Source organism: Pseudomonas sp. N-137, assembly GCF_034555295.1.
GTDB lineage: Bacteria > Pseudomonadota > Gammaproteobacteria > Pseudomonadales > Pseudomonadaceae > Aquipseudomonas > Aquipseudomonas rhizophila.
This window is the reverse complement of sequence record NZ_JAXUDQ010000014.1, coordinates 1-113,611: the sequence shown is the minus strand read 5'-3', so window position 1 is coordinate 113,611 and position 113,611 is coordinate 1. Positions and strand designations below refer to the sequence as shown.

General features: G+C 59.7%; 104 protein-coding genes, 1 tRNA gene and 6 pseudogenes. 41 read left to right on the top strand and 70 right to left on the bottom strand.

Annotated features, from left to right (window positions below):
- Window positions 1–236: 236 nt before the first annotated feature.
- The 8 genes from T3A99_RS13665 to T3A99_RS13630 all read right to left on the bottom strand — a co-directional run bounded on the left by T3A99_RS13665 (window position 237) and on the right by T3A99_RS13630 (window position 7,623).
- Window positions 237–530, bottom strand: a complete 294-nt coding sequence (locus T3A99_RS13665) for an antibiotic biosynthesis monooxygenase family protein (protein ID WP_139049732.1) — start codon at window positions 528–530, stop codon at window positions 237–239.
- 40 nt (window positions 531–570) lie between these two features.
- Window positions 571–1,545: a zinc-dependent alcohol dehydrogenase family protein gene (locus T3A99_RS13660; RefSeq protein ID WP_047230143.1), complete on the bottom strand. Its 975-nt coding sequence runs from the start codon at window positions 1,543–1,545 to the stop codon at window positions 571–573.
- Between the two features lie 62 nt (window positions 1,546–1,607).
- Window positions 1,608–1,910, bottom strand: a complete 303-nt coding sequence (locus tag T3A99_RS13655) for an ArsR/SmtB family transcription factor (RefSeq protein WP_047230144.1) — start codon at window positions 1,908–1,910, stop codon at window positions 1,608–1,610.
- A gap of 350 nt (window positions 1,911–2,260) precedes the next feature.
- Complete coding sequence (locus T3A99_RS13650; RefSeq protein WP_274090208.1) at window positions 2,261–4,660, bottom strand: TonB-dependent receptor; 2,400 nt, start codon at window positions 4,658–4,660, stop codon at window positions 2,261–2,263.
- A 131-nt stretch (window positions 4,661–4,791) separates the two neighbouring features.
- Entirely contained in the window at window positions 4,792–5,715 is a 924-nt protein-coding gene (locus tag T3A99_RS13645; protein WP_188251095.1) for a FecR family protein, read from the bottom strand.
- Window positions 5,712–6,218, bottom strand: coding sequence for an RNA polymerase sigma factor (locus T3A99_RS13640; protein WP_188251094.1), 507 nt, complete (start codon window positions 6,216–6,218; stop codon window positions 5,712–5,714). The genes T3A99_RS13645 and T3A99_RS13640 overlap by 4 nt, the downstream gene beginning before the upstream one ends.
- A gap of 271 nt (window positions 6,219–6,489) precedes the next feature.
- Window positions 6,490–6,789, bottom strand: a complete 300-nt coding sequence (locus T3A99_RS13635; protein ID WP_188251093.1) for a hypothetical protein — start codon at window positions 6,787–6,789, stop codon at window positions 6,490–6,492.
- 486 nt (window positions 6,790–7,275) lie between these two features.
- Window positions 7,276–7,623, bottom strand: coding sequence for a hypothetical protein (locus T3A99_RS13630; protein ID WP_188251092.1), 348 nt, complete (start codon window positions 7,621–7,623; stop codon window positions 7,276–7,278).
- Between the two features lie 71 nt (window positions 7,624–7,694).
- On the opposite strand from T3A99_RS13630, the pseudogene T3A99_RS13625 reads away from it, so the two are divergent.
- A pseudogene (locus tag T3A99_RS13625) lies at window positions 7,695–7,994 on the top strand (hypothetical protein); the annotation flags it as partial.
- On the opposite strand, the gene T3A99_RS27875 reads toward T3A99_RS13625, so the two are convergent.
- Together T3A99_RS27875 and T3A99_RS27870 are read right to left on the bottom strand one after the other, a co-directional pair.
- Window positions 7,963–8,328: a MarR family winged helix-turn-helix transcriptional regulator gene (locus T3A99_RS27875; RefSeq protein WP_416221556.1), complete on the bottom strand. Its 366-nt coding sequence runs from the start codon at window positions 8,326–8,328 to the stop codon at window positions 7,963–7,965. The pseudogene T3A99_RS13625 and the gene T3A99_RS27875 sit on opposite strands and share 32 nt — an antisense overlap.
- Window positions 8,329–8,916: 588 nt before the next feature.
- Window positions 8,917–9,078: pseudogene (locus T3A99_RS27870) on the bottom strand (TetR/AcrR family transcriptional regulator); the annotation flags it as partial.
- Window positions 9,079–9,240: 162 nt separating this feature from the next.
- On the opposite strand from T3A99_RS27870, the gene T3A99_RS13615 reads away from it, so the two are divergent.
- Together T3A99_RS13615 and T3A99_RS13610 are read left to right on the top strand one after the other, a co-directional pair.
- Complete coding sequence (locus T3A99_RS13615) at window positions 9,241–10,452, top strand: multidrug effflux MFS transporter (RefSeq protein WP_160894257.1); 1,212 nt, start codon at window positions 9,241–9,243, stop codon at window positions 10,450–10,452.
- 63 nt (window positions 10,453–10,515) lie between these two features.
- Window positions 10,516–11,214 (top strand): SDR family oxidoreductase, encoded by a 699-nt coding sequence (locus T3A99_RS13610; protein ID WP_047229677.1) that lies wholly within the window; start codon window positions 10,516–10,518, stop codon window positions 11,212–11,214.
- Between the two features lie 177 nt (window positions 11,215–11,391).
- On the opposite strand, the gene T3A99_RS13605 is transcribed toward T3A99_RS13610, so the two are convergent.
- Genes T3A99_RS13605 through T3A99_RS13590 form a run of 4 tightly spaced genes read right to left on the bottom strand, consistent with a single transcriptional unit; the run spans window position 11,392 to window position 15,703 of the window.
- Window positions 11,392–12,933, bottom strand: coding sequence for an amino acid ABC transporter permease/ATP-binding protein (locus tag T3A99_RS13605; RefSeq protein ID WP_139049725.1), 1,542 nt, complete (start codon window positions 12,931–12,933; stop codon window positions 11,392–11,394).
- A 49-nt stretch (window positions 12,934–12,982) separates the two neighbouring features.
- Window positions 12,983–13,780: a transporter substrate-binding domain-containing protein gene (locus tag T3A99_RS13600; protein ID WP_047229679.1), complete on the bottom strand. Its 798-nt coding sequence runs from the start codon at window positions 13,778–13,780 to the stop codon at window positions 12,983–12,985.
- Window positions 13,781–13,803: 23 nt separating this feature from the next.
- Window positions 13,804–14,853, bottom strand: coding sequence for an isopenicillin N synthase family dioxygenase (locus T3A99_RS13595; RefSeq protein ID WP_047229680.1), 1,050 nt, complete (start codon window positions 14,851–14,853; stop codon window positions 13,804–13,806).
- Window positions 14,846–15,703, bottom strand: coding sequence for a sugar phosphate isomerase/epimerase family protein (locus T3A99_RS13590; RefSeq protein ID WP_322834462.1), 858 nt, complete (start codon window positions 15,701–15,703; stop codon window positions 14,846–14,848). The genes T3A99_RS13595 and T3A99_RS13590 overlap by 8 nt, the downstream gene beginning before the upstream one ends.
- A gap of 427 nt (window positions 15,704–16,130) precedes the next feature.
- Between T3A99_RS13590 and T3A99_RS13585 the strand changes: the two genes are divergently transcribed.
- Together T3A99_RS13585 and T3A99_RS13580 are read left to right on the top strand one after the other, a co-directional pair.
- Window positions 16,131–16,883: a hypothetical protein gene (locus tag T3A99_RS13585; RefSeq protein WP_322834461.1), complete on the top strand. Its 753-nt coding sequence runs from the start codon at window positions 16,131–16,133 to the stop codon at window positions 16,881–16,883.
- A gap of 29 nt (window positions 16,884–16,912) precedes the next feature.
- Window positions 16,913–18,604 carry a thiamine pyrophosphate-binding protein gene (locus T3A99_RS13580; protein ID WP_322834460.1) on the top strand — a complete coding sequence of 564 codons (1,692 nt, stop codon included), beginning with the start codon at window positions 16,913–16,915 and terminating at the stop codon, window positions 18,602–18,604.
- On the opposite strand, the gene T3A99_RS13575 is transcribed toward T3A99_RS13580, so the two are convergent.
- The 4 genes from T3A99_RS13575 to T3A99_RS13560 are packed head-to-tail and all read right to left on the bottom strand — an operon-like array spanning window position 18,587 to window position 22,151.
- Window positions 18,587–19,453, bottom strand: a complete 867-nt coding sequence (locus T3A99_RS13575) for a sugar phosphate isomerase/epimerase family protein (RefSeq protein ID WP_173406814.1) — start codon at window positions 19,451–19,453, stop codon at window positions 18,587–18,589. The two genes, T3A99_RS13580 and T3A99_RS13575, sit on opposite strands and share 18 nt — an antisense overlap.
- Window position 19,454: 1 nt before the next feature.
- Window positions 19,455–20,687: an NAD(P)/FAD-dependent oxidoreductase gene (locus tag T3A99_RS13570; protein ID WP_322834459.1), complete on the bottom strand. Its 1,233-nt coding sequence runs from the start codon at window positions 20,685–20,687 to the stop codon at window positions 19,455–19,457.
- Window positions 20,688–20,705: 18 nt separating this feature from the next.
- The gene (locus T3A99_RS13565; protein ID WP_047229685.1) at window positions 20,706–21,026 is read right to left on the bottom strand and encodes a MocE family 2Fe-2S type ferredoxin; all 321 of its coding nucleotides are present in this window, start codon (window positions 21,024–21,026) and stop codon (window positions 20,706–20,708) included.
- Between the two features lie 36 nt (window positions 21,027–21,062).
- Window positions 21,063–22,151 (bottom strand): fatty acid desaturase family protein, encoded by a 1,089-nt coding sequence (locus T3A99_RS13560; protein ID WP_274090214.1) that lies wholly within the window; start codon window positions 22,149–22,151, stop codon window positions 21,063–21,065.
- A gap of 162 nt (window positions 22,152–22,313) precedes the next feature.
- Here T3A99_RS13560 and T3A99_RS13555 point away from each other — a divergent pair, with 162 nt between their 5' ends.
- Complete coding sequence (locus T3A99_RS13555) at window positions 22,314–23,357, top strand: LacI family DNA-binding transcriptional regulator (RefSeq protein ID WP_139049717.1); 1,044 nt, start codon at window positions 22,314–22,316, stop codon at window positions 23,355–23,357.
- Between the two features lie 81 nt (window positions 23,358–23,438).
- On the opposite strand, the gene T3A99_RS13550 is transcribed toward T3A99_RS13555, so the two are convergent.
- Both T3A99_RS13550 and T3A99_RS13545 read right to left on the bottom strand, forming a co-directional pair.
- Complete coding sequence (locus T3A99_RS13550; RefSeq protein ID WP_274090215.1) at window positions 23,439–24,215, bottom strand: SDR family oxidoreductase; 777 nt, start codon at window positions 24,213–24,215, stop codon at window positions 23,439–23,441.
- Window positions 24,209–24,541, bottom strand: coding sequence for a nuclear transport factor 2 family protein (locus tag T3A99_RS13545; protein ID WP_076384089.1), 333 nt, complete (start codon window positions 24,539–24,541; stop codon window positions 24,209–24,211). Before T3A99_RS13545 ends, T3A99_RS13550 begins: the two co-directional genes overlap by 7 nt.
- Window positions 24,542–24,647: 106 nt before the next feature.
- On the opposite strand from T3A99_RS13545, the gene T3A99_RS13540 reads away from it, so the two are divergent.
- Entirely contained in the window at window positions 24,648–25,565 is a 918-nt protein-coding gene (locus tag T3A99_RS13540; protein WP_274090216.1) for a LysR family transcriptional regulator, read from the top strand.
- A 23-nt stretch (window positions 25,566–25,588) separates the two neighbouring features.
- Here the strand turns inward: T3A99_RS13540 and T3A99_RS13535 are convergent, their stop codons facing one another.
- Window positions 25,589–26,983 (bottom strand): HD domain-containing phosphohydrolase, encoded by a 1,395-nt coding sequence (locus T3A99_RS13535; protein WP_322834470.1) that lies wholly within the window; start codon window positions 26,981–26,983, stop codon window positions 25,589–25,591.
- A gap of 88 nt (window positions 26,984–27,071) precedes the next feature.
- Between T3A99_RS13535 and T3A99_RS13530 the strand changes: the two are divergent.
- Together T3A99_RS13530 and T3A99_RS13525 are read left to right on the top strand one after the other, a co-directional pair.
- A pseudogene (locus T3A99_RS13530) lies at window positions 27,072–27,490 on the top strand (alpha/beta fold hydrolase); the annotation flags it as partial.
- Window positions 27,481–27,705 (top strand): annotated as a pseudogene (locus T3A99_RS13525) (GMC oxidoreductase); the annotation flags it as partial. The pseudogenes T3A99_RS13530 and T3A99_RS13525, both read left to right, overlap by 10 nt.
- Here T3A99_RS13525 and T3A99_RS13520 read toward each other — a convergent pair.
- The 14 genes from T3A99_RS13520 to T3A99_RS13455 all read right to left on the bottom strand — a co-directional run bounded on the left by T3A99_RS13520 (window position 27,621) and on the right by T3A99_RS13455 (window position 39,830).
- Window positions 27,621–30,575 (bottom strand): type III effector HrpK domain-containing protein, encoded by a 2,955-nt coding sequence (locus tag T3A99_RS13520; protein ID WP_274090218.1) that lies wholly within the window; start codon window positions 30,573–30,575, stop codon window positions 27,621–27,623. The pseudogene T3A99_RS13525 and the gene T3A99_RS13520 sit on opposite strands and share 85 nt — an antisense overlap.
- 215 nt (window positions 30,576–30,790) lie before the next feature.
- Window positions 30,791–31,837: an EscU/YscU/HrcU family type III secretion system export apparatus switch protein gene (locus T3A99_RS13515; protein WP_047229692.1), complete on the bottom strand. Its 1,047-nt coding sequence runs from the start codon at window positions 31,835–31,837 to the stop codon at window positions 30,791–30,793.
- Between the two features lie 25 nt (window positions 31,838–31,862).
- On the bottom strand, window positions 31,863–32,675 hold the full coding sequence (sctT, locus tag T3A99_RS13510) for a type III secretion system export apparatus subunit SctT (protein ID WP_047229722.1): 813 nt from the start codon (window positions 32,673–32,675) through the stop codon (window positions 31,863–31,865).
- Window positions 32,676–32,680: 5 nt separating this feature from the next.
- Entirely contained in the window at window positions 32,681–32,950 is a 270-nt protein-coding gene (sctS, locus tag T3A99_RS13505; protein ID WP_047229693.1) for a type III secretion system export apparatus subunit SctS, read from the bottom strand.
- On the bottom strand, window positions 32,950–33,609 hold the full coding sequence (gene sctR, locus T3A99_RS13500; RefSeq protein WP_047229694.1) for a type III secretion system export apparatus subunit SctR: 660 nt from the start codon (window positions 33,607–33,609) through the stop codon (window positions 32,950–32,952). Before sctR ends, sctS begins: the two co-directional genes overlap by 1 nt.
- A complete protein-coding gene (sctQ, locus tag T3A99_RS13495) occupies window positions 33,606–34,664 on the bottom strand; it encodes a type III secretion system cytoplasmic ring protein SctQ (protein ID WP_274090219.1) in 1,059 nt (352 codons plus the stop codon). The genes sctR and sctQ overlap by 4 nt, the downstream gene beginning before the upstream one ends.
- A complete protein-coding gene (locus T3A99_RS13490) occupies window positions 34,661–35,137 on the bottom strand; it encodes a hypothetical protein (RefSeq protein WP_107322709.1) in 477 nt (158 codons plus the stop codon). Before T3A99_RS13490 ends, sctQ begins: the two co-directional genes overlap by 4 nt.
- Before the next feature lie 16 nt (window positions 35,138–35,153).
- Window positions 35,154–36,476: a FliI/YscN family ATPase gene (locus T3A99_RS13485; RefSeq protein ID WP_047229696.1), complete on the bottom strand. Its 1,323-nt coding sequence runs from the start codon at window positions 36,474–36,476 to the stop codon at window positions 35,154–35,156.
- Window positions 36,473–37,066, bottom strand: a complete 594-nt coding sequence (gene sctL, locus T3A99_RS13480) for a type III secretion system stator protein SctL (protein WP_107322707.1) — start codon at window positions 37,064–37,066, stop codon at window positions 36,473–36,475. Before sctL ends, T3A99_RS13485 begins: the two co-directional genes overlap by 4 nt.
- The gene (locus tag T3A99_RS13475; protein WP_107322706.1) at window positions 37,063–37,701 is read right to left on the bottom strand and encodes a type III secretion protein; all 639 of its coding nucleotides are present in this window, start codon (window positions 37,699–37,701) and stop codon (window positions 37,063–37,065) included. The genes sctL and T3A99_RS13475 overlap by 4 nt, the downstream gene beginning before the upstream one ends.
- Window positions 37,698–38,480, bottom strand: coding sequence for a type III secretion system inner membrane ring lipoprotein SctJ (gene sctJ, locus T3A99_RS13470; protein WP_047229699.1), 783 nt, complete (start codon window positions 38,478–38,480; stop codon window positions 37,698–37,700). Before sctJ ends, T3A99_RS13475 begins: the two co-directional genes overlap by 4 nt.
- Window positions 38,481–38,484: 4 nt before the next feature.
- On the bottom strand, window positions 38,485–38,934 hold the full coding sequence (locus T3A99_RS13465) for a hypothetical protein (protein WP_274090220.1): 450 nt from the start codon (window positions 38,932–38,934) through the stop codon (window positions 38,485–38,487).
- A gap of 9 nt (window positions 38,935–38,943) precedes the next feature.
- The gene (locus T3A99_RS13460) at window positions 38,944–39,156 is read right to left on the bottom strand and encodes a hypothetical protein (RefSeq protein ID WP_107322705.1); all 213 of its coding nucleotides are present in this window, start codon (window positions 39,154–39,156) and stop codon (window positions 38,944–38,946) included.
- A 65-nt stretch (window positions 39,157–39,221) separates the two neighbouring features.
- Window positions 39,222–39,830 (bottom strand): type III secretion protein, encoded by a 609-nt coding sequence (locus T3A99_RS13455; protein ID WP_083714391.1) that lies wholly within the window; start codon window positions 39,828–39,830, stop codon window positions 39,222–39,224.
- Window positions 39,831–39,996: 166 nt separating this feature from the next.
- Here T3A99_RS13455 and T3A99_RS13450 point away from each other — a divergent pair, with 166 nt between their 5' ends.
- Window positions 39,997–40,776 (top strand): tetratricopeptide repeat protein, encoded by a 780-nt coding sequence (locus T3A99_RS13450; RefSeq protein WP_107322704.1) that lies wholly within the window; start codon window positions 39,997–39,999, stop codon window positions 40,774–40,776.
- A gap of 11 nt (window positions 40,777–40,787) precedes the next feature.
- Here the strand turns inward: T3A99_RS13450 and T3A99_RS13445 are convergent, their stop codons facing one another.
- From T3A99_RS13445 to T3A99_RS13400, 10 genes are all read right to left on the bottom strand, one after another.
- Window positions 40,788–41,213 (bottom strand): hypothetical protein, encoded by a 426-nt coding sequence (locus tag T3A99_RS13445; RefSeq protein WP_274090221.1) that lies wholly within the window; start codon window positions 41,211–41,213, stop codon window positions 40,788–40,790.
- 13 nt (window positions 41,214–41,226) lie between these two features.
- Complete coding sequence (locus T3A99_RS13440) at window positions 41,227–42,561, bottom strand: type II and III secretion system protein family protein (RefSeq protein ID WP_047229704.1); 1,335 nt, start codon at window positions 42,559–42,561, stop codon at window positions 41,227–41,229.
- Window positions 42,561–44,699: a type III secretion system export apparatus subunit SctV gene (gene sctV / locus T3A99_RS13435; RefSeq protein WP_107323290.1), complete on the bottom strand. Its 2,139-nt coding sequence runs from the start codon at window positions 44,697–44,699 to the stop codon at window positions 42,561–42,563. Before sctV ends, T3A99_RS13440 begins: the two co-directional genes overlap by 1 nt.
- Entirely contained in the window at window positions 44,696–45,031 is a 336-nt protein-coding gene (locus tag T3A99_RS13430; protein WP_047229706.1) for a tetratricopeptide repeat protein, read from the bottom strand. Before T3A99_RS13430 ends, sctV begins: the two co-directional genes overlap by 4 nt.
- Window positions 45,028–45,390, bottom strand: coding sequence for a hypothetical protein (locus tag T3A99_RS13425; protein ID WP_047229707.1), 363 nt, complete (start codon window positions 45,388–45,390; stop codon window positions 45,028–45,030). Before T3A99_RS13425 ends, T3A99_RS13430 begins: the two co-directional genes overlap by 4 nt.
- Entirely contained in the window at window positions 45,387–46,331 is a 945-nt protein-coding gene (locus T3A99_RS13420; protein ID WP_047229708.1) for an FHA domain-containing protein, read from the bottom strand. The genes T3A99_RS13425 and T3A99_RS13420 overlap by 4 nt, the downstream gene beginning before the upstream one ends.
- Window positions 46,332–46,457: 126 nt before the next feature.
- On the bottom strand, window positions 46,458–46,619 hold the full coding sequence (locus T3A99_RS13415; protein WP_163006721.1) for a hypothetical protein: 162 nt from the start codon (window positions 46,617–46,619) through the stop codon (window positions 46,458–46,460).
- A 591-nt stretch (window positions 46,620–47,210) separates the two neighbouring features.
- Entirely contained in the window at window positions 47,211–50,567 is a 3,357-nt protein-coding gene (locus T3A99_RS13410; protein WP_322834458.1) for a type III effector HrpK domain-containing protein, read from the bottom strand.
- Between the two features lie 805 nt (window positions 50,568–51,372).
- Window positions 51,373–51,567, bottom strand: a complete 195-nt coding sequence (locus T3A99_RS13405; RefSeq protein ID WP_047229710.1) for a hypothetical protein — start codon at window positions 51,565–51,567, stop codon at window positions 51,373–51,375.
- A gap of 46 nt (window positions 51,568–51,613) precedes the next feature.
- Entirely contained in the window at window positions 51,614–52,864 is a 1,251-nt protein-coding gene (locus tag T3A99_RS13400) for an MFS transporter (RefSeq protein ID WP_322834457.1), read from the bottom strand.
- Window positions 52,865–52,965: 101 nt separating this feature from the next.
- Here T3A99_RS13400 and T3A99_RS13395 point away from each other — a divergent pair, with 101 nt between their 5' ends.
- The 6 genes and pseudogenes from T3A99_RS13395 (at window position 52,966) to T3A99_RS13370 (ending at window position 59,971) form a co-directional block, all read left to right on the top strand.
- On the top strand, window positions 52,966–53,934 hold the full coding sequence (locus tag T3A99_RS13395; protein ID WP_047229712.1) for an AraC family transcriptional regulator: 969 nt from the start codon (window positions 52,966–52,968) through the stop codon (window positions 53,932–53,934).
- Between the two features lie 232 nt (window positions 53,935–54,166).
- Complete coding sequence (locus T3A99_RS13390; protein ID WP_107323288.1) at window positions 54,167–54,682, top strand: sigma-70 family RNA polymerase sigma factor; 516 nt, start codon at window positions 54,167–54,169, stop codon at window positions 54,680–54,682.
- Entirely contained in the window at window positions 54,669–55,649 is a 981-nt protein-coding gene (locus T3A99_RS13385) for a FecR domain-containing protein (protein WP_322834456.1), read from the top strand. The genes T3A99_RS13390 and T3A99_RS13385 overlap by 14 nt, the downstream gene beginning before the upstream one ends.
- A gap of 118 nt (window positions 55,650–55,767) precedes the next feature.
- Complete coding sequence (locus T3A99_RS13380; RefSeq protein WP_107322700.1) at window positions 55,768–58,158, top strand: TonB-dependent siderophore receptor; 2,391 nt, start codon at window positions 55,768–55,770, stop codon at window positions 58,156–58,158.
- 257 nt (window positions 58,159–58,415) lie between these two features.
- Window positions 58,416–58,703, top strand: a pseudogene (locus tag T3A99_RS13375) (transposase); the annotation flags it as partial.
- 215 nt (window positions 58,704–58,918) lie between these two features.
- On the top strand, window positions 58,919–59,971 hold the full coding sequence (locus T3A99_RS13370; RefSeq protein ID WP_322834455.1) for an alpha/beta hydrolase family protein: 1,053 nt from the start codon (window positions 58,919–58,921) through the stop codon (window positions 59,969–59,971).
- A gap of 256 nt (window positions 59,972–60,227) precedes the next feature.
- Here T3A99_RS13370 and T3A99_RS13365 read toward each other — a convergent pair whose 3' ends face one another.
- From T3A99_RS13365 to T3A99_RS13345, 5 genes and pseudogenes are all read right to left on the bottom strand, one after another.
- Window positions 60,228–61,613 (bottom strand): J domain-containing protein, encoded by a 1,386-nt coding sequence (locus T3A99_RS13365; protein ID WP_322834454.1) that lies wholly within the window; start codon window positions 61,611–61,613, stop codon window positions 60,228–60,230.
- A 6-nt stretch (window positions 61,614–61,619) separates the two neighbouring features.
- Window positions 61,620–63,311, bottom strand: a complete 1,692-nt coding sequence (locus T3A99_RS13360) for a molecular chaperone HscC (protein ID WP_322834453.1) — start codon at window positions 63,309–63,311, stop codon at window positions 61,620–61,622.
- Between the two features lie 628 nt (window positions 63,312–63,939).
- Window positions 63,940–64,254, bottom strand: a pseudogene (locus T3A99_RS13355) (transposase); the annotation flags it as partial.
- Complete coding sequence (locus T3A99_RS13350) at window positions 64,248–64,847, bottom strand: histidine phosphatase family protein (RefSeq protein WP_139049693.1); 600 nt, start codon at window positions 64,845–64,847, stop codon at window positions 64,248–64,250. The pseudogene T3A99_RS13355 and the gene T3A99_RS13350, both read right to left, overlap by 7 nt.
- A gap of 133 nt (window positions 64,848–64,980) precedes the next feature.
- Complete coding sequence (locus tag T3A99_RS13345) at window positions 64,981–65,190, bottom strand: acyl-homoserine-lactone synthase (protein ID WP_257220691.1); 210 nt, start codon at window positions 65,188–65,190, stop codon at window positions 64,981–64,983.
- A 388-nt stretch (window positions 65,191–65,578) separates the two neighbouring features.
- Between T3A99_RS13345 and T3A99_RS13340 the strand changes: the two genes are divergently transcribed.
- On the top strand, window positions 65,579–66,292 hold the full coding sequence (locus T3A99_RS13340) for a LuxR family transcriptional regulator (RefSeq protein ID WP_139049692.1): 714 nt from the start codon (window positions 65,579–65,581) through the stop codon (window positions 66,290–66,292).
- Window positions 66,293–66,722: 430 nt separating this feature from the next.
- On the opposite strand, the gene T3A99_RS13335 is transcribed toward T3A99_RS13340, so the two are convergent.
- Entirely contained in the window at window positions 66,723–67,637 is a 915-nt protein-coding gene (locus T3A99_RS13335) for a transcriptional regulator GcvA (protein WP_274090224.1), read from the bottom strand.
- A 141-nt stretch (window positions 67,638–67,778) separates the two neighbouring features.
- On the opposite strand from T3A99_RS13335, the gene T3A99_RS13330 reads away from it, so the two are divergent.
- From T3A99_RS13330 to T3A99_RS13305, 6 genes are all read left to right on the top strand, one after another.
- Window positions 67,779–69,074: an aminotransferase class I/II-fold pyridoxal phosphate-dependent enzyme gene (locus T3A99_RS13330; protein ID WP_257220690.1), complete on the top strand. Its 1,296-nt coding sequence runs from the start codon at window positions 67,779–67,781 to the stop codon at window positions 69,072–69,074.
- A 26-nt stretch (window positions 69,075–69,100) separates the two neighbouring features.
- The gene (locus T3A99_RS13325; protein WP_139049689.1) at window positions 69,101–69,973 is read left to right on the top strand and encodes a TauD/TfdA dioxygenase family protein; all 873 of its coding nucleotides are present in this window, start codon (window positions 69,101–69,103) and stop codon (window positions 69,971–69,973) included.
- Window positions 69,970–71,004, top strand: a complete 1,035-nt coding sequence (locus T3A99_RS13320) for a hydroxyacid dehydrogenase (RefSeq protein ID WP_139049688.1) — start codon at window positions 69,970–69,972, stop codon at window positions 71,002–71,004. Before T3A99_RS13325 ends, T3A99_RS13320 begins: the two co-directional genes overlap by 4 nt.
- 15 nt (window positions 71,005–71,019) lie before the next feature.
- Window positions 71,020–71,442, top strand: a complete 423-nt coding sequence (locus tag T3A99_RS13315) for a DoxX family protein (RefSeq protein WP_139049687.1) — start codon at window positions 71,020–71,022, stop codon at window positions 71,440–71,442.
- A 65-nt stretch (window positions 71,443–71,507) separates the two neighbouring features.
- Window positions 71,508–73,016 carry a UbiD family decarboxylase gene (locus T3A99_RS13310; RefSeq protein ID WP_139049686.1) on the top strand — a complete coding sequence of 503 codons (1,509 nt, stop codon included), beginning with the start codon at window positions 71,508–71,510 and terminating at the stop codon, window positions 73,014–73,016.
- Window positions 73,003–73,569, top strand: coding sequence for a UbiX family flavin prenyltransferase (locus T3A99_RS13305; RefSeq protein ID WP_139049685.1), 567 nt, complete (start codon window positions 73,003–73,005; stop codon window positions 73,567–73,569). Before T3A99_RS13310 ends, T3A99_RS13305 begins: the two co-directional genes overlap by 14 nt.
- A gap of 124 nt (window positions 73,570–73,693) precedes the next feature.
- Here the strand turns inward: T3A99_RS13305 and T3A99_RS13300 are convergent, their stop codons facing one another.
- Window positions 73,694–75,181, bottom strand: a complete 1,488-nt coding sequence (locus T3A99_RS13300) for an MFS transporter (RefSeq protein ID WP_139049684.1) — start codon at window positions 75,179–75,181, stop codon at window positions 73,694–73,696.
- Between T3A99_RS13300 and T3A99_RS13295 the strand changes: the two genes are divergently transcribed.
- The 4 genes from T3A99_RS13295 (at window position 75,168) to T3A99_RS13280 (ending at window position 77,692) form a co-directional block, all read left to right on the top strand.
- Window positions 75,168–76,094, top strand: a complete 927-nt coding sequence (locus tag T3A99_RS13295) for a LysR family transcriptional regulator (protein ID WP_171061345.1) — start codon at window positions 75,168–75,170, stop codon at window positions 76,092–76,094. The genes T3A99_RS13300 and T3A99_RS13295 overlap by 14 nt on opposite strands.
- A 156-nt stretch (window positions 76,095–76,250) precedes the next feature.
- Window positions 76,251–76,862: a glutathione transferase GstA gene (gstA, locus tag T3A99_RS13290; RefSeq protein WP_139049683.1), complete on the top strand. Its 612-nt coding sequence runs from the start codon at window positions 76,251–76,253 to the stop codon at window positions 76,860–76,862.
- A 64-nt stretch (window positions 76,863–76,926) separates the two neighbouring features.
- The gene (locus T3A99_RS13285; RefSeq protein WP_139049682.1) at window positions 76,927–77,298 is read left to right on the top strand and encodes a Rid family hydrolase; all 372 of its coding nucleotides are present in this window, start codon (window positions 76,927–76,929) and stop codon (window positions 77,296–77,298) included.
- Window positions 77,288–77,692 (top strand): nuclear transport factor 2 family protein, encoded by a 405-nt coding sequence (locus tag T3A99_RS13280; protein ID WP_139049681.1) that lies wholly within the window; start codon window positions 77,288–77,290, stop codon window positions 77,690–77,692. Before T3A99_RS13285 ends, T3A99_RS13280 begins: the two co-directional genes overlap by 11 nt.
- 222 nt (window positions 77,693–77,914) lie before the next feature.
- Here T3A99_RS13280 and T3A99_RS13275 read toward each other — a convergent pair.
- The 5 genes from T3A99_RS13275 to T3A99_RS13255 form a co-directional block, all read right to left on the bottom strand.
- Window positions 77,915–77,990, bottom strand: a tRNA-Gly gene (locus T3A99_RS13275).
- A gap of 63 nt (window positions 77,991–78,053) precedes the next feature.
- Window positions 78,054–78,614, bottom strand: a complete 561-nt coding sequence (gene pgsA, locus T3A99_RS13270; RefSeq protein WP_047227859.1) for a CDP-diacylglycerol--glycerol-3-phosphate 3-phosphatidyltransferase — start codon at window positions 78,612–78,614, stop codon at window positions 78,054–78,056.
- Window positions 78,615–78,646: 32 nt separating this feature from the next.
- Window positions 78,647–80,470 carry an excinuclease ABC subunit UvrC gene (uvrC, locus tag T3A99_RS13265; protein ID WP_047227858.1) on the bottom strand — a complete coding sequence of 608 codons (1,824 nt, stop codon included), beginning with the start codon at window positions 80,468–80,470 and terminating at the stop codon, window positions 78,647–78,649.
- A gap of 2 nt (window positions 80,471–80,472) precedes the next feature.
- Window positions 80,473–81,114, bottom strand: a complete 642-nt coding sequence (gene uvrY / locus T3A99_RS13260; protein WP_024781217.1) for a UvrY/SirA/GacA family response regulator transcription factor — start codon at window positions 81,112–81,114, stop codon at window positions 80,473–80,475.
- Window positions 81,115–81,241: 127 nt separating this feature from the next.
- Window positions 81,242–81,676 (bottom strand): GNAT family N-acetyltransferase, encoded by a 435-nt coding sequence (locus T3A99_RS13255; protein WP_076384052.1) that lies wholly within the window; start codon window positions 81,674–81,676, stop codon window positions 81,242–81,244.
- A gap of 692 nt (window positions 81,677–82,368) precedes the next feature.
- Here T3A99_RS13255 and T3A99_RS13250 point away from each other — a divergent pair.
- Window positions 82,369–83,436 (top strand): 3-deoxy-7-phosphoheptulonate synthase, encoded by a 1,068-nt coding sequence (locus T3A99_RS13250; RefSeq protein ID WP_322834452.1) that lies wholly within the window; start codon window positions 82,369–82,371, stop codon window positions 83,434–83,436.
- 31 nt (window positions 83,437–83,467) lie between these two features.
- On the opposite strand, the gene T3A99_RS13245 is transcribed toward T3A99_RS13250, so the two are convergent.
- Complete coding sequence (locus T3A99_RS13245) at window positions 83,468–84,529, bottom strand: hypothetical protein (RefSeq protein WP_322834451.1); 1,062 nt, start codon at window positions 84,527–84,529, stop codon at window positions 83,468–83,470.
- Window positions 84,530–84,855: 326 nt separating this feature from the next.
- Here T3A99_RS13245 and T3A99_RS13240 point away from each other — a divergent pair, with 326 nt between their 5' ends.
- From T3A99_RS13240 to T3A99_RS13215, 6 genes are all read left to right on the top strand, one after another.
- Window positions 84,856–85,734, top strand: a complete 879-nt coding sequence (locus T3A99_RS13240) for an esterase/lipase family protein (protein WP_047227853.1) — start codon at window positions 84,856–84,858, stop codon at window positions 85,732–85,734.
- 96 nt (window positions 85,735–85,830) lie between these two features.
- Window positions 85,831–86,112, top strand: a complete 282-nt coding sequence (locus T3A99_RS13235; protein WP_007898306.1) for a peptidylprolyl isomerase — start codon at window positions 85,831–85,833, stop codon at window positions 86,110–86,112.
- Between the two features lie 130 nt (window positions 86,113–86,242).
- Window positions 86,243–88,111, top strand: a complete 1,869-nt coding sequence (locus T3A99_RS13230; protein WP_322834450.1) for an extracellular solute-binding protein — start codon at window positions 86,243–86,245, stop codon at window positions 88,109–88,111.
- The gene (locus T3A99_RS13225) at window positions 88,111–89,169 is read left to right on the top strand and encodes a microcin C ABC transporter permease YejB (protein ID WP_188251063.1); all 1,059 of its coding nucleotides are present in this window, start codon (window positions 88,111–88,113) and stop codon (window positions 89,167–89,169) included. Before T3A99_RS13230 ends, T3A99_RS13225 begins: the two co-directional genes overlap by 1 nt.
- Window positions 89,169–90,191 carry an ABC transporter permease gene (locus T3A99_RS13220; RefSeq protein WP_047227850.1) on the top strand — a complete coding sequence of 341 codons (1,023 nt, stop codon included), beginning with the start codon at window positions 89,169–89,171 and terminating at the stop codon, window positions 90,189–90,191. The genes T3A99_RS13225 and T3A99_RS13220 overlap by 1 nt, the downstream gene beginning before the upstream one ends.
- Before the next feature lie 27 nt (window positions 90,192–90,218).
- Window positions 90,219–91,793, top strand: coding sequence for an ABC transporter ATP-binding protein (locus T3A99_RS13215; protein WP_160894201.1), 1,575 nt, complete (start codon window positions 90,219–90,221; stop codon window positions 91,791–91,793).
- Window positions 91,794–91,805: 12 nt separating this feature from the next.
- Here T3A99_RS13215 and T3A99_RS13210 read toward each other — a convergent pair whose 3' ends face one another.
- Window positions 91,806–93,140, bottom strand: coding sequence for a methyl-accepting chemotaxis protein (locus tag T3A99_RS13210; RefSeq protein WP_281460035.1), 1,335 nt, complete (start codon window positions 93,138–93,140; stop codon window positions 91,806–91,808).
- A 167-nt stretch (window positions 93,141–93,307) separates the two neighbouring features.
- Window positions 93,308–93,523, bottom strand: coding sequence for a TIGR02450 family Trp-rich protein (locus T3A99_RS13205; RefSeq protein WP_160894197.1), 216 nt, complete (start codon window positions 93,521–93,523; stop codon window positions 93,308–93,310).
- 222 nt (window positions 93,524–93,745) lie between these two features.
- Between T3A99_RS13205 and T3A99_RS13200 the strand changes: the two genes are divergently transcribed.
- The 4 genes from T3A99_RS13200 (at window position 93,746) to T3A99_RS13185 (ending at window position 99,798) form a co-directional block, all read left to right on the top strand.
- A complete protein-coding gene (locus tag T3A99_RS13200) occupies window positions 93,746–95,161 on the top strand; it encodes a sigma-54 interaction domain-containing protein (protein WP_047227846.1) in 1,416 nt (471 codons plus the stop codon).
- A 301-nt stretch (window positions 95,162–95,462) separates the two neighbouring features.
- Window positions 95,463–96,854, top strand: coding sequence for a GntP family permease (locus T3A99_RS13195; RefSeq protein ID WP_047227845.1), 1,392 nt, complete (start codon window positions 95,463–95,465; stop codon window positions 96,852–96,854).
- Between the two features lie 8 nt (window positions 96,855–96,862).
- Window positions 96,863–97,639 carry a 3-hydroxybutyrate dehydrogenase gene (gene hbdH, locus T3A99_RS13190; RefSeq protein WP_076384048.1) on the top strand — a complete coding sequence of 259 codons (777 nt, stop codon included), beginning with the start codon at window positions 96,863–96,865 and terminating at the stop codon, window positions 97,637–97,639.
- 203 nt (window positions 97,640–97,842) lie between these two features.
- Window positions 97,843–99,798 (top strand): acetoacetate--CoA ligase, encoded by a 1,956-nt coding sequence (locus tag T3A99_RS13185; RefSeq protein WP_322834449.1) that lies wholly within the window; start codon window positions 97,843–97,845, stop codon window positions 99,796–99,798.
- A gap of 151 nt (window positions 99,799–99,949) precedes the next feature.
- Here the strand turns inward: T3A99_RS13185 and T3A99_RS13180 are convergent, their stop codons facing one another.
- Window positions 99,950–101,068, bottom strand: coding sequence for a PilT/PilU family type 4a pilus ATPase (locus tag T3A99_RS13180; protein WP_047227842.1), 1,119 nt, complete (start codon window positions 101,066–101,068; stop codon window positions 99,950–99,952).
- 134 nt (window positions 101,069–101,202) lie between these two features.
- Here T3A99_RS13180 and T3A99_RS13175 point away from each other — a divergent pair, with 134 nt between their 5' ends.
- Both T3A99_RS13175 and T3A99_RS13170 read left to right on the top strand, forming a co-directional pair.
- Window positions 101,203–103,740, top strand: coding sequence for a PAS domain-containing protein (locus T3A99_RS13175; protein WP_322834448.1), 2,538 nt, complete (start codon window positions 101,203–101,205; stop codon window positions 103,738–103,740).
- A 48-nt stretch (window positions 103,741–103,788) separates the two neighbouring features.
- Entirely contained in the window at window positions 103,789–104,064 is a 276-nt protein-coding gene (locus T3A99_RS13170; protein ID WP_019690952.1) for a peptidylprolyl isomerase, read from the top strand.
- Window positions 104,065–104,101: 37 nt separating this feature from the next.
- Here the strand turns inward: T3A99_RS13170 and T3A99_RS13165 are convergent, their stop codons facing one another.
- The 8 genes from T3A99_RS13165 to T3A99_RS13130 form a co-directional block, all read right to left on the bottom strand.
- Complete coding sequence (locus tag T3A99_RS13165; RefSeq protein WP_047227840.1) at window positions 104,102–105,025, bottom strand: sugar kinase; 924 nt, start codon at window positions 105,023–105,025, stop codon at window positions 104,102–104,104.
- 153 nt (window positions 105,026–105,178) lie between these two features.
- The gene (locus T3A99_RS13160; protein ID WP_047227839.1) at window positions 105,179–106,396 is read right to left on the bottom strand and encodes an amino acid deaminase; all 1,218 of its coding nucleotides are present in this window, start codon (window positions 106,394–106,396) and stop codon (window positions 105,179–105,181) included.
- Between the two features lie 29 nt (window positions 106,397–106,425).
- Window positions 106,426–107,190, bottom strand: a complete 765-nt coding sequence (locus T3A99_RS13155; protein WP_047227838.1) for an IclR family transcriptional regulator — start codon at window positions 107,188–107,190, stop codon at window positions 106,426–106,428.
- A gap of 145 nt (window positions 107,191–107,335) precedes the next feature.
- A complete protein-coding gene (locus tag T3A99_RS13150) occupies window positions 107,336–107,725 on the bottom strand; it encodes a RidA family protein (protein WP_047227837.1) in 390 nt (129 codons plus the stop codon).
- A 42-nt stretch (window positions 107,726–107,767) separates the two neighbouring features.
- A complete protein-coding gene (locus T3A99_RS13145; RefSeq protein ID WP_047227836.1) occupies window positions 107,768–108,559 on the bottom strand; it encodes an amino acid ABC transporter ATP-binding protein in 792 nt (263 codons plus the stop codon).
- Window positions 108,556–109,218 carry an amino acid ABC transporter permease gene (locus T3A99_RS13140; RefSeq protein WP_322834447.1) on the bottom strand — a complete coding sequence of 221 codons (663 nt, stop codon included), beginning with the start codon at window positions 109,216–109,218 and terminating at the stop codon, window positions 108,556–108,558. Before T3A99_RS13140 ends, T3A99_RS13145 begins: the two co-directional genes overlap by 4 nt.
- Window positions 109,219–109,227: 9 nt before the next feature.
- Window positions 109,228–109,890: an amino acid ABC transporter permease gene (locus T3A99_RS13135; protein ID WP_076386604.1), complete on the bottom strand. Its 663-nt coding sequence runs from the start codon at window positions 109,888–109,890 to the stop codon at window positions 109,228–109,230.
- A gap of 53 nt (window positions 109,891–109,943) precedes the next feature.
- Window positions 109,944–110,792: a transporter substrate-binding domain-containing protein gene (locus T3A99_RS13130; RefSeq protein ID WP_047227834.1), complete on the bottom strand. Its 849-nt coding sequence runs from the start codon at window positions 110,790–110,792 to the stop codon at window positions 109,944–109,946.
- Window positions 110,793–111,141: 349 nt separating this feature from the next.
- Between T3A99_RS13130 and T3A99_RS13125 the strand changes: the two genes are divergently transcribed.
- A complete protein-coding gene (locus tag T3A99_RS13125; protein ID WP_076384043.1) occupies window positions 111,142–111,588 on the top strand; it encodes a thioredoxin family protein in 447 nt (148 codons plus the stop codon).
- A gap of 157 nt (window positions 111,589–111,745) precedes the next feature.
- On the opposite strand, the gene T3A99_RS13120 is transcribed toward T3A99_RS13125, so the two are convergent.
- Window positions 111,746–113,392, bottom strand: coding sequence for a phospholipase D-like domain-containing protein (locus T3A99_RS13120; protein WP_107322656.1), 1,647 nt, complete (start codon window positions 113,390–113,392; stop codon window positions 111,746–111,748).
- Window positions 113,393–113,611: the final 219 nt, after the last annotated feature.

Here is a 113,611-nt window from a genome sequence, read left to right as displayed (position 1 = left end):
GGGAGTTTTGCCTGACTGGAACAATCGGGAGCTATAGCCGAGATTGGCCGGTGGCGATTGGTGAGAGGCGGCTTTCGGCTAGAAGCGAACGGTGGTCAGCTCAAACGTCTAAATCTAAACATTTAGGGCCTTTCATAGAAGACTTCAAACCCGGCACCTAGTCCCAGTTCAAGCCTCTCAAGGCGCCGGCAGCATCCATGCCGACGGCATTGTTGGAAGCATCATGTTCGTCAGTCCTAAAAGCTCCCCCCCTCAATATGGTAGACCTTCGGTTCTTCCGAAAAATATTCCTCCAGGCCCATCATGAACAGCCGATGGTCTTCACTCGCTTCGAAGCCCGGCGTGTGATCCTCAAGTGAAGCCCAGCGCACGATCAGGTTGAATTGCTGGGGGGTTTCAATCCCTTGCGCTAGCAAGTGGCCGCCGTAACCCTTTGCGCGGGTGAGCAAAGGGGCGACCTCGGCAAATGCGTGTCTGAACGCTTCAATGCGTTCTTTGTGAACGGGGAGCAGAGCGATTTCATAAATCATGGCATTCCTCCAACAAGCTCAGTTGATTAAAAGTACGCACTCACGAGATGAGCGATGGCTCGACTGCAATCGCGATTTTTCCCTGAAGGCCGTTGTTGGGGCTCTCCAGTCGAGCGTGGGCAAGCCCAATGTCGGCCAGCGAATAGACCGCGCCAACGTGCGGGCGCAGTTGACCGCGCTCGACCAATGCGCTCAGTTCATCAAGTTTGCCGCGGTTTTGTCGGGTAAAAACGAAGTGATAACTCGCGTTCTTGCCCCACGCCTGAACAAGGTTTTGCGGCTGGGCAATGTCCACAATCGAGACTAGGCGGCCGAGTTGGGCGAGCACGTCGGGGCTACGCGTCAGTGTGTTGCCGCCGATGGTGTCGAACACCACATCCACGCCGTGGCCACCGGTTTCCCGCATGATGGCGTCGACGTAATCCTCCTTTTCGTAGTCGATGAGCACATCGGCACCCAGGCTGCGTGCGAACTCAAAGTTTGCTTCGCGCACGGTCGTGAAGACCCGCGCTCCAATGGCTTTTGCCACCTGGATCGCGACATGCCCTACGCCTCCCGCGCCGCCGTGTATCAGAATGCTCTCCCCCACTCTGAGCGCCGCTCGCACGGTCAGTGCTTCCCACACCGTCCCGCCAACCAGGGTCAGACTTGCTGCCTCAAGGTGGCTCAGTGATTGCGGCTTACGCCCGATGATGCCTTCGGCCGCAACGTGATACTCGGCATAACTGCCTGGGCCGTCGAAAATTTGCGGGGTGTACCAGACTTCGTCTCCCGGAGCGAAGCTGGTCACACCCGGCCCGACTTCTTCGACAACGCCCGATACGTCGTGTCCGGTAATGGCCGGCAGTGGCACCAGGTCGGCATAGTCGCCACGTCGAACCTGATAATCCAACGGGTTGATCGAGGTTGCGTGTACCCGGACCAGGACCTGTCCCGCGCCCGGCACGGGCTTGGGCACGTCGCGGAGTTCGAACGACTCAGGACCGCCAAATGACTTCAGTATCATCGCTTTCATGGTAAATCCTCGCATCTATAAAATTGAATATCGAGATATCTCGATATGTTACGATAAAAAAATTACAAATCTTTCCCTATGACCTCGGCAAGCGCGCTGATGGTTGCTTCATTGCGTTTGTAGTAGGTCCACTGACCGATACGCCTGACTTCGACCAGACCCACTCGTTGCAACGTGGCAAGATAACCGGACACCGTTGACTGCGACAGCCCGATACCCTCTTGAATACTACTCACGCAGACGCCGACCGTGAGAACGTCACCCTCATCCTGCGGAGGGAAGTTCTTTACGGGATCCTTCAAACCTTTCAGGATTTGAAGACGCGTAGGGTTCGAGAGGGCTTTGAATATTTCGATCAGTTCCATGCGCTCAGGATATCGAGATTTACCGATATGTCAATACGAAAGGTTAGAATAATTTGGGGGTTCGCATTGCCAACGGTTTCACAGGTTGGAGCGAGTGCCTGCTTCTAGCCGAAAGCAGCCTGTGGTCATGAGTGAAGGCTTTTCTGAAAAAAACCACGATAACGGGCCAAGCAGGTCAAAAGCGTCAAAGGCGAATTCACCGCCCTCTTTGACGCTACCCATGACTGGTTCTGGTGCGATCGCAGCAACGACGACAGAGGCCGCGAATGCAGCCTCTCGGAGCGTCTGGTGAAATCGCCTTCAGCGTGTTCGCACAGCTTGCAACGGCGCCCTCTTTATCGTGGGCAAACTCAGAAATCAACGGTGGCCGACACTTTGAGCGTGCGCGGCGCACCTTGAGTCAGGTAGCCACCGTTGGCAGAGGCCCAGTAGTTCTCGTCGGCGACGTTCTCTAGCATCGCGTTGAAGGTCAGCGCGCGGCCCTCCAGTTGCGTCCGATAGCGCGCGCCGAGGTCGACACGGGTCCAGGCGGGGATGCTGTATTCGTTGGCGCTGTCGACGAACTGACCGCCGGTGCGCAGCAGCAGGCCGTTCAGGCTCAACCCGGACAAGCCGGGCACATCCCAGTCGGCGCCCAGATTGAATTGGAACTGCGGCACACCCACCGCCTGGTTGCCATCGTCGCGGCCGCCGGCTGTGCCGCGCAGCTCGGCTTTGGTCCAGGTGGCGCCGCTCAGCAGGCGCAGGCCGTCCAGCGGCTCGCCGAACAGACTCAGCTCCACGCCGCGATTACGCTGCTCGGCATCCACCCGGTAATAGCCGTCGCCGCCGAGCACGCCCTGCGGCTGTTCGATGCGGAACAGGCTGAGACTGCCGCCGAATGTGTCCCAGTCGAGCTTGGCGCCCATCTCGATCTGCTTGGAGCGATAGGGCGCGAACATCTCGCCGCTGTTGAGCGCGGCGCCCGGCGCGGTCGGCCCCTGCTGCAGGGACTCGACGCGGTTGGCATAGAGCGACAGGAACTCGGTGGGCTTGATCACAAGCCCATAGGCCGGCGTGGTGATACTTTCCTGATAGTTTGAGGTGCGGGCACCGCTGGCCGCGCTCCAGGCATCGGAGCTGATGGATTGGCGACGCACGCCCAGGGTCAGCAGCACGCGGTCGTCGAGCAAGCCCAGGGTGTCGGACACCGCCAGGCTGCGGTTCTGCACCTTGGCGGTGGTGTCCGGGTCGTGAATATCGCCGGAGATGCTGGTGGCCGGCGGCTCGGCGATGGGCTGGCCCTCATACAGATTGCCGAAGCCGCGACTGCCCGCCGCGGTGGACTCGAACGCGTTGCGCTTCTCCTGCCAGATGCCGTTGCCGGCCAGGTTGATGCGGTGACTGACCGGCCCGGTGGTGAGTTCGCCGCGCAGCCCCGTGACGGCGCTCAGGGTCTCCTGGTCCAGCGGCGAATAGAGGCGACCGATACGTGCGTCGCCGTTCGCGCCGTAGACATAGTTGGAGGCGTAGATACCGTTCTCCCGCGTGTATTTGCCGCCTGCACTTAGGTATGCAGTCCAAGTGGGCGACAGGTCGTACTCGGCGCTGAACATGCCATAGGTATCTTCGAGCTGCGACCAGCTCCAGGGTTGCGCGTAGTTGTGGTCGGAGTCGGGTGCCGACGGCGTCTTGCCGTTGAGAGTGCTGGTAGGCCCCGTCGTGGTCAGATAGACCACCGAGCGCCCCTCGTTGACCCGTTGCTTCTGGTAACCGAGATCCGCAGACAGTCGCAGACGGTCGCCGCGGTAGTCCAGGCCGAGGGTGGCGAGACTGAAGCGCGAGTGCTCCTCGTCCACCGCTGTCTCGCCCTCGCGCTGGGCCAGGTTCACCCGTACGCCGAAGCGGTTTTCCTCGCCAAAGCGCTGGCCCAGGTCGAGGTGCCCACCCACTCGGTTGTCGCTGGCATAGTCCAAGGTGGCGCGGCGCGTGGGGCTGTCCTCGGCACGCTTGGAGACCACGTTGATCGCCCCGCCGACACCGCTGCCCGACGGCGACACGCCATTCACAAAGGCGTTAGCCCCCTTGAACACCTCGACCCGCTCGACCGACTCGGTGGAGATGATCTGTCGCGGCAGAATACCGTACAGCCCGTTGAAGGCAATATCGTCGCTGAACAGCTGGAACCCGCGCACAACGAACACCTGGGAGAAGTTACCGAAGCCGAACGACTGACGCACGCCCGGATCGCTGGCCAGCACCTCGGCCAGGGTCTGCGCCTGGCGCGTCTCAATCAGCTCGGAGGTGTAACTGGAGAAGGCGAAAGGTACATCTTGCATGTCTTGGTTGCCCAGCACGCCGATGCGGGCACCCCGCGCCGTCTGCCCACCGGCGTACTCGGCCGGCAGATCGACACGGCCGTCGGCGATCCCGCTGATGGTGGTGGAGCCCAGCTCCAACACACCTTGCTCGGGCAGCGGCACCAGAGTGATGGTGCCGTCGTCGCCAGTCTGGAAGCTCAGGCCACTGCCCTCCAACAACCGCTGCAGGCCGTCGACCACCGAATAGTCGCCCTTGAGCGCCTGCGCCACACCACTGCCACGGGTCAGGCCGGCCTCATAGAGCAGACGCACGTCGGCCTGCTCGGCGAAATCGATGAGCGCCGCGTCGAGTCGCTGGGCGGGCACGTCGAGCTGTACGGCTTGCGCCTGTGCGGCAGCCATGGCCAGGGGGAGTACGGCTAGCGCCGCGAGGAAGGGGGTCGACCGCATGCTGATGTCCTTGGCTATCAATGCGAAGAAGTCGCATTTGCAGGAACAGAAGACGAAGGGGCCGCTGATTTCTGAACCATCGCCGCCTAAATATTTTCTGTTTTCTTGAAGGCCCGGGCGTGGCGCGAGTCTCAGCGGCGTGACGCGACCAGAATCAACCCCGGTAAGCGCACCAGACGCACAGGCAAGGTGGTTTCAACAGCACTTAACACCGCCTGTGGATCGTCGAGGGCGAACACACCGGTCACCTGTACCCTGCGAGCGGCTTCGTCGACAAACAGCACGCGCGCAGACTGGCTGCGCTCAAGTTCGGCGAACACTTGCTCCAGTGGCCGGTCGCGGAATATCAGCTTGCCGCGCTGCCAGCCCAAGCGCTGGCGCGCATCCAATGCCTGCGGCACCTGCAACTCCCCGTCGCGCCACTGCACCTGCTGCCCGCCGACCACCGGCAGCTCGTGCCCCTCGCTGGAGGCCAACACTCGGCCCTCGCTGACCGCGAGGTCGACACCGCCCTCCTCCAGACGCACATCAAAGCGCGTGCCGGTGACGCGTATACGCGCCTCGCCGGCAGTGACAGTGAACGGCCGAGCCGGGTCATGGGCTACCTGGAAATCCGCCTCGCCGCGGTACAGCCTGACCTCGCGGCGACCGTCGACAAACTGCCAGTCCAGCGCCGAATCACCGTTGAGGGTCAACAGCGAACCATCTGCCAGACGCAACTCGCGCACCTCGCCCGGCTGGGTGCTGATATCGGCATACAGGCCAATCCAGGTGCCACGCGGTAGCCACAGAGCGAGCAACAGCATCACGGCGCAGGCCAGTGGAGTCGCCCAACGTCGATGGCGACGCATCACGCGCACCTGAGGCTGCTCGGCCGGACGTTCTATCTGGCCGAGCAACGACCACAGCCCTTCCACCTCACGAAATGCTTGCTCGTGCTCGGGCGCCGCCTGGCGCCAGGCATGCGCGGCCTCGCGATCGGCAGCGGTGGCGCGACCAGAATGCAGCAACACCTGCCATTGCCGGGCCTGATCGAGAAGCGAAGGATGAGTCACGGCTGCGGGTCCATCTGCTGCTGGCAGTGTTCGAGGGCCTTCAAAATATAACGTCCGGCCATGCTTTCCGAGACACCCAGGCGCTCGCCGATCTCACGCTGGGTCAGCCCGTCCAGGCGATTCCACAACAACGCCTGACGCAGATGCGGTGGCAAATCCTGGACTACGCGCTGCAATAGCTCCAGGCGCTGGGCGTCGCTTGCCGCTCGCTCCGGACCAGGCTGGGCACTGACCAATTCGACGGATATCTCCTCTTCGACAGGGCGCGATTTTTGCTGACGGCGGTAGTCAATGATCAGGTTGCGCGCGATGCGATAGAGGAAAGCACGAAGATTGCCGATCTCCTTCCCGGACTCGCGCCGGCGAAAGCGCAACCAAGTCTCCTGGCGCAGGTCGGCTGCCAGTTCTGCGCACTTCACCTGCCGCGTGAGGAAGCGCAGCAGCTCGCTCGAATGGCTCTCGAACTCGCCGTCAGAGGAATGAGGATCAGGTGGCCAGGACACGCAAGCGACTCAAGCGAGGAAGAACCGCGAGATTATCTCAAATGATAATGACTTTCAATTAATGAGGCGTTTGCGACATTTCGTTGGTTATGACCAACAGTGGAACAATCAGGGGCAACCAATCGGGAGACTACGATAGGGATCGTTATTGAGAGACCACACTCTAGGCCAGAAGCGATGGTCGCTGGGGCAGTAGCCACTAAATCATGTGACGTACTGAGACCCTCATGACTAGCCGGTATTCCTTTTTTTTATCAGAACTGCAGAGCGACTATTGATGGGTGTCCGCCTCCTCAGCCGGATAAAACTCGCCTTCCTTCCCCATCTTTTTCAGCCGTTCGCGCGCAATCAGCTCAACGCTGGCCACTGCGGCCTGATCGTCAGGGTTGACCAACTGCAAGCACAGGCGTCGGACATTCTGATCGTGAGTGCCTTCGCTGAGCATTTCGTGAGTGAAGACTTGGGCGCCACGCCACAGGCATAGCTGGGTATGAGTCCCGCCGAGCCATATCTCATTGAATGATCCAAGGTCAGTGGTAGCCAGTTGATCCACGGTGATTGTCTTATCCATTGCGCTGTACCTTACCAATGAGTAGATACAGGTAGACTTACAAGCACAGGGGGTCGTTCCCCAGCAGAATCGAGACAAGGGGATGCGCTGGTTCGTCTGGACAATTGCGCCCCGCGCGCTCACCACGGTTCGATCTGCATCAGCTAGCGGCGAGCCGCCGATAGATCGCGCACGTGCCCCAAGACAGCATCACTGCTGGGATCGAAAGCAAAATGCAATACAAAATGCCAACTGCCAGTAGCGGCCCCGCTCCAGATGTCATCATCACACACGGAATCTGCCCGAACATTACGATAGGGCCTGCCAGCCATCCGCGTTTTTGAAACAGCAGACCAAGCGTCAATGTCAGCGCCAGGGACGCAGGATATAGAACAGCCCAATAACATTGCGCGTCCCAAGGCTCATTCACTCCGGCCAACCATGACGCCGCCAGCCAAAAGCTCACACTGATGACGCAAGCAACGATCGTCGCCAGCCACATGCTTTTCAATGTAACCGTCCGGGCATGCCGCCTTGCGCTGAGGGACTAACGATTTGCTGATCATTGCGATCCAACGATCCACCGCAATTACTTACCAAAAAATCAGCTAAGTCCTCAGCAGCTTCCTCCGCCAGTAAGCCGACAACGACTGTAATGCCTGCATCTCGTAGCATTCTTATGCCCGCTCCCGAGTTTCTTGGATCGGGATCAAGCAATCCAACAAAAACTTTATCGACCCCGCTGTTTACCAGCACGCAACCTACTGGCGGGTTTGGAAGGCAGTCAGGTAAGGCCAAGCGCCCTTGGGCAAGGGCAAGCTGCATGAAATCGGCATTGGAGGTCAGACTAGGCATATTCGATGGGTACTCATCCTTGGTGGCCGAATCTTGACACATTGAATTAGGTATCGCGTTACCCGCGAAACGATGAGCTTACCGCAGCCGAAGCCCTGACTCGCAGCCAACGAGAAGCAAGCCTTCGGGTGCTGACTCAATCCATGGGGCTGCCCGAAGCCGTGATCGCTCGTTACGTGGATAATCGGCAGCAGTCACCGGTACTGCCCATGGATGAAAAAATCATCGAAGCGCAGCAGGCCACAGCAGATCTGTTTTATGCCAACAAGCTGTTGCCTAAACGGTTGGACGTGAAGAATGCACTTGCCGCATCGACGCCTATCTTCGCAAGAGCTGCCCTCATTCGCCAGCGGGACGCGCAAAGGCCTTAAGCGTGCCGCGAAGAGCTTCCAACCCATCCTCAGTCAGTTGACAGGCGGTCTTGATCTTGTCCGTGACGGCCCAAAGCTCTTCGCGCAGGCCTTCCCCAGCGTCGGTAAGCGCAATCAGCACGCGGCGTTCGTCGCTTTTGTCGCGGGCTCGAGTCACCAAGCCCGACACTTCAAGACGCTTGAGCAAGGGCGTGATCGTCCCGGTATCCATCCCAAGTGCAGCGCCCAGATCGCCCACGGTCCTGGGCGCGTCCGTGAACAGTTCCAGCATGACCAGGTACTGGGGGAACGTCAGCCCAAGGGGCTCCAGCAAGGGTTTGTGCAGACGAATCATCCGATTGGCGGCACCGTACAGAGCAAAGGACAGTTGGGTTCCGACTTCCCGCTGCACGACAGCCTTTTTGGCAGGAACCCGCTTTTGTAGCCCAATATTATCTAGCTCACTAGATATTTTCCGGGCTACTGGTCGGCTGATGTCGGGGATATTGTCCAAGGCCTGCGCCGTTTCTGCCCCTGCCTGCTCATCCGCAAGCAGTTCGTCACGTGTCGCTTGAAGAATGCGGTCGGACAGCGGTTGATCGTCGACCGCTCGGGCGAGCACCATGGCGCCGACTATCGCCGACATGAAACCGATCGCCTGGTCTTCCCTGGATCGGTCACGCCGCCAGGGAAGACTGGCGCTGAACGACTCGATCATTCCGGCGACCCGGCCCGTGAACGAACGCCGCATCCCCGGTTCCCGTGCGACATCAATGGCCAACGCAGGCATTGCGCAGCCTGCTTCCGGGTGGTCGCGGTGACCCTGACTTAGGTACCTGTCCAGAAAGGCTTGCTTGGGCGTATCGCTGCTGGAGACAGTGTCGCGCAGCCGTAGCGCCCACTGGTCCATCGCATGTTCAAGGCTGGCACAAGCCAGCGCATCCTTCGAATCGAAGTGCGCATAGAACGCGCCATGAGTCAGGCCCGATGCCTTCATGACCTGCGCAATGCTCGCCCCTGCGATGCCCTTGCCGCGAAACAACCGGGAGGCCTCCTCAAGGATTTTCTCGCGCCGTTCCGCAGTCTGGCTTGCAGGATATCTCATCGGTGGACCTCGATATTTATGCTTGACGAATAACATGATGATCATCATGCTTGGCTGAAAATATGACAACCATCATACGCCGTAGCCAGAGTGCGGGCCGACTTCCGCCTGACGGCCAATTCCACGACTACCGCTTCCATAAGCGCCAAGGGATGTAAATCCATGACGACAACTTTTGTGAATGCCCCCGTCCAGGCCATCCAGCCATTGACCGGAAAAATCGTGGCACTGCTCGCTGGCCTGGCTGCTATCGGTATGCTCTCCACCAACATCATCCTCCCGGCATTCCCCGTCATCGGTGAAGACCTGGGAGTGGACGCCCGCGCGCTTGGCCTGACGCTGTCCAGCTTCTTCATCACCTTCGCACTGGGCCAGTTGGTGGTCGGGCCGCTGGCTGACCGCTACGGGCGCCAGAAGCTGGTGCTGGGCGGACTCGCGATCTTCGTGGTGGGCACCGTCGTCGCAGGCCTCGCCAACACCCTCGATACGCTGATTGCAGGACGCGTCATCCAGGCATTGGGCGTGTGTGCCGCCTCAGTGCTGTCGCGCGCAATTGCACGGGATCTGTTTGAGGGAGAAGCACTCGCTCGCGCGTTGTCGCTGACCATGATTGCCACCGCCGCTGCGCCAGGTTTTTCACCACTGGCGGGAAGCCTGCTGTCGGTCACGCTTGGATGGCGGGCGATTTTTATCCTGGTAGGGCTGGCCGCCGTTGCGCTCGCCTTCTTCTACGTTCGCGGCCTTGGCGAGACCCATCCCGCCGACCGCCGCGCGCCGCATTCAGCCAAGAGCGTGGTGCTCGCGTATCGGCGGTTGACGCTGGATAAGCGCTTCATCCTGCCTGCCCTTTCGATGAGCCTGCTGATGAGCGGACTGTTCGCATCGTTCGCCGCCGCCCCCGCTATTCTGATGAAAGGGATCGGCCTGACGTCGTTGCAGACGGGCCTGTACTTCGCTTGCACGGTGTTCGTTGTGTTCGCAGCCGGCATGGCGGCCCCGCGCCTGGCGCACCGTTACGGCCCAAGACTCATTACCACGCTGGGCATTGCCTGTGCCATGGCGGGCGGAGGGCTCCTGCTCGCAGGCCCGGCCGATCCGAGCCTTGGGTGGTATGCCCTTTCAATGGTCACGTTTCTTTGGGGCATGGGCCTGGCCAATCCGCTGGGCACGGCCATCACCATGGGACCTTTTGGTAAGGAAGCCGGGATGGCTTCCGCCCTGTTGGGCTTTGTTTCCATGGGGGCGGCGGCACTGACAACCTGGCTGGTTTCGGTGCTGACGCTTGCACCGGTTACAGCACTGGGCGGTGTCCAGACGACAGCCTGTCTGATCGCACTGGCGCTGTTCCTTCTACGGGGCAGTCTCGCGAAATAAACACGCTAAAGCGCTGAGGCGTCGTTTCTTGTTTGCGTCATGACCAACAACTGGAGAATCAACATGCAGATCAAAGGTAGCGTGGCGCTGGTGACCGGCGCCAACCGTGGGTTGGGCAAGGCCTTCGTGCAAGCACTGCTCGCGGCGGGTGCCGCGAAGGTCTATGCCGCGGCACGTGACCCCGCCACTCTCGAAGCCCAGGCCAACGTGGTGCCAATCAAACTCGACGTGACCCGTCCCGAAGATATCGCGGCGGCGACTGAACAGGCACACGACCTCACGCTGCTAATCAACAACGCCGGCATCAGCGGCGAAGCGCATGACAGCATTAGCCTGGAAACCCTTCGCCACGAGTTCGAGACCAACGCGGTCGCCCCGCTCGCCATCAGCCTGGCTTTCGCACCGATCCTGGCCGCCAACGGCGGTGGTGCAATCGTCAACATGCACTCGGCCCTGAGCTGGATCAACCTGCCCACCACCGTTACCTATTCGGCAAGCAAAGCGGCGGCCTGGTCGCTTACCAATGGCCTGCGGCTGCGATTGGCAAGTCAGGGCACCCTGGTCGTGGGCGTGCATGTTGCGTTCGTGGACACCGACATGACGCGCGGTATCGAAGGCGTGCCAAAGGCAAACCCTCACGATGTGGTCCAGCGCGCACTGGATGGCGTTGCCAACGACCAGCCGGAAGTGTTGGCGGACGAGACGAGCCAGCAGCTCAAGCAAAATCTGAGCAACGGTATCTACCTGCGACCGATATCGTAAAACCGAGTGACCCAAAAGAGCCGGCAGCTTTCATCGCCGGCTCATCTGGGCTTTGCAATCTCCTTATCGCATTGGCAGCCACGACCGCAATGAACTTGCACCGGCAGGCCAAACACCCCCATGGGACGGTCAAAAGCCCACGGCATAAAGCGGATCATGCGACCAAACGCGCTCAATTCAGCTCATCAACAGGCAACGCTCCTCCTCTGATTCTTCCAACCCGATAAACCGTCGCACCCGTTGGGCGCCATGCCCTTCGCGGATTGCCTGTGGCGAGGCATCCAGCTGCACGTTGCCGTTTTCCATGAAAATCACCCGGTCAGAGATCGACAGGGCAAATTCCATTTCGTGAGTGACAATCAGCAGGGTCATGCCTTCGCGAGCCAGGTCGGCGATCACCGTAAGTACCTCGCCGACCAGTTCCGGGTCCAGCGCCGAGGTCGGTTCGTCAAACAGCAGGATGTCCGGGTCCATGGCCATGGCCCGGGCGATCGCCACACGTTGTTGCTGGCCGCCAGACAGTTGATGCGGATATTTGTGAACGTGGGCCAGCAGGCCGACCTTGTCGAGCAGCTGGCAGGCCCGTTGCTCGCTCAGTGTGCGGCTGACGCCATGATAACGAGGGGCGAGGCTGATGTTGTCCAACAGTGTCCGGTGCGGAAACAGGTTGAAGTTCTGGAACACCATGCCGATGCGCTGCACGCCCTGACGAACCCGAGAGCCATCCGGTTTGTCCTCGGCATTAATGAAGCCCTCCCCGAACAACAGGATTTCACCCTGATCGATGCGTTCCAGGCCATTAATGGTGCGGATCAACGAGGTCTTGCCGGAGCCGGACGGGCCGATGATGGAAATCACCTGGCCGCTTTGCACCTTCAGGTCGATACCTTTGAGCACATGATGATCGCCGTAGCGTTTGTGCACGTCCTGCAGGTGCAGGGCCGGGGCCGCACCTTTGGCTGGGAGGCTGACCTTGCTCGATACCCTAGGTGCCAGACTGTCACGCAGCACTTGTGTCGAGGCGCTCTCCAGGGTTTGCGGTGTACGCAGGTTCAGGTCCAGGTAACGTTCCAGACGCTGCAAGGCAAAGCCAAACACTGTAACGATCAGCACGTAGTACACGCCCACAGCCGCCAGGGTCTCCATAACCAGGAAGTTCTGGGCATACAGGCGCTGGCCGACAGTCAGCAGTTCGGTCAGTGAAATCACCGAGATCAACGAGGTCAGTTTGACCACCGTGATGTATTCGTTAATCAACGTCGGCAGTGAGATACGAAACGCTTGAGGAATAACGATCAGCCGTTGCACGCCAAGCAGCCCGAGTCCCAAGGCACGGCCCGCTTCCTTCTGACCCTTGGCGATCGAAATCAGCCCGCCACGATGAATTTCTGCCATGTAGGCGGCCTCAGTGACCACCAGCGCCAACAGGCCGGAATAAAATGGCACCGACAGCACCGGCCCGGCACCGGGCAGCAACTGCGGCAGGTTGTAGACGAAGACCACCAGCACCAGCAGCGGAATGCTGCGAAAGAACCAGATGTAGAGTGATGCGGGTATGCGCAGCCAGCGCACGCTCGACAGTTTGGCCGATGCCAGGACGAAACCCAGCAGCATGCCCAGAAACCAGGCCAGGGTGCTCAGTTCGATGACGGTCAGACTCGCCGCCCAGAAGTCAGCCATGGAGAACAGCGAAAAAAAGTAAGCCCAATCGAATTGCATAGACACCTCGCGCAAGCCGCGCCCCCGATCGAGGGCGCGGTTTCAGGCATTACTCAGAGACCGGTTCCAGGTCATACGCCTTGAGAATGGCGGCGTACTCACCGTTGGCCTTACTCTCAGCCAACGCCTTGACCAGCGCCTGATAGGTCGCGTCGGCGTCTTTCTTGACGTAGATGCCCAAAGTTTGCGGGTAAACCAACTTCTGCGAGCTGACGATCACACGGCCGTTGGTACGCTGAGCGATCATGTGCGCGGCGCCGGCAATTTCCACTTGAGCCTGGATGTTCTTTGACAGCAGCGCCTGCGTCACCTCGGGTGCCGAGGGAAACTCACTGACGGTGATGGCGCCCTTGTTGTTCGGGACGCAGTAGTCGCTGGACAACTGACGGAACTTGCCGACCCAGGTGGTGCCCTGCTCCAGCCCGATTTTCAGGCCACACAGGTCTTCAGGAACCTGCGGGTTCAACTCACTGCCCTTGGGCACCATGATCGCCGCGCCGGTGTTGGCATAAGCAATGGTCCGGGCCTGGGCCTGGCGCTCCGGGGTGATGTACATGCCGGAGATGATTGCGTCGTAGTGCCCGGCGTTGAGGCCGTTGAGCAGATTGGGAAACTTGGTATCGACGAAGTTGGCCTTGACGCCCATTGCCTTGGCCAGGGAATGGGCCAACTCCGGGTCGGAGCCGACCACATTCTTGTTCGCGTCATAGGACTCGAACGGTGGGTAGGTGATTTCCATACCGACCTTCAATACACCCGGGGTCGCGGTGCTGGCGAAGGCGGCACTGGCACAGAACAGACTAGCGGCGAGCAGACTCAGTCGGGTCAAGGCGTAGGGGGTTTTCATGTTGGGAAGCTCCGTTGGTTTTTTTAGGAATGAGTGGCAGTGTTTTTCAGGCGACCGAAGCTCGATGGCTTGCGGGCTCGGGACGGCAGTTCAAGCTCGCCGTTCTCGACGCGTTTGCGCAGGTATTGATAGGTCTGCAGGGCTTGACTCCACATGTGTTCACCAATCGTCAACGCCTCGTAGACCTGAGCGTCATTGATGAATGCCGGCAACGGCTTGATCAGCGTGTGGTAGTCGCAGGCGTAAAACAGCGGGAAGCTATAGCGCTCCTGAGCCACCTTGCGCACTCGGTGAGCGGTGGCCACAAAGGTCCCAGCGGTCATGACTTCCAGCATGTCGCCGATGTTCACCACAAACGCATCGGGCATTGGCGGTGCATCGATCCACTGATCCTGGTCGTTTAACACCTCCAACCCCGGCTGATCGGCGTGCAGGATGGTGAAGCACTCGTAGTCGGTATGCGCGCCGATGCCGGGAGCATCCACAGCAGTGGCGTCGAAGGGGTAATGGATCAGCCGCAGCTTGGAAGGCGGCCGGGTGACCAGTGCGTCGAAGTAGCCCTCTTCCAGGCCCAGGGCCAGGGCGAAGCCATCGAACAGTCGGCGGCCCAGGGCAAACACGGCCTGATAGTAATTTTGTACTGCAGCCTGAAAACCCGGCACGTCGGGCCAGTGGTTCGGGCCCAGCAGCGGCGTTCGACTCAGGAATAGCGGATCGTCCACCGGCACTTCGAAACCGATGTCGAAGGCCTCTTTGTGGTCCGGCTTGCCCTTGGAGTACACCTCCTCACCTTCGGGCACGAAGCCCTTGTGGCTTTCCGAGGCACCAATGTAATGGCGCATCTTGGTCTCCAGGGGCTGCGCGAAATAATCCTCGCTCGCCTGGCGCAGGCCCTCGATCAGTGCCGGATCAATGCCGTGCCCGGTGATGTACAGAAACCCCACATCGCTGGCGGCACGACCCAGTTGCTCGGCCACGGCAAGGCGATGCTCCAGTTCGATACTGAAGAGGCCGGCGATGTTCACCACCGGAATGCGATTGAAGTTGGCCTGGGTCAGCGAAGTCTTATTCATGGTGGGCTCCTTCACAGGTAAAACGGTTGAAGTGTTCGCGCTCGGTTCGCGCCATCCACTGGTTCAAGGTCCAGAGATCGGCCACTGGCATGTTGGTGAAGGGCAAGTGATGCAGATACCCGTCGGCACCGAACTCCGGGGTCAGGGTGCTGACTGCATAGCCGCGCTGAAATTGAGAAGCCCAGACGGCCTCCCAGTGACGCTGGTGAAACACCAGTTCACGGGCATGTTCCGGGGCGGCGGGATGGGGAACTTGCGGGCCCTGGTCATAACCGACCCGAGCTTGAATGTGATGAACGCGCTCGACGAAGGACGACAGATCGTCGGCCGGGTCGTCCAGTAACCGCTCACAGCACACCACCCAATGGCTGATGTCACTGGTGAAACGCAGTTCCGGCAGTTGGCGAATCAGTTCCAGAGTCACCCAAGGGCTATAGAGGGAGCGGGCGCGGTGAGTCTCGAAACTGCAGAACACCCCATGCCTGGCGGCCAGCTCCAGGGCCTGACCGAAGAACTCGACCTGCTGCGCCAGAGGCCAGCGATCATTGCCTGCAAGCAGATTGACGAAACGGGGTGTCAGCTCCGAGGCCCAGCCGAGCTTGCGATCGATGTCGACCAAGTGCTGGGCAGGCGTGGCGCGCTGATCAGGCAAGACATCGTAAGCACTGAACAGGGTGCAAATGTAGGGGACGTGATTGCTGCGCAGGAAAGCGCCGAACTCGCCACGCTCATTGGCCTGCAGTGGCAGGCGTGCTTCGATCCCATCAAAACCGGCGGCGAGCAGTTCATCCAGGGCGGATGAATGGCCGGCGGTATAGCCCCATAAGGTACGGAAAATCTCTAGCTTCATGCATTCCTCTCGACTGCGTCGGGCCACTGGCGGATTGGGCTGGTGGCGTTGCTGGGCAGTCGAAAAGGGGCTGCTGCGGGCCGCTGCTCTGATGGCGGCGGTCCCATGTGGAGGATCCTAAGGCCATCGTGACAAATGATTGAATAGGCTGTAGCAAATAGTTAGTTCAGAAATCCATGAACTAACATCGACCTGGTGCGTGAACCTGGGACGCCGGTGCACGTCTATCATGCGTTTCCTAACGACGCCTGGACCAAAGCCGACCAGCCCAACGCCTGACATGTTCCTGTCAGCCTCCGGTCACTCTGACGTCAGATCCTTGCCCCTAAAGTACCCCCAATGACTGCCCTACGGTGCCAGCGTTACAGGCACCAAGGACACATCGCTTTAGCTGGACCTCTTGCCATCCGCCGGAAGGAGAAACGCAATGAGCCATCCTGATGCGCACGCTAGTGCTCTTGATCCATTTACTTGGCAATCGACGCTCGACAGCAATCTGGACAGAAAAGGCCTGTTGCTCCGCCTGTTCGCCGAACAGCGATTCATGGCCGCGCAGGTGCGAACCTGCAAGCTGGATCACAGGGACTATCTGCTTTCGCTGATTGATCCGGCATCGACGGTGAACGATGGCACTCGGCACTCATCAAGCGTCGACGGCCATCGAATGCGGAGCGTTATAACCGAAGCGGCAAAGAAAGCTCATTGGGGCAAGCCCCCAAGACATGGTCGGGCGCAAGGCATCGCTGCCCACTATGACGCGCAGACCTGCATGGCGGTCGTTCTCGATATCGAAGTGAGCGACGAAGGCCGCTTGATCATTCATGACGCGGTCGTTGTCGCGGACTTGGGTTTCTTGAAAAATCCTGGTCGCGTGCGCTCGCAGCTCGAAGGCGCTTGCCTGATAGGGATAGCGTTCGTGACAGCCTGCGATTTTGAGCCGACCCTCGGAGATACCCGGCCTAAACCTGCCTATCGCACCCGTTGGCCACTCGTCTCATGGCTGCCAGGACAGATCGCGGTGCACCTGATCAATCCCACCGGGGCTCCCGAAGCCGGCCAGCCCAGCCAGACCAGTTACGCACCTGTCGCCCGGGCCTTGTGCAATGCGATTTTGAAGGCCACGGGTAACGGTTCGGTCCGGAGCCAGCTAACCGTCGCCACAGCAAACCAGCTAAATTAAAGCTTCCAGATCAGATGAGGTTCTGCGCCATGCCTTCAGGATCTAATGTTTTTTTCAACAGCCGCGGGCAACGCGGCGCGGACCTGTTCGTAGAAGTGCTTCGCAGCGAGGGGGTACGTTACGTCTTCGGCAATCCGGGGACAACCGAACTGCCTTTGCTCGACGCCCTCTCAGGCGCCTCAGACATCCAATACATCCTCGGACTCCAAGAGGCCTCAGTCGTAGCGATGGCCGACGGTTATGCGCAGGCATCCGGTCGCCCCGGCTTCGTCAACCTCCATACGGCCGGTGGACTCGGCAATGCAATGGGCGCAATTCTCAACGCGAAGATGGCGAATACGCCGCTTGTCGTCACGGCGGGCCAACAAGACACGCGACATGGCGTGACCGACCCGCTGCTCCACGGAGACCTCGTCGCTCTCGCCCGACCGAGCGTCAAATGGGCGGAAGAAATTCATCATCCCGAACACATCCCGATGCTGCTGCGTCGTGCGTTTCAGGACTGTCGCACAGGGCCGGCCGGTCCGGTTTTCCTTTCCCTGCCGATAAACGTGATGGAGCAACACACGGATGTAACGGCCGGCCCGCCATCGCGAATCGAGCGCGGTGCCGTGACCGGGGCGATTGAGGAATTGGCCGCTGCCTTAGCGGCAATTACCCCCGGTTGTCTGGCGATTATCGTTGGAGAGGAAGTGTTCCAGTCGAGCGCGGAAGTTGAAGCCGTGAAGCTCGCCGAAGCACTCGGCGCGCCGGTCTACGGGCCATCCTGGCCCGGGCATATTCCGTTTCCGACGGCTCATCCGCAGTGGCGGGGAACGCTGCCTGCGAAGGCTTCCGATATCAGAGAGACGTTCTCTGACTTCGACGCAGTCTTCCTGCTCGGCGGCCATTCGTTGATCAGCTATCAATATTCCCAGGGCCCCGCTATTCCCTCTCACTGTCGCCTTATCCAATTGACCGGCGATGGACACCAATTAGGCAGAGTCCACGAGACAGCGCTAGGGCTGATCGGAGATTTAAGACTCTCCTTGCAAACGCTGTTGCCGATACTGGACAAGAAATTGGTCCCACACAGCGAGGCAATCGCAACGCTGCGAAACGTCGCAGGCCAAGAACGCGATACACGTCGTGCCGACGTCGTCGCTCGCGTCAGTCGCGAATTCAACACGCCGGTGACAACGCCTTTCGTGGCTGCCCACGAGGCTATCCGGGCAATCGGGCCGGACGTCTGGATCGTCGACGAAGCACCTGCCACGATTCCTCATGTCCGTGCCTGCCTGGACTCCCCTTCGGCCCGCCAGTATCTTTTTACCCGCAGCGCCATCCTGGGCTGGGGCATGCCGGCGGCTGTCGGTACGTCGCTTGGCCTGGACCGCAGCCCGGTAGTCTGTCTGGTCGGTGATGGCTCGGCAATGTACTCACCGCAAGCACTCTGGACGGCGGCGCATGAACGGCTGCCGATCACGTTCGTTGTCATGAACAACGGCGAATACAATATTTTGAAGAGTTACGCTCGTAGCCAGGCGCACTATCTGAGTGCAAGCACTCACCGGTTCATCGGCATGGACCTCTGCGACCCGGCGATCGATTTCCTGGCCCTCGCCTCTTCCATGGGGATCCCTTCCCGCAGGATCGAGCGCGCCGGCGATATTGCAGGAGCTGTCGAAGAAGGTATTCGCTCAGGCTGCCCGAATCTCATTGAACTACCGATCATGCCCTGAAGGAATGGGCGCACCTTGTCCCTGCTGACACTCATCCCAAACACCCCGCATCAGGCCCTTCAGCAGCAGCGCCTCGTCCCAGCGATCCGTTATGTCGCGCCCATCATTCCCTGTGATCGCATAGGGTGGCGGGCCAAGTTCACAGGTGAAGGACAGGCTCGTGGGTGTGTTCGGTCGCGCCAGCCAATCCTTGATTCCGTAGCGCCACCAGCCCAGAAACCGGTCCAACCAGGGGCGATGCTGGGCAAAGGTCAAGGGCACCTGGACCTGCTCACTATTAGCGACTCGCCCGTGAAAGCCCCAACTGTGTCGTAGGATGGTGTGAATCTGTTCGTCGTCTTCGACCGCGGCCGGCTCAGGCAATTCGCGGCCCACAACGTAATGGGACAAGTCAGCCAACAACTTGAGGTCGGGCATCTGCGCGAGCAAGTCGAGGGTGAACAACAGGTCACTGGTGAGACGATAGCGGTGGGTTTCCAGCAGGATCGGAAAGTCCACCTGCTCGGCCAGACGCTGCCAGCCTTCGATCAGGGTGATCGCCTGTGCCAGCGTGCGCGGCCGGACGTCGGCTTGCAGCGTGAGGTGGTGGCAGCCGTAGCGGGAGGCCACCTCAAGCGCTTGCGCCAAGTCACTCACGGTGCGGGGAAACAGCTGACCTTCGATTTGCAGGCCTTGCGCCTTGGCAGCGGCATGCAGACGTTCGGCCTGTGGCGCGACCCAGAAATGGTCGGTGACCCCATCGAAGCCAGCAGCGGCAATCTTCTCCACCTGCGCCTCCAGGCAAAGATCGCATTGACCACGGTGATCTTGCATGGCCCACAGGGACTGAAATACCAGGAATTCACGCATGTCAGGGCCTTAGCAGATGTTTGAGCGAGACATCGGCGTCGGCCAATGCGTCCACAGAGAGTGGAGTCAGGTTGGCAATCAGCCGTTCACACAACTTGATGTCCTTGGCAACGCTGTTGCCCTGCCCCCAGCCGCAGGCGCCTTGCAAACGTTGCTCGGTGTCCAGGTAGAACAGCAGCAGACCACCGCCTGCCAAGGTGCGAACGGCCGAAGGTGGCGTCGGTGGGATCACGCCCACCGTCTGTAAGCCCCAGTCGTACTGATCAGACCAGAAGCCGGGAACCCCCTCGAACGGCAGCTCGCCGCCCAACAGATTCAATGCCGCGTGACGGCCCTGGGTCTCGGCATTGCGCCAGGTTTCCTGGCGCTGGAATAACGCGTCGGCGTGCAGGCGAAACTCACACACATCGCCGGCAGCAAAGATGTCTGGCGCGCTGGTGCGCAACTGGGCATCGACTCGAATCCCCTGGCCCACCTCAAGCCCCGCGGCCGCGGCCAATTCGATGTTGGGTTGCATGCCGATACCGACTACCACCCAGTCACAGGGCAACACCTGGCCATCCACCAGTTGCACCGCCTCAGCGCGTTCGATGCCTTGTACCCTTTCAAGCGCTACGTTCAGCCGCACGTCTACGCCCTGTTGCCGATGCAATTCCAACAAGGCCTGGGACACAGCTTCAGGCAATACTCGCCCGGCCAGTCGTGGCCCGGCTTCCAGCAACGTCACCTGACAGCCTAAGGTTCGGGCCGTTGCCGCGACCTCAAGGCCGATAAAGCCCCCGCCGATGATCACCAGGCGCATGCCGGGGATCAATGCGCTGCGCAGGGCCAGGGCTTCGTCATGGGTGCGCAGGTAAAGCACGTTGGCCAGTGGTTCAGGCACCAGGGACAAGCGACGCGCTCTGCCCCCGGTCGCCAACAGTAATCGGCTGTAGGGCAACCAACATCCGTCGGTCAATTGCAGGCGGTGGTGCTGCGGATCCAGGCTTTTTACCGGGTTGCCCGCCAGGTGTTCGATGTTCAGTTCAGTGAGCCGGCTATCCCTCCACAGGCGGCAATCGTCCAGGTCCATCGTGCCCTGCAGCAAGCCCTTGGACAGCGGAGGACGCTCATACGGCAAATGGAGTTCATCGCCGATCAGGATCAGCCGACCGGTATAACCCTGCTCGCGCAAGGTCAGCGCCGCGCGGCCACCGGCATGGCCGGCGCCGACGATAATCAGTGGAGCATTCATGGCGTGCACTCCTGGCGGTCAAGCCGAAATGGCGAGCAGAACCCGCCCCGCGTCGACCCGTACCGGAAAGGTCTTGAGGTTGACGCACACTGGCGCCCCCAAGGCTTTGCCGGTGCGATAGTCAAAGCGCCCGTTGTGCTTGGGGCACTCGATGACGTGGTCCATCACCAGGCCGTCAGCCAGGTGGATCGACTCGTGAGTACACAGGCCAGCAGTGGCAAAAAACTCGTTATCAGCAGAGCGGTAGATGGCATAGGTATGCGGACCGTGGTCGAAGCGAATGACATCTTCTTCATTGATTTCGCCCACGGCGCATACATCGATCCATTGATCGTTCATGGCGTTTTCTCTTGTTCGGGGTACAGCCGGAAGGTGTCAGCCCAGGGTGGCTTCAGCCTTTGGATGAGCTTCGGTGGCAGGCCTTGAGCTACCGACGGGGCGGCGCACGAAATACGTCGGGTCCTTGCGCTGCTTCAAGAGGGTCGGAATGATTTCCTTGAAGGCCTCACCTATGTTGGCGTAAGGCGGCGGGCAGTCGTGGCGGATCTCTTCATGGAGTTGCGCCAGGGCGTGGTACGGCACCATCGGGTACATGTGGTGCTCAAGGTGATAATTCATGTTCATGTACAGAAAACGCAGTACCCGGTTCATATAGATGGTGCGGCAGTTGCTGCGGTGGTCCAGCACGTCTTCCGCCAGGCCTACATGTTGGGTGAGGCCAAACAGGTAGGACAACCAGCCGCCATACAGGATGGGCAGGCCGATATACATCAGCGGCAACCAGCTGTGCAGGTAAAGCGCCGCGCCAAAGATAACGGCGTAAATCACGAGCCAGATACGGGCCGCCAGGAACACCTTGGGCCATTCGGACTCAGGGATGAACGTCTGTTCCTGGGCATCCATTTTGCCAACCGCGTGCCGGCACACGCCCCCCATCGTCTTCAGCAGCAACGGGATCTGGAACAGGCTCAGCAGCATCATGAACAAGCTCGGTGGACGCGGTTCGACGATTTCCGGATCGCGGCCGACGACGATGGTGTCGGTATGGTGCCGGGCATGGCTCCAGCGCCACACATGGGGCTCGAACATGCACATGAAGCTCGCCACCTGGTAGAGCGCATCATTCATCCAGCGAGTCTTGAAAGCTGTGCCGTGGCCGGTTTCATGCCAGCGCGGGTTGGAGGCGGTGGCGTACAGAACGCCATACGCAAGAAAAAACGGCACACAAGCCCAAGTGCCCCAGAACCAGTAGCCGCCGAAGCCGGTGATCAGCAGGGCCAGCAGCCAGATGGCGGTGTCGAGCAAGGCCGGACCGTCGCGGCGCTGCATCAGTTGCTTCATGCGTTGACGGGAGATGGGCGACTGGTACCAACTGGCCGATACAAGGCCTTTTTCAGCCGCGCGTGCGGCTTCAGGGCCGGTCAGGCGATAGTCCCGAGTAGAGGCGGTGTTGTCTTGAGACATTGTTATTGTTCTCCGCAAGCGTGAGATGTCAGGTGCTTTGCGTAAGAAAATATAGAGAGCGTGGAAGACCCCCTCAAGGGCTTGAATACATTCCCTATCAAGCTATCATCCAGCTCCTGCGGGGCTTGATAGTTTTCTATCAAGACGCTTTGAAGGTTCATCATGAATAACAATAAACGCCCCACCATCGCCACGGTCGCCGAACACGCAGGCTTAAGTGTCGCCACCGTCGACCGCGTGCTCAACGCTCGCGCCCCGGTTAATCCAGCCACTGCCGAACAGGTGCTTCAGGCCGCCGAAGCCGTGGGTTATTTTGCCGCGCGGCTGATCGGCCAACGCATTCTCGAACGTCGCCCCACGTACCGTTTCGGCATCCTGCTGCTGGGCACCGCCCAGGCGTTCTACGCCAACCTGGCCCAAGCCATCACCGAGGCCGCGCAGCGCCAGGCCGGAGCCAACCTGACCTGCCAATTCGAATACGTTTTTGATCGCACCCCCAGCGCCATCATTGCCCAGATCGAACAGTTGGCAGTGCAATGCGACGGCCTGGCGGTGGTCAGCTTCGCCCACCCGCTGATCAACGCCGCCCTTGCCCAGATTCGCGGGGCCGGAGTGCCCGTGGTGGCACTGCTGTCGGGCATTCATGAGGCGGCGACCGAGCCCTATGTCGGCCAGGACAATCAAGTAGTCGGGCGCACGATGGGGTGGCTGCTGGCCCGCACCTGTGGTGCGCGCAAAGGCAGCATCGGCATTCTGCTCGGTGGCCATCGCTTTCTTGGCCACCAGGAGCGGGTCGAAGGCTTGCACAGTTACTTGGCCGAACACGCACCTGGGTTGCGCCCGCTGGAGCCGCTGATCAATCTGGATAACTGCGACATCACCGAGGAAGCAACCCTCGACCTGCTGGTTCGGCATAGCGATTTGCGCGGGTTATGCGTGGTAGGCGGCGGTGGCGACGGGATCATCAACGCGTTGGCGCAACTGCCCAAGCGCCCGACGCTGTGCTGTATTTTGCAGGAGTCCACCGAGCTGTCACGCCAAGCCCTGGCTCAGGGTTTGGTCGACGTGGTGATCGACTCTCAGCCGCGCCAGACCGCAACGGCGCTGGTGAATCTGTTGGTGGAATTGCAGACTGCGCAGCAGTTCGATCCTGTGCGTCACCGGGTGCATATTCCGCTGCAGATTGTGACATCGGAAAATACCTAAAGCTGATGGGCTGGCGGTACAACCTGCTCGGTCTTTGATGGCACGGCCTTCCTGCTTATGCCTGTCGGATCTACCTCCGGGCTAAACCGTTGGTACTGTTCCGCCGTCGATCACAAACTCACTTCCCGTGATAGATGCCGCTCGCGGCGAAGCCAGGAAACCGATCAGGTCAGCAACTTCGCAAGGCGTCGATGGGCGGCCGAGCGGGATACCCCCAAGTGCTTTCATGATGATCTCTTTGCCACCTTGGTAGTCAGTACCTGCCTCCTGCGCGAGTCGCTCGGCCAATGCGACCGACGCTTCGGTTTCAACCCAGCCCGGCGAAACCCGAACCACGCGGACGCCTCTGGGCGAAACCTCTTTCGATAAACTTTTGCTGTACGTCGAAAGCGCGGCCTTGGCCGCCGCGTAAGCTGTTGTAGCCTCCGGCAGTGGCAGCCGACTCTGGATGGAGGTGACGTGGATGACGACCCCTTCCCTGCGCACCAGCATACCCGGGAGCAAGGCGCGATCGAGGCGCACCGCCGGCAACAGGTTCAGGTTGAGCTCTCGTTGCCACTGTTCCTCGTCCAGCGCAGCAAAACCGCCGCCGGGTGCCGACGAACCACCCAGGACGTGGATCATGATGTCCACGCCACCCAGCCACTGTTGGATCGCGGCGATCAGTACATCACAACCTTCCCGGGTCGAAAGATCAGCCGCAATCAGAAGAGCGCCCGGCATTTCCACGTCCACCTGCCTGGCCGAGGTAATGACCTTCGCACCCTCGGCCAGTAACAACTCGACGACAGCCTTGCCGATGCCTTTGGTGCCACCGGTGACGAGGACCCGCTTGCCAGTCAAACCTAAATTCAGCATGGCGTGATCTCCAGGGAACGGATTAGACCGTCTTCCAGTGTGAAGAGGTAACTCAGTTGAACCGGGCTACCGGGGAAATTCCCAACAAGGCGCGCAATGACAGTCAGCTCGCCCTGCCCTTGCAGGGCTTGCAGTGGTTGGACCTGATAGATGAAGGCTCTGCGTGCCTCCTGTTGCCAGGCTTCGATGGCAGCCGTTCCTTCGTACGTTTTTCTTTCATCGCAAACCGTGGCGTCAGAGCGGAAGCAGCTCGCAAGTTGCGCTGTATCGCCACCATTGCTGATTGCAAAGTACGTCTGCACGACGTCGGGAAGCTGAAGGGTCATTTGCCGATCTCCTGGATGAATGTCCTGGAGCAATCTTGCTGCCTGACGGATAGTTTGTTCAACTGGGACAAACCTTTATGACCAATCCCGAAATTCAGGACAATCCATGCCACACGATCGTTTAGGCCTCAGTGAGCTGGACGCTGTTATAGCGGTCGCACGCAGGGGCTCGTTTCGGCAAGCCGCTATCGATCTCGACGTCTCCACCACCGCGCTGAGCAACACCATCGCGCAACTGGAAACCCGCCTCGAATCGCGGCTGTTCAATCGCACGACCCGTAGCGTGTCCATCACCGAAGCCGGCAGGATATTTCTGGAGCAGGTGGGGCCAGCCTTGCAGGATCTGCGTGCTGCACTCGATGCAGTGCGATCGCATAACGCCGGGCCCTCAGGCACGCTGCGTATCAATGCGTTCGCCAGCGCTGCCCGATCGGCGCTCCTGCCACTGGTGATGGAGTTCTTGCAGCATCATCCGCAAGTACACATCGACCTCGTCACCGAAGGCCGTCTGGTGGATATCGTGGCTGACGGCTTCGATTTCGGCGTGCGCTCAGCAAGCCTCGTTCCGAACGACGTGATTGTCGTCCCGCTCGGCCCTCCGCAACGGTACGCGGTGGTCGGTTCGCCGGCGTACTTCGAAAAACACGGTAAACCGCGAACGCCATCCGAGCTGCTCCAGCATCGCTGCATCCGCGTTCGACTACCGAATGGAGCGATTTTCCCGTGGCATTTCGAGCGGGACGGGGAAGTGACTCGCCTCGATGTGAACGGGCCGCTTACGCTGGATGAATCCAGCGTGGTCAAGGTGGCGGTGCAGGAAGGCATGGGGCTCGGTTTTTTCATGGAGCAGGACGTTCACAACGAAATCCGCACCGGACAGTTCGTGCGGACTCTCGAAGACTGGACACCGCCCAGAGACAAGCTGTGCCTGTACTACCCGAACCGCCGCAACCCCAGCGCGGCAGCCAAGGCATTCATCGACCTGGCACGCGCCAGTCAAGCCAAACTGGACGGGCTCGCCTGATTCAGGCTTGACCTTGACCTGGCTCAGGCAATCAACCCCAGTGTCAGCCCCTTCAAGGTAGCGGCTGCCCGGGTCGAGCATTCCAGTTTGCGAAAGATGCTTTCCATATGCGTGCGAACCGTGCTCGGACTGATGTCCAGCAGGATGCGGCACTCGCGAGACGTGAGTAACGAAGCCTTCGGTTGCCGCATCCGCCGCTCGCCACCTGCGGCGGCAATGACTGCTTCGCAAACATCGTTGTCGAACAAGCCATTGCCAGCATCCTGTTTGAGCAGCCTGGCTGCATCCGCTTCGCCGTAAGCCGATCGCCATGGCCTGGCTTCCCTTAGCGCGACCCAGGCTACCGATGTGGCGAACAGGCGATGCTCGGCACTCAGCGCATCACCCGCCACGCCTCGAAAATAGCCACTGCCGTTGAGCCGTTCATAGGCATGGGCTGCAATCTCTGCGGGCACAGCCAGTTCAGTGATAGGTCTAAGCGCCTGTTGCGTCCAGTAAGGGACAAGGCGCACCCGCTCCGCAGCGCTGTATGGCAGCGTTCCTGCGGTATTCCACAGGTGGTTCGAAACGGCTGCCCGGCCGAGACCGTAGATGAGTGCGGACTTGCCAATGTCTGTCAAAGTCGGTTCACGCAGCCCCCACAGGCGTGCAGCTTCCACGGCGACATGCGCGACCTGCCGCGAATGCCCTGCCAACCACGGCAGCTTCAAGTCGATTATGTCTCCCACCAACGTCAGTGAGACGCAACGCTGCTCATGCCCGTGGTCAACGGTTTTCCACAGCGTTTCCAGATCCGCCAGCCAGTCCTTTGCGTTGTCCAGAAGCAACGATACCAGCGACGCTGGATAGCGCCGATCCGACTGTTCTCTGATCCAGCGTAACGCCGCATCCAGGCCGTGTGCACGACTGAGAATATCCAGATCGCCTGCAAGTACTACCTGATAGGCGACCTCCGGAATGTGCTCATGGGTCAGACCCAGCGGCCGGCCAGTGCCGTCGTAGGTTTCGAACACGCGACGCAGGCCCGCCTCGACGGCGGCACCGAGCTGGAGGGTTTTGGCGATGGCTCCAGACACCTCACAGTGCACAACGGCAAGCGGGGTTGCCTGATGCACCGCGTTCATTTGCTCATTGCCCAGCGTCAAATCGAGCATCGCGCGGCGGCCATCGACGTCGTCGCCCAGCAGATCCGCAAAGCCTTCGGCATTGGCGGTGCAACCGGACCAGCGCAGCAAGGCAACCTGTTCCGCTACCCTCAGGTGCTCACCGTCGCCGTGCTGGGCCTGCGCAAGCATCCGCGCCAGTGCGGCAACGCGCCGGGAATGACCGAGAGGTTGTCCCATGCTGAGGTCACCGACCTGGGCGATCGTCGCCAGTGCCCCACCCAGGGAGATGTCCAGTTGCAACTCACTATCCATGAAAAATGTCCCGGGGTCGGCTAATTGACCGATGCCCACATCGCAGGCCGGTCAGCGGAATTTGAACTCCCGAACAGGAGCTCATCCAATGAAAACAATCAAATCGAAAATCGCTACCGTCGCTTTTGCCCTGGCCGGTACCTTCACCGCAAGCGCCAGTCACGCGCAGGATACAACGCCCTCCGTGGTGATCGTACACGGCACGTTCGCCGACGGCTCCGATTGGGCCAAAGCGGTGCCACTGCTCCAAGCCCAAGGGGGTGGCCGTTACGGTTGTGCAAAACCCGCTCACCTCGCTTGCCGACGATGTTGCCGCGACGCGCCGCGCCTTGAACAACCAGCAGGAAGGTGGTTCTAGTCGGGCACTCTTGGGGTGGCACCGTGATTACCGAGGCCGGTAGCGATCCGAAGGTCAGCGCGCTGGTGTATGTCGCCGCCTTCGCGCCAGAGACCGGGCAAACCAGCGGCGAACAAGGTAAAGGCGCGCCCACGCCCCCTGGCACCAGTCCTGCTCCGCGAAAATGGGCCGAGACACGATATCGGTGGTCGACCATCAACTGCGCGTATATGGCATCGATAAACTGCGCATCGCTGATGCCTCGATCATGCCGCGAATTACCGCAAGCCAGCACAGCCCTCAATCGGTTTGCGGCCAGTCCTCGTCGGGAACGTCACTGAAATCACCGCCCTCCACGCCATCGATTTCGTACTGTGTCAGATAGTCGCCAAGCAGGTCGCCGAAGTGGTCTTGCTGAGTCTGCCGTTTGCCCTCCGCAATAAGGCCCGGAAGCAACAGGGCAACCGCGCCGACGCCTGCCGCCACGGTGCCTAGGACTCCAGCCAGCGGGGCCATCGCCGCCCTGACTGCCAGATGGCCAAAAAGGCCTGCGCCGCCCTCAATCGCTGATGCCAGGCCTGACAATGACGCCAGTGCGCCTGAAGTGATGCTGATACCACCACTGACGGGGTCGCCCTTGCGAATCGACTGAACGCCATCAAAGATTCCGTACGCACCCGCAACCATGCCGGCCAAACCGCCGATACCCTTGGCACCGCTTTCAAACTTGTCGGCAGTGCCAGTGAGAGATTTTATGGGGTCGTCGAAAAAGGCTCTGATTTTCGGATCAAGATCAATGTTTCCTTTGTTTTTCAGGTAGCTTTTCAGGTTCTTGGCACCACCCTCGGTGAGCAGGGTCGTCGTCATGACCGATCCGGTGGTGATGTCTATGATGTTTCGTTCGGTCAGGTTTGCGCCATTCTGAGCGCCTTTGGCGATCGTCACGCCAGCCATGAAGATGCCGCTAACGCCATGCAGTCCCCCTTTGTCAGACAAGTTCTTGAGGTCGGGGTTGAGCCAGGACGACTTCAATTCCGCAAGCGACTTTGTGCCTTGGCGCAGGATGTCCCAATTCGAACGGACACCCGCGACGATCTGATCGGCCGTTGCGACGGTGCCATCCGGATTGGTCACGAGTTCTGGATTGGACTGGATAAGCGTCTCGGCCATCGTCCTGACTTTTGCCTCGTCAAGCTCGTCACCGCCATTGATACCCAGGGCTTGCTTGACATCCTCGAAAGTGCCGTCTTTCATGGCGTTGTCGCGCCCGATCCGGCTGAAATTGTCGTTCAACTGCGGGTCTAAACCTGCGGTGACGCTGGGATCCAGCGCCGCGTTGTAGAGCGCGACCTCCGCGGAGAAGGTGCCGACCGCTTCTTCGAAGGTGCCCGTTTTCATCAGTTCTTCCAGTCGCGTCCCGGAAACAAGCGACTGCTCGTAATGATCCTGGAACGCCTGGGCATGCTGAGAGGCAGCGAGCCCCTTCTGAATTTCTGCCCGATCATTGATGCCGAGCGCTTCCTGATAAAGCGTTGCCGTCGAGAAGTATTCGGCCAGCACCGCCTGTTGGTCGGTGCTGCCGTCTTTCGTATGCTTTTCCCATAGCGCATCAAGAGCTGCACCGGACTTGATGTCATCGTAGTTTTTTTGCACCGAGTCCTTTAACCCAGGAACTGCCTCAAATAGATTGGTCATCTGCGTCGAGGTGGTTTCATTAAGAAATTTGACCACCTCGGGATCACTTTGTAGCTGCTCAATGTGGCTGTTGACATCGGCAAGCAGCTTGTTGGGATCTGGATGGCTGCGCACAGCGTTGGCGATGGACACCTTACCGTAGTCATCACTCCACAGACCGGCAGCCGCACCGTCGATGATCAACTGTCGCGCCTTGAGCAGATCCTGTAACACCGCAGCCCGCTGTTCGGCGGAATAGTTGCCAGGGTTTTCAAAGACGTCCTTGCCCAGGTCACCGGTATCAATGCCGGAGACCCCACTGGCATTCGCTACCTGGTTGATGAACAGCAGAGCGTCTCCAGCGGTTTTGGGGCTGGAGGCCTTCAACCAATTCTGGATGTCGCGCTTGTCGAGCGCGCCATCGGGTTTGCTCTCCAATGGTTTCCCACTGGTTTCAAGCGTTTCGAACGCCCCCGTCTGCGACCAAAAAGTCAGGGCTTGCTTCAAGTCATCGCTGATGTTCGGGTTTTCATCCAGGTACTTCTGCAAGGACTCACGCGTCAGGTATTTACCGGTCTCCGTCCGATCGCTGATCTCGTCGAAGTTCTCCAGCAGCAGCGCCGAATGCTTCGCAAGTTCCAGGGAGGTCGCGTCAGCATTCGGGGAGGCTTTCAGAAAGTCGTTATAGGCGCCGATGTCTTCGGCTTTGACAGCAACAGGTCGTAGCCATGCATTCAGGTCGTTGCTGCTGATTTTGCCGTCAGCCTTGTTGTTGTGTGCCTTGGTATCAAGCAGGTCAAAAAATCCTTTGTTATCGAGCAGGAACTGCGCCGCCTCGCGATCTTCTGCGCTTCGATTTTCATCGGCAGCGTACTTCCTCAAATCCTTGTCACTGACAATGCTGTCGGAGGCGTTCCAGTCGTCCCATCGATCACGGATCGTGTCGATGATCTCGCTGTTCTGCTCGTAAAACTTGCTCTGGTAGCCTTCCTGTTTCCAGACCACCTGGTTGTAGAGGTCGGGCGTCACGTCCTTCGAGACATGGATCTTTTCGCCATTGATCGTCAGGCGGATAAAACCAGTGTGTTCATCCGGGGGCAAAATTTCTGCGCTCGCCAGTGTTTCTGCTGATAGAAGTGCGCCATCTGCGCGCAACAAAAAGCCTTCGTCGTTACCTTTTTGCAACGCATCAACCTTGGCGAAGTAATCAGGCGTCGCCTCTTTGCTGATGGTGAATTCATTGCCCCCTTTGTCTCGCGCGGAGTACGCCGTCACCTCACCATCCACCCACCACCCCATGAAAATCTCGAGATCCTGGAGCGGTACGGTTTCGTCGTTGCGTAACGTACGTCCATCTGACTGCTTCAGCGTTTCTGCGATGGCGCCGCCCGCTTCTCGCAACGCCAAGAGCACGCTCTCAGGCAGGGACGGCAAAACTTCTTTGTCTGCCGCACCGCGTGGGTCAGGCTTTTTATCGCTGATTTGCATACGGGCCGCGCCAAGCATTTTCTCAAAGCGCTGACCCGCTTCAAAATCAGGGGATTGGCTATCTGTGGGGCGGGCATTGCTGTCGATTCGCAAGGGGACGTCCTCCTGACAATGGCGCCGATAGCGCTAGAGGAATCAACTTTGACCATTGAACATTGCAGGGGAATGACTCGGCTCGAATCGCAACCTTAAACGCGCAAAAGACCCGATGGATCGGGAGAGCAGTTGGACGACCAAACGTCATGCCGGTTTACAGGGACTTTCAAACTCGCTCCGTCCATTTGTGAGGCACTCACCAGCAGGTACGCTCAAATCAACCGAGCGGCCACCAGGATATCCGCCACTGCCTGGAAGGTGTTATCCGGCACAGGGTCCCCCGGCACTGCCCGTCGGGCGATGTCCTTGGCCAGGACGGTATCGAGGCTATGGGCAATCCCCAGGCCCCGGGCCTGCGCAAGCAACTGCGCCGCGTCCTCGAGCTCGGCCTTGCACACCACCACCGGTACCGGAGTTTCGCCGCGTACATAACGTATACCCACCACCCAACCAGGGTCGGAGCCGACCATCAACGATGCACGCCCCACGCCCAGCTTGGTGGCCAGGGCTTGCATTTCCCGACGTTGACGCTGGCGTTCCTGTTTGATCACCGGATCGCCGTCACTGTCCTTGCGCTCACGCTTCTGTTCGCTGCGGGTCATTTTCATGTCACGGCCGAACAGCCAGCGCTGCATCATCACGTCTGCCGCCCCGACCAGCAGAAAGGCAGCCAGCACGGTGAACACCAGAGGCTTGAGTACCAGGTAGAAAGTTGATTCGATGCAGCCGGCGCCGCAGCGCGACGACTCCATCAGCGCCTGCAACGCCCCACGCCCGATCACGTAGAACGCCAGCCCCAGCAGTACGACCTTGATCACGCCCTTGAGGAATTCAACGAAACTGCGCATCGAAAAAATGCGCTTGAAGCCATCGATCGGATTGATACGTTTGATGTCCGGTTTGAGGGGTTCGACCGAGAACACCACGCCGCGCATGCTGATGATGTTGGTCAGGATCACCGCCCCCACCGTCACGGCCACCACCGGCAGGGTGAGGTTGATGAGCAACTGCCCGGCGATGTCCAGCACCCGTGGCCAGACGGTGTGAAAAGGTTCGATGTAGATCAGCGCGATCAGGTCCAGCAACGCGGTGATCTGTGCCTGGGCCTTGGGCACCATGATCGAGATACAGAGCGTGCAAAACAGGATGACCATGCCGGAGACCAGGTCCTGACTCTTGGACACCTGGCCTTTCTTGCGCGCCTCGCTGAGCTTCTTGCTGGTGGCCGGCTGTGATTTCTCTTCGCTGCTATCGCTCATGGACGCTTCGCCCGAAACAGGGAAGTCATACCGAATCGGCCAGCGTCTTCAGGAGCTCCACCGTACCGCGGAATTCGCCGAGTTGCTCGATCATCACCGGAATCAGGAAGCTGATGTAGACCACCATCAATACAGTGAAGAACATATTTTTCACCGGCAGCGACAGATCGAAAATGTGCAAGTTGGGCGCCATGCGCGACAGGTAAGCGAGCATCAGGTCAGTGACCAGCATGCAGATGATCAGCGGCCCGACCATGATCACGCCGATGCGGGTCACCTGGTCGAGAATCCGCAGCACCGCCATCAACGCCGAACTGGCAAACAACGGTGTAAACTCGGTCACCGGCCATAACAGGTAGCTGTGGTAATAGCCGTCGACCATCATGATGAAGCCGCTGGACATGAAGAACAGGGCGATCAACATCACCGTCAGCAAGGTGGCCATGACACTGGACTCGCCCGATGACAAGGGATCCACCAACTGGGCCATGGTCGAACCGCGTTGCAGATCGACCAACTCGCCGGCCACTTCCGCCGCCCAGAACGGGATGCCGAACAGCAGTCCGATGAGGATACCGATCAGGAATTCCTTGATCAGTAGGCCGGCCAGGAAGAACCCACCATGTTCTGGCAGTGCAGTGAAAGCGCCATACACCGGAACAAACATGGGGATGGCAATGGACACCGCGACGCAACTGCGGATCATGCCGGTCAGGCCCAGGCGGTTGAAGGCTGGGGTAATCACCACCACGCCCATGGCGCGGCTGGCGGACAGTGCCGCCGAGCTGATGACCGGATAGGCGACTTCGATGAACTGGTTGGCAAGCTCGATATTCATGCCATTCAGCGCGTCCACAACGGGAAGTTGTCCAGCACCTGGTTACCCAGTTCCACCACCTGGCTCGCCAGCAACGGCCCCACGAACACGATCGTCAGCAGCACCGCCACCAGCTTGACCGCCTGCGGCAGGGTCTGGTCCTGGATCTGGGTGAGTGCCTGCAGCAACCCCACTCCCAGGCCGACGATGATCGCAACAGCCAGTGCCGGGGCGGACAACAGCAGCACCGTCATCAGCGCCTGATTCATCAACGAAAGAAATACATCCTGGCCCATCAGGTGCCCCCATAGCTAAGAATCAGGCCATGCATCAAGCGCGACCAGCCGCTCAAGGCGACGAACAGAAAGAGCTTCAGCGGTATGGAAATCAGCGTAGGTGAAACCATGGACATGCCCATGGCCATCAATACGTTCGCCACCAGCAAATCCACCACCAGAAAGGGAACGTACAGCAGAAAACCGATTTCGAACGCCCGGGTCAGTTCGGAGCTGACGAACGCCGGCACCAGCACCACCAAGTCATCGTCGCGCAGATCGGCCCGGGCTTCAGGAGACCAGATGGTCTCCGTGGCCTGGATGAAAAAACCACGCTCGCTTTCGTTGGCGAAACGCGAAAGGTGCGCCTGCAATGGCGGCCTCAGTGCGTCCCCGAAGGCAGTAAGTTGCTCGATGCTCTCGATGTTGAGATCACGGCCCTGCACCTGCCGGTACATGTCGCCCAGCAACGGCGTGGTGACGTAGACCGACAGGATCAGGGCGATGCCGTACAGCACCATGTTGGGCGGTGTCTGTTGCACGCCCAGGGCGTTGCGAATCAGGAACAGCACCACGGAGATTTTCATGAAACCGGTCAGGGTCACCACTGCCAGCGGAATAAGACCGATGGTGGCGACGACCACAATGATTTCAATCAGGTTGGGCTGGTAGCCATTCATGACGCGGCGATGCTCAACACGCGCACACCCAGGCCTGGACCGATCCTGACCAATTGCCCCTGGCCGACGCGACGGCCGTTTATCATCAGGTCGACGCTGTCCTGGCGTTGCTCGGTGAACGACAGCAGGCTGCCCTCCCCCAGTTCGCGCAGCTGCGCCAGGGTCAACTCGACACTGCCGGCCTGGCAAACCATTTTCAGTGGCAGTTCGTCCAAGCGCGAATCCAGGTTTCGCCCTTCAGCGGTTTCACTCATGGTGGGTGCTTCGTTCACAGAAAATTCCTTGGAAAGATTGATGCTCATCGGTGTTTCAAGCAGTGTCAGCCTGGTGCCGTCCTGGCCGGCCCGGGCGTGCAAACGATGGTTCACCACCAGCCGCACCTGGCCCATGGGCCAAGGATCGAGCATCACCACATCGCCCGGATTGAGGCTGCGCAGCTCGCCGACACTCAGCTCGGCTTCGCCGGCCTCGACCGCCAGCCACAGGAGCAGGTCTGTTAGCGCATGGGGAGCCGGCGGTGCATACCGATCGAGCCACTGCGCGACCTGCTCGCCAGCATTGGCACTCAAGTGCAGCACAACGAGCATGGACGAGCCGTCGAGCTGGACTTGGGTGACCAGGCGCAACGGGCAAGGTTGCGCGGCCAGGGCGGCGTGAACCGGGTCGGCGTGGTCAATGAAACGCATCGATTGCCCGGTCAGGCGCTCCAACGGTTCGATCAGGCTCAGCAGGGACAGCTCCAGCAGCATCGCGCCAGGCAAGGTTTGAAAGTCCAGGGCAACGGGCACACCCAGGGCGTGCAGCGCCTGCGCTGGCAGGTGCAGCCTGATGGCCGACGCGTCGCCCTCCTCGCCCAGCCCCAGCAACAGCTCAACTGCCGTGACGTCAGGTTCGGCAACGGAGCCCCAGCGCACGCCAATCACCTGGCCTGCGCATTCTCCCTTCCAGGTTTCGCGGCTACGATGCAGGCGATTGTGCAGGTCCACCCATTGGGGGTCGACAGGCGTCAATTGTTCGGCAAAGGGTGTCCAGAGTGGGTCCTGGTGACAGCTCACGCACGGCCTCCGATAGCAGCGCGAGGAATTTCGTCGGCCTCCAAACGGTGTTCGTCGACAAGGCGCTCGACGCGCTCGCGGCCTTCGAGCAAGGTGTCGCAGGCTTGCGCCTGGCGCTGTCGAGCCACATGGGCAACCCGAAACACTTCGCGCTCGTGCTCGTGGATTTCCAGGGTGCGCGCCACTTCACTGACGCTCACTTCCAGCTTTCGCTGTCCGCCCTCGTACAGCTCCTCCAGATGCTCCTGGGCCATACGCCAGTCGCTGATCGACATGCCTTCGCTGATCGAGCCGTAGATGCGCTCGGCTTCACGGGCCAGGGCCTCACGATGCAGGCGCAGGTTTTCCTTGGCGTCATCCAGCGCCACGTTGGTCTGCCGGCAGCGTCGCTGCTGAGCGACCAGTTGGCTGGACGCACGTTGCTCACGCAACTTGCGCAACGCTTGAAGGCTACGCATGTCACTGGTTTTCATAAGACCTCCATGGTTGTCATGCCATCACCCTGCGCATGTGTTGCAGGGTTTCGTTGGGATTGCTTGGCTCGTTGGCCCCTTGGCGCAAGAACGCTTCAATGGCGTCATGCCGCTCAATCGCCTCGTCGGCCAGTGGGTCGCTCCCGGCGGCGTATTCGCCGACCCGGATGAGCATTTCGATCTCGTTGCGCCGCGCCATCAGCTCGCGCATGCGCATGGCCAGGTGGCGTTGCTCGTCGCCACACACCTGGTCCATCAACCGGCTACGGCTTTGCAGCACATCCACCGCCGGGAAAAAGTTGCGTTGCGCAAGTTCGGCGCTGAGCACGATGTGCCCGTCGAGGATTGAGCGGGTTTCTTCAGCCACCGGGTCCATCGAGGCATCGCCTTCTGTGAGCACGGTATACAACCCGGTGATGCTGCCGGTCTCGCCGGGGCCGGCGCGTTCAAGCAGGCGCGGCAAGGCGGAGAAAAAGGAGGGTGGGTAACCGCGACGGGTTGGCGGCTCGCCCACCGCCAGGCCGATTTCACGCTGGGCCCGGGCAAAGCGGGTCAGGCTATCCATCAACAGCAGCACGTTGCGGCCCTGGTCGCGGTGATATTCGGCCAGCGCAGTGGCAACAAAGGCGGCGCGTACCCGCTCGGCAGCCGGACGGTCGGAGGTGGCGACCACGGCCACGGTACGCGCCCGGGCCTCGGCGCCCAACTGCACATCGAGCAGCTCGCGCACTTCACGGCCGCGCTCACCGATCAGGGCGATCACGATGACATCGGCACTGGTATTGCGCACGATGCTCGCCAGCAGCGAAGACTTACCCACCCCCGGTTCACCGAAGATGCCCATGCGCTGGCCCTGGGCCAAGGTCAGCAGGCCGTCGATGCTGCGCACCCCCAAGGACATCGGGTGGGCAATCAGTTGGCGGCTGAACGGCGCTGGAGGCTCGGCATGCAAGGGGTAACGCTGCAACACGCCCAGCGGCGGGCTGCCATCGAGAAATTCGCCCATGGGGCTGATCACCCGGCCCAGCTGCGCATCGCCGACGCTTACCCCCAGGGTCTCGCCGGTGGCGATGATTTCGGTGCGGGTCGACAGGCCGTCCATCGAACCGATGGGCGAAAGGATCGCTTCGTCATCTTCAAAACCAATGACTTCGGCAGCCAGGCTGCGGCCGCTGCCGGGTTCGCGCAACTGGCACAGTTCACCGATGTGCACACCGGCGACGCTAGCGCGCAGCAGCACTCCGCGGATACTGCGGATGGTGCCCTTCATGGGGCGCGGTCGGGCATTGGCCAGACGTTCGGTCAGGCGCGGCAGCAGGTCGTGGGGGATCGTGATCATGGCTGTGCCTCGTCGGCAAACGGCAGCAGGTTGCGGCGCAGGTTGAGCAACTGGGCTTCAAGCCCCAGCTCCACTGAACCCACCGGACTGCTCAGCCGTGCCTGACCACCTTGCAACCGATCGTCCGGTTCCACGGCAATCGTCGGCAAGCCGTCCTCTTGCAGTTTGAATTGCTGACGCACCGCTTCGGCGTCCTGACGGGAGACGAACAGGGTCAGGGCCTGATCCTGGCGGAACGCCCCCAATGCCTTGCGGGCGCAACGCATCACGCGCTCGGCATCGTCCATGTCATCGAGTATTTCGCGCACAATGCCCAGCGCCAGATCGGCCAGGGACGTTTCCAGCCCGGCCAGCCAGGCATCGATCCTCAACGACGTTTCGCCCAGCAGTGCGCTGACCTGTTCGGCACCCTCCCGGCGCCCGCTTTCAAAGCCTTCGGCATGGGCTTGTTGCAGCCACTGCTCACTGTCTTGCCTGATGGCCTCAGCCTCGTCACGGGCAGCCTGCAGGAAGGCGTAGCCGTCTATCCACAGGTCTGCCTGTTCGGCACGCAGAATACGGGCGGCAGGACGGGTCGGGAGCTCGCTCATCGGGTCCCCTGCTCCTCAAGCTGTGGAAGGTTCGAGGCGGCGCTGCGCACGATGGCCAAAGCATTGGCCACAGGTGTGGCACTTACCGGTCCGCTCTCAACTGGCAGCTCGGCAAAACGCAGGCGCAGCCAGGGCCGAAGTGGCGCTGGCTGGGCGCTCAGCCAAGCGGTGATGCAGCGGGCGCCATCATGGTCGATGACTTCAAGCAGTTCGGCCGGCTGACGCAGCAAGTCGGCACCGCTGCCCAGGGCACGGTTTGCCAGGGCCAGGGCAAACACATCACTGCCCAGCAAATCGCGCAACTGGTTGACCACATCGCCACGGATCTCGCGACTCAGGGTGGTGCTATGCAAAATCGCGCCACACAGACGCGGCAGGCGCTTGAAGTCCTCGGGAGGCAGCATCAGAACCGGTAGATCGTCGACATCGGGCAGTGGCAGGCTACTGGGAGCCTGCAGCTCATGACGGCTGAGCAACAAGCGTATCAATCGCGCCTGGAAGCGCGGCTGTTTGCGCAATGCGCTCAGCGCACTGCCGGAGGTCTCGGGGAAGCACGCCGCAAGAGGCTGCGTGCCGACGAAATCCAGCGGCTGCTCGAGCAGGTTTTGCCACTGCGGCAAAGCGGCGGCACTCATTTCACGTCCTCCAGCTCATACAAGGCGCGGGAGGCGCGTCGTTGCCAGTACTGCCAGCCCAACACACCGACCATCGACAGCGCGGCCAGCAGCAGGACGCCGAACAGCATCCGGGCACGGGGCAGGTTGTCTTCGAGCATCCATATGCCCAGGAAGCTGGCCAGGCGCGGCTGTGCGTTGGCCCGGCCGCTGCCGGTGGCGGCCTTGATTACCGTGACCGACACCCCTTCGTAGCTCAAGCCGGAGATGCCGTTGGCCACCAGGGTTTTGATCTGCGGGATCAGGGGGTTGATGTCGGTATTGGGGTCGTAGCGCACCAGCACTGAAGCCGACGACGGGGAAATCACCCGTTTGAGCAGGTCATTGTCGGGCAGCACCACATGTACCCGGGCAGAAACCACACCGTCGATCAGCGAGACGCTGTGCGAGAGTTCTTCACTGAGCGCGTAGACCATCTGGGCCCTTTCCTGCACGGGAGAAGACACCAGGCCACCACTCTTGAACACGGCGCCCATGTTGGAAAAGGTTTGGCCCGGCAAGCCAGCTTCGTCGAGCAGGCTCATGGCCTCGGCAAAGCGTTTTTCGTCCACCACCACGGTGAGTTGGCCGTTTTCCTGGACCTTGCGCGAGGCCGGCACACCCTCACGCAGCAGCACTGCAACCATGGCATTGGCCTCACGCTCGCTGAGGTTGGTGTACAGGTCGATATCGCAGCCCTGCAGCATGCAGGCAAAGGCGAGGACAATCATCAGGCGCACGGCATGGCAACGGCGGAACATGGCTTTATTGACCTTTCAAGAGCGTGTTGGCTGCGCCGGAAATCTGCGTCGCGCCACGAACGACCATCTGAGTTTCAATGGAGTAATCGAACATGCGGCCCAACGATTGGACGATCTGGTCGACCTGCTGATCGCCGACCTTTTTCCCCGACTCGCCCGCCGCCCCCTCAGGAAGTGAGGCGGGCGATTGCGTGCCGGGAGGAGCCACAACGTTGCCAGCCGTCGGCCCATTGGTCAGCGCATCGGCACGCTTGGCGAAGTTTTGCGAACGGTCGATGAAACCGTTCAGGCGCTCCATCAAGCCTTCGCCAATCTGGTGCGGACTGGCGCCGGCAGGCATGCCCTTGGCGCTGTTTGTCATGTGTTCGAACAAGTTCTGGGAGGCCTGCAAATCGACCTGCCCTCCTGACGGCGGCAGCGCCGCCGTGGCTGTTGTTCCGAGACTTACAGTCATGGCGTGGGCCTATTCGTCATCATCCGACTGGGCTTCGTTCAGGATTTCCTGGGCACGAGGCATGATGATGAACTGGCCACCAATCGTGACGGCCTGAGTGATCAGGGCCTCAGTGAGTTCTTCATCGCTCAGCTCGCTCTTGGCGTTGTCCACCGCTGCATTGAACTGCGCTTCGGAGTGAGTAGTGACAGCGGTATTTTCGCTGATGGGGGTAACTGACATGGTGGTTCTCCTTGACGGGGTTGATGACAGATCGATCGGTTAATGGAGCCTACAGGCGAGTGCTTTCACTCTTGTGTCACTGCACCGCCCCTGAACACACGCACGCCGCGCTCGCGAGTCGTCGTCGCCATCGGCGTCGGCGTCGGCGTAAGCTGCTGGTCGAAGTGTTGCTCAATCATGGCCAGCCAGGCCGGCGGCCCGGAAACGAACAACTCATCGCCATCGGGTCCGGTGCGCACCGACATATGCGTGCCGTAGACATCCCGGCTGGTGACGTAATCCTGCAACTGCTCCAACTGCCGGCCCTGGGCTTTGAAGAGTCGCGTATCGGTTTCGGAGTCGGCGGAGAGGTAAAGCACATTGCCGTCGAAGTACCACGTCAAACCGTTGAAGTCGCACAGCGCCGTCAGGAAGTCGCCGGCGGACTCGGCACGTATCCGGCTGCGCGATTTGCCGCGTACCTTGTCCGACATGACGACGCTCAGGCCCATGTTTTGGCCAAACTCTTGCAGCGCGGCGCGCACGTCCTGCTCGACCAGCACATAGGCATAGGGCCGAACGAACCAGTCCGGCTGCGGGTTGGCATCGTCGACTTGCGTTTGATTGGCGGCCAGCAGGTTAAGCGCGATCACCATCAGCGCCACGCCGATCGCCGCCCGCGACACCTTATGCATGAAATCGCCCTCCGCCGCCGGCCTGAAGACACGCCCCGAACAAAAAACGGGCACTCTTATGGATGATGTCAAGAAGATGACTTAAACGTCGGTCAACCTGTCCGGTCTGAGTGGTCAACACTCCTTGGTTTTGCCCACTGCAAAATTCGCCGAAAGAGCTCTGTTCATGCCAAATCGTTTTGCCTGCACATCGTTGTTGTTTGCCAGCATCACCCTTGCTTCCTGCGCCCACCAACCGGCCTCCGATGGCAGCTACCAGCGCTACATGCAACTGGCCGGCGACCTGCAAAAGCGTGGTGATGCGGGATCTGCCGCAGCGTTGTACGAAAAAGCCACCCAGGAACCGGACGCCCGGATCGACGCTTGGTTGAAACTGGGCGAAGCGCGCCTGGCCAGCGGCGATGCGCGGGCCGCCGAGCGCGCCTACCAGCAAGCGCTGGAACGCCAGTCCGACAATGCCGCGGCATTGCTCGGTGTGGGCACAGCCCAACTGCACCAGGGCAAACTGGATCGAGCGGTGACTTCCCTGACCCAGGCCAGCGCGGGCAACCACCCCGAAGCGTTCAATCGCCAGGGTGTGGCGCAGATGCTGCGGGGTGAGCCAGCAGCGGCCCAGGTGGCATTCAGCCAAAGTCTGGTCCTGGCGCCCACCAACCTGGACACTCAATGCAACCTGGCACTGGCCTACGCTTTGGGCGGCCAGTCGCAACAGGCGCTGCAAATCATCAAGGAGGTTCGCGACTCGCCCCGCGCCCAAGCCAGTCACCAACGCAACGCCCTGCTGGTCATGGTGCTGGCCGGCCGCGAAGAGGACCTCAAGACTCAAAACCTGGAAGACATCACGCCCAAGCAATACGCCCGGTTGCTGACAGAGGCCCGACGCATCAAGGCCATTCGGGACCCTGCGATGCAGGCCCGGGAGCTGGGGTTGGTCGGCAGTCGCTGAGCCAAAAGGTTTCATTGGCCCTCCTGCTTGTCGGCCTTGGCCTGCTGTTCGGCCAGCCGGCGACGCAGCTCCTCACTGTCATAACCTTCGATGTAAACCTGGGCCGCCCGGCCCACCGGCGCGGCCATCGTTGGGCCGGTTGCCCGGCCCTCGATCACATCCGAGCGCTGCTCCACCATCTGCAGCAGCGTCCGGTTATTCGCACAACCGGGCGGCAGCCGGCGCACGTAACGCGCATCATCGGTATAGAAGTTGTCTTCGACCGGCGGCTCTAAGCAAGCCACCGGCACCCACTCAATCCGCCCATCAGCGTGGGTGAACGCCTGGTAGTTCGGTGAATAACTCACCGGTTCAAGCTGGGTGTTGCATGCGGTCAACAGCACGAGCGCGCCGAACGCCACAGCGACCAGGGACAGATGGGACGATTTAGGGTTCATGCTCGCTCCTAGCTCAATTGATGTAGAAACCGAACATGTCACTGCTGCGCGGCCCACCAGACGCATGGGTCGCGCCCTCGGGCTGAGCATCGAGCGGCGTGGCCACGCTGCGGGTGCGAACCGGTTCCACCAGGTACGGCGTGATCAGAATCACCAGTTCGGTTTCGTTGCGCTGGAAGCGCTTGGAGCGAAACAGATTGCCCAGGATGGGCATCTCGCCCAGCATCGGCACTTTCTCGATGTCCTGGGTGCTCTCGCGCTGAAACAACCCGGCAATGGCGAAGGTCTGGCCGCTGCCAACCTCGACGCGGGTATCGGCACGCCGCACGCGGAACGAGGGCACCTGGTAGCCGCTCACGTCCACAGTGCTGGAGCCCATCAGACTGCTGACTTCCGGGCGCACTTGCAGGGCGATGCGCCCGTTGGGTAGCAGGGTCGGGTTGAACAGCAGCGAAACACCATAGGGTTTGTATTCGATCCCGACAGTGTCGCGGTTGACCGGAACAGGCACCGCGACCTCGCCTCCGGCCAGGAAGCTGGCTGTCTGGCCGGTCATGGCGGTGATGTTGGGTTCGGCGAGGATTTCCAGAATGCCGTTACTTTGCAATGCTTCAAGCATCGCATCGATGTTGACATTGCCCGAGGTCAGCCCAGCGCTAACCACATTGGAGGCACCAGACGCCGCACTGGAGGCCAGGGCACCGCCCGTCAACAGGCCAAAGGAAAAGGTACCGTTGTTGAAAAGGGCATTCCAATTCACGCCGTAGCGCAGCAACTCCGAGCGCGAGACTTCGGCGAAGCGCACCCGCAGGTTCACCTGGGCCGAGCCCACGTAGGAGGCCGTGTTGAGGGCCGAGCCCAAGCCCTGGCCTTCGGTGTTGAGCAGACTGTTGAGGTCGGTGGCTTCACCGACACTCTGGACCATTCCCTTGGCCACCATGCGATTGCCGGCACCGCTCACCTGGACATTGCTTGCGGGGTGCAGGTCTTTCATGGACCGCGTCACGGCCTGGGTGCCGCTGTTGATCGCCAGGCTCAGGCTGGCCAGTTCCTCACCCTCGGCGCTCAAGGCAATCAGGTTGGTTTGTCCGGGCGCCTTGCCGAACACGTAGATCACGCCAGGCGAAACCACCCGAAGATCGGCGATGCCAGGGTCTGCGACCAGCACCGACTCGACCGGATCCTGGAAATGCAGGATCCGCCCTTCGCCCTGGGCCAGGTCCAGCGTGGCCCGGCTGCCCGGAGCGATGGACTGTGCGCTGGCCTGTTGCGCCAGCAGTACAAATGACGCGGCAGCGATCCAGAAGCCGACATAGACAGGGACGCGAAACAGCGCAAAACACATCATCAAGCAGTCGCCATTGAAGTAAGGGAAGCGCCGTCGGCTGTCCGGCGGCCGGTCGTTTCAGTCAGGCTGATGGAACCGATGGCCTGCAGGTTGTATTCGCCGGCCAGCTCACGGAATGACAGCACCGCCAGCTCCAGCTCGCCCCGCACCACCAGTCGACGCAGGCTGCGACGTAACTCGGGATGCACCAACAGGACGGTGCGATCCCCCTCGGCCAAGTCCTTGCAAACGGCACGCAACTGGATCAGCAATGAACGGCTGGCATGCTCATTGAGCAACTCGCGAGGGTTATCGGCACGGCGCAGGTAAGCACGCAATTGTTCTTCCACCGCGGGGGTCAGCACGAAGGCGGTGATGACCCGGTTGCGGTCGGCGTACTGATGGCTGATCTGCCGCGCCAGACTGGCGCGCAAGTGGTCGGCCAGGCGCGCCGCATCCGGCTCACGGGCGCCCCACTCGACCATGGCTTCGAGCAAGGCGCGCTGGTTGCGAATCGACACACCCTCGGCGACCAACAAACGCAGGGTTTCAGCCAGACGCTGCAAGGGCACGCTGCGCGCGACTTCCTTGACCAACTCGTCATAGCTGGCTTCCATGCGCTCCAGCATCCTGCGGGTTTCCTGAATGCCCAGAAAGGTCGCGGCATTGCGGCGCAGACTGCGCTCGAGGATGGCCCGCAGGACTTCAGCGGCGCTGAGAAAACCGATACCGGCCTCCTCCAGCAGCGGCTGGTGAGTGCGTTCAATCCATTGCGCCGGGCGACTGTGCAACGGCGACGGCGCCTCCAACGCATGAATCTCCAACAGTTGAACGTGCACCAGATCGTCCTTGAGCATCAGGCAATCAACCGGTATCTCGCCCTCGCTGATGGGCACGCCTTCGAGTTCGACCGAAAAGCCGTTGGCGGGCAGGCTGCGGTCGATGTAGATGTCCGGCACCGGCACGTCGATCCCCAGGTCGCCGCGAATCTCATGGCACAAGGCTTCGATGCGCTGGCGCAACGGCAGTTCTGGCGCAGCCTGGGCCAGCGCCAGGCCAATGCTCAGCAGCACGCGGCTGTCCAATGGCTTAGCCAGGGTTTCGTATTGTTCGAGCGGTTCGTCTTCGAGTGCCGCGACTTCGCTGGCGCCTTCGACCACCTCTTCCCGGGGCGCTTTGTCGCGGCGGTAGATCATGAACGCGGCAACGCCCAGCAAGGCCGACAGCCCGATGAACACGATGGCCGGAAAGCCCGGTAACAACGCCACGCCCAGCAGGATAAATGCGGTCAAACCCAACGCCTGGGGGCTGTATCCCAACTGATGGAAGATCTCGTTGCCCAGGTTGCCTTCGGTCGTGCCACTGTTGACCCGAGTCACCACCATACCGGCCGCGACCGAGATCAACAGCGCCGGGATCTGCGCGATCAGGCCGTCACCGACGGTCAGAAGCGAATAGGTGTGCGCCGCATCGGCAAACGACATATTGCGCTCGACCATGCCGATCATCATGCCACCCAGCAGGTTGACCGCCAGAATAACGAGGCTGGCAATCGCATCGCCCTTGACGAATTTCATAGCGCCATCCATTGCGCCGAACATCTGGCTTTCCCGCTCCAGACGCGAGCGTCGACGGCGGGCTTCATGCTGATCGATATCACCGTTGCGCAAGTCGTTGTCGATGCTCATCTGCTTGCCTGGCATCGCATCCAGAGTGAAGCGCGCCGCGACCTCGGCCACGCGCTCGGCACCTTTGGTGATAACCACAAACTGGGCCACGGTGATGATCAGAAATACCACCAGACCGACCACGACCTGGCCGGCGATGACGAAATCGCCGAACGCCTTGACTATGTGACCGGCGTTGCCATCGAGCAGAATCAGGCGCGTGGTGGTGATCGACAGGGACAGGCGAAACAAGGTGCTTAGCAAAATCAACGGCGGCAACGCCGAGAACTCCACCGAGTGCTTGATGTAAAAGGCGACGATGAGGATCAGGATGCTCAGCGAGATGTTCAGGCCGATTAGCGTATCCACCAACCAGGTGGGCAGTGGAATGATCATCATCACGATGGCCATCAGCATGAAGGCGACAACGATCACGTCACTGCGCTGGGCGGCCATGCGGGCCAATGCGTTGAGGCGGTCGAGGAACATTATTGCGCGGCTCTGCGGGCGGTCAGATAACGTTTGAAGCACTGACGCGCCTCATCTTTGCGGCCACCGCTCCACAGCGCACGACTGCGCAACAGCAACAGGCCGCTGGACTCGCCTTCCAGTTCGAGCAAGCGATCCAGCGCCGACAGGGCACGCTCGGCCTGGCCGCTGTCGGTAAAGGCCATGACCAGATTGCGCAGCAGCGCAGTGTCGGCGGGCGTCATCTGGACGGCGATCAACAGCAGCACTAAGGCACGCTGCGACTGGCCACTACGGCGATAGAGCTCACCCATGCCCTTGAGCAGATCGACGCAGTCCTGCTCCTGGCGATTCATGACTCGATCACCTGGGCACGTTGTTCTTCGAGTAAACGACGCAGGTCGATTTCTTCGCTGATGAGCTCATGGGCCAACGCTTTGATCTCGGGCTCCGCATCGAGGGTGGGGATCACGTTGTCCAAGACGTATTCGAGAATCTCCATCGAGCGGCGACTGCCGAACAACTCTGCGGTCATGCCCTCAACGATGCCCGACTGTTCAATGTCGGCACGCAGCGAACGACGTGCCGACACCGCGCGCTTGCCCAGCACCGCATCGAAGCGTCCATCCTGGCGCGCCTTGGCCGGCTGAAGGCTTTCTACCGCAGGGGTTCTTTCGGCGGTTGCCGGTAAGGGAGCACCAGGATCAATTCTCATAAGGTTAACGTGAACCTTTCTTCACCGCGGGCGAGAACCACCTCATGGTTCTCGATGCGTTCGAGCATCCAGTTATCGGTCAGGGCGGCCCCCGGATACAGGCGTTCACCGTTGTCGTTGATCACGTAAGGGTTATCGCCGAACCACACCGCTTGAAAACGCACGCGAGGCTTGGCGATTTCTTTACGTGCCACCACCTCGGGGAGCAACATTACCTTCTGGCCAAAGCGGCTATCGAAGGCTTGCTGCAGACCCAGCCACTGGCTCTTCTGGGTCGGGCCATAAAAACCATGGGCACTGAGCTGACCATCGATTTCGCCGACCTTGATGTGGCGCAGGCCCAACGTGCCAAGCTGCTGCTCGAGCCAAGCCCTGGCCTGCGCGACGGTGTTCGTCGATTCAGGGTGCACGGTCGGTAGAGCGACCTTGTCGGCGGTGCTCAACGCCAACGGCGAAACCGACTCGTCCCGAAAAGCAAAAGCGCCCACGCACAGGAACATCAGCAGCAACGCGATGAACCACCGTGTCTTGTGCTGGGGGGGCGATGTGATCGCAGCCGCTATCGGCTCCAGGCTCGCGGTGCCGTGGCTGAGGGTCAGGCGGGCCTTGCCGATGCGGATATCCACGGGCAAGTGCGCTCGATGCCCCTTGCCTGTGGGAATCAGAATTTCCCGGGCATGGGGACCACGCACGAACACATCGCCGCCCATTGCCTCAACGGCCACCTGGCCGTCGGTGAAACGTAGCGCCACATGACGCTCGACAATGCCTGCGTCGCTGAGCAGCAGATCAGCACTGGCGGCGCTGCCAAGCAGGTAGGCGGGCTTCTCCAGGGACAGGCAAACCCCCTGATGTAAACCGTGGGTGATACTCAGCACTGGCAGAGCCTTGTCCGTGGCCGCGACGACTGGAGTCGTGGCGAAAAAAGTCAGGGCTGTCATGGTGTATTACCGGAATAAGGCATGCGGAGAGGCACCCGTGAGGCACAGGTGAAGCTGTCGTTTTCCAGATTTAGCACCGCAACCAACAAACATGCAGGCAGCCGTCGGGCTGCCTGCATGACGGCATCAGTTCTGAGGCCGTTGTTTGGTAGCGTCGAGCTCAGCTTTCTTGGCCGTGGACAGCTCGGTGATCTTGGCCGATTTCTCGATCGCCATGTTGAAGGTGGCTTCCATCTTAGCGATAGCCGAGTCAGCGTTGCCGGAACTTACTGGGGGAGTTGTGCTCATGTTGTTTCTCCTAACGTAAGAAATATTTGAGCCGCCAAGCGGCCAACTAATGTTGCCAAGCGAAGAGTAAGGGCCAAACATTACAGTTCAACGTCTAACACGTGTTTTAATCTCAGCCCCCTCACTATATTGGCCGAATGAAAAACAAGAACTGCATCACACTTGGGGAATATTTTGCTTGGCAGAGGAAAGTTAAATCACGGCGTGCAGAGACTGTCGCAAGCCCTGCATTAATTAGGCTAAACCGCACCACCGCTCAAATCAGTACGCCACCTGACACCTCTGGCGAACAACTACTTACAGGCTTTGCGCAGACGGCATAAACAGCGCTTACACCGACATTCAAAGCTCGAGATAAAATAAAATAAATATCTACGGAACTTTTTCCGAGCAAACACCACGCAACTCAGCATTGATGGCCAGTTGCAATCAACTTCACACAAATTCAGTTACGTTTTACTGCCCGGACAGCACCGGTCTTTTACACGCGCACACTCGCCAGTGCCCTGATTGCCCCGAGCGATGCCTTGAGGCAATCGCCCGGGGGTTATTCCACACGTCATGCCGCATCAGCGGTCGACTGGCCCGGCGTCATGAAGCGATGGTGCTATCTTCGCCCGGCCACTCCTCGTAAGGGATATCCCAGATATCGCCTTGCGGCACACCGTCGATTTCGTACTGGGTCAGGTAATCGCTCAAAGCATCCGAGAATTTGCCCACCCGGGTCTCCTGCTTGCCTTCCTCGATCAAGCCCGGGACGAGCAGTGCCAGCGCGGCCACACCCGCCGCCGCGAAGCCCAGGCCACCGGCTAACATCGAGATACGCGAAGCGGCAATCGCCGAAACGCTCATCGCGCTGGCGCCCACCTCAGCCACCGAAGCCAAGCCCGCCATGATCCCCAGCGAACCGGCCGTGATATTCATGCCACCCGATACCGTATCGCCTTTCCTGAGAGCCTTGACGCCATCGAAGATGCCGTAGGCACCGGCAGTGATAGCGGCAATGCCACCGATCCCCTTAGCCGCGTTTTCCATACCCTTGAGGTTGGCAGTCACGCTTTTGAGCGGATCGTCCAGCTTTTTGCCCAGATCGCCGAGCCGATCACCTGTCAGCTTGCCTTTCACATCCTTGAGGTAATCCTGATAGTTTTTCAGGCCCCCTTCAGCCAGAAGCGTGGCGGCCTGCACTGAGCCGGTGGCGATGTCGACGATCTGCCGCTCGGTCAGCTTACCGGCGTTGTTGGCGCCTTTGGCGATGGTAACGCCGGCCATGAACAGCCCACTCACACCGTGTAGGACGCCTTTGTTGGCAGCGTCCTTGATCGAGGAGTCTTTGCTGAATACATCCAACGCATCCAGGGTCTTGGTGCCTTGGCGAAGCAGGTCCCAGTCGCCCCTGAAGTTAGCAAGGATCTGGTCTGGCGTGGCGACGGTGCCGTCGGCATTGACCAGCATCTGCGGGTTTTCCTTGCTGATCTGCTCAATGATTTTCTTGACCTTCTCCTCGTCCAGCTCACTTCCGCCATTGACGCCGAAGGCCGCCTTCATGTCGTCGAAGGACGCATCCTTGAAGGCATTGTCCTTGGCGATCCTGGTGAAGTTATCGTTGAGCTGTGTGTCGAACTTGCCGGTGAACTCGGGGTCCAGCGCCGAGTTGTAAAGCGCGACTTCAAGGCTGAAGGCACTCATGGCTTCGTCAGGGGTATGCTCCTTGAGCAACTCATTCAGGCGATCGCCTGAAGCCAGCGACTTCTCGTAAAAGCTTTCCAACTCCGCATTCGCCTTGGAGCCTTTGACGGCGGCCTGGATCTCACCGGCATTATTGATGCCCAGCGCGCCCTGGAGGGTCTGCGCCGTACCGAAGAACTCGGCAAGAATTTCCGTGTGAGTCGTCTTGCCATCCTTGGACTTGGTCTCCCACAGGGTATCGAGTGACTTGCCGGACTTGATTTCGTCATCGTAGGTTTTTTGCAGGGACTCCTTGAGCCCCTTGTTATCCTCCACCAGCTTGGTCAGCTCACTGGAGCCGTGCTCGCTCATGTATTGACTGACCGCAGGGTCACTTTCCAAGATACCAATGTGCTTGTTGACGTCGTCCAACAGCTTCTGGGCATCGGGATGGCTGCGCACCTTATTGGCAATCGTGACCTGCGACTTGTCATCCCTCCACATCCCGGCGGCGCTGCCCTGGATGATCAACTGCTGGGCGGCCTTGAGATCCTGAAGAACAGCGGCTTTTTCCTCTGCCGAGTATTTCTCCGGGTGATCGAACACGTCCTTGTTCAAGCCTGCGGTATCGACCCTGGCCAAGGCATTGTTGCCAGCGATACCAGAAAGCAGTGCGGTCACGGAGGTCGCATCCTTGGGCACGTTGGCACTCTTGAGCCAACCCTGGACATCACCCCTGCTCAGTTCACCATCAGGATTCTTGTCCAGTGGGTTCTTGGCGTTATCGATGACCTTGAACGCACCTGGCTGAGACCAGAAATCCAGTGCCTGCTTGGTCTCCTCGCTCAGCTGTGAATTCTGGTTCCTGTACTCCTTGATATCGTCAGCAGTCAGGTACTTGCCCGCACCGGTCTTGCCCTTGATCGCCTCAAAGTTTTCATCGAGGATCGCTGCGTACTTGGCGATCTGCTGCGACGCCGGATCGGCATCTTTGTTGGTCTTGAGGTAATCCTTGTAGCTGGCGATATCATCGGTTTTCTTGAGTTCCGGCAGAGTCGAAAAGCCTCCCTTGCCGAAGTCCTGCAGCCGCCCCGCCTCGGTGCCGTGCTTGGCTTCGCCACTTTTGGTGAAACCGTCCACGCTGCTGTTGAACACATCACCACCGGACTGGGCATTGCCCTTGTCATCGAACATCGTGATGCGATCCAAGACCTGCGCAGCCCGGTAGGCGGCGTCGGCGTCGTTCTCGTAATCGCCGATCTGGTCCTTGAGCATGTCCTTGACGCCACTCTGGTTGCCCAGGTTCTTGAGCAGCGGGTTGTCTTCAATGATGTCTTGGGCCGAGCGCTTATCCTCTTCCGGACGCTTCCAGACGATGCCAACCTTTTCCGCCTGCTCGCGGGCTTCCTTGTTGTCGCCCGCCGACGACGAATCCTTGATTTCACCCTTGAGGGCAGAAAACCCCATCTTGCCGAAGTCCTGCAGGCGACCGGCTTCGGTGTCATGCTTCGCTTCACCGCTCTTGGTGAAACCATCGACACGACCGTTGCCTACGTCCTTGCCAGCAATCTTGCCTCCTTCGCCATTGAGGGTCTCGATGTGCTCGAGCACCTGGGTCGCCCGATAAGCGGCGTCCGGATCATTTTCGAAATCGCCGACCTGCTCCTTGAGCATGTCCCTGACACTGCTCTGATTGCCGAGGTTCTTGAGCAAGGCATTGCCATCGATGATGTCCTGCGCGGAGCGATCATCGCCTTCAGGGCGCTCCCACTTGATGCCCAAGGCCTCGGCTTGTTCGCGTACCTTGGGATCATCGCCGGGCTTGGACAGATCCTTGAGCTCGCCTTTGAGGTGCGAGAACCCTTGCCGGCCAAAGTCCTGCAGGCGACCCGCCTCAGTGCCATGCTTGGCGTCGCCGCCCTTTGTGAAGCCGTCGACCCGGCCGTTATCGATGTCCTTGCTGGCGATCCGTTCACCACCTTCATCATATTTTTCCACGTGCTCCAGCACCTGCTTGGCACGGTAGGCCGCATCGGGGTCAGTCTCAAAATCGCCGACACGGTCCTTGAGGTTATCCTTCACATCGCTCTGGTTACCCAGGTTCTTGAGCACCGGCGTGTCGTTAATGATGTCCTGGGCCGAGCGGTCGTCGCCTTTTGGCCGCTCCCATTCAATGCCCGCGTCCTTGGCCTGCTGGATCGCCTGATCCCAGGCTTCGGCAAGTTTAGGGTCTTGCGGCTTAGAAGTTATGCCTACAAAACTGACATCTTGAACGGACATGAAAGACTCCTTTTTCTAGGGTATGGACAAGCGCAGAGGCTGAACAACTGCAGCAGATCAGCCAGCAAAAACACGCCTGCTTAGAGGTGCCATTAGTTTGGTATTAACTGGATGATTAGCTCTGCATACGCCAGCATCATCAAAGGAGTATCACGGGAGAGTGTTACAGCATGAAAAAACGCTCACATTAAGTTTACATGACGCTTTCACTGCACTTTTAAATTGATATCAATATGCCGCCTCGGCACACCACTATCTTATAATTATTGGCTCCCCCCTACTTAAGATCAGTTATTCAGCGTTCGCATTGAACTTATAAGCCCCTGCCCTCGCACTCATCCAGATGCAATGCCGCCAATATTCTGCGTGTATCTTGCAATGTAATACTTGCCTGAAGACCAGACTTCGTTACGTATAACCTTGACTTAGCACTGACATAAACCGCCATTGATGGTGTTCCAATAGAGCGTGCGCCCCCATCCTTTGCAGGGCTGTTGGTCAGGGCAGGATGCGCTCGAAAGGGAGGCGGACGGTAGGCAGGGGATCAGCCAGCAGGGGCCAGCTGACCGATAGCATTTAATCAGTTCTGCGGACGCCGCTTAGACGAATCCAACTCGGTCTTGGCAACGGTGGTCAGCTCAGTGATTTGAGCCGACTTCACTTCGCTGCTGGACGCGTTCACGCCGTACTACGCCGCCTAACCAAGTGCCAAGCATGCTTGGTGATGCACGGAGAAATCCTAGAGCATCGCAGCTTGACGTTATTCCAAAGCATCAACCGCCTATCATGGACATCGGCGAACCTTCTACGTATTGCGCAAGAAACGATCGAGCACGTTTTTTGTGATCATCACGGTGTAAATGTCTGCCTGCATAAGCCCATGTACCCATTCGCACGTGGCGGTTGCGTACAGCGTCCAGTCGAACCACTCGAGCGCATTGCCTATACCTGCCGCGCGCAAGGATTTCAGGCGTCCTTGGTGAGACGTCGTATTGTTCATGTCTACTCCGGGTTACGGATGGAATCGGGGCGGCTGGGGAGCCGGATCAAAGGTGCAGCGCTTGCCCGGCCTGGGCACTGCCATGGGCAGAAGGGACCCGGACACGCAACGCAATCAGCAACGCGGCCAGCAGCATCAGCACGGCCGCCGCTACGAATACGCCTGCGCTGCCACCGAGGCTGAACATCGCACCGCCAGCGGCTGCGCCCGTTGCGATGGCCGACTGCACAGAAGCCACCACCATGCCCCCGGCGCTTTCCGCTTGATCAGGTATTGTGCTGGCCACCCAGTTCGACCACGCCACCGGCACACCGCCAAAGGCCAAGCCCCAGATCGCCAGCAGCACCGCCTGCCCCGGCACCGAGGCCGGCAACAGCACCAACGCCAGTGCTGCAACGCCCACCAGTGCGGGCATCAACACCAGAGTGGCCAGCGGGTGACGCTCAAGCAGCCACCCGGCCAACAGCGTGCCGCCGAAGTTCGCCACACCGAAACCCAGCAGCATCAGCGACAACCCTTGCGGACCAATGCCGGTAGTCCCCTCAAGGAATGGCCGAACATAGGTGAACATCGCGAAGTGACCGCTGTGCACCAGCACACAACCGAACATCCCAATGGCGATGCCCGGGCGCTGCAACACCTCAAGTACGGTGCGCAGGCGTGCCGGCGTGCGCGGCGCAAGGCGCGGCAGCGTGAACGACTGGAAAGCCAGGGTCACCAGACCTACCGCCGCCGCTGCAAAGAACGCGCTGCGCCAGCCATATAGGCCGCCTAAGTAGCTGCCCAGCGGGACCGCAACCACCGTCCCGACGGCAATGCCGCTGAAAATGATCGAGAGCGCTCGGGGCAACAAAGCCCCCGGTACCAAGCGCATCGCCACCGCTGCCGCCATGCTCCAGAACCCGCCAAGGGCAATGCCCAGCAAGATACGCATTACCAATAGCACCGCAAAACTGGAGGAAACGGCGACCAAAAGATTGGATGCGATCATCAGCGTGGAAAAACCCAGCAGCACCCAGCGGCGGTCGATACCGCGGGTCAGGCCTGGCACCAACAAGCCAGCGAACAGTGCCACCACCGCTGTCACCGTTACCGCCTGGCCAGCCAGCGCTTCGGACACCCCCAGATCGGTAGCCATCGGCGTCAGCAGGCTGGCCGGCAGGTACTCAGCGGTGAGCAATCCAAACACGCCCATTGCCAACGAGAAGACTGCCATCCACGCAGGGGCCGCAGGTTCCATATCCAGCGCGGCGCCGGGACGGTTGTTGGATATGGCATTACAAACACAGTCATTCATTGCACGGATCTCCCAATCTTCATTGCGACCCGCAGTCTAGGCGCGAGAAGCTGGATGATCTATGATCGAAAACCTCGTTTTTTTGACTAAAACACCGAACAATGCCTACCGATCAGTTTGCCCTCTCCTCGGATCTCATCAACGAACTGTTGCGCGGCATGCGCCTGCGTGGCGTCGAGTACCGGCGTATCCAAGCCGGTCCAGCCTTTGGCCTGAGCTTCGCCGACAAACCTGGGCATGCCTGGTTTCACTTCCTGGCGATCGGCAATGCGGTGCTGCGGATGGAGGACGGGACAACGTACGCGCTGTCTGCCGGCAACGCCGTATTCATCTCCCATGGCGCAGCCCATCAACTGCTTTCCCATACGGACGTGCCTGTTCAGGACATCGACCGTTTAGACGGCGCCCCCCTCGGTGATACGGTCAGCGCGGTGGATACCGGAACCGATGCCAGCGCCACGCCGACCACCATTTTGTTCAGTGGCTGCATGGAGTTTGAACTGGGCAGTATTCATGGCCTTGGCAGGCTGATGCCGGGCCTGATGCTGATTGATGCCGGCGGCCAGCGTTACCCCGGTCTCGTGCCTATCCTGACCACCATGGAACGCGAGGTCAGCGCCGCCCGTGTCGGCTTCGCCGGTATCCTCGCGCGTTTGGCCGATGTGGTGGCCGCCATGGTCGTTCGCGGTTGGGTGGAGTGCGCCTGCGGTAATGCCTCTGGCCTGGTCGCTGCATTACGCGACCCACGCTTGGCAAGCGCGCTTCTCGCGCTCCATCAACAACCGGGACGCGACTGGACCGTTGCGCAGTTGGCGGAGCAATGCAATACCTCTCGCTCGGTCTTCGCAGACCGTTTCCAGGCGACTATTGGCATGGCCCCACTGCGCTACGTGACTGAGTTGCGGATGCGGCTTGCGAGCCAGTGGTTGACGCTCGAAAGGCTACCGATTGAAGAGGTGGCGCAGCGCTTGGGTTATACCTCTCAGGCCGCGTTCAGTCGCGCATTCAAGCGCATTACGGGCAAGACGCCTGGATTAAGTCGTCAGTCGAGGCGGTCCGCTGTTTATTGAAGCCGAGCGGGAGTCGTGGAGGAGCCGGCGGAATAAAAACACTTTGAAATTCAAAAGTGCTCGGTGGCTAGCGTTCAAATCTTCCAAACGCTGGATGCATTCTTTCACTCGCAGCCTCTACAGAATGATCGCCTTCACCCAAAAGCGGACACTGAGCACCACGTATTTGCCTAAGGCCTATCGCGTGAGTAGAATGCGATTAATTATCAATCATGTAGTTGCCGGGATTCCGATGCGTAGCGATGAAACACTAGGTACTGCAGATCTAGGGCTGCTCTATCGAACCCACCACTCGTGGTTACACGGCTGGCTAATCCGACGCATTGGATGTCGCGACAACGCTGCAGATTTGGTGCAGGACACCTTCGTACGTCTGCTCAAATCCCGTCAGTCCAGCCCCTTGCGCGAACCACGCGCCTATTTGAGCAGTATCGCCCGCGGACTGATGATTGATCAGTATCGTCGTCGCGAACTCGAACGTGCGTACTTGGAAAGCATCACGTTGCTGCCTCAACATGAGGTTCCCTCGGAAGAAAGCCGGCTGATGATTCTTGATGCGCTCGAGCGCATAGACCGCATGCTCGGTATGCTTAAACCAAGAGTTCGCCAGGCATTTTTATTTGCCCGACTCGACGGTCTAACCTGCGCGCAAATAGCCGAAAAGCTGGGTGTTTCCCGCGCGACGGTGGAACGCGACCTGGCCACGGCCCTGCAACACTGCTATCGCTTGCGTTATGTCGAGGCGTGAGCCGCAGGCGCTCAATCCGGCCATTGTTGAGCAGGCAATCCAATGGCTGGTGCGCCTTCGCTTCAATCAAGCCGATGAACAGACACAGCGCACTTTTGAGCACTGGCTGCAGCAGCACCCGGAGCATGTGGTGGCGTGGCAGCGTGTGGAAACGCTTGGGGATGAATTCGCAGGCGTGCCAGCTCAACTGGCCCGACAAACCCTTAATGGCACCAATCATGGAATGCGGCGGCGGGAAAGCCTGAAGCTACTGGGCATATTGGCGACTGTTAGCGCTGCAGCCTGGCTCGGCCGGGACTATACACCCGTACCCGCCATGCTTGCGCAGCAGCGCAGCAGTACCGGCGAGCAACGACGCTTCCAACTCGATGATGGCAGCCTTATCCAGCTCAACAGCGATAGCGCCGTCGACAGCGATTTCGACGCCCAGCGACGCCTGATAATCCTGCGACGTGGGGAAATCATCGTGAATGTCGGCGCGGATCAACACTCGCCTCGAGCACGACCGTTCTGGGTGCAATCACGTGACGGGATCATGCGCGCCCAGAGTTCCCGCTTTCTGGCACGCGAGCTTGACGATGGCACTCTGGTCGCGGCTCAGGAAGGATCAGTCACGGTTTTCCCCGGTTCCGGTCAAACTCCTGCGAGCCGCAGCGTCCAGGCAGGAAATCACCTGCTGTTCACATCAAGTGGCGCCCGAATGTTCAGGGACAACGGCCTTGATCTATGGAGCTGGGGTGACGGGGTGATCAGTGCGCGCAATATGCGCCTCAATGATTTCATCGCGGAGTTGTCGCGTTATCGCCCCGGGGTACTGCGCTGCGCCGAAGAGGTCGCTGATCGTCGCGTTTCCGGCACCTTCCAACTCGCCGACAACGATCAGGTCCTGGCATTGATCGCGCAGTCACTGCACTTGCACATTGATTATCGGACCCGTTATTGGGTGACCGTGACCGCTGCCACCTGAGCCCATCAGAACTTTGTGCTACCTGAAAAATAATGAGGTAGCTTCTCATTCTCGTTCGACCTCTAAGGAAGGCCGGAATACAGGCCAGTCTGCCGATGTCCTTTCTTGGAGCGAGAAAATGAGTTCGTCCCCTGTTTCACAGCGCCATCCATTAAATCGTGCCTTGCACGGTGCGATTTTGGGTTTGATCGTAAGCAGCTACGCATTGCCATCGCTGGCGCAAACGTCGAGCGCTGACCACAGCAATCAAGTGAAACAGTGGAACATCGCTGCCGGCCCACTGGCACCGGCGCTTGACCGCTTTGCGCGCGAGGCTGGCATCAGTCTTTCCTTCGATGCGTCGAGTGTAGTGAACCGCACCACTGCTGGCGTGAATGGCACGCTCGATACGTCGGCAGCGCTGTCATCGTTGCTGCAGGGGAGCGAATTGCAAATCGAACAGCAAGGTCCGAATGCCTACCTACTGTTCCCTCAACCAAAGCCCGCCGGCCCGCTGGAGCTCGACGCAACAGACGTCGAGGACTACCGCCTTGCCCCCCTCATCATCAATGCCAAGGTCAGGGTCAGTGCCGACGACGACGCCAACTCGGTGGTCGCCAAGGAGCTCTGGGTTGGCGGCAAGGTGGCAACCAGCATTCTCAATACACCGGCCTCGGTGTCGGTTGTTACCAACAAGGAAATGGAGCAACGCAGCGTCAGTACCACGGAAGAGGCGCTGCAATACACGCCGGGCGTGGTCAGTGACTTCTATGGTACGGATGACCGCAACGACTATTTCCAGATCCGGGGCTTCCAGGCTACTACCTACCGTGACGGCTTGACCCTGAGTTCGATGCGCGGCGTACGCGAAGATCCATTCGCCTATGAACGCATAGAGATTCTGCGTGGCGCCAACTCCACGCTGTTTGGCCCAGCGGACCCGGGCGGTTCGGTGAATTTCGTGACCAAACAGCCGCGCTTCGAGCAGTTTGGCCAAGGCTATGTGACCTACGGTTCGTTTGACCATGTCGAGACAGGCATCGATGTGGGGGATGCGCTGAACGACGAGAAAACCTTGGCTGGCCGCTTTACTGCCAAAGGCCAAAACAGCGACCGCGAGTACGATCACTCACAGGACGACAACCGGTTGGTGATGGGTGGCCTCACCTGGGCACCCACGGATTACACGTCAGCCACCGTGATTCTGGACTATCTGAAAACTGAAAGTTCGCCCAACAGTGGCGGCTATCCGCTGGACAAGGAATACGACCGCAGCAAGTTTTATGGTGAGCCCAGCTACAACTTTCACGATGTCGAGCGCACCAGCCTCAGCGGTAACGTCACCCATGACTTCGACAACGGCTTCGTACTGCGCAGCAATCTGCGCTACAGCAAATTGACCGATGATTTTGGCTACGTTTACATCAGCGACAGCGCCGCACGTGTCGGTACTAGCGTTGACCGGTATCTGTTTGGAACGGACAGTGAGGCCGACCAGTTCAACGGCAATCTGATGCTGCAATACGATGCCCGCTTCGAGAACATCGACAGCAGTAGCCTGGTGGGCGTGGAGTACCTCGATTCGACCACCAAGGAAAGCTCGGTCTACGCCCTGACGACCCCGATTGACATTGCAAATCCCGTGTTTACTGGCGTTCCACGCTCAATCACACCGTATGCCGTCAACAAGCGAGACGCGACCACCAAGGCCGTGTTCCTTCAGCAGAACCTATCGTTCTACGAGCGTTTCATCGTCACCGCGGGTATGCGCAACGACTCGATGGACCTTACCAGCAAAGGCTTGCAATCCACTGAGAAAGACAACTTCTCCGAAACCTCCTACCGAGGTGCGTTGACCTATATCGTCAACGATGAGGTGTCCACCTATGTGAGCATGGTGGAATCCGTCTCGCCGCCTCAGGTTGGCGTAACACCGCAGACGGGCAGGCAGTACGAAGTGGGCGTGAAGTATGCGCCGATGGGAATGGACGCACTGTTCTCCGCAGCCGTTTATGACTTGACCCAGGAAAACGTCACCATCGCCGTGGTGCTGCCGAGCGGCATCATTGAGCAACAGACGGTGGGCGAATCGCGGGCGCGTGGCCTCGACCTGGAGGCCAAGGCGCAGGTGACGCGGAACCTCAGCCTGATTGGTGGCTACTCCTATATGGAGTCCGAGGTACTGCGCGGTTCGTTGTACGACGGCAGCTCCCTGAAGGGTAATGAGTTCACCACGGCACCCAAGCATTCCGCTTCGCTCTGGAGTTATTACGACGTGCCTGGCACTGATGTCAGCGTTGGTTTGGGTGCGCGCTACGTCGGCTCTTATTACTTCGATGCAGCCAACTCCGGCAAAAGCGATGGCACCACGCTGTTCGACGCCGCCTTCAACTACGAGATCGCCAAAGGCACCGACCTTGCGGTGAACGTCAGCAACCTGCTGGATGAGCAGCACGTGGTCGGTTCCGGCACAGCGAACTTCTACAACCCGGGTCGCGAGATTACCGCCAAAGTGAGTTACAGCTGGTAAGCAGGCGTTTAAGCCTTTTCCCCATGTAGGAAGCGGTGCCCGCTATACGGCGGGCACCGTCAACTTGGCCATCATTGTGCGAGATGAAAAGCGAGGGCGTTCGATTTTCATCGTTACGCGCCAGCTGTTAACTAAGCGCCAGTAGCGCGAGATAACATCAACCTGTTTTCGAGCATCTGCTTTCGGCCCAGAGTGTGTAAAAACGCTTTCGCAAACCCTTGCTATGACTTCTGAGGATTTCATCGCAGGGACCGCTCATGAAGCGCTTTATCCAAGGTGAACATCGAGGCCAAGGTACCTTCCTTCCGGAGAGCCTCGACGATTACGTCAGCGATACCAATCCGGTGCGCGTAGTCGATGTCTTTGTCGACGAACTCGACCCGATCAAACTGGGTTTCGAGGGCGCCATACCGCCTGATACTGGCCGGCCGGCTTACCATCCCGCAATCCTGCTGAAGATCCACATCTACGGTTATCTGAACCGCATTCCATCGAGCCGGTGTCTTGAACCAGAAGCCCAACGCAACGTCGAGCTGATGTGGCTACCAATAGCGGCCCTTCGGACTTGCCCCAAAAGCTCGCCTGCTGACCGGTCAATGCAGATAACGAAAACTATGCATGTTAGGCGGAGTATCGGCTTTAATGTCGGTGCAGACTCAACTGCTCACGGCGCAGGATTTCTATAATTTGCGAGATGTGATGCACGCTATCGGTGGGTTCCAAGTTCTGAACCCCTGTCTAAATCAAGGACGACAACCCATTGAAAACAGCTCTCGGCGTCCTGCTTTTAACGTGTCTGACGACCAGCGCTCTCGCTGACGTCAACTCTGTCGGCTTCCAATCCTACACCCTACCGGACCCACGCAATGAGCGTCCGCTGGAGATGGTCGTCTGGTATCCCAGCACAACGACCGCCACCCCACAGTTGATCGGCGACAATGTGGTGTTTGTCGGTGCTTCTGCGGTTCGCAACGCGCCGCCCTCTGCTGGCGAGCACCCATTGGTGGTGCTCTCCCATGGATTCAGAGGCAATTGGAACAATCAGAACTGGTTGGCGAGTGCATTGGCCCATAAAGGTTACATTGTCGCAGCGGTCAACCACCCCGGCACCACGACCCATGATCGAAGCCCGCAAGCGGCCGCGCAGTTATGGCAGCGGCCCATTGACCTGCATCGGGCCATTGAGGCGGTCACCACTCAACCTGAAAAATTTGGCGTGACCACAAAGCATCAAATTGCTGTAATAGGCCATTCACTAGGCGGCTGGACTGCAATGGAGATCGCCGGCGCTCGTTTCGACCCAGCCCTATTTGCCCGTGACTGCGAACTCCATCCGCAGTTATCCAGTTGTACCATTTATCAAAAGATCAACCCGGAGGGTACTCCGGTATTAAAGGCTGGTCTGGCCGGCGATTTGCGCGATCAACGGGTCACCGCTGTGGTTTCTTTGGACCTGGGACTCTCGCGCGGGATGACTGATGAGAGCCTTGCGGCACTGCCGGTGCCGGTGCTGGTTATCGCTGCCGGCGCACCATCGGTGGAACTGCCTGCTCAGTTGGAGTCCGCCAACCTGGCCACACGCCTGCCCCAAGCGTCCAGCCGCTATGTCGAGATCAGTGACGCCAGCCATTTCAGCTTCTTGCCGATTTGCAAACCAGGTGCAGTGGCATTGCTCGAAGAGGACATTCCTGGCGATGGGATCATTTGCGGGGATGGCGACAATGCTCGCCCGCGCGAGGTAATTCAACAGCAGGTTACGTCACTGATCACCGAGTTTCTGACGCAGTCCGCGAACAACAAAGTGGAGTTCTAGGATTGCTGGCACTCGGCAACTCAGCAGACCTGAAATTTGCGTAGGAGCCAATTTTTGTGTCGAATCCAGCCACCTATTACGATCAAAACGTTTCTACACAGCCTCGGCCAAAAGCAGACCCTCAGCGTGCGTGTGGCCCGCCTCTACACGGCACTTCGTCGCAAATTACTTACTCATACGGTCGACTGTGATTGATCAGAGCTGCGCTTGGCGGGTAGCAATCGAATACAATCAGTCAGCCACTGCGCGTGCCGTCCTAAACAACAGCTTTCATACGGAAATAGACTGTGGCAGCCATCACCGCCACTGCAATCACAGCTAGAAGGCCCTCGCGTTTCAACAGGTGCCAAGGCAACCGTCCGATCCTCAGTTTTAGCGCTCGTAATGCTCGAGTCCACATTGAAGCCCTGCCGCCGCTCAGTGCGCCATTCGTGAAGTAGATCGTACCGAGGAACACCACCACTGGGCTTGCCCACCGCAGCCACAGGACATCACTGGACCATAAGCATGCCAGGGCTGCGGGCACTGCGCTGGGGAGTACGTGGCGCAGCAATAGGAGCCCAGCGCCTCGCCGGTACCAGCGGCGCGGGAGTAACCATCGACTGATCAGCACATCCAGGCGGCCCGCTACCACAGCTACCATAGCCCAAACGTGGTATGCCTTCATGCCGATCCAATTCACGAACAACATCATCAGCGGCATTAAAACCACCACGCCCAGCACATCGTTCTTTTTCGGCCCGATAGTCCCCGAAGCGACAAGAATTGCAGACAGCGCCAACCACAGGAATAGGTAGACCCCTCGATAGCTAGTGGGCGGTAACCAATCCCGCCAGTTGTCGAGTGGTTGCAACCCAAGACGCTGGGGCACTTCAGGATATTGATATTCGATGGCTTGGCCGAGCTCTGCAAAACGTTGCCAGTCCAGGGCGCTAAAGCCGTCGGCCATTTCACGACGACGGCCGTCAGTCATGGGCTTGAACAGCATAGCGGCTGCCTGCCCGTGGATTTTATCGTCGTCGAACTTGGCCAAATCACTGAGTACGGTCTCTGACAAGGCTTGTGCCTCGCACTGCCGGATCAGGCGATCCCAGCGCCAGTACTCGCAGGGTAGGTTGCCCTGGGTTTCGTCCCAACCCATCACTTGGCACACCCCATCGAAGAAGGCTGGCGACCATCCCTCTGCGGATTCGAGCCAATCCAATATGTTCTGCTCGAACTGCTGCCGGCGCTCGAACGGCAATAGCCAGTCGCTGGCCAGCCAGAGGCGTAGCGCGTCCATTACTTGACGATCTTTGCCCTCAGTCAACCACTGCTGCATCTGGCCCAGGGACGGTTCCGGTGGGCTGGCGGTAGTTGGAATATCGACGCGCTCTCTGTGGATGACCAGCGTGGGATCTTCCGCCGGCTGGTAGCGCTCGGGAGTTGACGCGCTTACGGCTGACGGGGCGTAAACGACTTTCCTTCCGGCCTGCGCACGCCAGCGCGCCTCGGCCAACGAGGCTTCATAGGCTTCACGAAGGCGCTGGAACTCATTGGGGTTTTCGTCTGGGCGGTGGATTCTGAGCAGCCGTGCATAGGCGCGTTTGATGCTGCGCTCGTCCGCGTCCGAGGTGAGGCCCAGCACTTGCCAATGACTCATGACGGCTTACCCCTCTTGCTCGAAATGAGCAAGGCGCTGGATAACATCGCCACGGGCTTTACGGATCCGGTGTTCATCCTGGGTATCGAGCACTTGCTGAAAATGGTTCGCCAGCCCGGCGATGTACTGCCGGCCATCGCCAAGGCTTTCTTGATAAAGGCGGTCCAATCGAGCCAGCAGCAGGGTATTGATCTGCTGGTCGCGCGGGTGCACTTTCAGCGCTTCGAGGGCGGCCAGCCGTTGCGCCACTTCCTCGGGAGCCAGTACGCCAGGATTGTTCTCGATAACCAGCCGGCGGGTTTCGCCATTGATGGGCAAATGCACCTGGGCTTCGAGCAAACCGTTATTGTCGTAGGTGAAGCGTACGTCCAGCGTAACCTCGCCGGCCTTGCGTGGTGGTACGGGAATTTCCAGTTCACCGAGGAAAATGTTGTTGGCCACCAACCGGCTTTCGCCCTGGAAGATACCCAGCCTGACCACCTTCTGGTTATCGCTGACGGTCGACACGTCACGGGAGCGGCTCACGGGCACCACAGTGTTGCGCTCGATGATTGGCAGGTAGTGACCGCTTTGGTAATCGGTGCCTAGCTGTACTACGGTCTCGATCCCCAAGGTATAGGGGCATACATCGGTAAGAACCACTTCCTCGAGGGAAGCATGGCGCGCCTGCAGCGCCGCCTGGATGGCCGCTCCCTGCGCAACAACCTCGTCCGGGTTGAGTTGCATTGCCGGAATTCGCCCGAACAGAGTCGCGACCAACTTACGTACCAGGGGCATGCGCGTGGTGCCGCCCACCAACAATATTTCGTCCAGATCCGCGACCTTGATCCGGGCATCGCGCAGCGCACGTTCGATCGGCGTGCGCAGGCGCTCCAACAAAGGCTGGACAATGTCCGCCAGGTCACTCTGGGTCAGTTCCAGACTCCACTCCCGCGTTTGCTCGCGAAGGATAAAGTGGGCGACTTGCGCTTGCCCCAATGCATGACGAACCCGCTGAGCCTCGCGCCGCAACCGCTGTGCTATGGCGGGGTGGGTTGTGTCGGGAAGATCAGCGACACCGATTCTGGCGATGAAATGCTCCACGAGCCGGTCATCGAAATCTTCCCCCCCAAGAAAGTTGTCCCCCGCGCTGGCGCGCACTTCCATGACGCCCTCGAACAGCTCCAAGATGGACACATCGAAGGTGCCACCACCGAGATCGAACACCAGGAAGGTCGTTTCGTTTCGCTCTTGAAGGCCATAGGCCAAGGCTGCTGCAGTAGGTTCGTTGATTAGCTTTTCGATCTTCAGTCCGGCCAACTCACCAGCAATACGAGTGGCCTTGCGCTGAGCGTCGCTGAAATACGCAGGTACGCTGATCACCGCTTCGTGAACAGGTTCGCCTAATGCACGCTCGGCATCGGCCTTGAGGCTGCGTAGCAACATCGCCGAGAGTTCTTCCGCACGGTAAGCGCGCCCGCTCAGTAACGTTTCACGGGCGCTGCCCATATAACGCTTGAATAGAGACGTAGTGAGGTGCGGGTGGGTATGCAGCCGTTCGCGGGCAATTTCCCCGACGATCAGTTGGCCGTGGTCGTCGAGGCCAACCACGCTGGGTGTGAGAAGATTGCCCAAGGCATTAGGGAGTAGCCTGGCGCTTTCGCCATCCCAAGCAGCCACTAAGCTGTTGGTAGTGCCCAGGTCGATACCTATGATCACAGTCACTTTTCCTTAAATGAGGCGACCGGCCAATAGCGGACCTTGGTCGTAGACCCAGTCATCACACTGGACAAGGTTGCGGATTCACGGTCGGGGTTATCGGCAGAGCTGATGGCGGCTTTAACCCGTCCGCACTACCTTTTGCGGGATCGGAGAACATAGCCAACATCAATCAAACACGCCAGCGATACCAGACGCTAATCCTCACCGCGTTGCGAGCAATCGCCAACATGCTCTCTCGTGCTGGTACCCAAAATCGCGACGACCTTATACAAACCCTGCGCAGTAATCACCTCATCCACTCACGCCGGCATGTAAACCGGCCCTAGGAACAGTCAAAAGCCCGCGCTAAGTATCAATTGCAAAGGACCAATTCGAGACGAGCCCTAACCCAAAAATCGCCTGCTGGCTGCTACTCCTTCCCCCTGCTCACAGGTCAACTCACAATTGGCTGCTTTCGGCCCAGAGTGTGTAAAAACGATCACGACCTCAACGTCTTGGATTATCGACACCCGTTGGCTGAGCGATTGCACGATTGATACTGCGTGTCGCATCGGTTGTAACCTGGAGCACATCAGTGCGGCTTTTACAGCCTCTAGGACGGGCCAAAATCAGTATTTTTTAGGCCGACAGCGCCTTCATCGAGCAGCCGATCAACCTGGGCGACATCCGCGACATTGACCGCCGTGCCGATCACGCCGTGGACCAAACCGGAGTCGGCATCCCCGCCAATGTGCGACTTCATTCCGAAATAGTATTGGTTTCCTTTCTTTGTCTGATGCATTTCAGGATCACGTTTACCGTCCTTGTTCTTGGTCGAACTCGGTGCATGAATGATCGTCAACGGATAGGCCGTACGACTGCCTTCGCCCTTCGGATAGTGCGGTTCAATCAATGCAATCGGGCCTTTCCAGGGCACCACCTGATCCATCTCGATCAGCAAACGCTCGCGGCGGGTCCTTTTCCTGGCGCCAAAGCCTCAACCGTAAAACACCCCGAGCGATACACCGTACGGAACTGCATGCCCTGTCTTTGCAGCGTCTTGCGCACGGTCCTCAGGAACATACCGTGGGAGACCACGACCGTGGTCTCCCCGGTCGTAGTGCACGCGGTATAAAGCTCATCGGCCACCCCCACGGCACGCAGGTGTTCCGATCTTCGGGATGCGGCCCCCAACGAAATACCCATCAGCCATAGCACGCGATGCAAGGCAAACCATTGCCTCAAGCCCATCTTCAACAAAGGCACGCGACCCAGCCGCAGGTCGAACTCCTTCAATCGGTTGTCTTGCCGGATACGTCCGGCATCGAACAGCCGGCAGGCCGTGGCATAGGCTCGATTGATCGGCGATGAAATGATGTTCAGCCCTGGCGTCATCAGCGGCCCGGACAACTCCGCACGGCTCAGGAAGTCGGCAATTTCGGCCTCGTCGATCGACGAAGTCTGGTTGTACTCATCCAGCAGCACTTTGGCCGAGACAGCACCGCAGCGTCCGTAGTCGATCAGGGGGGTGGCGTGGCGTATCAAATAAATCACAGTAAATAGACTCCGGTGACAATGGCATTGCCGACCATGAACAAGAACGGTGTATCCCACGTGTGAGGGGACTTCGCTTCGGCCAGGGTCAGCGCGAGAGGAAAAACGGCGCACAGCAATACGAACTGATGCCCTACGAAGTAATCCTTGAACAACACTGATTATCATCACAGGCCAGGACATACACTGTGTCAGAATGATCAAAGGCATCTAATTCAATCCCTTTTTCACAGGGCAAAGGCCAACCTAACTCTTTAACGAATACCTGATATCTATATTTAGCCAGAGCAGTTTCCATTCCTGGCAAAAGATCACTAACAGTCCCTGTTACCGCGGCCAGCATCACTACCTCCTGACGAAGATTATTCCGCCAGTACAACAAACCGGGCTCTTTGTGGGTAGCTGCCCGAATGGGCAGGTCAGGTAAATCAGCGAGTCGCCACAAGGTACTCCTTGTAAATACCGAATTGTATCTACGACAAAAGAATAATGCCGTCTCTTGCCAGCTTTCCTGGCACTTCCGTACTAAAAAATGCGCCATTAAATCTGCCCGCTATTGCTCTGTCTAGACGCATCGGCGATGCCGAATGTTTGGAAGCGTCGGGCTGCGGGCCTTATCGGTCTGAAGGATTACCATCGGAAGGCCACTACATCTCCCGACAGCGTTTTAATCCTGTATAATGAGCCCAGCTCTTATCACGAAAGAGCGCTGACCACGGAAGGTAATATTGGTGATTGATTGGCGTGAAGACTTTATAGCGCTTGTGGCTGGCTGTACTTACGAAAACCAGCTATTTAACGAGCTCGTTAAAATTACAACAGACTTAGGCTTCGAGTTTTGCTCTTATGGGTTAAGACTAAGTTCGCCGTTAGCGTCGGCGCAATATTTTCTGCTTTCAAATTACCCGGACGCCTGGGAAAAAAAGTACATTGCCGGCGATTATTTCTCCCAAGACCCCACCGTTGAACATGGACTGACCCGTTCGATTCCATTGCGCTGGTCTGCGCAGCAGCAAAATCCAGGGCGCGGGTTCTGGGAAGAAGCGCGGCATTACAACCTCAACCATGGCTGGTGCCTTTCTTCGCGGCGTGAACATAACTCGATCGGTCTGCTCTCCGTCTCCCGCTCAAGCGAACGCATTTCAATACAGGAAATGGAAAGCAAAGAGACCAAGCTGATTTGGCTGACTCATCTGGTACATGAGGCCATGGCGCAGTTTTTCTCCGCAAAAACCATGGTCGATACTTACAAACCAATGACCGCCCGGGAGAAGGAAATTCTCAGGTGGACGGCATCGGGAAAAACCTATGTCGAAATCGGGATCATCCTGAACATCGACATACGAACGGTGAAGTTCCATCTGGTGAATGCGATGCGCAAGTTGCGGGCGTCGAACAAGACTGAAGCGGCGGTCAAGGCGTCGTTATCTGGCTTGTTGTCCTGAGACGAAAATGTTCTGAAGCTCGAATGATGACCACGCCTCTCATGGGTCGTCGCCGCTCATGCGTTGATAGCCCAGGCCCACGCATGGCCCGCCAGGCTGTAGGGAACATCGCGCCGAAGGCCTGGTTGTCGAGGCCTCGAAAGTTGCCGTCCTCGGTGCTGCGCGCGGATACCCACATGACCTCCAGGTCTTCAGTCCTCCATGATTCGTTCGAATTTTTCATGGAGCTTATCAATAGATACGACAGGATAATGTATCAAGCCTGTTGATCGCTTTTTACAACTAGTAAATAAGGTCACGCTTGCTCCCAAGCCCCAACGGTGGCCTAGCCCCGGAATGGGTAATATGAATCGCCCTTCCTGCGAATACCGAAATTTTCAACGCTGAGGCAGGACTCACCAACAACAAAATGCAGAGCTGATATATTGATTTATGTAGGTGACTTTGATTCTGCGCTCCGCACCAGATCAATCAACCAAGTACGGAATGCTACGACTTTTTTCGAGTTGGCAATTTCCAACGGCGTCACCAAGTAGAATCCCAGATCGGACTTCAACTTGAGATTGAATGGTGCAACCAGTTTACCGCTCTTCAAATCATCATCGACATAGGTGGAGCGCCCGATGCACACCCCTAACCCGTCAATGGCAGCCTGCACTGCCATCATTGCCAGATCGAAGGTTAGCCGCGTGCCTTCGGCGAGTTTCTTCGGTTGCCCTGCTGCGCTCAACCACATATTCCAGTCGTTGCTGGTCATGCCGCTGACCTGTAAAAGCGTGTGGCTGGCCAGATCGACCGGGCTTTTCAAGGCTTTTTGACCGGTCAGGAGCTTGGGGCTGCACACAGGGAATATCTCGTCGGACATGAGCCAGTCCGCCCGTAACCCCTTCCAGTCGCCGAACCCGTAACGGATAGCGGCGTCGATCCCACCTTTGCGAAAATCGACCAGTTCGGTTGACGCAGTGACCCGCACGTCAATGTTGGGAAAAGCATCTTGAAAGGATGCCAGGCGGGGCAACAACCACTTAGACGCCAGGGAAACCAGGGTGCTAATAGTCAATGCGCTGTTGTTGGTCGACTCGAGCAACATTTCCGTGGAATAGCGTAATTCATGAAACGCCGAGCGAATGCCAGGCAAATAAGCATGACCTTCGGTGGTTAGCGCCAGACCATCCTTGAGCCGCAGAAACAGGCGAATACCCAGTTCATCTTCAAGTCGTCGGATCTGATGACTGATGGCCGTCTGCGTGACATTGAGCTCCTCGGCAGCCTTGGTAAAACTCATATGGCGAGCAGCAGATTCAAACGCTTTCAATCCATTGAGGGAAGGAATTCTAACAGCCATAAGATTCTGTAATGCTCATGAGATTTTGTCATAAGGTAGCATTGAAGAAGTTCTTTGCAAAATGTTTCAGAGGTCGCGGATCCTTGCGTCGTTCTCAAGCTACAACGGCTTGAAAACGACCACTCAAAGGATGAGATCGCCGTGAAGAATACAGTTGAAATTAACAACAGCCCGGACGAAAAAGCTCCACAACTCAAAGCTCGCAATGCATCGAGAATGGCTGAAATCAGCCGTCCACATTTCGACGCTGCGTATGAAAAAGGTCTGATGGGGGTTTCATGTCGGGTGCTCGACAATCGCCGCATAGAAATTGCCACCAGCGGCAAGGAAGTGATCGACTACACCCGCTGCGGTTACCTCAACCTGGACGCCCACCCAAAAGTGCTCGCCGCCGCCAAGGCCTCGATGGATGAAATCCCGTCGGCGCATTTTTCTGTAGCCCGCACACGCCTTTCCGCCGAGCCACTGGTACGCCTGGAACACACCCTCGCTAAGCTGTTCGATGTAAACGGCGTGGTGGTGTTCCCGACCGTGGCCGCCGCTAACATGGGCGCCCTGCCGCTGCTGGCAGCAGGCCTGTTTACCAACGGTGAGAAACCGCTGATCGCTTTTGACCGTTTCGCCCACGTGACTCTGCAGTACCACATCCCAGTTCTACGCGAAGAAACCGACGTGATCGTCATTGAGCACAACGACCTCGACCACTTGGAGCGTCTGTGCCGGGGGGGCCGCAAAGTCGCCTATGTGGGCGATGGTGCCTACTCGATGGGCGGCGCGGCACCGGTTCGTGAGCTGCGTGCCCTGCAGGACAAGTACGGTTTATTCGTGTATCTGGATGACGCCCACGGCATCTCGGTAGTCGGCCAGCACGGTGAGGGCTTTGTCCGTTCGCAACTGGACGGACTGGATGAGAACACCATCGTGGCCGCGTCCCTGGGTAAAGGCTATGGCGCAGCGGGCGGTCTGTTGATGCTTGGCACCAAGCACATCGAGAACTCGATCCGTCGCTATGCACCGACCTATGGCTTCTCCTGTGCACCGAACATGGCGGCCGTGGGTGCAGCACTGGCGTCGGCGGAGATCCATGCCACTCCGGAGCTGCACAAACTGCAACGCGCGCTGCGCAACAACATGAACTTGTTTGACAATCTGATCCCGACCGAGACCAGCGGCAGCGAATTGCCGATCCGGATCGTACGCATCGGTAACGAAGAGGAAGCCATCGCCAAGGGCGAGTACCTTCTGCAACAGGGGCACTACACCTCAGTCGTGTTCTTCCCGACCGTGCCACGTGGTCAGGCAGCATTGCGCATGTCCGTCACCTCAGCCCACAACCCGGCCGATATCCTCGATCTGAGCCTGATGCTCAAAAGCAGCGATTCGAATCGGGATAGCGCCTCTGCCACGGCCCTACTCCAGCCCGCGCTAGCCGATTGACTGATGTCGTACAGGAGACTCTCAACATGACGCGAACGGACTTGGCGGAAACCTTCGTCACGGCGATAACGGATTTCGATATCAACATGGCTTCTCTGGACGAGATTCGTACCATTCAGGAGCTGGTATATGAACGTAAAGTGGTGGCACTGAAAAACCAGACGTTGACCCGTGAAGCCTATCAACAGTTTGCAACGTGCTTCGGGGAACTCGAACAGTTCAAGCTCAAGAGTTACCACGACCCGGCATACCCGAACATTTTGGTGATCAATAACCGCAATGGCGGTGGTGCGGTCGGAGCGCGCAAGCTCGGAAACATGTGGCACAGCGATTCCAGCTATCTGGCCGAACCGCTGCCCCTGACCATGCTGCACGCACAACAGCTTCCCGAGACAGGTGGCGATACGTTGTTCGTGGATATGCAGTCGGTGTATGACGATCTGCCAAAGGATCTTTACGAGCGGGTCATCAATCGTCAGGCCGTACATGACGTGCGCTGGACTTACAAAGTTAAGGAGGACGATGTCGGGGAGTCTATCCAGGAAATCTTCACTCGTCTGGAACAGACCTTCCCGGCCAGCACCCACCCCACGGTTGCCGTGCATCCGCGTACTCAGCGCGAAAGCTTATACGTCAATCCGGGCTATACCACGCGCATCAGTGGTTATTCGCAAGAGCAGAGTCGGGCCTTGCTTGATGAGCTTTTCGCGTTCGCACTGAGCCCAGAGAGGATCTTCAACTACCAGTGGGAGCCAAACGACCTGCTGATCTGGGACAACCGTTCGGTGCTGCATTGCGCAACCGAGTTGTCGCGGAATGCCCAGCGGGTGATGTTTCGCATTGGCGTCAATGACGGCGAGTTCTTTGCCCGAAATGCGTTACAGGAGCGCGTCGCATGAGCAAGAAGCGCGTATTGATCGCCCATATTCTGGGTGCCGAAGGCAAGCGGATGCTGCGCCAGCGTGACGATATCGAAGTGGTGGAGTTCGCCAATACGATCGAGCAGGGCCAGTTCCAGGCCTTGCTCGAGAGTTTCGATGCCGTGCACGGCGTGATCCTCGGGCTGACCCGATTCGGCGCCGCCGAGTTGCAAAGGGCAGTAGGATTGGAGGTCGTGTCGCGGATAGGTGTCGGCTTCGATGCGGTCGATATCCCAGCAATGACCGAGGCTGCAATTCCGGTGATGGTCTGCGCCAACGCCAATCACCGGGCAGTGGCCGAGCACACCCTGGGTTTCATGTTGTCGCTGGCGAAACGGACCGAGGCGCTAAGCCACTTGGTGCGCAACGGCGACTGGCATCATCGCTACGACTACCTGCCCAGTGAACTGGAAGACCGCGAAGTGCTGCTCGTCGGTTGCGGGCGGATTGGTACTCGTGTCGCTACGCTGCTCATGGCGTTAGGGATGCGGGTCAAGGTGTACGACCCATACCTCTCCCCACAGCAGTTGCCCCACGGCGTGGAGCCGGTTGCTGTGCTGGAAAACGGATTGGCAAGCGCCGATTACGTCAGCCTGCACTGCCCGAAAACCGCCGAAACTATCGGCTTGCTGTCCGCCGAGCGTATGGCCTTGATGAAACCACAGGCGTACCTGATTAACACCGCGCGTGGCGGCATCGTCGACGAGAAGGCGCTCCATCAGGCTCTGGTCGAAAAGCGCATCGCTGGCGCTGCGCTGGATGTGTTCCTGCCAGAACCGCCACCGCACGACAGCGGCTTACCCAGCCTCGACAACGTGATCTGCTCGCCGCACCTGGCCGGGGTCTCCCAGGAGGCAGTCAGCCGCATGGCGAAACTGGCAGCCGGCAACGTACTCGACGTTTTCGACGCTAAACCAATCCACGAAAACGCAGTGAACCCACAGGTGTTTCACCGAGCGTTTCACCTGGACAAAGCTAAATCCGCCGACACCATCCCTTACCCAATCTGACTTGTGAGCAATGGAATGTACTTACGCTATCAGCTGTTCGATGACCAACGCGACGCAATGATCCTCATAGCACGGATTATGATTTTGATCCTCTATGGCTACTTTGGCTTCACCTATGTCACGGACCACGGAAGCTTCGTGACCTACCTGAAATCGGTGAACGCGCCGATCCCTGAGTTCACCGCAATAGTCGCCACCATCGTCGAGTTCTTCGGAGGGCTGGCTCTGCTATTCGGCTTCTGGACCCGGCCAATTGCAGCGATTTTCGTGCTGTACACCATCGGCACCGGAATCATCGGTCATGCGTTCTGGAACACCACCAATCCGGCCGATCATCACACGCTGTTCGTGCACTTCTTCAAGAACGTGAGCATTGCCGGTGGTTTCCTTTTCCTCTGCCTGTTGGGGCCGGGTAAATATTCGATCGACAAACGTTGATCTTCTGACGACGGGCGCACAAATGCGCCCGTCGTTTTTCTATTCAGTCCCCGCGGATACACAAGATGAACAAACTGATTGAACCAGTTACCGACCTTCGAGACTGGCTGGCACGAGCAGAAAAGATCGGCGAACTGCAAACCGTCTCGCAAGCCGTCGACCCGATTGAAGAAATGAGCGCCATCACTTATCTGGTGGCCCGCCAAACCACCTCGCCTGCGGTGCTCTTCGACCAAGCGGACTCGCCACTGGGCTTGCGTCATTTGTGGAACATTTTTGGTCCGAGCGTGGCGCGCACCGCGATCACCCTTGAGGAGGCTCCAGATACACCGACCATGGAACTAATCCGGCGAACCAAAGAAAAGCTCAAACACAGCATAGCTCCGCTTGAAATCTCGGCTGAAGCCGCGCCGATCTACCAGAACACACTCACGGGTAACGACATCGACCTCACCCGCCTGCCGATCCCCAAACACTGGCCAAGGGATGGCGGAGCCTACGCCGGTACAGCGGATGCGGTGTTCACCCGGGATCTGGAGTCCGGCTACCTGAACGTCGGCACCTATCGGATGATGATCCAGGGGGCTCGCGAGGTCGGCCTGTCGCTGGCACCGGGCAAGGACGCCCTGCGCCATATTCATCAAGCGTGGGCAAAGGGTGAAGCGCTGCCCGTAGCGGCAGCCTGGGGTGTCGACCCATTGATGATGGTGGTCGGTTCGCAATCGTTGCCGCCTGGCGTCAGCGAATACGATTTTGCCGGCGGCATCAAAGGCAAACCTGTTGAAGTCGTACGCGCGAAAAACTCCGACCTGCTTATTCCGGCCGCGGCGGAGATTGTCATCGAAGGTTTGATTCGTCCCGGCTCGACCCGTGAAGAAGGGCCTTTCGGCGAGTTCACCGGCTACTACGGCTATAAGGACATCGATTGCCCGCTGATTGAAGTTACCGCCCTACACTACCGAACCCGTCCGATTCTGACCAATGCGCTGATGGCTGATTTCCCCTCGAACGAGCAAAGCGCGTTCTTCTCCACCATCCGCTCGGCCAAGATCTGGAGCGACCTCGACAAACTCGGGATCCAGGGCATCCAAGGAGTGTATTGCCCGCCCGCCGCTGCCGGAGCGTTCGGCATGATCATCATCAGTCTTCAACAGAAATACGCCGGACATGCGGCGCAAGCGCTGGCGCTCGCCAGTCAAGTGCCCGGCGGCGCATACATCAGCAAATGGATCGTCGCGGTGGATGAAGACGTCGATCCCACCGACATGAATCAGGTGCTATGGGCCATGGCTACGCGCGCCACCCCCAGCGATGACATCGACATTCTGCGCAACACCCGCGGCTCGCCGCTGGACCCGGCACAGAATCCGCCGGAGAAACGTTTCTTCGGCTCCAAGGCCTTGATCAACGCATGCAAGGATTACCGCAACATTCACAGTTTCCCGACGCGCACTCTGTTGCGCCCCTCGATCTACGAACGAGTGCGCGAACGCTGGACCGATTTGGGTCTTCCCGGCGAAGCACCGCTGGTCAGCGTATTCGACAACGTGGTGGATTCCCATGAGCAGCCCTGAACGACGCATCGTGGTCGGCATCAGCGGTGCCAGCGGCGTAATTTACGGCGTGCGCACATTGGTGCTGCTGCGCGAACTGGGCATTGCTACTCATTTGATCATGACCAAATCGGCCCAAGTCACCCTGGCTCACGAACTTGATATGAAAGTGGCTGATGTCAAAGCGCTTGCCAGTGTCGTACACGATCCGGCGGACATCGGCGCATCGATTTCCAGTGGCTCGTTCAAGACATTGGGTATGGTGGTGACTCCGTGCTCAATCAAAAGTCTTTCGGAGATTTCCAGCGGCATCACCGGCAGCCTGCTCAGTCGTGCCGCCGATGTGACGCTCAAGGAGCGCCGGCCATTGATTCTGATGGTGCGGGAAACGCCGTTGCATCTTGGGCACCTGCGCAGCATGACTCAGGCCTGTGAAATGGGCGGCATCGTAATGCCGCCGGTACCGGCGTTTTACGCCCGGCCGCAATCGATCGAAGACATGGTCGATCATACGGTCGGCCGCATGCTCGATTTGTTGGGCCTTGATAGCGGGACGGTACGTCGCTGGGGTTGAACGTCACTTTTAGCTGCATCTTCGGTAAGTGTGCCTCGGCGCCTTGCCGAATCGCTCTTTCACAATCTGGACCAACGCAACGTCGATTCATCGAAACACTCACCGGCGAGCTTGAGCGCGCCGGTCAGCATTCACTCACGACATCGACTTCGTCGGTGTACAGCCGCATCACGGTCAGCACTGCTGCAGCCGCAAACGACAGCGCAATAATCGACAGGGCGCCAGTGGCGCGTCCCGATCCTTCGAGCGTAGCGCCGAGTAAAGCAATCCCCGTCACCCCGCCACATTGGCGAGCGGCATTGAGCACTCCAGAGCCGACGCCGATCTTGCCGCTCGGCACACTCGCCAGGCAAGCGCCGACGATCACCGGCAAGGTCGCACCGCCCAGCCCGATCAACAGCCCCCCGAGCATCAGGCTAATGCTCTCCATTCCGAACAACGCCAGCAATGCAGCCCCGAACGCTCCACAAAACATGCCTGCGACACCGACTGAACGGGCACCGAAGGCGTTCGACAGCCGCCCAGAAAGACTCGCCATGACGCCAGTCGCAATTGTCATCGGGATCATCGCCACGCCGATTTCCACAGGTGTTCGGCCCTGCCCCTGCAGCGCGAATGGCAGCACAAACAGGCTGCCGTAGTACGCCAGCGTTTGCAGAAATCCGGCGCCTATCGCGGCAGAAAAAGTTCTCGACTCAAACAGGTGCAACGGCAACATCGGTTCGCGCCGTCTCCGCTGCGAATAGATAAACGCCACGCCCGAGATCAGCGCTAGCAGCAATGTCGCGATGACCCACGCATGTTCCCAGCCCCATACCGGCCCTTCAATCAACGCGAAGATTAGCGACACCAGCGCCAGTGCCGAAAGCACTTGCCCCGTCCAGTCAATCGAACACGGCTGAATGGCAATGACACTGCTGCGTAGCGCACAGCACACCAGGGCAATCAGGCAGAACGGCACGTTCAGATAAAAAATCGAGCGCCAGTCGACCAGCTCCACCAGCACACCGCCCAATAACGGACCGCTCACCAGCGCAAGCGCTGAAATCCCGCCCCACAAGGCAACAGCTTTGGCCCGCGCCTTGGGATCAGGATACGCCTCGACCAGTAATGCCATAGAACTGGGTAGCATAAGCGCCGCACCGACACCTTGCACCGCCCGCGCGGCAATCAGCTCGACAACGCCGTGGGCCGATCCGCAGGCAATCGATGCACCCGTGAACACCAACAGGGCAAACAGAAAAACTTTCCTCGCCCCCAGCCGATCGCTCAACGCACCGGCAGACAACAGCAGACTGGCAAATACCAAAGTGTAGGCGCCGGCGATCCATTGCAGCCGATCCATCCCCGTTGCCAGGTCACGCCCAATGCTCGGCAGTGCGACATTCAGCGCTGTGGCATCCAGCGCAACCATGAATGAACTCAACGCCACGCTCACCAGAACAGGCGCCGCCGAGGCGGGTCTGGCCACCAGATCCATTGATAGGGTTTTGCCCACTTTCCAACACCTCACTGTGTATTCAGGAGCGATCCTGAGGCGGTGAGCGCACTTCGTAAAATTAAATCTCGAATACCCGAACATAAGAGGAACTACTGAAATGATGAACCTCATGCATTGGCGCCTGTTGGTCGCCGTGGCTGACGCCGAAAATGTTTCTCGCGCCGCTGAGCGCTATGGCATTACCCAGTCGGGCGCAAGCCAAGCCCTGACGCAGATGGAGGAAGCGTTGGGCGTAAAAGTGTTCGTGCGCGACCGTCGTCAGACCACCGCGACAGCCATCGGGCAGCAGATCATCGACCGCGCGCGCCGCATGCTCAGCGAATTCGAATCGATCCAGAATCTGGTAGATGCGTCGCGCGGGTGTCACCTGGGACGAATCAAACTCGCAAGTTTTCCTTCCGTATTTGCCAACCTGCTGCCGCCGTTGCTGCAAGGCTTCAGTCGGCTGCATCCAGGCATAGAAATCGTTTCGCTCGAAGGCACCGACGAAGAAGTTGAGCAATGGCTGGCCAACAGCAGTATCGATCTTGGCGTCGTGATGAATCCCTGCCCTTCCCGTGGTGCGCTGTTGCTGGGCCGCGATTCATGGGTGGCGGCAATACCCGCGACCCATGACCTGGCGCGCAAATCCTCACACAGCACCGTCGCGCTCAAGGATCTGGTGGAAGAGCCGTTCATCCTCGCCACCGGCGGCTGCTACCTTAATGGTCAGTCGCTGGTAGAACGTGAAGGACTCAAGCTGAAGGACGTCAAGATCACAGTACGCGACTGGACCACCGCGTTTGCGTTGATCAGTGAAGGCATGGGGATTTCGATCGTACCGGCTTCGACACTGCCGGTTGATCGCCGGGGAATGCGGGTCTTCGAATTGAGCAAACCGATCTATCGCGAGTTCGGCCTGGTTTGCTCACCCGCCGGCGAAAACACGCCTTCTGCCCAGGCGTTTCTCAATGAAATTCGCAAATCGACCCTCGGCAGCGACATCCCGATGACGGTTCGCAGTACTGAAGCGAAAGTCGCCTGAATCGACATAAGAGCACCTAATGATGGGTGCATAAAATCGTAATTTTACCGTTCGATGACATGGCACCAATATGTCTGGAACGAGGCTCGCAGCCGTTTCAGACCTGGAACGGCAACACGTTCGGGCACGCGTCGCCCGCTTAACAAGGAGATACACATGAAACTGTACTTTGCCCCTATGACCTGTTCCCTGTCGCCACACATCGTGATGCGTGAGCTGGGCCTGCCTTTCGAACTGATCCGAGTCAACAACAAGACCAAAGCAACGGCAGACGGGCGTGACTTTCGCGACATCAACCCAAAGGGATACGTCGCCGCACTGATGCTGGATAATGGCCAAGTGTTGACCGAAGGTCCGGCCATCGTGCAATACCTGGTCGATCAGGTTCCGGGCAACTCACTGGCACCGGCCAACGGCACCTGGGAGCGCACGCGTTTGCAGGAACTGCTGAACTTCATCACCTCAGAAATCCATGGCGGTAGCGCACCGCTGTTCAATGCCGATATCCCTGAGCCCACCAAAGAAATCTTCCGCCAGAAACTGTTTAAGCGCCTGGACTACCTGAACAAGAGCCTGGTGAACAAAGACTACCTGCTGAGCGCCTTCGGCCTGGCCGATGCCTACCTGTTCACGGTGCTGAAGTGGCTGCCGTTCTTCAATATCGACATCAAGAACTGGCCTGAACTGGCGTCGTTCATGGCGCGTATGGAAGCACGTCCAAGCGTGCAGGCCGCCATTGCCGCAGAAGAAGCAACGCAGCCGGTTTAATCACGGATGACAGAAGCTGGTCGATGCTAGCTTCTGCCTTACTTCAACTTGGATGAAGTCCCCTATGCAGACAATTGAACGCGTCCCAAGCGGCCACGCAGGACGTAGCCGTTCCTGCGCCTACGCAGATATCGTTTACACCGTGGCAACTTCCGCGGACACCTCACTGGACATCGTCGGCCAGACTCACCAAGCCCTCGCCGCGTTGAGCATCAGCCTCAAAGGCCTTGGCTCTCACGCTTCGCGCATGCTATCGGCTCAGGTGCTGCTGGCAGACATGGGCAGCAAATCCACAGTCGATGAAATCTGGGCCGGATGGATCGGCGACAACCCCCAGCACTGGCCCCAGCGTGCCTGCTACGGTGTCGATCTAGGCGGCAAACTTCTGATTGAAATCATCGTCACTGCGGCGCGAGGAACGGCTAATGACGCATAACGATCAGATCGACCTGGTCATTCGGACTTGTGAGGCTCAACGCAGTGCCGCCATGCTCGGCGGGCACCTGGATATCTTCAGCTACTTGTTCCACCCAGACCTGACCTACATCCACGCCACTGGTGTGGTGGACGATCTCAAGAGTTATCTTGAGAAATGCCGTTCTCGGGAGTTCATCTATCACACCCTCAATCATCAGATCGACAAGGTGACGCGGGTGGGTGATCTAGCGATCGCGTTAGGTGAAATGGTCACCATAGTCACCTCCGGAGGAATAAGAAAACATCTGCACAATCGAACGCTCACGGCGTGGCAGAAAACCGGTGAGCAATGGCAACTACTGGTCTACCAGGCGACACCGCTCAAGCCGGCCGTGGTACTCGAGACATCGTGAGCGATCCGACGCACGCCCATAGGTCGAATAGCCCTTAATCGTGCCCCCGCGAGATCGGTGCGCGAGCGGGGTCAAGTCTCATGGCGTTGAGCCAACCAATGAACTTAATGAATGCCCCCCCACTGAAATGTCCGAACATTCAGCAGTCAGTGTATCCAGCGCTAAGGCATTCTCAGCGCACAAAAAAAAAGCCACTCATCTGAGTGGCTTTTTTCTGAATCTTGGAGCGGGAAACGAGACTCGAACTCGCGACCCCGACCTTGGCAAGGTCGTGCTCTACCAACTGAGCTATTCCCGCGTCTTGGTGTGGCGCATTCTATAGATTCAGATTACGCCGTCAACCCTTTGATTCAAAAAACTTTTATTTCGGGTCTACGTCAGTGCGCAGATGCGGCCAGGCGGCGCGCAGGTACTGAACCATCGACCACAATGTCAGGCCTGCGGAGATCAGCAGCAGTGCATAGCCCAACAGCACCCAGAAATTGAAGTTGGCCGGGTTGCCCAGCAGGATCACCAGCGCCAGCATTTGCGCGGCGGTTTTCCATTTGCCCAGGTTCGATACCGCCACTTGGGCACGGGCGCCCAGTTCGGCCATCCATTCGCGCAGTGCCGATACGACGATCTCGCGGCCGATGATCACCGCTGCCGGCAGGGTCAGCCAGAGGTTGCCGTGCTCCTGCACCAGCAGTACCAGGGCGACCGCGACCATCAGCTTGTCGGCCACAGGGTCCAGGAAGGCGCCGAAAGGCGTGCTCTGCTCCAGGCGTCGGGCCAGGTAGCCGTCCAGCCAGTCGGTGGCGGCGGCGAAGGCAAAGACCGAGGCGGAGGCCACATAGCTCCAGTGGTACGGCAAATAGAACAGCAAAATGAAGATCGGGATGAGCAGGACGCGAAGTACGGTAATCAGATTTGGGATATTCATCGGCACAACTGGCTGCGAGGTTGACGGGCATTCTACTCGCTATGCAGGCTTGCATAAATCGACTCAGCGAGCTTTTTACTGATACCGGGAGCTTTGGCTATCTCTTCGATGCTGGCACGAGACAGCTCCTGCAATCCACCAAAATGTTTCAATAGATCGCGACGTCGCGTCGGGCCAACCCCTGCCACACCTTCCAGCGTCGATGTACGGCGGGTCTTGCCCCGGCGGGCGCGGTGTCCGGTAATGGCGAAACGGTGTGCTTCGTCACGGATCTGCTGGATCAGGTGCAGCGCCGGCGAATCCCCTTTCAGGGTGAACTCATGGGCCGCATCGTTCAGGTACAAGGTCTCGAAACCGGCCTTGCGGGTGGCGCCCTTGGCCACGCCCAGCAGGATCAGGTCGGGGACCATCAGCTCGTTCAATACGTCGCGGGCCATGGACAGCTGGCCTTTGCCGCCGTCCACCAGCAGGATGTCCGGCAGCTTGCCCTCCCCGTCCTTGAGCTTGCCGAACCGGCGCATCAGCGCCTGATGCATCGCCGCATAATCATCGCCCGGGGTAACGCCTTCGATGTTGTAGCGTCGGTAATCGGACTTGATCGGGCCCTCCGGACCAAACACCACACAAGAGGCTACGGTCGCTTCGCCACTGGAGTGACTGATGTCGTAGCACTCCAGCCGCTGCGGCGGCTCGTCCAGGTTAAGGACATCGGCCAAGGCGTCGAACCGTGCCGCCACATGCTGGCGGTTGGCCAAGCGTGCGCCAAGGGCCTGTTCGGCGTTGGTCACGGCCAGTTGCTGCCAGCGCGCCCGGGTGCCACGCACGCGATGGCTGATGGTCAGTTCACGACCACGAAGCTTGTCAATGGCCTCGACCAGGGCTGGGAAGTCTTCGTGGACCACATTGACGATCAACTCGGCAGGCAGGTCGCGTTCCGGGCTGCTGATGTAGTACTGGCCCAAAAACGCCGCCATGACTTCGGCCACGTCTTCCTCGATACCCACCTGGGGAAAGAAGTTCTTGCTACCCAGCACCCGACCGCCGCGCACGCTGATCAGGTGAACGCAGGCGCCACCCGGGTTGATGAACGCGGCGATCACGTCAACGTCGCCGCTGCCACCTTCCATGCTCTGCTGATCCTGCACGCGGCGCAGCAGCCCGATCTGGTCACGCAGCTCGGCAGCCCGCTCAAACTCAAGATTGACCGCCGCGTCCTCCATCGCCGCCGACAGTTCGTCGGTCAACGCATTGCTGCGACCTTCAAGAAACATCACCGAGTGGCGCACGTCTTCGGCGTAGACCTGGGGTTCGACGAACCCGACGCAAGGCGCTTTGCAGCGTTTGATCTGATATTGCAGGCAGGGTCGGGTACGGTTCTTGTAATAGCTGTCTTCACATTGGCGAACGAAGAAGGTCTTCTGCAACAGACTCAGGCTTTCACGGATCGCCCCAGCGCTGGGGTAAGGACCGAAATACCGGCCCTTGGCCTTCTTGGCCCCGCGGTGGATGCTCAGACGCGGAAATGCCCCGTCGGACAGGAACACGTACGGGTAGGACTTATCGTCACGCAGCAGAATATTGTACGGCGGCCGCCATTCCTTGATCAGCGTCTGCTCGAGCAGCAAGGCCTCGGTTTCATTGGCGGTGATGGTGGTTTCGACTTGCGCGATGCGCCCCACCAGGGCGGCGGTCTTTGGCGCGAGGCCGGTTTTACGAAAGTAGCTGGCCAGACGCTTCTTGAGGTTCTTGGCCTTACCGACGTAAAGCAGACGCGCATCGCTGTCGAACATGCGGTAGACGCCTGGGCGACCGCTGCATGTGGACAGGAAAGCACTTGGATCAAACAGTTCAGTCATTATCAGGCGCTGGCATCGACCATGCCGTGGCGCACCGCCAGCAGCGTCAACTCGACATCGCTGCTGATCGACAGCTTCTCGAAGATTCGGTAACGGTAGGTGTTGACGGTTTTAGGCGACAAGCACAGCTTATCGGAGATGATCTGCACCTTTTGGCAACCGACAATCATCAGGGCAATCTGGATTTCCCGTTCCGACAGCGCATCGAAGGGCGATTCATTGGTCGGCTGGAACGACTTGATTGCCAACTGCTGGGCAATTTGCGGGCTGATGTAACGCTGACCGGCAAATACCAGGCGAATGGCCTGGACCATCTCGTTCAAGCCGGCGCCCTTGGTGAGGTAACCCGCAGCACCCGCCTGCAACAACCGGGTCGGGAACGGATCTTCTTCACACACGGTCACCGCGACCACCTTGATGTCCGGGTGGCTGCGCAGCAGTTTACGCGTGGCTTCAAGACCGCCGATGCCTGGCATCTTGACGTCCATCAGTACCACGTCGGGTTTCAGTTCACGCGCCTTGATAAGGGACTCTTCCCCGGATTCAGCCTGACCAACCACCTGCAGACCGTCGATATCAGCCAGCATTCGTGTAATGCCCGTACGGACGAGATCATGGTCGTCGACCACTAACACCCTAATCAAGCAGACACCTCACGATTTGGTCTTATTTGGGTTGCCCAACACCTTAGCAAAAACCATCCGGCAGACCTAGCGCAAAGGGACATATAAAAGTTACAACGCGTCTTTCACAGGCACGCAATCCGAGGCCTCAAGCCCTGGCGGCCCGTTCCATCCTCAGGAAACATTCATCCTCGCCGACCACCTGCAGCCCCATGCGCTCGTAGAGCACCCTGGCCGGATTGTTCTTGAAAACCGTCAGGCGTAACGCCGGGCGACGCTCCTGCATCATCATGTCCCAAACCTGACCGATCGCCCAGGTGCCGGCGCCCTGCCCCCGAAACGCCTCGGCAATCTGTAGCTCCCGGATATACAACGCCCGGGCATCACGACTCAGACTCACAAAACCCAACGCTTGCCCCTCGCGGCAGATGATCCAGTTCTGACGAATGATCCAGGCCAGATCGAATGCTTCGTCCTGCCATAACAAATCATGGTGCAAGTAATAGGGAAGCATGTTGATGCACGTCAGTTGCCGGGCAAAGGCGATGTCCTCGGCCGTTGCCGCACGCCACTGGAAACTCATGTGTACCTCTTCAAAGAATGGTCACCCATACGACTGGGCCCGATAACAGTCGGGCACCACAACTCGCTCAGGCCGAAAGCCAGATCGAGAGAAGGTGCAAACCCAAAGTTTGTCATAAAGCCCGCCGGACTCAAGCCAGGATGAACAATCACATGCCCACGATAGAATTTTCTGATTGAACCGGCCCGCCCTGCTCTAGTAAGCTCAGGGCCATTCATCGGAGACAGACCATGTTCAACGCCCTCGCATCGCTTCAAACCGCCAGCGCCCCGCGCTCGGTTGCGGCTGCCTGGGAGAACAGTGTTCAGACTCCGGTCAGCTTTTATTTTGGGTATTGGTTTAGCCACTGGCGCGCCTGATACCCAACCGGCGCCCAATTTAAACGGGTCGCCTTCCAGAGTTTTCTAACCCCCGGTCGGCCTCCCGACCGGGGGTTTTGTTTTTTCAGCCCCACACATTTTTGCGACACCAGACAAACTTGAGGATTGAGCCATGAACTACGCCACTTATTACCGTTACGACAGTTTTTCCGCCTGGCGATTTACCAGCCACCGCTCGGGACAGCCTGCCGCCTCCGATCGGTCACCTACCGGTGGCAAGCCTCAGTTGCGGGCCAATACGGCCAATTGTCGAACACCCCAATAGGGCCGGCGCGCGGGAATGAACCCGCTGCCCGCCCAGGAAACCAGATCATGAATTCGTCCGTCTCTGCTTTGCCGCTGTCCACGCTCAACCCCGCCAATGAAGCCCTGACCCTGCGTCTGCCCAGCTCATTGCAACTCAAGCAACAGTTGCCCCTCAGTTCGGCGCTGAGCCAACAGGTCAATGTCCATCGCCAGGCAATCCGCGCGATTCTCGACGGTGAGGACTCCCGCCTGCTGGTCGTTGTCGGCCCCTGCTCCATCCACGACCCGAAATCGGCCCTCGAATACGCTGCCAACCTGGCGCGCGTGGCCCATGAAGTCAGCGACAGCATGCTGCTGGTGATGCGCGCCTACGTGGAAAAACCCCGCACGACGGTAGGCTGGAAAGGCCTCGCTTACGACCCTGGCCTGGATGGCAGCGATGACATGGCCGGCGGCCTGACGCTGTCCCGGGAACTGATGCGCGAAATGCTCCAGTTGGGCCTGCCGGTGGCCACCGAACTGCTGCAACCCATGGCCACCAACTACTTCGATGACCTGCTCAGTTGGGTCGCCATCGGCGCGCGTACCACCGAATCGCAGATCCACCGGGAAATGGCCAGCGGCCTGGGCATGCCGGTCGGTTTCAAGAACGGCACGGACGGCGGTGTTGGCATCGCCTGCGATGCCATGCGCTCGGCAGCCCATCCTCATCGGCATTTCGGCGTCGACAGCCAGGGGCATCCGGCGATCATCCAGACCCAGGGTAACCCCGACACTCATCTGGTGCTGCGCGGCGGTCATCGCGGGCCGAACTATGACCGCCAGAGCGTCACACAGATACACAATGACCTGACCCGCCTGAAAATACCGGCCCGGATCATGGTGGATTGCAGCCACGCCAACAGTGGCAAAGACCCGTTGCGCCAGCCTCAGGTGTTCAACGACGTCCTGGAACAGCGCCTGCAAGGAAACCACTCCCTCATCGGCATGATGCTGGAAAGCCACCTGTTCGAAGGTTGCCAGTCGTTGGGCCCGTCGCTGCGTTACGGCGTATCGGTGACCGATGGCTGCCTGGGTTGGGCGACCACCGAGCAACTGCTGCGTCAGGCCCATCGTCAACTGGTGTCGGCCTGAATCCTGAAAGCGCCCTCCCCAGCGAGGGCGCTCAGCTTTTTGTCTCGGAGCGAACCTGGACGGTGACCCACTCCGAATGCTGGCTCACATCGTCCAGGCGCTCGACCTGATAAAACAAGTGCACCGACCTGCCGCGCTGGTCCTGCCAGAACGCCGCAGGCACTACAAAGGTCAGCGCTTGACCTGCCGTCGCCGCGGTGATTTCGCGCTCGGCGACATGCGCGTAACTGCCGTTGCACTGCAGCCAGACCAGCTCGCCAGCCTCAAACCCGGCATCGTCGATGACGACACTCACCCCTTCCTGTAACCCGTCGACATCCAGCCCGCCCGCGTTCAATCCCGCAATCCGCGGCGCTTTCAGAGCAGGACGTCGCAAAGGCCCCAGGTGCAACGACAGGGGCTCGGCGCGACGCACCGAATGTCCGCGCCGGACGACATAGGTCAGGCTCAGGCTTTGACCCTCATGAGGGGCAATCAGCGCATGATCGACCCAGAACGCTACCTCGCGGCCGACGGCATGAGCCTCGATATCCAGCACATCGCGCCAAACGGCCCTGGAATCGTTGCTGGCAATCAGGATCAACCGGTCGCCGACGGCCATTCTGGAATAGGGTTTGATGGTCACGCACGTTCCTTCGGGCACCCGCGCCGGGTCCAGGCTGCCGCCCACGGCATCGTTGGCAACGGCGGCCGGCAGTTGCAAGGAAACATCGCCGATATCCAGTTGCAAAGGCTGGGAAACCAGCGTGGCCGGCAGCCGTTTGCTCGTCACTTGGTAGCTGATCTCCAGCGAGCCGCCGTCCAGCTCGGCGATATGCGGCTCGCGCACAACAAAAACGACATCTCGCCCCACATGTCGCTCAGTGATGAACCTTCGCACTTCATGCCGATAGGGTTCGGCGTCTGAATTGAGTCCGTGCCAGAACAGCAGCAACTCATCTCCGCACGTCATCATTGGATATGGCTTGACGGTGATGACGACCTTGCGCCAAGCGGGGTTGATCACCCCTGCCGTGGCCGCTGCCAGAAACGGGGCCGGCAATTTCGTCAGGGGTGCGAGCCGGGCTCGCGGGGCAGATGGGTAAGTGGTCATACATAGGCTCCAGTCCTTGGATAAAGGCACCGCGTTCATATCGCGGCACCCGATGAAGCCATTAAACCTCGACCGTCCCAAACCCACAGTCAGACAAGACGACCACGGGAGTGGCCTGGTGCCGGTGAAGTTGTAGCCGCAAGCGCCAAGGGCAATCGGAAGTATCCCGATACGCTCAGATCCGTCCGGCTCCAGTCCGACCCTTCCCACTTCTTCTATTCCGTTTTCAGCAGAGCACTGCGGTTTCTTCCTACACCGTCCAGCACAAGCCTGCATTAGAGTGACGTCGCGAATTCAACAGGAACCTCTTCGAAAAAGGTACGAACATGCAACGGAATGCAACCACTCAATTTCCCATCCTGCTGGTCCATGGGTTGTTCGGGTTTGACAGGGTCGGCGGCTTCGAACTCTTCCACGGGATCAAACAGGCATTACGCGCCGCCGGTGCCCGGGTGTTCATCCCCTATTTGTCAGCGACACATTCCAATGAAGCCCGTGGTGAACAACTGCTGGCACAGATCGATCGGATCCTGAGCGGCACCGGCGCCACCAGGGTCAACCTGATCGGTCACAGCCAGGGCGCGCTGGCCGCCCGATACGCCGGCGCTGTTGCCCCCGACAGGGTGGCCTCGGTGACCTCGGTCAGCGGCCCCAATCATGGCTCCGAACTGATTGATTTCCTCTACAAAGCCCTGACCCCGGGGCGCCTGCCAGAGCATGTGGCGGATAAAGTCGCCACGCTTTTTGCTGACTTCATCTCGCTGCTGGGCGGCCAGGCGCAACTGCCACACGCGGCCATCGCAGCACTGGCGGCGCTGACCACCGAAGGCGTAGGCGCGTTCAATGACAAATACCCCCAAGGCCTGCCCAAACACTGGGGCGGCAACGGAGCACAAAGGGTCAACGGGGTGCGCTACTACTCATGGAGCGGCACGTTGCCGGACTCCGAGAACGGAGCGTGCAATGCGATGGACCCACTGCAGGGTTTCTGCCGGGCCTTTTCCGAGTATTTCATCACCGAAGCCGGGCAGAACGACGGCCTGGTGGGACGCTTCAGCTCGCACCTGGGCAAGGTCATTCGCTCTGACTATCCACTGGACCACATGGACGCCATCAACCAGACAGCCGGTTGCAGCCGCAAGGGTACAGACCCGGTGGAGCTTTACGTGCGCCACGCCGAACGCCTGCGCAAAGCCGGCCTTTGATCGACAGACTCAAGGTTTTGACGCATTTTTGACAACAACCGGTCAGTGATTCCGGTAGGCTCAACACCTTTAAAGCTATTGAAAGGAATTTTACCCATGGCCAAAGCCACTGCCCGCCACATCCTGGTTTCCAGCGAAGAGAAGTGCAACGAACTCAAGGCTCAGATCGAAGCCGGCGCCGATTTCGCTGAAGTCGCCAAAGCCAACTCCTCGTGCCCGTCCAGCCGTCAGGGCGGCGACCTGGGTTCGTTCGGTCCAGGCCAGATGGTCAAGGAATTCGACACCGTGGTATTCAGCGCCCCGATCAATGTGGTGCAGGGTCCGGTCAAGACCCAGTTCGGCTATCACCTGCTGGAAGTGACCAGCCGCCAGGACTGATCCCGGCTTATCGACATAACGGCCCGCCCTTCGGTGGGCCGTTGTGTTTGTGTCAGGCCAAGGGGCTAGCGATCAAGGCGTAGCTCGCGTACAAATCGTGGTCATCTATCACCCGGCTTTAAGGCTGACAATGCGACTGGCGTTCCCTTCACTGCTGTTCAATGCCGTGGTCCTGCTGACAGGTGCCGCCGGTGTGGATGCCACACCGCAACATGCCCTGACGGTGTATGGCGAACCGGCCAAGTACCCCCAGGGCTTCAGCCACTTCGCCTATACCAATCCCCAGGCCCCCAAAGGCGGCACCATGCGCCGCTCGGCCATCGAGATCGGCCATTTCGACCACGTCCTGCCCTACATCGACAAAGGCATCGGCGTCAGCCAGATCGATGGAATGCTGTATTCGCCGCTGGCTCAGCGCTCGCTGGACGAGCCCTACACCGTCTATGGCCTGGTGGCGCAGAAGATGGAACGCGCCGACGATGGCCTGTCCTTGCGCTTCTACCTCAATCCCAAGGCCCGGTTTGCCGATGGCAAGCCCATCACCGCCGAGGACGTGCGCTACACCTTCGAGCTGTTGATGACCCAGGGCAGCCTGCGGTATCGCACCCAGTTCGCCGCCGTCAAAGGCGTCGAAGTGGAATCCGAGCGCACCGTTCGCTTCGACTTCAAGAACAACGAAAACCGTACCCTGCCTCTGGACATCGCCACACTGCCGGTCTTTCCCGAGCACTGGTGGAAAACCCGCGACTTTGCCAGTGGAGGTGGCTACGAAGCCCCGCTGGGCAGTGGCCCCTATCGGGTGGGCCGGATCGACTCGGGACGCAGCATCACCTTCGAGCGCAACCCCGACTGGTGGGGCAAGGACCTGCCGGTCAGTCGCGGGCTCTACAATTTCGACCATTTCAGCATCGAGTATTTCGGCGATACCGATGTGGCGCGGCAGGTCTTGCGTGGCGGCGCTTATGACTACAATCGCGAGTTCTCCGCCACCGGTTATTCCATCGGCTATGACAGCCCGGCCCTGCATGACGGTCGCCTGCAAAAGGCCCACCTGGCCACCGAGGCTCCCCAAACGGCCCAAGGCTTCGTGTTCAACCTGCAAAAACCGCAGTTCCAGGATCGGCGTGTCCGCCAAGCCCTGGCCATGCTCTGGGATTTCGAGTGGAGCAACCGCCAGATGATGCGCAACCTCTATGTGCGCCAGCAGAGTTTTTTCTCCAACACCGACCTAGCCGCCCGGCAACTGCCCGATGCCGACGAACTGGCGATTCTCGAACCGTTACGCGGCAAAGTCCCAGAGGAAGTCTTCAGCCAAGTCTTCCACGCACCGAAAACCGACGGCAGCGGCGTGATCCGTGACAAACAACTGCAAGCCCTGGCGCTGCTGCAACAGGCCGGCTGGAAACCCGACGGCGACCGCCTGGTCAATGCCGAGGGGGAAGCGCTGAGCTTCACGTTCCTGATCAGCCAGAACGGCCTCGACCGGCTGTTGCTGCCCTACAAGCGCACCCTGGCACAGATCGGCATCGACATGAGCATCCGGCGCATCGACGCCTCCCAATACGTCAATCGCCTGATGAGTCGCGACTACGACATGATCATCACCGGCTATCCCGTCAGCACTTCGCCGGGCATGGAGCTCTACAACTATTTCGGCTCGGCGGCGGCCAACGATCCGGGCGCCAACAATTACATGGCCTTGCAGAATCCGGCCGTCGATGCCCTGATCGACGGGCTGGTCAAAGCCACCACCCAGCGCGACATGCTCCGCCATGCCCACGCCCTCGACCGGGTGCTGCAATGGAATTACTACTGGATCCCCAACTACTACCCGCCGGGCAGTTCGACCGTCTGGTGGAACCGCTTTGGCAGACCCAAAGTGCAGGCCAGCAATGACGAAGCCATCGAGAGCTGGTGGGAAATGAGCACCACACCGCTGACCAACGAGCAAATGGCCGCCGAACGCCTCAAACGCGGCTCCCCTGGAGGGCGGCATTGATGTGGGCCTATATCGCGCGGCGCTTGCTGCTGATCATTCCGACGCTGGTCATCATCCTGTTGGTGAACTTCGTCATCGTGCAGGCCGCTCCGGGCGGGCCGGTGGAACAGGCCATCGCCCAACTGCAAGGCATCGGCGGCGCCAGCGTCGGCAGTTCGGGCACTGCCATGACCGGCAGTTCGCGAGCCAGTCGCGGCCTCGATCCACAGCTGATCAAGGACATCGAAAAACAATACGGCTTCGACAAACCGGCCCACGAGCGTTTGTGGCTGATGCTCAGCAGCTACGCCCGAATGGACTTTGGCAAGAGCTTCTTTCGCGGCGCCACGGTGACCGACCTGATCCTGGAGAAGATGCCGGTGACCATTTCCCTCGGGCTCTGGGCCACGCTGATCACCTACCTGGTGTCGATTCCCCTGGGCATCCGCAAGGCGGTGCGCCATGGCTCGGCCTTCGATGTGTGGAGCAGCACGGCGATCATCATCGGCTACGCCATGCCGGCATTTCTGTTCGCCATGTTCCTGATCGTGATGTTTGCCGGCGGCACGTCGTTGAACTGGTTTCCGGTGCGCGGGCTGGTGTCTGACAACTTCGAGTCGCTGTCGACACTGGGCAAGATCACCGATTATTTCTGGCACCTGGTCCTGCCGGTCACTTCGCTGGTGATTGGCGGTTTCGCCACCTTGACGATCCTGACCAAGAACTCGTTCCTCAACGAAATCACCCGCCAGTACGTGGTCACCGCGCGAGCCAAGGGTATGAGCGAACGACGCGTGCTGTATGGCCATGTGTTCCGCAATGCGATGCTGCTGGTGGTGTCAGGGATTCCCCAGGCGTTCATCAGCGTGTTTTTCGCCGGCTCCTTGCTGATCGAGGTGATCTTCTCCCTCGATGGCCTGGGACGCATGAGCTATGAAGCCGCGGTGTCCCGGGACTATCCGGTGGTGTTCGGTTCGCTGTTCATCTTCACGCTGTTCGGCTTGCTGATCAAACTCATCGGCGACCTGTGCTACACCCTGGTGGACCCGCGTATCGACTTCGCCGCGAGGAACGCCTGATGTTCAAGTTGTCACCCTTGGGCCGCCGGCGTTTTGAGCGTTTCAAGAAGAATCGCCGGGGTTGGTGGTCGCTGTGGCTGTTCATCGGCCTGTTCATGCTGACCCTGGGCGGCGAATTGATCGCCAACGACAAGCCGTTGCTGGTGAGTTACCAGGGGTCGCTGTATTTCCCAGTGTTCAAGCGCTACACCGAACAGGAGTTTGGCGGGCAGTTGCCGTTCCAGGCCGATTACCGCAGCAGCTACGTGCAGGATCTGATCCACAAGGACGGCGGCTGGCTGTTGTTCCCGCCGATCCCGTTCAGCGACGACACACCCAACTACGACCTGAACCAGCCGACCCCAAGCCCGCCCTCGTCGGTGAACTGGCTGGGCACCGATGATCAGGCCCGGGACGTGCTGGCCCGGGTGATCTTCGGGGCACGGGTGTCGATTCTGTTCGCCTTGGCCCTGACGGCCATCAGCGCGCTGATCGGCATCAGCGCCGGTGCTTTGCAGGGGTATTACGGCGGCTGGGTGGACCTGCTGGGGCAACGCCTGCTGGAAGTCTGGTCCGGGCTGCCGGTGCTCTATCTGCTGATCATTCTGTCCGGCTTCGTCGAGCCGAATTTCTGGTGGCTGCTGGGAATCATGGCGCTGTTTTCCTGGCTGGCCCTGGTGGATGTGGTGCGCGCCGAGTTCCTGCGCGGGCGCAACCTTGAATACGTCAAGGCCGCCAGAGCCCTGGGCCTGTCCGACCGCAAGGTGATCGTGCGGCATATCCTGCCCAACGCGATGAACGCCACCCTGAGTTATCTGCCGTTCATCCTCACCGGGGCGATTTCCACCCTCACCGCCCTGGACTTCCTCGGCTTCGGCATGCCGGCGGGCAGCGCGTCGCTGGGCGAGTTGATCGGCCAGGGCAAACAGAACCTGCAAGCGCCGTGGCTGGGCCTGACGGCGTTCTTCACCCTGGCGCTGATTCTTTCTCTGCTGGTGTTCATTGGCGAGGCGTTGCGCGATGCATTCGACCCCCGATCCTGATCCACGGCCATGAAGCGGAACCCTGAGATGAGCGACAACCTGATCGAAATCCGCGACTTGAGCGTGGCCTTCAACGACCAAACCGTGGTGCGCAACCTGTGCCTGGATATCCGCCCCGGCGAATGCCTGGCCCTGGTGGGCGAGTCAGGCTCCGGCAAGTCGGTAACGGCCCATTCGATCCTGCAACTGCTGCCGCAAACCGGCAGCCGTACCACCGGCAGCATCCGCTATCGCGGCCAGGAACTGGTGGGCGCCGAGGCCAGGGTCCTGCGCGAACTGCGCGGAGACCGGATCGCGATGATCTTCCAGGAACCCATGACCTCGCTGAACCCGCTGCACAGCGTCGAAAAGCAGATTGGCGAAACCCTCATGCTGCACAAGGGCCTGGGCGGCAAGGCCGCGCGCCAGCGCATTCTGGAGTTGCTGGCCCTGGTGGGCATCCAGAAACCCATCGAACGCCTCAAGGCCTACCCGCATCAACTCTCCGGCGGCCAACGACAGCGGGTGATGATTGCCATGGCCCTGGCCTGCGAACCGGAACTGTTGATTGCCGACGAACCGACCACCGCGCTCGACGTGACGGTGCAGCGCAAGATTCTGCTGCTGCTCAAGTCCCTGCAGCAACGACTCGGCATGTCACTGCTGCTGATCAGCCACGACCTGAACCTGGTGCGCAGCATCGCGCAACGGGTCTGCGTGATGAAGGCCGGGGAAATCGTCGAACAGGCGCCGTGCGAAACGCTCTTCAGCGCGCCGAAACATCCCTACAGCTGCGAGTTGCTGCACGCCGAACCGGAAGGCGAAGCCCTGCCCCGTGACGAACGCGAAGACGTCTTGCAAGTGCAGGATCTGCGCGTCAGCTTTGCCCTGGGCGGCGGGCTGTTCCGGCGCAAGGAATACCTGCGCGCCGTGGACGGCATCAGCCTGACGATCCAGCGCGGCAAGACCCTGGGGATCGTCGGTGAATCCGGTTCCGGCAAATCCACCCTCGGCCAGGCGATCCTGCGACTGATCGAATCCGAAGGCAGCATCCGCTTCCAGGGACAAGCCCTCGATCATCTGTCGCAGAAAGACCTGCGACCGTGGCGCAAGCAGATGCAGGTGGTGTTCCAGGACCCGTTCGGCAGCCTCAGCCCTCGCATGTCGGTGCAGCAGATCATCAGTGAAGGCCTTGAGGTCCACAGCTCGTCCAGTTCCGAGCAGTGTGAAGCGCAGGTGATCCAGGCGCTGCAGGAAGTCGGCCTCGACCCGCAGAGCCGCCACCGCTACCCCCACGAATTCTCCGGTGGCCAGCGCCAACGCATCGCCATCGCCCGGGCATTGGTGCTCAAGCCGGCCCTGATTCTGCTGGACGAACCGACCTCAGCCCTGGACCGCACCGTGCAAAAGCAAGTGGTCGCCCTGCTCCGCCAGCTTCAGGAAAAGCATGGCCTGACTTACCTGTTCATCAGCCATGATCTGGCAGTGGTCCGCGCCCTGGCCCACGACATGATCGTGATCAAGGACGGTAAAGTGGTGGAGCACGGCGCCAGCCATGAGGTGTTCGACTCGCCCCAGCATCCCTACACCAAGGAGCTGTTGGCGGCGGCTCAACCGCAGTAATCCCGGGCTCGCTCAGGCGCCACGTCGTTGATCCAGCGCTTGAGCGAACTCACCCATCACCTCCACCACCTGCTGCGCGCCTCGATGAATATCCAGAATGACAGTGCCGGCCTGGTTAGCCAGTTTCACCCCCTGCTCTGCCTTGAGCGTGCTCGATTGCATGCTACTCACCGCTTGCCTGGCCAATTCACGGTTCTTGGCGACGACTTGAGTAATGGCCACAGTTGACTGACTTGTACGTCGCGCCAGATTGCGCACCTCATCGGCCACCACCGCGAAACCGCGTCCCTGCTCCCCGGCGCGAGCCGCTTCGATGGCGGCATTGAGCGCAAGCAGATTGGTCTGTTCGGCAATGCCCCGGATGGCATCGACGATGCTGCCGATTTCTTCGGACTGCGCGCTCAGGGCACCTATCCCGGCTGACACCTGCTGAAGCTCATCGGCGATGCTTTGCACCACCGTAACGGTTTGCTGAACCACACACGTGCCGAGCCGGGTTTGCTCATCGGTCTGCCGGGACGTCTCGAAAGCAAGTCCGGCGGCTTTTGATTCACTTTGGCGTTGCTCGACTTCGCGAGTGCTGTCAGTGGCGAACTTGACCACGCCATACAAGCGCCCCCGTGCATCGTAGAGAGGGTTGTAGGTAGCCTGCAGCCAGACAGTCGCGCCTCGATTGTCGACGCGCTCGAAAAGGCCGGTCCTGTATTCACCGCGATTGAGCCCGGCCCAGAAGCCACGATAAGCCTCACTCTGGACCTCGCTTGGTTTGCAGAAAATCCGGTGATGCTGGCCCCGAATTTCTTGCAGGCGGTACCCCATGACGTTCATGAAATTCTCGTTGGCATTCACGACCTGACCGCTCAGATCAAATTCGATAACCGCCATGGAACGGTCGATCGCTTGCATGAAACTGGTTTCGGCCTGGGCGCGCAACACCCGCTCGTTGATATCGCGAACAATCAGGATGATGCGCTGCACCTTTGCATGGTGATCCAGCACAGGGACGTAGCTTGCGTGCACCCACAGCCAGCTTCCATCACGCCGCAAATGCAGAAACTGGCTGTCGGCTGGAGAACCCTGCCCCAACTGCCGCCATAACGCCGAGCATTCGGCACTGCGTGAATAGGCAGGCTCACAAAACATCGAATGATGCTGACCGAGGGTTTCGCTGAGTGAATACCCCATCATTTTCAAAAAAACCGGGCTGACGTCGAGCACCTCGCCCGTCGGGGTGAACTCGATGATCGCCATGCATTGCTGCAAGGCCGTCCGTTCGGCTTCGAGAAAAGCCTGCCTGGCCTGGATTTCGTGCAAGGCGTCCTGATGCTTGCGAGTACGAATGAACATGGGTGGCGCTCCCGGAGGCGTGAATGCGTGGCTGTAGCCACACGAAGGCAGAGATGCCATCGCTAGGTAGCTGCATTAAGCCACTATCGCAGGAAAACTTGTACAACTTTATTATTATGTATAACTATCAGAAGTCATACGGATCTCTATGGCACAGCCCAAGACATTCAGCACCAGCCCATTTTCCAATGCTTGCTGTCGCGCAACTCGCGCCAGTCGAGCAACGTCACACGAGCGCTGTATACAGCCTCAAGCTCAATCTGAATGGGTGTCCCCTCCTCATCACAGAGCAGCTTGGTGACGAGAAAATGCTTTTCCCGATCAGTCGGCGCACAGGCCGTCCATTTGGAGAGCTGCAGCTTGCGAGGGTTGAATTTATTCATGAGCGCTCTCAGAAAAATGTACATATTAGTGAAAACTGTACAAGTTTATCAGACTGCCCACCACTGAGCAGATCCACTAAGGCTTAGGGTTTGCCATTGATACGCCACGGCAAAGGATGCGGGCGGAGTAGTGCTCGGCCGGCCCCTCCCGGCATAATGCCGCTCTTTGGCAACCCCTTTGATCGGAGGATGCCGGCAAATCCCACCTTCTGGAAATGCCCGATGAACCCCACCGAAAGCCTCAAGGATTACAAGCGCGTGCGCACGCTGGCGATCCGTTCGTTGTTCGAGATCATCGAACAGTCCAGCGAAGGCACGGTGATTGTCGACCGTGACGCGAACATCGTCTGGATGAACGAACGCTACGCCCGGCGCTTCGGCCTGAACTCAGCGCAAGAAGCCATCGGCCGGGCGTGCGAGAGCGTGATCCCCAGCAGCCTGCTGCGCGAAGTGGTACGTACTGGCCGACCGATTCTGTTGGACATGCAGGACACGCCCAAGGAGCCGCTGGTGGTGATGCGCCTGCCGATCCACGACAGCGCGGGCGCGGTGATCGGCGCCATCGGTTTTGCCCTGTTCGATGAATTGCGTAGTCTGTCGCCGATGCTCAAGCGCTACCTGAGCATGCAGGAGGAACTGGCCTCCACCCGCTCGCTGTTGCGGGCACGGCAGACTCGGTACAACTTCGCCCACTTCATCGGCACCAGCAGCGCCAGCCTGGAGGTCAAGCGTCGTGCCCGGCGCAGCGCCAGCGCCGATTCGCCGGTGCTGTTGCTCGGCGAAACCGGGACCGGCAAGGAACTGCTGGCCCAGGCAATCCACGGTGCTTCGCCGAGGGCGCACAAGGCGTTCGTCAGCATCAACAGCGCGGCGATCCCGGAGGCCCTGCTGGAAGCCGAGTTTTTCGGCACCGCCCCGGGCGCCTTCACCGGCGCCGACCGCAAAGGCCGCGCCGGCAAGCTGCAGATCGCCCAGGGCGGCACACTGTTCCTGGACGAAATTGGCGACATGCCACTGCCGCTGCAAAGCAAACTGCTGCGGGTCTTGCAGGAAAAAGAATACGAACCCGTGGGCTCCAACGAGGTGCTGCAAAGCGACGTGCGGATCATCGCTGCCACGTCCATGGATCTGGAAGCGGCGATCAAACGCGGAGAATTTCGCGCCGACCTGTATTACCGCCTCAATGTGTTGCCGATCCAGGTCCCGCCGCTGCGCGAACGCCTGGATGATTTGCCGGCCCTGAGCGAGGCGATCCTCGAAGAACTGCGCAGCCAGCACGAACTGAACCACGACGCACTCGACCTGCTGGGGCAACACGCCTGGCCGGGCAACATCCGGGAGTTGCGCAATGTGCTGGAACGAACCGCGCTGCTCAGCGACGACCTGCTGCTCACTGCCGCCGATATTCGAGCGGCCATTGGGACTTTCACGCCGGTCACCCGTGCGTTGAATCCACATCAGGAGCCGCTGCCGCAAGAAACCTTCAGCCAGGCCCGGGCACGATTCGACCGCCACTTGATCGAAACCACCCTCGCGCAATGCGGCGGCAAGGTAGTTGAAGCGGCTGAGCGGTTGGGGCTGGGGAGGTCGACCTTGTATAAGAAAATGGTGGCGCTGGGGATTGCCGAGTCTCAATAAAGAGACGCATATCTCTAGATATAGACAGCTCCTTTTGAGCGCTTCGCGCTCATCGCGAGCAGGCTCGCTCCCACAGTGGACCGTACTTTCCTGACGAACTCGGTCAACCTGTGGGAGCGAGCCTGCTCGCGATGAGGCCAGCACAGCCCCTGAAAATCTCAAAACAGAGACAAAACTCTCGAGCCACCCTCACCAAAATCAATAATTCTCTTATATTTCAATAAATTACATACCTGGCACAAATCTCGCTAAAGCCCTCCCCACCGCTTCACCACAAAAATAACAATCCAGGAGACACACCATGAGTGTGATCATTGCCTTGGCAGCCCTCACGCTGCTGATGGTGGCCGCCTACCGTGGCTACAGCGTTATCCTTTTTGCCCCCATCGCCGCCCTCGGCGCCGTCCTGCTCACTGACCCTTCCGCCGTCGCGCCGGCTTTCACCGGGGTGTTCATGGAGAAGATGGTCGGCTTCATCAAACTGTATTTCCCGGTGTTCCTGCTCGGCGCGGTGTTCGGCAAACTGATCGAGCTGTCGGGTTTCTCCCGCTCTATCGTCGCGGCGGCGATTCGCCTGCTGGGCACGCGCCAGGCCATGTTGGTGATCGTGCTGGTCTGCGCCTTGCTGACCTATGGCGGCGTGTCGCTGTTCGTCGTGGTGTTCGCGGTGTATCCGTTCGCCGCCGAGATGTTCCGCCAGAGCAATATTCCCAAGCGGCTGATCCCGGCCACCATTGCCCTTGGCGCGTTCTCGTTCACCATGGACGCTCTGCCCGGCACGCCGCAGATCCAGAACATCATCCCCAGCACCTTCTTCAACACCACCGCCTGGGCCGCGCCCTGGCTGGGTGTGATCGGCACGATCTTCGTGTTCAGCTTCGGCATGCTGTTCCTGCAACGCCAGCGCAACAAGGCCCAGCGCCTAGGCGAAGGCTACGGCACCGAACTGCGCAACGAGCCGGAGACTGCCGAAGACATCAAACTGCCCAATCCCTGGCTCGCCATTTCGCCGCTGTTGGCGGTCGGGATCATGAACCTGCTGTTCACCCAGTGGATTCCCCAGTGGTATGGCAAGACCCACAGCCTGGCGCTGCCGGGCATGACCACACCCGTGACCAGCGACATCGCCAAGCTCACCGCGATCTGGGCCGTGCAGGCCGCGTTGCTGGTGGGCATTGTCCTGGTGCTGCTGTTCGCCTTCAGCACCATTCGCAGCAAGCTGGCCGAAGGCAGCAAGAGCGCGGTGGGCGGTGCGCTGCTGGCGGCAATGAACACCGCTTCGGAATACGGTTTTGGCGCGGTCATCGCGTCCTTGCCGGGTTTTCTGGTGCTGGCCGACTGGCTCAAGAACATCCCCAATCCACTGGTCAATGAAGCCGTGACCGTGACGCTGCTGGCGGGCATCACCGGTTCAGCCTCGGGCGGCATGAGCATCGCCCTGGCGGCGATGTCCGAAACGTTCATCAGCGCCGCCAACGCCGCCAACATTCCTCTGGAAGTGCTGCACCGGGTCGCGTCCATGGCCAGCGGCGGCATGGACACCCTGCCCCACAACGGCGCGGTGATCACCCTGCTGGCGGTGACCGGTCTGACCCACCGTGAAGCCTACAAAGACATTTTCTGCATTACGCTGATCAAGACCCTCGCGGTGTTCTTCGTGATCGCTGTGTTCTACGCCACTGGCATTGTGTGAGGCTCCCCATGACAACCCCTCTTTCGGGCAAGACCGCCCTGGTCACCGGCTCTACCAGCGGCATCGGCCTGGGCATCGCCCTGAGCCTTGCCAAGGCCGGCGCCAACCTGATCCTCAACGGCTTCGGCGATGCCTCGACGGTGATCGCCGAGGTGAAACAGTTCGGCGGCAAGGTCGGCCATCATCCGGCCGATGTCAGTGATCCGGCGCAGATCGCCGACATGCTCGCTTACGCCGAACGGGAGTTCGGCGGCGTGGACATTCTGGTGAACAACGCCGGTATCCAGCATGTGGCCGCCGTGGAAGATTTTCCGGTGGAGCGCTGGGACTCGATCATCGCCATCAACCTGTCCTCGGTGTTCCATGCCACGCGCTTGAGCCTGCCGGGCATGCGCGCCAAGGGCTGGGGGCGGATCATCAACATTGCCTCGGTGCACGGCCAGGTCGGCTCGGTGGGCAAGGCCGCCTACGTCGCAGCCAAACACGGGGTGATCGGTCTGACCAAAGTGGTCGGCCTGGAAACCGCCACCAGTAACGTGACGTGCAACGCCATCTGCCCTGGCTGGGTGCTGACACCGCTGGTGCAGAAACAGATCGACGACCGCATTGCCACGGGCATCGACCCGCAACAGGCACAGCATGACCTGCTGGCCGAAAAACAGCCTTCCCTGGAATTCGTCACCCCGCCGCAACTGGGGGAACTGGTGCTGTTTCTGTGCAGCGAAGCCGGCAGCCAGGTACGTGGCGCGGCGTGGAATATTGATGGTGGGTGGCTGGCTCAGTAAATTTCTTGCGATCCCTTGTGGCGAGGGGATTTATCTGTGGGAGCAAGGCTTGCCCGCGATGGCCGCACCGCGGTTTAACAGCTAAACCGCGTTTTCGTTCATCGCGGGCAAGCCTTGCTCCCACAAGTCGGGGATAAATCCCCTCGCCACAAGATTGGGTCGCTCTATAGTTTGTGTGTACATAAAAGAAAAAGAGGCACCCCATGTCCGACATCCTCTGGCAACCCACCCCCGATCGCATCGCCCAGTCACGCATGGACGCCTTTCGCCGGTTCATCAACGAACGGCATCAGCTGCAACTGAGCGATTATCCGGCGCTGCACGCCTGGAGCATCGACCAGCGTGAAGCCTTCTGGCAGGCCATCGTCGACTTCTTCGAGATCCGTTTTCACCAGGCGCCCAGCGATGTGCTGGTCGAAGGTGAGCAAATGCCCAGCGCCCGGTGGTTTCCCGGGGCGACACTGAATTTTGCCGAACACCTGCTGCGCCGGCGCGATGACGCCGTGGCCGTGGTTGCCCTCGACGAAAGTGGCGGGCAAGAACAACTGACCTGGGCCGAACTTGCCGCCCACGTCGCTGGCCTGCAAAAAAGCCTGCAAGCGGCAGGTGTGAGCAAGGGCGACCGGGTAGCCGCGTGCATGCCCAACACCTGGCAGACCCTGGCGGGCATGCTCGCCACCACCAGCCTGGGGGCGATCTGGTCGTGCTCCTCGCCTGACTTCGGCACCCACGGGGTCATCGACCGGTTCGGCCAGATCGAGCCCAAGGTGCTGATTACCTGCGCCGGTTACCGCTACGCCGGCAAGGTCATCGACCAGCGAGCCAAGGTCAACGAAATCCTCGAGCGCCTGCCTTCGCTGCAGCAATTGATCATCCTGCCCTATGCATGCCCTGACGCCCGCGTCGAAGACTTCAAGACAACGGCCAGCGTCGCGTTGTGGAGCGACTTCTACCGCTGTGGCGGCGAACCGGCGTTCGTTGACGTGCCGTTCGATCATCCGCTGTACATCCTCTATTCCAGTGGCACCACCGGCGTGCCGAAGTGCATCGTCCACAGCACCGGCGGCGTGTTGCTGCAACACCTCAAGGAACATGGCCTGCATGTGGACCTTGGCCCCGAAGATCGCCTGTTCTACTACACCACGTGTGGCTGGATGATGTGGAACTGGCTGGTGTCGGCCCTCGCCGTCGGCAGTGCGGTGGTGCTCTACGACGGCTCGCCCTTTCACCCTGGCCCCGAGCGCCTGCTGGACCTGATCGACCAGCAGCGCATCAGCGTATTCGGCACCAGCCCCAAATACCTGGCGGCCCTGGAAAGCCAGGGTTTGAAACCGCGACAGACCCATGACCTGGGCAGCCTGAAAACCATCCTGTCCACCGGCTCGGCCCTGGCGCCCCATAGCTACGACTACGTGTATCGCGACTTCAAGCCCCAGGTGTGCCTGGCCTCGATGTCCGGTGGCACCGACATTGTGTCGTGCTTCGTCAATGGCAATCCGTTGTCCGCCGTTCGCCGTGGCGAGATGCAGGGCAAGAGTCTGGGCATGGCGGTGCAGGTCTGGAACGAGGCAGGCCAGGCGGTCATCGGTGAGAAAGGTGAACTGGTCTGCACCCGGCACTTCCCGGCCATGCCCATTGGCCTGTGGAATGATCCGCAGCAGGAAAAGCTAAGGGCCTCCTACTTCAGCCAGTTCCCCGGTGTGTGGGCCCAGGGGGACTACGCCGAGGAACTGCCTCACGGCGGTTTCTTGATCCACGGGCGTTCGGATGCAGTGCTCAACCCCGGTGGCGTGCGCATCGGCACGGCGGAAATCTATCGGCAGGTGGAAAAGGTCGAGCAGGTGCTGGACAGCGTTGCTATCGGCCAGCAATGGCAGGGTGATGTGCGCGTGGTACTGTTTGTGCGCCTGCGCGACGGCGTGACCCTGGATGAGGCCCTGGAGCAACAGATCCGCCAGGTGATCCGCGCCAATACCACACCGCGTCATGTGCCGGCGAAGATCCTGGCAGTCAGCGACATCCCGCGGACCATCAGCGGCAAGGTGGTGGAACTGGCGGTGCGCAACGTGGTGCATGGGCAGGTGGTGAAAAACACCGATGCCCTGGCCAATCCCGAGGCGCTGGAGCAGTTCAGGGATCGGCTGGAACTGACCACCTGAGGTTAAAGCCGTATGGGCCATCTGGCCTCATCGCGAGCGGGCTCGCTCCCACATTGGTCGGTGGTGAACACAGGATTGGCAATCACCATCGATTCCCTGTGGGAGCGAGCCTGCTCGCGATGAACGACAACGCGGTATGCCTGTGGAACCATCAATCCATCAACCCCCACTCCCCCGCCGCCGGATCGGCCGGGGGCACCGCTGCCCCCGACTCGGCATGCAACTTCAGGCGCAACCGCAGGTTGTTTGCCGAATCGGCGTTTTTCAGGGCTTCCTCCTCATCGATAGCACCCTCCACCACCAGGTTGTACAGGGCGTGATCGAAGGTTTGCATCCCGAGTTCTTCTGACTTTTCCATGATGCCCTTGAGCTCGCCGAACTCATTGCGGCGGATCAGGTCGGCCACCGTGGGCGAGCCCAGCATGACCTCCACCGCGGCCCGGCGCTGGCCGGTGCGAGTGCGCACCAGGCGTTGCGACACGAACGCCTTGAGGTTGTTGCCCAGATCATTGAGCAGCTGCGGCCGGCGTTCTTCCGGGAAGAAATTGATCACCCGGTCCAGCGCCTGGTTGGCATTGTGAGCATGCAGGGTGGAAATCACCAGGTGCCCGGTGTCGGCGAAGGCCAGGGCATGTTCCATGGTTTCGCGATCACGAATTTCGCCGATCAGTACCACGTCTGGTGCCTGGCGCAAGGTGTTCTTCAGGGCGGCATGAAAGCTGCGGGTGTCGACACCGACTTCCCGTTGATTGATGATCGATTTCTTGTGTCGATGGATATACTCCACCGGATCTTCAATGGTGATGATATGGCCGCTGCTGTTGCGATTACGGTAATCGATCAGCGCCGCCAGGGAAGTCGACTTGCCCGACCCTGTCGCGCCGACGAACAGCATCAGCCCCTGTTTCTGCATGATGGTGTCCAGCAACACATTTGGCAGTTTCAGGTCCTCGAACCGAGGGATGTCGAGCTTGACGTTGCGGATCACCATGGACACGTCATTGCGCTGCTTGAAGATATTGACGCGAAACCGCCCGACCCCAGCCAGGGAGATAGCCAGGTTCATTTCCAGTTCTCGATCGAACTCAAGCCGCTGTTCGGCGTCCATCAAAGACTCGGCGAGCCCGGCGATGTCGCCCACCTTGAAGGGCTGGTTGCTCAAGGGTTTGAGCACCCCCTCGAAACGCGCGCACGGCGGCGCACCGGTGGACATATAGAGGTCGGAGCCATCCTGGCTCGCCAGGATGCGTAACAAGGGATCGATTTCCATGGCCTGATTGACTTCCGCGAGACTTCAATGAAACAAGCTGACCCGATGAGCAAACTTTTCAGACCAACCCGCGCTTACCTTCTTCAGAGGATAGTAGACACCGTGGCTGCGACACGATTTGCAGGGTTTGCGTGATGAACGCAACACCCACCGGCATTGACATACAAAGCCTGTTCGCCCGACGTGACTGGGCCAACAGCCCGCTGGGCACTGCCCAAACCTGGCCCCAGAGCCTGCGTACCGCCCTGGACATCGTGCTCCACTCGCCGCTGCCGATGTCCCTGCTGTGGGGGCCACAGCTGATTCATTTCTACAACGACGCCTTTACCCGCCTGACGGGCGACAAACACCCCCAGGCGTTCGGCCAGCCGACCCATTCAGCATGGCCCGAACTCAAAGACCTGAGCGGGCCGATTTATCACCGCGTGTTGCAAGGCCACGGGTACACCTGTCGCGATCAGCAATGGCGAGTGCCCTTCGCCGGCCGCCTCTGCGATGTCTGGCTGGACCTGACCTACAGCCCCGTGCGCGATGAAGACGGCGCCGTGGCCGGTATTCTGGTCACAGCCATCGAGACCGGTGAACGACGACGCCTGGCCCTGGAGTTCGAGCGACGCTCAGAGGCCAGTCTCAAGGCCCAGCAGGAAAGCGAGGAACGCCTGCAACTGGCCCTGGCCGCTGCCGATACGCTAGGCACCTGGGATTGGGACATCAGCGAAGACCGCTTTGTTGCCGACGAGCACTTCGCGGTGCTGCATGGCGTCGACCCGAACCTGTCGCGCCAGTTGCCCATCAGCGCTTACCTTGAAGGCGTGCATCCCCAAGACCGGGCCATGGTCACCCGCAGCATCAAGCATTGCATCACCCACAGCACTGAATACGCCGAGGAGTACCGTCTCCTGCGGCCTGACGGCGAACTGCGCTGGGTGTTCGTGCGCGGTCGGTGCTACAAGGATCGCCATGGCCGGCCCAAACGCTTTCTCGGCGCGGCCCTGGACCTGACCGATCGCAAGCGTACCGAGCAGGCCCTGCGCCAGAGCCAGACCGAACTGCAACTGATCATCAACGCCATGCCGATCCTTATCAGCTATGTGGACCGGGAAGAACGTTTTCGCCTCAACAACAGCGCCTATCTGGATTGGTATGGCCTGACGCCCCAAGAGCTATATGGCAAGACCATTCGCGAAGTGCTCGGCGATTCAGCCTACGCCGCCCGCGCCGAGCAGATCGCCGACGCCCTGGCAGGCAAGCCGTGCAGCTTCACCGTGCAATCGGATCACCGCGACGGCCGTCCCCGCCATGCCTTGATCAACTACCTGCCGCGCCGTGGGGCCGATGGTGCGGTGAACGGTTTCTACATCTTTGTGATCGACGAGACCGAGCGCAAGAAAACCGAAGAGGCCCTGCGCAACCTCAACGAAACGCTCGAAGAACGCGTCATCGCCCGCACCCAGCAACTGGCTGAAGCCAACCACCGCCTGCAAAACGAGATGTTCGAACGCGAACGTGCCGAGGAGGCGCTGCGACACGCCCAGAAAATGGAGGCCGTGGGCCAACTCACTGGCGGCATTGCCCATGACTTCAACAACATGCTCACCGGCATTCTCGGCAGTCTCGACCTGATGCAGCGCTACATTGCCAGCGGTCGCACCGCCGAGATCGGTCGTTTCACCGAAGCGGCCGTGTCCTCGGCCAATCGTGCGGCGGCCCTGACCCACCGTCTGCTGGCGTTTTCCCGCCGCCAGTCGCTGGACCGCAAACCGCTGGACCCCAATGACCTGGTGCGTTCACTTGAAGACTTGCTGAGCCGAACCACCGGCGATCACATCGTGCTGCGCCTGCAGTTGGCCGATGAACTGTGGCCGGTCAGCACCGATGCCAGCCAGCTGGAAAACGCCCTGCTCAACCTGGTGATCAACGCTCGGGACGCCATGCCTGAGGGTGGCGAATTGACCATCGAAACCGCCAACGTCTACCTCGACGGGAATGACCTCAGTGCCCTGGAACCGGTCAAGGCCGGTGACTACGTGATGATTGCCGTCAGCGACAATGGCAGCGGCATGACCCCATCCGTGCTGGCCAAGGCCTTTGATCCGTTCTTCACCACCAAACCCATCGGCCAGGGCACCGGTTTGGGCTTGTCGATGATCTACGGGTTTGCCCAACAGTCGGGTGGCCTGCTGAGCCTGGACAGTGTGCCGGACCAGGGCACGCGGGTGCAGTTGTACCTGCCGCGGCTGTACGTCGCGTCTGTCCAGCAGACTGCGGCGCCGGTAGCGCTGGATGCACCGGCCGCCGTCGCCGGTGAAACCGTGTTGCTGGTCGAAGACGAACCGGCCGTGCGCATGCTGGTGCTCGATCTGCTCGACGCCCTGGGTTACACCACCCTTCAAGCCCAGGACGCCAAGGCTGCCCTTGGGCTACTGGAGTCCAGCCAGCGCATCGACTTGCTGGTGACCGATGTCGGCCTGCCAGGCATGAATGGCCGGCAACTGGCGGAAATCGCCCGCCAGCATCGGCCCGATCTGAAGGTGCTGTTCATGACCGGTTATGCGCAGAAGGCCACCGAGCGCCAGGGCTTTCTCGAGCAGGGCATGGATATGGTTGCCAAGCCCTTCAGCCTCGATCTGCTGGCGAACAAGATTCGGACGATGATCAACCATGGCGCCTGACTTGAGGCATAATCGCCGCCCCGTCGCACCGTTCAGGTCACTGCTGCAATGAAAGCCCAAGCCCGCCATATCCTGGTGAAAACCGCCGAAGAAGCCGAACAGCTCAAGCAACGCATCGCCAAAGGCGAAGCCTTCGATGTACTGGCCAAGAAATACTCCACCTGCCCCTCGGGCAAACGCGGCGGTGATCTGGGTGAAGTGCGGCCCGGGCAGATGGTCGGTGCGATCGACGCGGTGATCTTCAAAAAGCCCCTGCGGGTGGTGCATGGGCCGATCAAGAGCAAGTTCGGCTATCACCTGGTGCAGGTGTTCTACCGGGACTAATGATCGAGCCCGCTCCCACAGGTGCTTCCCGGCCCCTTCAGTCCTTGGGCATCAACGCCCCCGGCACCTGGATGACCCGGCTCGCCAACAGATGTCCAGCCTCGGCGGCCTCCACCGGGCTGCCACCGAGCAGGCGGCTTGCCAGGTAAGCAGCACTGAATGAATCCCCCGCCGCCGTCGTGTCCACCACCCGCTCCACTCGCTGGGCCGGAATCTCGAAAGACTCACCATCACAACAGATCAGACAGGGCTCGGCACCGCGCTTGAGCACCACTTCCGACGTGCCCAACTGCGCGTACGCGGCGAACACCTCAGCGCTGTCGGCATAACCGAACAGCGCCTGCTCGTCGTCCACCGTCAGCAGCGCCAGCTCCACGTAAGGCAATACACTGCGATAGGCCGCACGGGCTGCATCCACTGATGCCCAGAGCCTTGGCCGGTAGTTATTGTCGAACACCACCTCGGCCCCGCGCCGGCGGGCCTGGATCAGGGTTTCGATGAGCTTGCCACGACCTTGCTCACCGAGCACGGCCAGGGTGATGCCGCTGAAGTACAGCACGTCGTAATCCGGCAGCGCCGCCAGAATCGGTGCGGCGGCCGGGGTGGTGAAGCAATCACGCACCGCCGCCTCGTTGCGCCAGTACAAAAACCGCCGCTCACCCGCCGCGTCGGTCTGGATGCAATACAAACCCGGCAAACGACCGGGCAGGCGCTGGACCCGATCCAGGCCGATATTTTCGGCGGCCCAACTCTGGCACATGGCATCGCTGAAACTGTCGTCGCCCAAGGCGGTAACGTAATCCACCGCGCCCTTGTCACCCAGGGCGCGGGACAGGTACACAGCGGTGTTCAGGGTGTCGCCGCCGAAGCTTTGTTGCAGACTGCCATCGGCGCGCTGCTGCAGTTCGATCATGCACTCGCCGATCAGGGCGATGCGAGGTTTTGGGTTGGGGTAGCTCATGGGCGATCCTGATATTTCGATAGTGTCTGCCAGGCCGCTATCGCGAGCAGGCTCGCTCCCACAGGGGATATTGGTGAACATAAATCCTCTGTTCACAACCGCCCCCACTGTGGGAGCGAGCCTGCTCGCGATAGCCGCGACTCGGTTTCAAGGCTAGAAACAAGTCTCCATGCTCTCGACCACCCGCAACTGCTCATCCACCAGGCACGCCACCCGCCACTTGTCGAAAGTCAGGCACGGATGCGACGTACCGAACGAGATGATGTCGCCTACCCGCAGTTCCACCCCGGTCGCCACCGTCATGAACGCATGCTGGTCCATCACCGCCGTGACCTTGCAGCCGGCCAGGTCCTGCCCCGCTATGGAGTCGGAGCCGGGTTGGTAACGCTTGAGCGGCACCGGCAGCCCGGCGTCGTAGGCCACGTCGCGTTTACCCAGGGCGATCACCGCAAAGCCCGGTTCAGGCAGCGATTGCACGTGGGCCCAGACTTCCAGGGCCGGGCGCAGACCTTCGTGCAGGTCGCTACGCCGTTCCAGCACGCAGCACTGGGCCTCTTTGTAGATGCCATGGTCATGGGCCACGTAACTGCCAGGACGCAGCACACTGAGGAAACGTCCGTGGGCGTTCCGAGCCTCGAAAGACTCGGCAATCAGGTCGTACCAGGCTGAACCCGAGGCGGTGATGATCGGCTTGTCGATGGCGAACGCACCGTTGTCCTGCAGTTGCACCGCCAGCCCCACCAGGGATGCGGCAAACGCACGGATGCCACTGATGGCGTGGTCACCATGGATCACGCCTTCGTAGCCTTCGATACCGGTCAGCGCCAGCGCCGGTTGCGCCCCGATCGCCTCGGCCAGGGCCAGCACCTCGGCCTCGGTCCGGCAGCCACACCGGCCACCCACCACACCGTATTCGATCATCACGTTCAACTTCGCACCGCGAGAGGCAAAGAACGCGCCCAGCTCGGCAACGTTGTCGGGATGGTCGACCATGCAATGGAATTCGAACGCTGGATCTGCCAGCAGATCCGCGATCAGCGCCATGTTTGGCGTGCCCACCAATTGGTTGGCCATCAGCACCCGGCGCACGCCATGGGCGTAAGCGGCACGGGTCTGCACTGCGGTGGCCAGGGTCAGTCCCCAGGCGCCGGCCTCGAGTTGGCGGCGAAACAGCGCCGGGGTCATGCTGGTCTTGCCGTGGGGCGCCAGTTCGGCACCACTGTCCGTGACGAACTTTTGCATCCAGTCAATGTTGTGCTCCAACGCTTGGCGATGCAGCACCAGCGCCGGCAGGCTGATGTCGCGCAGCAGGTGATCACCCGCTTGGGCGGCCCCCTTCTCCACGGCAGCGTTATGAATGGCAGAAGACATGTTCACACTCCTCACACAGCCGCGGCTGTCTATTCATTGATGCGACGGGCCAGGTTGTTGGCGCTTTCGATCAGCACCCGGCGGTAGTCGGCGTAGTTGTTCTTGGCGTCGGCCCGTGGGGCGACGATGCACAGGGTCGCGATGGCCACGCCATTGGCGTCTTTGACCGGCGCGGCGAAGCAGTGGGTGAAGGTGTCAGCCACACTGTCGAAGGAGAAAAATCCATCGAGCCCGGCCTGGCGGATCTCCGCGAGAAACCGCTCCAGGGGCAGGCGCTCGCCGTCCGGCAGGATGAAGTCGTCGGGGTCGATCAGGTCGACGATCTGCTGGTCACTCAGATGCGCCAGCAGCAGGCGTCCGGATGCGGTCCAGGGAATCGGCGCGTTCTCGCCGATGTCCGAGGAAATGCGAAAATGCCGCTCCCCCTCCTTCATCAGTGCCACCGTGTATTTGCGCCCGTTGAGCAGGCACATCTGGGCGGTTTCCCGGGTCTGGCTGACGATTTCCTGCAAGGCGTGATCGGCCTCGCGACTCAGGTCGAAATGCCGCAGGTGCGCCTGCCCGAGAAAGTACAACTGGCGGCCCAGATAGACGTGGCCGTCCTTGCCCACCGGCTCCAGGATGCGTCGCTCCAGCAGCGACGCCACCAGCTCGTAGACCGTGGACTTGGGACTGCCGATGCCGCTGGCGATGTCATTGGGGCGCAACGGCTGGCCGATTTCCTTGAGGAAGTCGAGGATATCGAACGCCCGGTCCAACCCTCGGGCCCGGCGTTTGATGGTGTCTTCGGTCATGTCTTGGGTTCCCATTCAATTGGCCGGGAGTTTAACCAGAGTGCTGCACCGCCTGATAGATTGCTATCGCAGGCAAGCCTTGCTCCCACAGGAGTTTGCATTGCCTTGTGGGAGCAAGGCGTGCCCGCGATGAGTCCTCAGTGACTCAGGCCTTTTTCTTGTAGGCGATGCAATCAATCTCAACCTTGCAATCAACCATCATGTTCGCTTGCACACAAGCCCTGGCAGGGGCATGTTCGGGGCTGAAGTATTCACCAAATACTTTGTTGAAACTCCAGAAATCCCGCGGATCTTCCAGCCATACGCCGCAGCGCACCACATCTTCAAGGCCGTATCCGGCTTCTTCAAGAATCGCGATCAGGTTCTTCATGGTCTGGTGGGTCTGCTCGACGATCCCGCCGACAATAATCTCGCCGTTGACCGCCGGCACCTGACCGGACACGTGCAGCCAGCCGTCGGCCTCAACGGCTCGGGCGAAGGGCCGTGGCTGACCGCCGCCTGCGGTGCTGCCGGTGCCGTAGCGCGTAATGCTCATGGGTGTTTCTCCTTGCCTGTATCAATCAGAGGTTCAATAAAATTAAAAACGGGTGTTCTTGAGAAACTCAGCCAGTCGTGGCGACTGTGGCCGTTCGAACAGTTCTTTCGGTGGGCCCTGTTCTTCGATGCGGCCCTGGTTCATGAACACGATCTTGTCGGACACCTCGAAGGCAAAACGCATTTCGTGGGTCACCAGCAGCATGGTCATGCCGTCTTCGGCCAGCCCCTTGATCACGTTCAGCACCTCACCCACCAATTCCGGGTCCAGGGCCGAGGTCACTTCGTCGAACAGCATCAGGCTGGGGTTCATGGCAATCGCCCGAGCGATCGCCACACGCTGCTGCTGACCGCCGGACAACTGACCGGGAAAATGATTGCGCCGTTCCAGCAAGCCGACCCGCTCCAGCCATTTCTCGGCCAGGGCCACGGCTTCGTCCTTGGGTAGCTTTTTCACCTTGAGCAGGCCCAGGGTGACGTTCTGCAACGCCGTCAAATGCGGGAACAGGTTGAATTGCTGGAAGGCCATGCCGGTCATGGCCCGATGCCGGGCGATGACTTTTTCCGGGTGGCGCACGCGCTTGCCGCCCACCTCGTCATAGCCGATGGCCTCGCCATCGAGCACGATCTGCCCGCCCTGGAACTCCTCAAGCATGTTCACGCAACGCAGCAACGTGGTTTTGCCCGAGCCGCTGGAGCCGATCAGGGTGACGACATTGCCGCGCTGCATGCTCAGGTCCACGCCCTTGAGCACTTCCACCGGGCCGTATTGTTTGCGCAGACCGCGAATGTCCAGCAGCGGTTGAGCATTGGTAGAGGTCGAAACATCAGTCATGGCAAGGCCACCCGCTTTTCAATGTGCCGCCCGAGCAATTCGATGGCGTAGTTGATGATGAAAAAGAGAAAACCGGCGAACAGGTAAAACTCCAGGGTCATGAAGGTCCGGGCGATGATCTGCTGAGTGCTGAGCAGCAGTTCGGCAACGCCGATCACCGACAACAGGGTCGAAGCCTTGACGATTTCGGTGGAGGAATTGACCCAGGTCGGCAAGATCTGCCGCAGTGCCTGGGGCAACAGCACGTAACCCAGCGCCTGGAAGAACGTCAGGCCGATGGCCTGGCTTGCCTCCATCTGCCCACGGGGCAAGGCCTGCAAGGCACCGCGCACGATCTCGGCCATATGGGAGCCGCAAAACAGTGTCAGGCCCAAGGCACCGGCCTCGAATGCGCCGATTTGCCAGCCCAGGGCCGGGGCCATGTAGAAACAGGCCAGCACCAACACAAACACCGGAGTGCCGCGAATCACGTCGACGTAGAAACGAAACGGCGCGCGCATCCAGAAGCGACCGTAAGTCAGCACCAGCCCGGCGAACAGGCCGATCAGCGTGCCTAACAAAATCGCCAGTACCGAGCACTGCACGCTGGTCAGGAACCCGGCCCACAGCGTCTCCCGGGCGACCCACAACTCATGCAACCAACTGGGGGATTCGTACATGGAACACTCCTAACGGCGAATCGCCAGACGCTGCTCGAAATAACGCAGCAGCATGGCAATGAGGTAACAGGCCGCGACATACAGGGCCGTGGTCACCAGCCAGGTTTCGATCACCCGGTAGCTCTCCACGTTGATCTTGCGGGCGTAATAAGTCAGCTCCGGCACAGCGATCGCTGCCGCCAGTGAGGTGTCCTTGAACAGTGAAATGAAGTTGTTCGACAACGCCGGCAACACGTTGCGCAGCATCACCGGCACGGTGACGTAGGCCTTCACTTGCCACTCGCCCAAACCGATGGCCAGCCCCGCTTCACGCTGGCCCTTGTGAATGCTCAACAGCCCGCCGCGGAACACTTCGGTCAGGTAGGCCCCGGCGTACAGCGAGAGAGTGATGACGAACGAGGGAATTTTGTCCAGACGAATACCCAGGCTTGGCAAGGCGAAGTAGATCAGCAGGATCAGCACCAGGATCGGCGTATTGCGGATCACCGTGACATACACCGAGGCCAGCACCCGCAACACGCGGTGCTTGCTCAGCAGCGCGAACGCCATCGCCAGGCCGATCACGCAACCGATGGCGATCGACACCAGCGCCAGGGAAAGCCCCAGGCCGAGCCCCGCCAGCAAGGTGTCGAAATCGCGCCAGACGGCGGCAAAGTTCAACTGATAATTCATGGTCGGCAGTACCTTCAACGGGGCGCCCTCAAGGGCGCCCCGGGCTCACGGGATCATTTGAATTCGACGGGGAAACCGATGGCCGGCGACGGCAGCTCGACGCCGAACCATTGCTTGAACGATGCCGCATAGGTGGGGAATTCCACGCCGGTCATGGCTTCATGCAAGGTGGTGTTGACGAAGTTCAGCCAGTCCTGGTCGCCGCGCTTGACCGCGCAGGCATAGGTTTGCGGGCTCCAGGCGTAGGCCGGGCTGCGGTAGCGACCAGGGTTCTGCACCATCAGGTACTTGACCGAAGACTGGTCGGTGGCGGCCGCATCGGCGCGGCCGGAGTTCACCGCCTGATACATCAGATCGACACTGTCGTACTGATCGACCTTGGCCTTGGGCAGCGCCTGGTGCACCAATTCCTCGGCGTAGACGTTCTGCAGCACAGCCACGGTGACGTCATCGCCGGCGGCCTTGAGGTCTTCGATTTCCTTGTACTTGCTGTTGGCCGGCAGCAGCAGGCCCACGCCTTCGCGGTAATACGGCAGGGTGAACGCCACTTGCTGGGCACGACTGGCGGTGACGGTGATGAACTGGCAGCTCATGTCGACCTTGTCGGTCAACAGGTTCGGAATGCGTGCATCGGACGACTGCACCACAAACTCGACTTTCTCCGGGTCATTGAACAGACCCTTGGCCACCATCCGTGCGATGTCGATATCAAAACCCTGCAACTTGCCATCCGCTCCCTGGAAGTGCCACGGCGCATTGGTGCTGCCCGTGCCCACGATCAATTTCCCGCGCTGCAGCACGCTATCGAGCTTGCTGTCCGCCGCCTGAGCGACACCCATGGCAGCCGTCGTGGCCGCGAAGATAAAAACACACGCTTTGAACAAGGAAGGTCGGCGATGCATGGCAAGCACTCCTGAGTCAGTTTATTCCGCTATACCGGAACTTAGTATGTAACAACGGAATAGACAGCAGAAAGTGTGCCACAGGCATGCGGTGTATGGATAAGGAAAATGGAAAACCAATAAAATCAAAAGGATGGCACGCCCAGACGTTTCAATAGGAACGCGGGCATCTGCGCAGGGACTGCTACTGTTGGCTACAGCCTCGGGTAGCAAGGCCTCAGACAGGGAGCAAGCGAGGCTTTTGTGCACCAAAACGGAGCCACGCTACTGTCAACTCTGACAGTAGCGATGCCCGGCCGTGTTGCTTATGGTGGCAAACACTCGCTCTGTCGATGAAGGGAGGCCCGCCATGAGTTCGTTCATCACTCACATCGCCTCATCGAAGGACTACCGCACGGCTCTCAAGACCTGGCGCCCGGTAGTCTTCTATTTCGGCCACCCCCACTGCTACGCCTGTAGCTGGGCCGAGCCGCTGTTTTGCAGCGTTGCCGAGACATTCAAGGATCGGGCGGTGATCTACAAATTGAGTACCAGCGAATCGCCCCGACACCCGGACGTTACCGGGACACCCACGGTGCTGTTTTATAAGGATGGGAAGTTACGCCGCAAGCTCAAGGGCGTCGGTGATCAGGCCTCGCTGACCCAGAACTTTGCCGAACACATCGGCCGAACCAAACCCAGACGGCCGCGTCGTTCGCCTCGCCGTGACTTGCACTGGTTGCACGAGCAACTGCGAACCTTGTGCACCACCCGCCGGGCACGGGAGCTTGTAAGGTTGCGAGCAACGCTTGGATAACGGCGTGTTTCTTGGAATGGCAAATAAGTACCCTGTGGGAGCGAGCCTGCTCGCGATGGCGGAGTGTCAGGCAGTGTTGTACCTTCCGTGACAGAGGTTCATGACAGCTTCCTGGCCGATAAACAGCCCCATGCCATCACTGGGTAACTTACTGCACCTAGCGTCCGCAAAACCTCACTCTGGACAACATCCGCAAATCCCCGTCGCGGTAATAATCGTCCGTCCAGCTGTCATCCACCGCCAGCGGCTTGACCTGCTTGAGCGCCAGTTTTTTCGCGAAATAGCGAAAGCGGTAATGCTCGTAGAAGCGCAGCAGCTCAAGCCCGTAGCGGTCGGCCAGGTCGGTGTCGCCCTGAATGATCAGGTAGTTCTCGTCGTTGCCGCTGCTGGCCGCGGCACTCAGGTTGTGGCTGCCGCTGATGATGGTCGGCGTGTCGCTGGTGAAGTCGGTGACGACGGCTTTGGTGTGCACCAGCAGATTGCCTTTCTGGCCTTTCATGTTTTCCCTGAGCCAGCCCTCCAGGCCGGTATTGAGCAGCGCGGTGGCGGCGAATTCGGCGGTGCGGTCGGCATGAAAGCCAGTGATGCGGCTGGTGGTGTTCTGCAGGCCGTAACGCAGCACGTCGTCGTTGGGTTGACCGAGCAAGGCATCGAGGATCCGGTCGGGCAAGGCGAAGGCCGTGACGAACAGCAGGTCCTTGCGAGCGCCATTGATGATATCGACGAAGCGATCCAGGTCGCCCTCTCCCGTACGCGGCGAGAACCCGGTGAACAATGGCTCCTCGGGGACCATGGGGTTGTTCCGGTTGATCCACTGCCGCGTGGCCCCGACGTCCTCGGGTGCGGCCCAGATCTGCTCGAACACCTGGCGATAGCTGTTGCTGACCCGCGCGTCGTCCAGCACATGAATAACGTTGGCCTGGCGGTAGACGCCGTTGGCAGTGAAATTGGTGCTGCCGCACAGTACGGCCTCGGGGTGAAATGAACCGGTGTCGTCGACCTTGCTCAGCACGATGAACTTGTCGTGGAAAATATTGTGCGTGACGCGCCCGCGCTTGTTGGCCGCCGGCAGCGCTGCCAGACTGGCTTCGTTGCGCAATGTGCCGTCGTCTCCCGGCTCAGCGTGGTACAGCACCCGTACCCGCGCCCCCCGTGCGAAAGCGGCGTTCACAGCCTCGACGATCACCGGCAGTTCATATTCATAGATGGCGACGTCCAGGGCCCAACTGGCGTTCAGGGCCCGGTCGATAAAACCGGTCAAGCGCCCTAGCAAACCGTTTTCCAGCCAGCGGCGCGGCGCGTCGGGCCAAGCATCGATGGACAGGTTTTTGTTGGCGTCGATCAGCGCATCCAGCTCGGGAAATTTGCGCTGGAAGGCCTGGCTCGCGGCCACGGCACGATTGAAGATGACCCCCTGGTTGCTTGGCTGACCATCGTCACTGGTCACTGACACCTCAAGTGATTCCCCCAGTTGCGGCGCGTCAGGGCTGCCATAGGCCAGGTGCACACGGTAGTGAATTGCCACGCCTGGGTTGATGGCGTAGTCGGCCCAGCGAAATTTCTGCAACGGTGCTTTATCGCTCGGCGTAGCGCGAAATTGCGGGAACGTGTGCACCTTGTCGGGGAAGGTCAGGCTGTTGAACAGGAACAGCCAGGGCTTGGCGCCGTGCTGCTTCTCGATGGCAAAGCCGAGCAAGCCCTTGCGCCGGGGTTCGGCCAGGTCCATGGCGAGCAATACACCGTTGGTGCCAGCGTAGGCCTTGACCCGAAAATCGTCCTGGGCGTTGGTGACGAGTACGCGCATGGTTCACTCCTGTGAGGTCTGGCTGAGCATAGAACAGCGATGCTTATTGAGCGTGCGGATCTGACACCGGGGCGATGCTATCGCGAGCAGGCTCGCTCCCACAGGGGATTCATCGATCGAGTGTTAAATGTGGGAGCGAGCCTGAACTGGCCTAATGATTTTGGACACTTCAATCGGGCGCTATGATGGCGCCCAAATCTGAGGTGTTTGGATATGCGC

What these genes read in the sequence shown, in the direction of transcription:
- T3A99_RS13395 (WP_047229712.1), top strand. Translation starts at nt 52,966, where the DNA reads ATGCCTACCGATCAGTTTGCCCTCTCCTCGGATCTCATCAACGAACTG.
- sctS (WP_047229693.1), bottom strand. Translation starts at nt 32,950, where the DNA reads ATGGGCCAGGATGTATTTCTTTCGTTGATGAATCAGGCGCTGATGACG.
- T3A99_RS13560 (WP_274090214.1), bottom strand. Translation starts at nt 22,151, where the DNA reads ATGTCTCAAGACAACACCGCCTCTACTCGGGACTATCGCCTGACCGGC.
- T3A99_RS13150 (WP_047227837.1), bottom strand. Translation starts at nt 107,725, where the DNA reads ATGAGCATTACGCGCTACGGCACCGGCAGCACCGCAGGCGGCGGTCAG.
- T3A99_RS13215 (WP_160894201.1), top strand. Translation starts at nt 90,219, where the DNA reads ATGAGCGACAACCTGATCGAAATCCGCGACTTGAGCGTGGCCTTCAAC.
- T3A99_RS13445 (WP_274090221.1), bottom strand. Translation starts at nt 41,213, where the DNA reads ATGAACCCTAAATCGTCCCATCTGTCCCTGGTCGCTGTGGCGTTCGGC.
- T3A99_RS13580 (WP_322834460.1), top strand. Translation starts at nt 16,913, where the DNA reads ATGCCTTCAGGATCTAATGTTTTTTTCAACAGCCGCGGGCAACGCGGC.
- T3A99_RS13665 (WP_139049732.1), bottom strand. Translation starts at nt 530, where the DNA reads ATGATTTATGAAATCGCTCTGCTCCCCGTTCACAAAGAACGCATTGAA.
- T3A99_RS13610 (WP_047229677.1), top strand. Translation starts at nt 10,516, where the DNA reads ATGCAGATCAAAGGTAGCGTGGCGCTGGTGACCGGCGCCAACCGTGGG.
- T3A99_RS13305 (WP_139049685.1), top strand. Translation starts at nt 73,003, where the DNA reads ATGAGCAGCCCTGAACGACGCATCGTGGTCGGCATCAGCGGTGCCAGC.
- T3A99_RS13415 (WP_163006721.1), bottom strand. Translation starts at nt 46,619, where the DNA reads ATGAGCACAACTCCCCCAGTAAGTTCCGGCAACGCTGACTCGGCTATC.
- T3A99_RS13440 (WP_047229704.1), bottom strand. Translation starts at nt 42,561, where the DNA reads ATGATGTGTTTTGCGCTGTTTCGCGTCCCTGTCTATGTCGGCTTCTGG.
- T3A99_RS13325 (WP_139049689.1), top strand. Translation starts at nt 69,101, where the DNA reads ATGACGCGAACGGACTTGGCGGAAACCTTCGTCACGGCGATAACGGAT.
- T3A99_RS13155 (WP_047227838.1), bottom strand. Translation starts at nt 107,190, where the DNA reads ATGACCGAAGACACCATCAAACGCCGGGCCCGAGGGTTGGACCGGGCG.
- T3A99_RS13450 (WP_107322704.1), top strand. Translation starts at nt 39,997, where the DNA reads ATGCCAAATCGTTTTGCCTGCACATCGTTGTTGTTTGCCAGCATCACC.
- T3A99_RS13220 (WP_047227850.1), top strand. Translation starts at nt 89,169, where the DNA reads ATGTTCAAGTTGTCACCCTTGGGCCGCCGGCGTTTTGAGCGTTTCAAG.
- T3A99_RS13300 (WP_139049684.1), bottom strand. Translation starts at nt 75,181, where the DNA reads ATGAGGTTCATCATTTCAGTAGTTCCTCTTATGTTCGGGTATTCGAGA.
- T3A99_RS13475 (WP_107322706.1), bottom strand. Translation starts at nt 37,701, where the DNA reads ATGAGTGCCGCCGCTTTGCCGCAGTGGCAAAACCTGCTCGAGCAGCCG.
- T3A99_RS13430 (WP_047229706.1), bottom strand. Translation starts at nt 45,031, where the DNA reads ATGAATCGCCAGGAGCAGGACTGCGTCGATCTGCTCAAGGGCATGGGT.
- T3A99_RS13170 (WP_019690952.1), top strand. Translation starts at nt 103,789, where the DNA reads ATGAAAGCCCAAGCCCGCCATATCCTGGTGAAAACCGCCGAAGAAGCC.
- T3A99_RS13650 (WP_274090208.1), bottom strand. Translation starts at nt 4,660, where the DNA reads ATGCGGTCGACCCCCTTCCTCGCGGCGCTAGCCGTACTCCCCCTGGCC.
- T3A99_RS13140 (WP_322834447.1), bottom strand. Translation starts at nt 109,218, where the DNA reads ATGTACGAATCCCCCAGTTGGTTGCATGAGTTGTGGGTCGCCCGGGAG.
- T3A99_RS13655 (WP_047230144.1), bottom strand. Translation starts at nt 1,910, where the DNA reads ATGGAACTGATCGAAATATTCAAAGCCCTCTCGAACCCTACGCGTCTT.
- T3A99_RS13285 (WP_139049682.1), top strand. Translation starts at nt 76,927, where the DNA reads ATGCAGACAATTGAACGCGTCCCAAGCGGCCACGCAGGACGTAGCCGT.
- T3A99_RS13410 (WP_322834458.1), bottom strand. Translation starts at nt 50,567, where the DNA reads ATGTCCGTTCAAGATGTCAGTTTTGTAGGCATAACTTCTAAGCCGCAA.
- T3A99_RS13635 (WP_188251093.1), bottom strand. Translation starts at nt 6,789, where the DNA reads ATGGATAAGACAATCACCGTGGATCAACTGGCTACCACTGACCTTGGA.
- T3A99_RS13515 (WP_047229692.1), bottom strand. Translation starts at nt 31,837, where the DNA reads ATGAGCGATAGCAGCGAAGAGAAATCACAGCCGGCCACCAGCAAGAAG.
- sctL (WP_107322707.1), bottom strand. Translation starts at nt 37,066, where the DNA reads ATGAGCGAGCTCCCGACCCGTCCTGCCGCCCGTATTCTGCGTGCCGAA.
- T3A99_RS13130 (WP_047227834.1), bottom strand. Translation starts at nt 110,792, where the DNA reads ATGCATCGCCGACCTTCCTTGTTCAAAGCGTGTGTTTTTATCTTCGCG.
- gstA (WP_139049683.1), top strand. Translation starts at nt 76,251, where the DNA reads ATGAAACTGTACTTTGCCCCTATGACCTGTTCCCTGTCGCCACACATC.
- T3A99_RS13535 (WP_322834470.1), bottom strand. Translation starts at nt 26,983, where the DNA reads ATGGATAGTGAGTTGCAACTGGACATCTCCCTGGGTGGGGCACTGGCG.
- T3A99_RS13235 (WP_007898306.1), top strand. Translation starts at nt 85,831, where the DNA reads ATGGCCAAAGCCACTGCCCGCCACATCCTGGTTTCCAGCGAAGAGAAG.
- T3A99_RS13455 (WP_083714391.1), bottom strand. Translation starts at nt 39,830, where the DNA reads ATGCATAAGGTGTCGCGGGCGGCGATCGGCGTGGCGCTGATGGTGATC.
- T3A99_RS13250 (WP_322834452.1), top strand. Translation starts at nt 82,369, where the DNA reads ATGAATTCGTCCGTCTCTGCTTTGCCGCTGTCCACGCTCAACCCCGCC.
- T3A99_RS13160 (WP_047227839.1), bottom strand. Translation starts at nt 106,396, where the DNA reads ATGTCTTCTGCCATTCATAACGCTGCCGTGGAGAAGGGGGCCGCCCAA.
- T3A99_RS13175 (WP_322834448.1), top strand. Translation starts at nt 101,203, where the DNA reads ATGAACGCAACACCCACCGGCATTGACATACAAAGCCTGTTCGCCCGA.
- uvrC (WP_047227858.1), bottom strand. Translation starts at nt 80,470, where the DNA reads ATGACTGAACTGTTTGATCCAAGTGCTTTCCTGTCCACATGCAGCGGT.
- T3A99_RS13245 (WP_322834451.1), bottom strand. Translation starts at nt 84,529, where the DNA reads ATGACCACTTACCCATCTGCCCCGCGAGCCCGGCTCGCACCCCTGACG.
- sctJ (WP_047229699.1), bottom strand. Translation starts at nt 38,480, where the DNA reads ATGTTCCGCCGTTGCCATGCCGTGCGCCTGATGATTGTCCTCGCCTTT.
- T3A99_RS13565 (WP_047229685.1), bottom strand. Translation starts at nt 21,026, where the DNA reads ATGAACGATCAATGGATCGATGTATGCGCCGTGGGCGAAATCAATGAA.
- T3A99_RS13295 (WP_171061345.1), top strand. Translation starts at nt 75,168, where the DNA reads ATGATGAACCTCATGCATTGGCGCCTGTTGGTCGCCGTGGCTGACGCC.
- T3A99_RS13165 (WP_047227840.1), bottom strand. Translation starts at nt 105,025, where the DNA reads ATGAGCTACCCCAACCCAAAACCTCGCATCGCCCTGATCGGCGAGTGC.
- T3A99_RS13405 (WP_047229710.1), bottom strand. Translation starts at nt 51,567, where the DNA reads ATGAACAATACGACGTCTCACCAAGGACGCCTGAAATCCTTGCGCGCG.
- T3A99_RS13315 (WP_139049687.1), top strand. Translation starts at nt 71,020, where the DNA reads ATGTACTTACGCTATCAGCTGTTCGATGACCAACGCGACGCAATGATC.
- T3A99_RS13230 (WP_322834450.1), top strand. Translation starts at nt 86,243, where the DNA reads ATGCGACTGGCGTTCCCTTCACTGCTGTTCAATGCCGTGGTCCTGCTG.
- T3A99_RS13575 (WP_173406814.1), bottom strand. Translation starts at nt 19,453, where the DNA reads ATGCGTGAATTCCTGGTATTTCAGTCCCTGTGGGCCATGCAAGATCAC.
- T3A99_RS13425 (WP_047229707.1), bottom strand. Translation starts at nt 45,390, where the DNA reads ATGAGAATTGATCCTGGTGCTCCCTTACCGGCAACCGCCGAAAGAACC.
- T3A99_RS13590 (WP_322834462.1), bottom strand. Translation starts at nt 15,703, where the DNA reads ATGAAGCTAGAGATTTTCCGTACCTTATGGGGCTATACCGCCGGCCAT.
- T3A99_RS13335 (WP_274090224.1), bottom strand. Translation starts at nt 67,637, where the DNA reads ATGGCTGTTAGAATTCCTTCCCTCAATGGATTGAAAGCGTTTGAATCT.
- T3A99_RS13630 (WP_188251092.1), bottom strand. Translation starts at nt 7,623, where the DNA reads ATGCCTAGTCTGACCTCCAATGCCGATTTCATGCAGCTTGCCCTTGCC.
- T3A99_RS13280 (WP_139049681.1), top strand. Translation starts at nt 77,288, where the DNA reads ATGACGCATAACGATCAGATCGACCTGGTCATTCGGACTTGTGAGGCT.
- T3A99_RS13540 (WP_274090216.1), top strand. Translation starts at nt 24,648, where the DNA reads ATGCCACACGATCGTTTAGGCCTCAGTGAGCTGGACGCTGTTATAGCG.
- sctR (WP_047229694.1), bottom strand. Translation starts at nt 33,609, where the DNA reads ATGAATGGCTACCAGCCCAACCTGATTGAAATCATTGTGGTCGTCGCC.
- T3A99_RS13180 (WP_047227842.1), bottom strand. Translation starts at nt 101,068, where the DNA reads ATGGAAATCGATCCCTTGTTACGCATCCTGGCGAGCCAGGATGGCTCC.
- T3A99_RS13365 (WP_322834454.1), bottom strand. Translation starts at nt 61,613, where the DNA reads ATGAGTCATTGGCAAGTGCTGGGCCTCACCTCGGACGCGGACGAGCGC.
- T3A99_RS13310 (WP_139049686.1), top strand. Translation starts at nt 71,508, where the DNA reads ATGAACAAACTGATTGAACCAGTTACCGACCTTCGAGACTGGCTGGCA.
- T3A99_RS13390 (WP_107323288.1), top strand. Translation starts at nt 54,167, where the DNA reads ATGCGTAGCGATGAAACACTAGGTACTGCAGATCTAGGGCTGCTCTAT.
- T3A99_RS13225 (WP_188251063.1), top strand. Translation starts at nt 88,111, where the DNA reads ATGTGGGCCTATATCGCGCGGCGCTTGCTGCTGATCATTCCGACGCTG.
- T3A99_RS13135 (WP_076386604.1), bottom strand. Translation starts at nt 109,890, where the DNA reads ATGAATTATCAGTTGAACTTTGCCGCCGTCTGGCGCGATTTCGACACC.
- T3A99_RS13605 (WP_139049725.1), bottom strand. Translation starts at nt 12,933, where the DNA reads ATGCAATTCGATTGGGCTTACTTTTTTTCGCTGTTCTCCATGGCTGAC.
- T3A99_RS13465 (WP_274090220.1), bottom strand. Translation starts at nt 38,934, where the DNA reads ATGACTGTAAGTCTCGGAACAACAGCCACGGCGGCGCTGCCGCCGTCA.
- T3A99_RS13125 (WP_076384043.1), top strand. Translation starts at nt 111,142, where the DNA reads ATGAGTTCGTTCATCACTCACATCGCCTCATCGAAGGACTACCGCACG.
- T3A99_RS13600 (WP_047229679.1), bottom strand. Translation starts at nt 13,780, where the DNA reads ATGAAAACCCCCTACGCCTTGACCCGACTGAGTCTGCTCGCCGCTAGT.
- sctT (WP_047229722.1), bottom strand. Translation starts at nt 32,675, where the DNA reads ATGAATATCGAGCTTGCCAACCAGTTCATCGAAGTCGCCTATCCGGTC.
- T3A99_RS13145 (WP_047227836.1), bottom strand. Translation starts at nt 108,559, where the DNA reads ATGACTGATGTTTCGACCTCTACCAATGCTCAACCGCTGCTGGACATT.
- T3A99_RS13660 (WP_047230143.1), bottom strand. Translation starts at nt 1,545, where the DNA reads ATGAAAGCGATGATACTGAAGTCATTTGGCGGTCCTGAGTCGTTCGAA.
- hbdH (WP_076384048.1), top strand. Translation starts at nt 96,863, where the DNA reads ATGACAACCCCTCTTTCGGGCAAGACCGCCCTGGTCACCGGCTCTACC.
- T3A99_RS13385 (WP_322834456.1), top strand. Translation starts at nt 54,669, where the DNA reads ATGTCGAGGCGTGAGCCGCAGGCGCTCAATCCGGCCATTGTTGAGCAG.
- T3A99_RS13380 (WP_107322700.1), top strand. Translation starts at nt 55,768, where the DNA reads ATGAGTTCGTCCCCTGTTTCACAGCGCCATCCATTAAATCGTGCCTTG.
- T3A99_RS13320 (WP_139049688.1), top strand. Translation starts at nt 69,970, where the DNA reads ATGAGCAAGAAGCGCGTATTGATCGCCCATATTCTGGGTGCCGAAGGC.
- T3A99_RS13205 (WP_160894197.1), bottom strand. Translation starts at nt 93,523, where the DNA reads ATGAATAAATTCAACCCTCGCAAGCTGCAGCTCTCCAAATGGACGGCC.
- T3A99_RS13255 (WP_076384052.1), bottom strand. Translation starts at nt 81,676, where the DNA reads ATGAGTTTCCAGTGGCGTGCGGCAACGGCCGAGGACATCGCCTTTGCC.
- T3A99_RS13120 (WP_107322656.1), bottom strand. Translation starts at nt 113,392, where the DNA reads ATGCGCGTACTCGTCACCAACGCCCAGGACGATTTTCGGGTCAAGGCC.
- T3A99_RS13490 (WP_107322709.1), bottom strand. Translation starts at nt 35,137, where the DNA reads ATGAAAACCAGTGACATGCGTAGCCTTCAAGCGTTGCGCAAGTTGCGT.
- T3A99_RS13585 (WP_322834461.1), top strand. Translation starts at nt 16,131, where the DNA reads ATGAGCCATCCTGATGCGCACGCTAGTGCTCTTGATCCATTTACTTGG.
- T3A99_RS13200 (WP_047227846.1), top strand. Translation starts at nt 93,746, where the DNA reads ATGAACCCCACCGAAAGCCTCAAGGATTACAAGCGCGTGCGCACGCTG.
- T3A99_RS13195 (WP_047227845.1), top strand. Translation starts at nt 95,463, where the DNA reads ATGAGTGTGATCATTGCCTTGGCAGCCCTCACGCTGCTGATGGTGGCC.
- T3A99_RS13400 (WP_322834457.1), bottom strand. Translation starts at nt 52,864, where the DNA reads ATGAATGACTGTGTTTGTAATGCCATATCCAACAACCGTCCCGGCGCC.
- T3A99_RS13210 (WP_281460035.1), bottom strand. Translation starts at nt 93,140, where the DNA reads ATGTTCATTCGTACTCGCAAGCATCAGGACGCCTTGCACGAAATCCAG.
- T3A99_RS13555 (WP_139049717.1), top strand. Translation starts at nt 22,314, where the DNA reads ATGAATAACAATAAACGCCCCACCATCGCCACGGTCGCCGAACACGCA.
- T3A99_RS27875 (WP_416221556.1), bottom strand. Translation starts at nt 8,328, where the DNA reads ATGATTCGTCTGCACAAACCCTTGCTGGAGCCCCTTGGGCTGACGTTC.
- T3A99_RS13545 (WP_076384089.1), bottom strand. Translation starts at nt 24,541, where the DNA reads ATGACCCTTCAGCTTCCCGACGTCGTGCAGACGTACTTTGCAATCAGC.
- pgsA (WP_047227859.1), bottom strand. Translation starts at nt 78,614, where the DNA reads ATGAATATCCCAAATCTGATTACCGTACTTCGCGTCCTGCTCATCCCG.
- T3A99_RS13615 (WP_160894257.1), top strand. Translation starts at nt 9,241, where the DNA reads ATGACGACAACTTTTGTGAATGCCCCCGTCCAGGCCATCCAGCCATTG.
- T3A99_RS13485 (WP_047229696.1), bottom strand. Translation starts at nt 36,476, where the DNA reads ATGATCACGATCCCCCACGACCTGCTGCCGCGCCTGACCGAACGTCTG.
- T3A99_RS13550 (WP_274090215.1), bottom strand. Translation starts at nt 24,215, where the DNA reads ATGCTGAATTTAGGTTTGACTGGCAAGCGGGTCCTCGTCACCGGTGGC.
- T3A99_RS13595 (WP_047229680.1), bottom strand. Translation starts at nt 14,853, where the DNA reads ATGAATAAGACTTCGCTGACCCAGGCCAACTTCAATCGCATTCCGGTG.
- T3A99_RS13420 (WP_047229708.1), bottom strand. Translation starts at nt 46,331, where the DNA reads ATGACAGCCCTGACTTTTTTCGCCACGACTCCAGTCGTCGCGGCCACG.
- T3A99_RS13460 (WP_107322705.1), bottom strand. Translation starts at nt 39,156, where the DNA reads ATGTCAGTTACCCCCATCAGCGAAAATACCGCTGTCACTACTCACTCC.
- T3A99_RS13240 (WP_047227853.1), top strand. Translation starts at nt 84,856, where the DNA reads ATGCAACGGAATGCAACCACTCAATTTCCCATCCTGCTGGTCCATGGG.
- T3A99_RS13345 (WP_257220691.1), bottom strand. Translation starts at nt 65,190, where the DNA reads ATGCTGGCCGCGGTAACAGGGACTGTTAGTGATCTTTTGCCAGGAATG.
- T3A99_RS13570 (WP_322834459.1), bottom strand. Translation starts at nt 20,687, where the DNA reads ATGAATGCTCCACTGATTATCGTCGGCGCCGGCCATGCCGGTGGCCGC.
- T3A99_RS13185 (WP_322834449.1), top strand. Translation starts at nt 97,843, where the DNA reads ATGTCCGACATCCTCTGGCAACCCACCCCCGATCGCATCGCCCAGTCA.